The organism is Cupriavidus basilensis, assembly GCF_000876015.1.
Taxonomy (GTDB): Bacteria; Pseudomonadota; Gammaproteobacteria; order Burkholderiales; family Burkholderiaceae; genus Cupriavidus; species Cupriavidus basilensis_B.
In genome coordinates this window covers 168553-281238 of sequence record NZ_BBQM01000018.1, presented here as the reverse complement: position 1 = coordinate 281238, position 112686 = coordinate 168553, and the positions used below count along the sequence as shown (strand labels likewise).

The 112686-nt window shown below is 69.3% G+C and carries 105 protein-coding genes and 1 tRNA gene (2 of these 106 cut by a window edge); 65 read left to right on the top strand and 41 right to left on the bottom strand.

What is annotated here, in order from left to right:
• The 6 genes from KF708C_RS19930 to xdhA all read right to left on the bottom strand — a co-directional run.
• Positions 1 to 943 carry the 5' portion of a fatty acid desaturase gene (locus KF708C_RS19930; protein ID WP_020203018.1) on the bottom strand. 158 nt of this gene lie to the left of the window's left edge, so only the first 943 of its 1101 coding nucleotides appear in the window; the start codon lies at positions 941 to 943; its stop codon lies beyond the left edge, outside the window.
• Between the two features lie 206 nt (positions 944 to 1149).
• Positions 1150 to 2481 carry a guanine deaminase gene (gene guaD / locus KF708C_RS19925; protein ID WP_059413002.1) on the bottom strand — a complete coding sequence of 444 codons (1332 nt, stop codon included), beginning with the start codon at positions 2479 to 2481 and terminating at the stop codon, positions 1150 to 1152.
• Positions 2482 to 2554: 73 nt separating this feature from the next.
• Positions 2555 to 3619: an adenosine deaminase gene (locus tag KF708C_RS19920; RefSeq protein WP_059413001.1), complete on the bottom strand. Its 1065-nt coding sequence runs from the start codon at positions 3617 to 3619 to the stop codon at positions 2555 to 2557.
• On the bottom strand, positions 3616 to 4668 hold the full coding sequence (xdhC, locus tag KF708C_RS19915) for a xanthine dehydrogenase accessory protein XdhC (RefSeq protein WP_020203021.1): 1053 nt from the start codon (positions 4666 to 4668) through the stop codon (positions 3616 to 3618). Before xdhC ends, KF708C_RS19920 begins: the two co-directional genes overlap by 4 nt.
• Positions 4669 to 4679: 11 nt before the next feature.
• Positions 4680 to 7073 carry a xanthine dehydrogenase molybdopterin binding subunit gene (xdhB, locus tag KF708C_RS19910; protein ID WP_059413000.1) on the bottom strand — a complete coding sequence of 798 codons (2394 nt, stop codon included), beginning with the start codon at positions 7071 to 7073 and terminating at the stop codon, positions 4680 to 4682.
• Positions 7074 to 7089: 16 nt separating this feature from the next.
• Positions 7090 to 8601 carry a xanthine dehydrogenase small subunit gene (xdhA, locus tag KF708C_RS19905; protein WP_059412999.1) on the bottom strand — a complete coding sequence of 504 codons (1512 nt, stop codon included), beginning with the start codon at positions 8599 to 8601 and terminating at the stop codon, positions 7090 to 7092.
• A gap of 206 nt (positions 8602 to 8807) precedes the next feature.
• Here xdhA and KF708C_RS19900 point away from each other — a divergent pair, with 206 nt between their 5' ends.
• From KF708C_RS19900 to KF708C_RS19885, 4 genes are all read left to right on the top strand, one after another.
• The gene (locus tag KF708C_RS19900; protein ID WP_020203024.1) at positions 8808 to 9764 is read left to right on the top strand and encodes a LysR substrate-binding domain-containing protein; all 957 of its coding nucleotides are present in this window, start codon (positions 8808 to 8810) and stop codon (positions 9762 to 9764) included.
• Positions 9765 to 9970: 206 nt separating this feature from the next.
• Positions 9971 to 10585 (top strand): DUF4126 domain-containing protein, encoded by a 615-nt coding sequence (locus KF708C_RS19895; protein WP_059412998.1) that lies wholly within the window; start codon positions 9971 to 9973, stop codon positions 10583 to 10585.
• Between the two features lie 95 nt (positions 10586 to 10680).
• Positions 10681 to 13317: an ABC transporter permease gene (locus KF708C_RS19890; RefSeq protein WP_059412997.1), complete on the top strand. Its 2637-nt coding sequence runs from the start codon at positions 10681 to 10683 to the stop codon at positions 13315 to 13317.
• 62 nt (positions 13318 to 13379) lie between these two features.
• Positions 13380 to 13814: a group II truncated hemoglobin gene (locus tag KF708C_RS19885; protein ID WP_020203028.1), complete on the top strand. Its 435-nt coding sequence runs from the start codon at positions 13380 to 13382 to the stop codon at positions 13812 to 13814.
• Between the two features lie 39 nt (positions 13815 to 13853).
• On the opposite strand, the gene KF708C_RS19880 is transcribed toward KF708C_RS19885, so the two are convergent.
• The 10 genes from KF708C_RS19880 to KF708C_RS19835 form a co-directional block, all read right to left on the bottom strand.
• A complete protein-coding gene (locus KF708C_RS19880) occupies positions 13854 to 14438 on the bottom strand; it encodes a TIGR00730 family Rossman fold protein (protein WP_020203029.1) in 585 nt (194 codons plus the stop codon).
• Positions 14435 to 15142: a TetR/AcrR family transcriptional regulator gene (locus tag KF708C_RS19875; protein ID WP_059412996.1), complete on the bottom strand. Its 708-nt coding sequence runs from the start codon at positions 15140 to 15142 to the stop codon at positions 14435 to 14437. The genes KF708C_RS19880 and KF708C_RS19875 overlap by 4 nt, the downstream gene beginning before the upstream one ends.
• A 193-nt stretch (positions 15143 to 15335) precedes the next feature.
• Entirely contained in the window at positions 15336 to 15833 is a 498-nt protein-coding gene (locus tag KF708C_RS19870; protein WP_020203031.1) for a diacylglycerol kinase, read from the bottom strand.
• Entirely contained in the window at positions 15736 to 16878 is a 1143-nt protein-coding gene (locus KF708C_RS19865) for a glycosyltransferase family 4 protein (RefSeq protein WP_020203032.1), read from the bottom strand. The genes KF708C_RS19870 and KF708C_RS19865 overlap by 98 nt, the downstream gene beginning before the upstream one ends.
• 85 nt (positions 16879 to 16963) lie before the next feature.
• The gene (locus KF708C_RS19860; RefSeq protein ID WP_059412995.1) at positions 16964 to 17989 is read right to left on the bottom strand and encodes a UDP-2,3-diacylglucosamine diphosphatase; all 1026 of its coding nucleotides are present in this window, start codon (positions 17987 to 17989) and stop codon (positions 16964 to 16966) included.
• Between the two features lie 131 nt (positions 17990 to 18120).
• On the bottom strand, positions 18121 to 19098 hold the full coding sequence (locus tag KF708C_RS19855) for an esterase/lipase family protein (protein WP_059412994.1): 978 nt from the start codon (positions 19096 to 19098) through the stop codon (positions 18121 to 18123).
• Positions 19095 to 19646: an RDD family protein gene (locus KF708C_RS19850; protein ID WP_059413055.1), complete on the bottom strand. Its 552-nt coding sequence runs from the start codon at positions 19644 to 19646 to the stop codon at positions 19095 to 19097. Before KF708C_RS19850 ends, KF708C_RS19855 begins: the two co-directional genes overlap by 4 nt.
• Positions 19647 to 19861: 215 nt before the next feature.
• The gene (locus KF708C_RS19845; RefSeq protein ID WP_059412993.1) at positions 19862 to 20653 is read right to left on the bottom strand and encodes a DUF3106 domain-containing protein; all 792 of its coding nucleotides are present in this window, start codon (positions 20651 to 20653) and stop codon (positions 19862 to 19864) included.
• Between the two features lie 2 nt (positions 20654 to 20655).
• Positions 20656 to 21093, bottom strand: coding sequence for a DUF3619 family protein (locus tag KF708C_RS19840; RefSeq protein WP_020203615.1), 438 nt, complete (start codon positions 21091 to 21093; stop codon positions 20656 to 20658).
• Positions 21090 to 21656 carry an RNA polymerase sigma factor gene (locus KF708C_RS19835; RefSeq protein ID WP_020203616.1) on the bottom strand — a complete coding sequence of 189 codons (567 nt, stop codon included), beginning with the start codon at positions 21654 to 21656 and terminating at the stop codon, positions 21090 to 21092. The genes KF708C_RS19840 and KF708C_RS19835 overlap by 4 nt, the downstream gene beginning before the upstream one ends.
• Positions 21657 to 22047: 391 nt before the next feature.
• Here KF708C_RS19835 and KF708C_RS19830 point away from each other — a divergent pair, with 391 nt between their 5' ends.
• The 35 genes from KF708C_RS19830 to KF708C_RS19660 all read left to right on the top strand — a co-directional run bounded on the left by KF708C_RS19830 (position 22048) and on the right by KF708C_RS19660 (position 57553).
• Entirely contained in the window at positions 22048 to 23811 is a 1764-nt protein-coding gene (locus KF708C_RS19830; protein ID WP_029043741.1) for an acetolactate synthase 3 catalytic subunit, read from the top strand.
• Positions 23811 to 24302 (top strand): acetolactate synthase small subunit, encoded by a 492-nt coding sequence (gene ilvN, locus KF708C_RS19825; protein WP_020203618.1) that lies wholly within the window; start codon positions 23811 to 23813, stop codon positions 24300 to 24302. Before KF708C_RS19830 ends, ilvN begins: the two co-directional genes overlap by 1 nt.
• Before the next feature lie 90 nt (positions 24303 to 24392).
• Entirely contained in the window at positions 24393 to 25409 is a 1017-nt protein-coding gene (gene ilvC, locus KF708C_RS19820) for a ketol-acid reductoisomerase (RefSeq protein ID WP_020203619.1), read from the top strand.
• A gap of 154 nt (positions 25410 to 25563) precedes the next feature.
• Positions 25564 to 26208 carry a phosphatidylserine decarboxylase gene (locus KF708C_RS19815; protein ID WP_020203620.1) on the top strand — a complete coding sequence of 215 codons (645 nt, stop codon included), beginning with the start codon at positions 25564 to 25566 and terminating at the stop codon, positions 26206 to 26208.
• A 30-nt stretch (positions 26209 to 26238) separates the two neighbouring features.
• Positions 26239 to 27135 carry a CDP-diacylglycerol--serine O-phosphatidyltransferase gene (pssA, locus tag KF708C_RS19810; protein ID WP_020203621.1) on the top strand — a complete coding sequence of 299 codons (897 nt, stop codon included), beginning with the start codon at positions 26239 to 26241 and terminating at the stop codon, positions 27133 to 27135.
• Positions 27136 to 27291: 156 nt separating this feature from the next.
• Positions 27292 to 27786 carry a peptidoglycan-binding protein LysM gene (gene lysM, locus KF708C_RS19805; protein WP_020203622.1) on the top strand — a complete coding sequence of 165 codons (495 nt, stop codon included), beginning with the start codon at positions 27292 to 27294 and terminating at the stop codon, positions 27784 to 27786.
• A 360-nt stretch (positions 27787 to 28146) separates the two neighbouring features.
• Positions 28147 to 29685, top strand: a complete 1539-nt coding sequence (locus KF708C_RS19800; RefSeq protein WP_020203623.1) for a 2-isopropylmalate synthase — start codon at positions 28147 to 28149, stop codon at positions 29683 to 29685.
• Between the two features lie 327 nt (positions 29686 to 30012).
• The gene (locus KF708C_RS19795) at positions 30013 to 31260 is read left to right on the top strand and encodes a branched-chain amino acid ABC transporter substrate-binding protein (protein WP_020203624.1); all 1248 of its coding nucleotides are present in this window, start codon (positions 30013 to 30015) and stop codon (positions 31258 to 31260) included.
• 217 nt (positions 31261 to 31477) lie between these two features.
• On the top strand, positions 31478 to 31750 hold the full coding sequence (rpsO, locus tag KF708C_RS19790) for a 30S ribosomal protein S15 (RefSeq protein WP_020203625.1): 273 nt from the start codon (positions 31478 to 31480) through the stop codon (positions 31748 to 31750).
• A 435-nt stretch (positions 31751 to 32185) separates the two neighbouring features.
• Positions 32186 to 34348, top strand: coding sequence for a polyribonucleotide nucleotidyltransferase (pnp, locus tag KF708C_RS19785; RefSeq protein WP_059412992.1), 2163 nt, complete (start codon positions 32186 to 32188; stop codon positions 34346 to 34348).
• A gap of 184 nt (positions 34349 to 34532) precedes the next feature.
• Positions 34533 to 35537, top strand: coding sequence for an NAD(P)H-quinone oxidoreductase (locus tag KF708C_RS19780; RefSeq protein ID WP_020203627.1), 1005 nt, complete (start codon positions 34533 to 34535; stop codon positions 35535 to 35537).
• A gap of 112 nt (positions 35538 to 35649) precedes the next feature.
• On the top strand, positions 35650 to 36387 hold the full coding sequence (gene tpiA / locus KF708C_RS19775; protein ID WP_059412991.1) for a triose-phosphate isomerase: 738 nt from the start codon (positions 35650 to 35652) through the stop codon (positions 36385 to 36387).
• Positions 36388 to 36433: 46 nt separating this feature from the next.
• A complete protein-coding gene (gene secG, locus KF708C_RS19770; protein ID WP_029043743.1) occupies positions 36434 to 36802 on the top strand; it encodes a preprotein translocase subunit SecG in 369 nt (122 codons plus the stop codon).
• Positions 36803 to 37005: 203 nt separating this feature from the next.
• A tRNA-Leu gene (locus KF708C_RS19765) sits at positions 37006 to 37090 on the top strand.
• Positions 37091 to 37255: 165 nt separating this feature from the next.
• Complete coding sequence (locus KF708C_RS19760; RefSeq protein WP_020203630.1) at positions 37256 to 37615, top strand: NADH-quinone oxidoreductase subunit A; 360 nt, start codon at positions 37256 to 37258, stop codon at positions 37613 to 37615.
• 6 nt (positions 37616 to 37621) lie between these two features.
• On the top strand, positions 37622 to 38104 hold the full coding sequence (locus KF708C_RS19755) for a NuoB/complex I 20 kDa subunit family protein (protein ID WP_020203631.1): 483 nt from the start codon (positions 37622 to 37624) through the stop codon (positions 38102 to 38104).
• 1 nt (position 38105) lies between these two features.
• Complete coding sequence (locus tag KF708C_RS19750; protein WP_020203632.1) at positions 38106 to 38705, top strand: NADH-quinone oxidoreductase subunit C; 600 nt, start codon at positions 38106 to 38108, stop codon at positions 38703 to 38705.
• Positions 38706 to 38713: 8 nt separating this feature from the next.
• Complete coding sequence (locus KF708C_RS19745; RefSeq protein WP_059412990.1) at positions 38714 to 39967, top strand: NADH-quinone oxidoreductase subunit D; 1254 nt, start codon at positions 38714 to 38716, stop codon at positions 39965 to 39967.
• Between the two features lie 203 nt (positions 39968 to 40170).
• Entirely contained in the window at positions 40171 to 40671 is a 501-nt protein-coding gene (gene nuoE, locus KF708C_RS19740) for an NADH-quinone oxidoreductase subunit NuoE (protein ID WP_020203634.1), read from the top strand.
• Position 40672: 1 nt separating this feature from the next.
• Entirely contained in the window at positions 40673 to 41968 is a 1296-nt protein-coding gene (nuoF, locus tag KF708C_RS19735; protein ID WP_020203635.1) for an NADH-quinone oxidoreductase subunit NuoF, read from the top strand.
• Positions 41969 to 41980: 12 nt separating this feature from the next.
• The gene (gene nuoG, locus KF708C_RS19730; RefSeq protein WP_059412989.1) at positions 41981 to 44356 is read left to right on the top strand and encodes an NADH-quinone oxidoreductase subunit NuoG; all 2376 of its coding nucleotides are present in this window, start codon (positions 41981 to 41983) and stop codon (positions 44354 to 44356) included.
• A gap of 18 nt (positions 44357 to 44374) precedes the next feature.
• Positions 44375 to 45439 (top strand): NADH-quinone oxidoreductase subunit NuoH, encoded by a 1065-nt coding sequence (gene nuoH / locus KF708C_RS19725; RefSeq protein WP_020203637.1) that lies wholly within the window; start codon positions 44375 to 44377, stop codon positions 45437 to 45439.
• A 65-nt stretch (positions 45440 to 45504) separates the two neighbouring features.
• Positions 45505 to 45996: an NADH-quinone oxidoreductase subunit NuoI gene (gene nuoI / locus KF708C_RS19720; protein WP_020203638.1), complete on the top strand. Its 492-nt coding sequence runs from the start codon at positions 45505 to 45507 to the stop codon at positions 45994 to 45996.
• A 166-nt stretch (positions 45997 to 46162) separates the two neighbouring features.
• Positions 46163 to 46798, top strand: coding sequence for an NADH-quinone oxidoreductase subunit J (locus KF708C_RS19715; RefSeq protein ID WP_059412988.1), 636 nt, complete (start codon positions 46163 to 46165; stop codon positions 46796 to 46798).
• 16 nt (positions 46799 to 46814) lie between these two features.
• On the top strand, positions 46815 to 47120 hold the full coding sequence (gene nuoK, locus KF708C_RS19710) for an NADH-quinone oxidoreductase subunit NuoK (RefSeq protein WP_006156828.1): 306 nt from the start codon (positions 46815 to 46817) through the stop codon (positions 47118 to 47120).
• A 59-nt stretch (positions 47121 to 47179) separates the two neighbouring features.
• Entirely contained in the window at positions 47180 to 49294 is a 2115-nt protein-coding gene (nuoL, locus tag KF708C_RS19705) for an NADH-quinone oxidoreductase subunit L (protein ID WP_020203641.1), read from the top strand.
• Between the two features lie 13 nt (positions 49295 to 49307).
• Positions 49308 to 50774: an NADH-quinone oxidoreductase subunit M gene (locus tag KF708C_RS19700; protein WP_029043744.1), complete on the top strand. Its 1467-nt coding sequence runs from the start codon at positions 49308 to 49310 to the stop codon at positions 50772 to 50774.
• An 18-nt stretch (positions 50775 to 50792) separates the two neighbouring features.
• Positions 50793 to 52268 (top strand): NADH-quinone oxidoreductase subunit NuoN, encoded by a 1476-nt coding sequence (gene nuoN, locus KF708C_RS19695; RefSeq protein WP_029043745.1) that lies wholly within the window; start codon positions 50793 to 50795, stop codon positions 52266 to 52268.
• Between the two features lie 19 nt (positions 52269 to 52287).
• A complete protein-coding gene (locus tag KF708C_RS19690) occupies positions 52288 to 52596 on the top strand; it encodes a DUF2818 family protein (protein WP_020203644.1) in 309 nt (102 codons plus the stop codon).
• Positions 52597 to 52659: 63 nt separating this feature from the next.
• Positions 52660 to 53289 (top strand): NUDIX domain-containing protein, encoded by a 630-nt coding sequence (locus tag KF708C_RS19685; RefSeq protein WP_059413054.1) that lies wholly within the window; start codon positions 52660 to 52662, stop codon positions 53287 to 53289.
• 235 nt (positions 53290 to 53524) lie between these two features.
• The gene (locus tag KF708C_RS19680) at positions 53525 to 53980 is read left to right on the top strand and encodes a DUF1178 family protein (RefSeq protein WP_020203646.1); all 456 of its coding nucleotides are present in this window, start codon (positions 53525 to 53527) and stop codon (positions 53978 to 53980) included.
• A gap of 93 nt (positions 53981 to 54073) precedes the next feature.
• Positions 54074 to 55276, top strand: coding sequence for an acyl-CoA dehydrogenase family protein (locus KF708C_RS19675; RefSeq protein WP_059412987.1), 1203 nt, complete (start codon positions 54074 to 54076; stop codon positions 55274 to 55276).
• Positions 55277 to 55289: 13 nt separating this feature from the next.
• The gene (locus KF708C_RS19670) at positions 55290 to 56408 is read left to right on the top strand and encodes an acyl-CoA dehydrogenase family protein (RefSeq protein WP_059412986.1); all 1119 of its coding nucleotides are present in this window, start codon (positions 55290 to 55292) and stop codon (positions 56406 to 56408) included.
• A 114-nt stretch (positions 56409 to 56522) separates the two neighbouring features.
• Positions 56523 to 56972 carry a MaoC family dehydratase gene (locus tag KF708C_RS19665; protein ID WP_020203649.1) on the top strand — a complete coding sequence of 150 codons (450 nt, stop codon included), beginning with the start codon at positions 56523 to 56525 and terminating at the stop codon, positions 56970 to 56972.
• A 101-nt stretch (positions 56973 to 57073) separates the two neighbouring features.
• The gene (locus KF708C_RS19660; protein WP_020203650.1) at positions 57074 to 57553 is read left to right on the top strand and encodes a MaoC family dehydratase; all 480 of its coding nucleotides are present in this window, start codon (positions 57074 to 57076) and stop codon (positions 57551 to 57553) included.
• Here the strand turns inward: KF708C_RS19660 and KF708C_RS36930 are convergent.
• Positions 57544 to 57672, bottom strand: a complete 129-nt coding sequence (locus KF708C_RS36930) for a hypothetical protein (RefSeq protein WP_269432161.1) — start codon at positions 57670 to 57672, stop codon at positions 57544 to 57546. The genes KF708C_RS19660 and KF708C_RS36930 overlap by 10 nt on opposite strands.
• A 354-nt stretch (positions 57673 to 58026) precedes the next feature.
• On the opposite strand from KF708C_RS36930, the gene urtA reads away from it, so the two are divergent.
• The 14 genes from urtA to KF708C_RS19590 all read left to right on the top strand — a co-directional run bounded on the left by urtA (position 58027) and on the right by KF708C_RS19590 (position 71416).
• The gene (gene urtA / locus KF708C_RS19655) at positions 58027 to 59292 is read left to right on the top strand and encodes an urea ABC transporter substrate-binding protein (protein ID WP_029043746.1); all 1266 of its coding nucleotides are present in this window, start codon (positions 58027 to 58029) and stop codon (positions 59290 to 59292) included.
• Positions 59293 to 59561: 269 nt separating this feature from the next.
• Complete coding sequence (urtB, locus tag KF708C_RS19650; protein WP_052165896.1) at positions 59562 to 61196, top strand: urea ABC transporter permease subunit UrtB; 1635 nt, start codon at positions 59562 to 59564, stop codon at positions 61194 to 61196.
• Positions 61196 to 62443 carry an urea ABC transporter permease subunit UrtC gene (urtC, locus tag KF708C_RS19645; RefSeq protein WP_029043747.1) on the top strand — a complete coding sequence of 416 codons (1248 nt, stop codon included), beginning with the start codon at positions 61196 to 61198 and terminating at the stop codon, positions 62441 to 62443. Before urtB ends, urtC begins: the two co-directional genes overlap by 1 nt.
• The gene (urtD, locus tag KF708C_RS19640) at positions 62440 to 63288 is read left to right on the top strand and encodes an urea ABC transporter ATP-binding protein UrtD (RefSeq protein WP_059412985.1); all 849 of its coding nucleotides are present in this window, start codon (positions 62440 to 62442) and stop codon (positions 63286 to 63288) included. Before urtC ends, urtD begins: the two co-directional genes overlap by 4 nt.
• A gap of 2 nt (positions 63289 to 63290) precedes the next feature.
• The gene (gene urtE, locus KF708C_RS19635; protein ID WP_059412984.1) at positions 63291 to 63983 is read left to right on the top strand and encodes an urea ABC transporter ATP-binding subunit UrtE; all 693 of its coding nucleotides are present in this window, start codon (positions 63291 to 63293) and stop codon (positions 63981 to 63983) included.
• A gap of 117 nt (positions 63984 to 64100) precedes the next feature.
• Entirely contained in the window at positions 64101 to 64976 is an 876-nt protein-coding gene (locus KF708C_RS19630; protein WP_059412983.1) for an urease accessory protein UreD, read from the top strand.
• A 52-nt stretch (positions 64977 to 65028) separates the two neighbouring features.
• On the top strand, positions 65029 to 65331 hold the full coding sequence (locus KF708C_RS19625; RefSeq protein WP_020203657.1) for an urease subunit gamma: 303 nt from the start codon (positions 65029 to 65031) through the stop codon (positions 65329 to 65331).
• A gap of 50 nt (positions 65332 to 65381) precedes the next feature.
• Positions 65382 to 65993, top strand: coding sequence for a HupE/UreJ family protein (locus KF708C_RS19620; RefSeq protein ID WP_059412982.1), 612 nt, complete (start codon positions 65382 to 65384; stop codon positions 65991 to 65993).
• A gap of 64 nt (positions 65994 to 66057) precedes the next feature.
• On the top strand, positions 66058 to 66363 hold the full coding sequence (locus KF708C_RS19615) for an urease subunit beta (RefSeq protein ID WP_020203659.1): 306 nt from the start codon (positions 66058 to 66060) through the stop codon (positions 66361 to 66363).
• Complete coding sequence (gene ureC / locus KF708C_RS19610) at positions 66363 to 68081, top strand: urease subunit alpha (RefSeq protein ID WP_020203660.1); 1719 nt, start codon at positions 66363 to 66365, stop codon at positions 68079 to 68081. Before KF708C_RS19615 ends, ureC begins: the two co-directional genes overlap by 1 nt.
• A 20-nt stretch (positions 68082 to 68101) precedes the next feature.
• Positions 68102 to 68713, top strand: a complete 612-nt coding sequence (ureE, locus tag KF708C_RS19605) for an urease accessory protein UreE (protein WP_059412981.1) — start codon at positions 68102 to 68104, stop codon at positions 68711 to 68713.
• 37 nt (positions 68714 to 68750) lie between these two features.
• Positions 68751 to 69443: an urease accessory protein UreF gene (locus tag KF708C_RS19600; protein WP_059412980.1), complete on the top strand. Its 693-nt coding sequence runs from the start codon at positions 68751 to 68753 to the stop codon at positions 69441 to 69443.
• A gap of 34 nt (positions 69444 to 69477) precedes the next feature.
• Complete coding sequence (gene ureG / locus KF708C_RS19595) at positions 69478 to 70107, top strand: urease accessory protein UreG (RefSeq protein WP_020203664.1); 630 nt, start codon at positions 69478 to 69480, stop codon at positions 70105 to 70107.
• Between the two features lie 310 nt (positions 70108 to 70417).
• Positions 70418 to 71416: a threonine ammonia-lyase gene (locus tag KF708C_RS19590; protein ID WP_020203665.1), complete on the top strand. Its 999-nt coding sequence runs from the start codon at positions 70418 to 70420 to the stop codon at positions 71414 to 71416.
• 43 nt (positions 71417 to 71459) lie between these two features.
• On the opposite strand, the gene KF708C_RS19585 is transcribed toward KF708C_RS19590, so the two are convergent.
• Positions 71460 to 71846, bottom strand: coding sequence for a helix-turn-helix domain-containing protein (locus tag KF708C_RS19585; RefSeq protein ID WP_020203666.1), 387 nt, complete (start codon positions 71844 to 71846; stop codon positions 71460 to 71462).
• A 419-nt stretch (positions 71847 to 72265) separates the two neighbouring features.
• On the opposite strand from KF708C_RS19585, the gene KF708C_RS19580 reads away from it, so the two are divergent.
• On the top strand, positions 72266 to 73081 hold the full coding sequence (locus tag KF708C_RS19580; RefSeq protein ID WP_059412979.1) for a hypothetical protein: 816 nt from the start codon (positions 72266 to 72268) through the stop codon (positions 73079 to 73081).
• 31 nt (positions 73082 to 73112) lie between these two features.
• On the opposite strand, the gene KF708C_RS19575 is transcribed toward KF708C_RS19580, so the two are convergent.
• Together KF708C_RS19575 and KF708C_RS19570 are read right to left on the bottom strand one after the other, a co-directional pair.
• Positions 73113 to 73805, bottom strand: a complete 693-nt coding sequence (locus KF708C_RS19575) for a glutathione binding-like protein (RefSeq protein WP_020203668.1) — start codon at positions 73803 to 73805, stop codon at positions 73113 to 73115.
• A 191-nt stretch (positions 73806 to 73996) separates the two neighbouring features.
• A complete protein-coding gene (locus tag KF708C_RS19570) occupies positions 73997 to 75259 on the bottom strand; it encodes an acyl-CoA dehydrogenase family protein (RefSeq protein ID WP_059412978.1) in 1263 nt (420 codons plus the stop codon).
• A gap of 166 nt (positions 75260 to 75425) precedes the next feature.
• On the opposite strand from KF708C_RS19570, the gene KF708C_RS19565 reads away from it, so the two are divergent.
• A complete protein-coding gene (locus KF708C_RS19565) occupies positions 75426 to 76358 on the top strand; it encodes a LysR family transcriptional regulator (RefSeq protein ID WP_020203670.1) in 933 nt (310 codons plus the stop codon).
• 56 nt (positions 76359 to 76414) lie between these two features.
• Here the strand turns inward: KF708C_RS19565 and KF708C_RS19560 are convergent, their stop codons facing one another.
• The 3 genes from KF708C_RS19560 to KF708C_RS19550 all read right to left on the bottom strand — a co-directional run bounded on the left by KF708C_RS19560 (position 76415) and on the right by KF708C_RS19550 (position 80401).
• A complete protein-coding gene (locus tag KF708C_RS19560; protein WP_059412977.1) occupies positions 76415 to 77929 on the bottom strand; it encodes a hypothetical protein in 1515 nt (504 codons plus the stop codon).
• Positions 77926 to 78567 carry an RNA polymerase sigma factor gene (locus KF708C_RS19555; protein ID WP_155887960.1) on the bottom strand — a complete coding sequence of 214 codons (642 nt, stop codon included), beginning with the start codon at positions 78565 to 78567 and terminating at the stop codon, positions 77926 to 77928. The genes KF708C_RS19560 and KF708C_RS19555 overlap by 4 nt, the downstream gene beginning before the upstream one ends.
• Before the next feature lie 64 nt (positions 78568 to 78631).
• Positions 78632 to 80401 (bottom strand): vWA domain-containing protein, encoded by a 1770-nt coding sequence (locus tag KF708C_RS19550; protein ID WP_059412976.1) that lies wholly within the window; start codon positions 80399 to 80401, stop codon positions 78632 to 78634.
• 238 nt (positions 80402 to 80639) lie between these two features.
• Between KF708C_RS19550 and KF708C_RS19545 the strand changes: the two genes are divergently transcribed.
• A complete protein-coding gene (locus KF708C_RS19545; protein WP_020201377.1) occupies positions 80640 to 82523 on the top strand; it encodes a gamma-glutamyltransferase family protein in 1884 nt (627 codons plus the stop codon).
• A gap of 163 nt (positions 82524 to 82686) precedes the next feature.
• Here KF708C_RS19545 and KF708C_RS19540 read toward each other — a convergent pair whose 3' ends face one another.
• On the bottom strand, positions 82687 to 83037 hold the full coding sequence (locus KF708C_RS19540; protein ID WP_059412975.1) for a winged helix-turn-helix transcriptional regulator: 351 nt from the start codon (positions 83035 to 83037) through the stop codon (positions 82687 to 82689).
• 102 nt (positions 83038 to 83139) lie between these two features.
• Here KF708C_RS19540 and KF708C_RS19535 point away from each other — a divergent pair, with 102 nt between their 5' ends.
• Entirely contained in the window at positions 83140 to 83466 is a 327-nt protein-coding gene (locus tag KF708C_RS19535) for a nuclear transport factor 2 family protein (protein WP_059412974.1), read from the top strand.
• Positions 83466 to 84245, top strand: coding sequence for an SDR family oxidoreductase (locus tag KF708C_RS19530; protein ID WP_059412973.1), 780 nt, complete (start codon positions 83466 to 83468; stop codon positions 84243 to 84245). The genes KF708C_RS19535 and KF708C_RS19530 overlap by 1 nt, the downstream gene beginning before the upstream one ends.
• A gap of 30 nt (positions 84246 to 84275) precedes the next feature.
• On the opposite strand, the gene KF708C_RS19525 is transcribed toward KF708C_RS19530, so the two are convergent.
• The 4 genes from KF708C_RS19525 to KF708C_RS19510 all read right to left on the bottom strand — a co-directional run bounded on the left by KF708C_RS19525 (position 84276) and on the right by KF708C_RS19510 (position 89115).
• Positions 84276 to 85283 (bottom strand): Bug family tripartite tricarboxylate transporter substrate binding protein, encoded by a 1008-nt coding sequence (locus KF708C_RS19525; RefSeq protein ID WP_059412972.1) that lies wholly within the window; start codon positions 85281 to 85283, stop codon positions 84276 to 84278.
• Between the two features lie 264 nt (positions 85284 to 85547).
• Complete coding sequence (locus KF708C_RS19520; RefSeq protein WP_059412971.1) at positions 85548 to 86624, bottom strand: phosphotransferase; 1077 nt, start codon at positions 86622 to 86624, stop codon at positions 85548 to 85550.
• An 87-nt stretch (positions 86625 to 86711) separates the two neighbouring features.
• On the bottom strand, positions 86712 to 87491 hold the full coding sequence (locus tag KF708C_RS19515; protein ID WP_020201383.1) for an oxepin-CoA hydrolase, alternative type: 780 nt from the start codon (positions 87489 to 87491) through the stop codon (positions 86712 to 86714).
• A gap of 100 nt (positions 87492 to 87591) precedes the next feature.
• A complete protein-coding gene (locus KF708C_RS19510; protein WP_059412970.1) occupies positions 87592 to 89115 on the bottom strand; it encodes a 3-hydroxyacyl-CoA dehydrogenase in 1524 nt (507 codons plus the stop codon).
• A gap of 229 nt (positions 89116 to 89344) precedes the next feature.
• On the opposite strand from KF708C_RS19510, the gene KF708C_RS19505 reads away from it, so the two are divergent.
• Entirely contained in the window at positions 89345 to 89986 is a 642-nt protein-coding gene (locus KF708C_RS19505; protein ID WP_059412969.1) for a glutathione S-transferase, read from the top strand.
• Between the two features lie 51 nt (positions 89987 to 90037).
• On the opposite strand, the gene KF708C_RS19500 is transcribed toward KF708C_RS19505, so the two are convergent.
• Positions 90038 to 91228, bottom strand: coding sequence for a pyridoxal phosphate-dependent aminotransferase (locus tag KF708C_RS19500; protein ID WP_059412968.1), 1191 nt, complete (start codon positions 91226 to 91228; stop codon positions 90038 to 90040).
• Between the two features lie 72 nt (positions 91229 to 91300).
• On the bottom strand, positions 91301 to 91813 hold the full coding sequence (locus KF708C_RS19495) for a putative toxin-antitoxin system toxin component, PIN family (protein ID WP_020201388.1): 513 nt from the start codon (positions 91811 to 91813) through the stop codon (positions 91301 to 91303).
• Between the two features lie 39 nt (positions 91814 to 91852).
• Here KF708C_RS19495 and yaaA point away from each other — a divergent pair, with 39 nt between their 5' ends.
• Positions 91853 to 92638, top strand: coding sequence for a peroxide stress protein YaaA (gene yaaA, locus KF708C_RS19490; protein ID WP_059412967.1), 786 nt, complete (start codon positions 91853 to 91855; stop codon positions 92636 to 92638).
• Positions 92639 to 92739: 101 nt separating this feature from the next.
• A complete protein-coding gene (locus tag KF708C_RS19485) occupies positions 92740 to 93882 on the top strand; it encodes a M14 family metallopeptidase (RefSeq protein WP_059412966.1) in 1143 nt (380 codons plus the stop codon).
• A 288-nt stretch (positions 93883 to 94170) separates the two neighbouring features.
• On the opposite strand, the gene KF708C_RS19480 is transcribed toward KF708C_RS19485, so the two are convergent.
• The 3 genes from KF708C_RS19480 to KF708C_RS19470 all read right to left on the bottom strand — a co-directional run bounded on the left by KF708C_RS19480 (position 94171) and on the right by KF708C_RS19470 (position 97057).
• Positions 94171 to 94974, bottom strand: a complete 804-nt coding sequence (locus KF708C_RS19480) for a BspC domain-containing protein (RefSeq protein WP_231401556.1) — start codon at positions 94972 to 94974, stop codon at positions 94171 to 94173.
• A 202-nt stretch (positions 94975 to 95176) separates the two neighbouring features.
• A complete protein-coding gene (locus tag KF708C_RS19475) occupies positions 95177 to 96058 on the bottom strand; it encodes an N-formylglutamate amidohydrolase (protein WP_059412965.1) in 882 nt (293 codons plus the stop codon).
• 12 nt (positions 96059 to 96070) lie between these two features.
• Complete coding sequence (locus tag KF708C_RS19470; RefSeq protein WP_029043265.1) at positions 96071 to 97057, bottom strand: tripartite tricarboxylate transporter substrate binding protein BugE; 987 nt, start codon at positions 97055 to 97057, stop codon at positions 96071 to 96073.
• Between the two features lie 233 nt (positions 97058 to 97290).
• On the opposite strand from KF708C_RS19470, the gene gcvA reads away from it, so the two are divergent.
• The gene (gene gcvA, locus KF708C_RS19465; protein WP_059412964.1) at positions 97291 to 98193 is read left to right on the top strand and encodes a transcriptional regulator GcvA; all 903 of its coding nucleotides are present in this window, start codon (positions 97291 to 97293) and stop codon (positions 98191 to 98193) included.
• 19 nt (positions 98194 to 98212) lie between these two features.
• Here the strand turns inward: gcvA and KF708C_RS19460 are convergent, their stop codons facing one another.
• From KF708C_RS19460 to KF708C_RS19450, 3 genes are read right to left on the bottom strand one after another with little or no spacing between them, the layout of a single operon-like run.
• Entirely contained in the window at positions 98213 to 99388 is a 1176-nt protein-coding gene (locus KF708C_RS19460) for a vWA domain-containing protein (RefSeq protein ID WP_020201395.1), read from the bottom strand.
• A 29-nt stretch (positions 99389 to 99417) separates the two neighbouring features.
• Positions 99418 to 100011: a GNAT family N-acetyltransferase gene (locus KF708C_RS19455; RefSeq protein WP_059412963.1), complete on the bottom strand. Its 594-nt coding sequence runs from the start codon at positions 100009 to 100011 to the stop codon at positions 99418 to 99420.
• A gap of 13 nt (positions 100012 to 100024) precedes the next feature.
• Positions 100025 to 100903, bottom strand: a complete 879-nt coding sequence (locus KF708C_RS19450) for an AAA family ATPase (protein ID WP_020201397.1) — start codon at positions 100901 to 100903, stop codon at positions 100025 to 100027.
• 430 nt (positions 100904 to 101333) lie between these two features.
• Between KF708C_RS19450 and KF708C_RS19445 the strand changes: the two genes are divergently transcribed.
• Together KF708C_RS19445 and KF708C_RS19440 are read left to right on the top strand one after the other, a co-directional pair.
• Positions 101334 to 101681 (top strand): c-type cytochrome, encoded by a 348-nt coding sequence (locus tag KF708C_RS19445; RefSeq protein ID WP_029043267.1) that lies wholly within the window; start codon positions 101334 to 101336, stop codon positions 101679 to 101681.
• A gap of 11 nt (positions 101682 to 101692) precedes the next feature.
• The gene (locus KF708C_RS19440) at positions 101693 to 102091 is read left to right on the top strand and encodes a c-type cytochrome (RefSeq protein ID WP_059412962.1); all 399 of its coding nucleotides are present in this window, start codon (positions 101693 to 101695) and stop codon (positions 102089 to 102091) included.
• Positions 102092 to 102205: 114 nt separating this feature from the next.
• Here KF708C_RS19440 and KF708C_RS19435 read toward each other — a convergent pair whose 3' ends face one another.
• The 5 genes from KF708C_RS19435 to KF708C_RS19415 all read right to left on the bottom strand — a co-directional run bounded on the left by KF708C_RS19435 (position 102206) and on the right by KF708C_RS19415 (position 112176).
• Complete coding sequence (locus KF708C_RS19435; RefSeq protein WP_231586537.1) at positions 102206 to 103558, bottom strand: Fic family protein; 1353 nt, start codon at positions 103556 to 103558, stop codon at positions 102206 to 102208.
• Between the two features lie 257 nt (positions 103559 to 103815).
• On the bottom strand, positions 103816 to 104895 hold the full coding sequence (aroG, locus tag KF708C_RS19430) for a 3-deoxy-7-phosphoheptulonate synthase AroG (RefSeq protein ID WP_020201401.1): 1080 nt from the start codon (positions 104893 to 104895) through the stop codon (positions 103816 to 103818).
• Between the two features lie 377 nt (positions 104896 to 105272).
• On the bottom strand, positions 105273 to 106733 hold the full coding sequence (gene tldD / locus KF708C_RS19425; RefSeq protein WP_020201402.1) for a metalloprotease TldD: 1461 nt from the start codon (positions 106731 to 106733) through the stop codon (positions 105273 to 105275).
• Between the two features lie 99 nt (positions 106734 to 106832).
• The gene (locus tag KF708C_RS19420) at positions 106833 to 107666 is read right to left on the bottom strand and encodes a carbon-nitrogen hydrolase family protein (RefSeq protein ID WP_059412960.1); all 834 of its coding nucleotides are present in this window, start codon (positions 107664 to 107666) and stop codon (positions 106833 to 106835) included.
• A gap of 52 nt (positions 107667 to 107718) precedes the next feature.
• Positions 107719 to 112176, bottom strand: a complete 4458-nt coding sequence (locus KF708C_RS19415) for a YhdP family protein (protein WP_063923038.1) — start codon at positions 112174 to 112176, stop codon at positions 107719 to 107721.
• A gap of 244 nt (positions 112177 to 112420) precedes the next feature.
• On the opposite strand from KF708C_RS19415, the gene glnE reads away from it, so the two are divergent.
• Positions 112421 to 112686, top strand: partial view of a bifunctional [glutamate--ammonia ligase]-adenylyl-L-tyrosine phosphorylase/[glutamate--ammonia-ligase] adenylyltransferase gene (glnE, locus tag KF708C_RS19410; RefSeq protein ID WP_082079653.1) — the 5' portion only. The gene runs 2575 nt beyond the window's last position; the window shows 266 of its 2841 coding nt (coding positions 1-266); it begins with the start codon at positions 112421 to 112423; its stop codon lies beyond the right edge, outside the window.

The following is a 112686-nucleotide window of genomic DNA, read 5'->3' as shown; positions in this document are numbered from 1 at the left end:
GCAGCGCCTGGGCGCGCTTGAGGCGGTACAGCGGCACGCTCATGTCGACGTGGTGGGCGGTGTGCTCCATGATGTGGTGCAGCGCCGCGCCGATGCCGTAGCGAAAGCGCAGGTGCACGGTGGTGGAGACGAACGGCTGGGCGCGCGCCCACATCGCCTTGGTGTCGTACCACGCCACGCTGGTGTGGGTGTGGTGCACGTAGAGCACGAAGCCCACGGTCAGGTTCCACACCAGGAACGGCAGCACGAAACCCAGGCCGACCAGTTGCACGGCCGACTGGCCGGTCGCCAGCGCCAGCCACACCAGCGCGCCGATCCAGGCGGCGCCGAACGCGGCCACCAGCACGCAGTCCCACATGAAGATGGCGCGGCGCGTGGGCATCTGGCGGCGGTTCGGGAAGAACATCTTGCACCACCAGATTTCCACCAGGTAGTACAGGCCCGCGCCGAAGCCGGTGCGGTAGATGCGCTCCATCGCGCGGCGCCAGCGCGGCAGCGCCTGGAATTCCTCGAGCGAGTACGGCGCCCACACGAAGTCGAAGCCCTTGAGGTTGGAGTAGCCGTGGTGGACCACGTTGTGGCCCACTTCCCACAGGCTGTAGGGCGTCAGCGACGGCAGGAAGGTCAGGCGCCCGAGCCACTTGTTGAGGCCGCGGCGCGGCGTCAGGCTCTGGTGGCAGGCGTCGTGCCCGATGATGAACAGGCGGGCGATGATGAGGCCCGTCACCACGCCGGCGGCCGTCTTGGCCAGCCAGTGGGAGAGCAGCACCACGGCGGCCAGCGCCGCGGCGAACAGCGCGGTGTCGAGCGCGAACAGCACCAGCGCGCGCGGCGTGCTGCGTGCAGTGATCGGGAGCATCCAGCTGCGGATGACCTTGCGCGGGGGCAGCGGAGCGTCGGGGGAAACCGGTTCGGGAAAGGGAATTTGCTGCGAGACGGTCATGGCACCTTCAGTTGTCGAACGCCTGGAATGGAATTGGGCGATTAGTGGCCGCACGGGCCCGAGATTGCGACAGCTTAGAAGGGATGTATGACGGGGGTGTTGACTGGCGTCAAAAAGAGCATGGCGGCACTCTAAAAGAGCCGCAAGCGGCACTTTGTTGTGCCGTTTGGGTCCGCCACCCCGCTCTGTCCCCCGGGTTTGCCGCTTCAGTGCGCCGCGCGCGCCGTGGCGCCGGCTTCCTCGCCCATCACGTAGACCTCGCTCACGGCGCGGTCGTCGCCGAGCATGGCGAAGGCGAACAACTGCTCTTCCAGCGTCTGCGAGCGCTCGCTGCGGCGCGCGATCAGCGGCGTGGCCTGTGGATCGAGCACGATGAAGTCGGCCTCGCAGCCGGGCAGGAAGCTGCCCACGCGCGCGCTCCAGCCGAGCGCGTCGGCGGCGGCGCGGGTGGCGAGGTAGAACATGCGCAGCGCGCTCAGGTGGTAGCCGCCCATGCGCGCGACCTTGTGCGCGGCGTTCATGGTGCGCAGCATCGAGAACGAGGTGCCGCCGCCCACGTCGGTGGCCAGCGTGACGTTGAGGCGGTTGGCGTCGGACTGGTGGAAGTCGTAGAAGCCGCTGCCGAGGAACAGGTTGGAGGTGGGGCAGTGCGCCACCGCGGCGCCGCTGTCGGCCAGGCGGCGGCGGTCGTCCTGGTCCAGGTAGATGGCGTGGCCGTAGAGCGCGCCGGGGCGCAGCAGGCCGTACTGGTCGTAGACGTCGAGGTAGCTGCGCGCCTGCGGGAACAGCTCGGCCACCCATTTCACCTCGTCGCGGTTTTCCGCCACGTGGGTCTGGATGAAGGCGTCCGGGTAAGCCTTGGCGAGTTCGCCGCAGGCGGCCAGCTGCGCTTCGGTGGAGGTCGGCGCGAAGCGCGGCGTGATGGCGTAGGACAGGCGCTTCCTGCCGTGCCAGCGGGACAGCAGGTCGGCCGAGTCGCGCGCGCCGGACTCGGCGGTGTCGCGCAGGAACTCGGGGCAGTTGCGGTCCATCATGACCTTGCCGGTGACCAGGCGCAGGTTGCGGCGCTCGGCCTCGGCGAACAGCGCCTCGGCCGAGGCCTTGTGCACGGTGCTCCAGGCCACCGCGCTGGTGGTGCCGTTGCGCAGCAGTTCGTCGGCGAAGAAGCCAGCCACCGCGGCGGCGTATTCCGGCTCGGCGAAGCGGCGCTCCTCGGGGAAGGTGTAGGTGTCGAGCCAGTGCAGCAGGCCCGGCGAGGGCGAGGCGATGATGTCGGTCTGCGGGTAGTGCACGTGGGTGTCGATGAAGCCCGGCACGATCAGCTTGCCGCGGCGGTCGACGATCTCGGCGCCGGGCGGGATCCGCGCGGCCAGCTCGGCGTAGGCGCCCGCCGCGGCGATGTGCCCGGCGGTGACGATCAGCACGCCGTCTTCCCAGTACTGGTGCGCGTCTTCATGGAACTGGGGGTCGCGCAGGAAATGCAGCACGCGGCCGCGGATGGCGCGGGTGGTGGCGGAAGTCGGGGGGCTGGTCGTCATGGTTGGTGTCTCGTGGTGCGCCGGCGCGCCGTCCGCTCGGGGCCGCGCGCCGGCATCTCGGCATGCGCCGCGCTCAGGCCGGGGCGGCCGGCGCGGCGGCGGGTTCGGCCGCGGGCAGCGGCGCTTGCCAGAAGTGGTCGACTTCGGCGAGGAAGGCGGCCTTCTGCGTGGCGGGCAGGAAGGCCGCCTCGAAACTGTTGCGCGCCAGCGCGTGGCCGTCGGCCGCGGTCAGCGGCAGGGCGGCGAAGGTGGCTTCCCAGTTGGCGTTCATGTAGCCGCCGAAATAGGCGGGGTCGTCCGAGTGCAGCGTGACCAGCACGCCGGCGTCGAGCAGGCGCTTGAGCGAGTGGTCGCGCAGGTCCGGGTAGACCTTGAGCTTCTGGTTCGACAGCGGGCACACGGTCAGCGCCACGCGCTCGCGCGCCAGGCGCTCGACCAGCGCGGCATCGTCGATGGCGCGCACGCCGTGGTCGATGCGCTCGACCTTGAGGATGTCGAGCGAGTCGGTGACGTTCTGCGCCGGGCCTTCCTCGCCGGCATGCGCGACCAGCCGCAGGCCGAGCTCGCGGGCGCGCGCGAACACGCGCGCGAACTTCGCCGGCGGGTGGCCTTTTTCGGAGGAGTCGAGCCCCACGCCGATGAAGCGGTCGCGGTAGGGCAGCGCGGCTTCCAGCGTGGCGAAGGCGTCTTCCTCGGACAGGTGGCGCAGGAAGCAGAGGATCAGGCTGCTGGAGAAGTCGAACTGCGTGCGCGCCTGGGCCAGCGCGTCGGAGATGCCGTCGATCACCACGGCGATCGGCACGCCGCGCGCGGTGTGGGTCTGCGGGTCGAAGAAGATCTCGGCGTGGCGCACGTTGTCGGCCACCGCGCGCTGCACGTAGGCCATCGTCATGTCGAAGAAGTCATCCTCGGTCAGCAGCACGCTGGCGCCGGCGTAGTAGATGTCGAGGAAGGACTGCAGGTCGGTGAAGGCGTAGGCGTCGCGCAGCGCTTCCACGCTGGGATAGGGCAGCTTCACGTGGTTGTGCTGGGCCAGCCGGAAGATCAGCTCGGGCTCGAGCGTGCCTTCGATATGGACGTGCAGCTCCGCCTTGGGGGTCAGGCGGATACGGTCGGCGAGCGCGGCATCGAGCGTCATGGGGTTCCTTTTGCGGTTCTGGTTTGCGTCGTTCCCGCCGCTTCGCCGCCGCGTGCCGCGCTCAGCGCGCCCAGGTGGGCGGCGCGCTGGTCGCGGACCTGCAGCAACTGGGCGACGATGGCAACCGCAATCATAGCCGGAGCCTTGTCGGTGATGCCGGCGATGCCCATCGGGCACGTCATTTCGGCGAAGCGCGCCGGGTCGATGCCGTGCTCGGCCATGCGGTGCTCGAAGCGCGCGCGCTTGGTTTTGGAGCCGATCAGGCCGAAATAGGCGAAGTCGTCGCGGCGCAGGATGCGCTCGCACAGCGTCTGGTCCAGCGCGTGGCTGTGCGTCATCACGAGGAAATAGCTGCCCGCCGGCGCGGCGTCGATCACCGCCTCCGGGATGTCGGTGGCTTCGGCGCTGACGTTGGCCGGTAGCCCGGCCGGGAACAGGGTGTCGCGCTCGTCCACCCAGTGCACGCGGCACGGCAGGCTGGCCAGCAGCGTGACCAGCGCATGGCCGACGTGGCCGGCGCCGAACAGCACCACCTGCATCTCGTCGGGCACCATCACGTCGGTCCAGCCGCCGTGCCGGTCCAGCGTCACGGAGGGCAGCAGCGCCGGCGCCGGCGCATGCCGCACCGGGCCATGCGCGGGCACCGTGCGCGCCAGCGAGCGGCCGGCGGCGAAGGCTTCCTGCACGGCTTCCAGCCACGGCAGGTCGGCCTCGCCGAGCACCTCGAAGGCGAGCCGCACCACGCCGCCGCAGCACTGTCCCAGCGCCGGGCCGAGCGGGATGCGCACCACCTGGCGCGCCGGGCCACCCGTGTCCGGCGCGGCCCGGGCCGCCAGCATGCCGCGCGCGATCTCCATGCCGCGCCATTCGAGATGGCCGCCGCCGATGGTGCCGACGAGGTCGCCGGCCGTCACCAGCATGCGGATGCCGGCCTCGCGCGGGGCCGAGCCCTTGACCTCGGCGATCGTGACCAGCGCCGCCGGCACGCCGGCGCGCACGCAGCGGATGGCGTCGGCGAAGCGGAAGGGCTTGAGCGGGGCGTCCTGCATGATGTGCCTTCCTACCAGGATGCCGGGGATGCCGGGGATGCCGGGGTGGCCGCGGCGCGCACCGCGTCCACCGCGTCGAGGATGGCCTCGCCGGTGGCCGGCGCCGACAGCGGCGGGTTGACGCGGTAGCCGCCCACACTGGCCACCGCGTCGCGGATGGCGAAGAACACCGAGAACGGCAGCAGCAGCGGCGGCTCGCCGACCGCCTTGGAGCGGTGGATGCTGTCCTCCACGTTGCGGTTGTCGAACAGCCGCACGGTGAAGTTCTCGGGGCAGTCGTTGACGGTCGGGATCTTGTAGGTGGACGGCGCGTGCGTCATCAGCTTGCCGTCCTGGTTCCACCACAGTTCCTCGGTGGTGAGCCAGCCCATGCCCTGGATGAAGGCGCCCTCGACCTGGCCGATGTCGATGGCCGGGTTGAGCGAGCGGCCCGCGTCGTGCAGCACGTCGGCCTGCAGCAGCTTCCATTCGCCGGTCAGCGTGTCCACCAGCACCTCGGAGCAGGCCGCGCCGTAGGCGAAGTAATAGAACGGCCGGCCTTGCAGCTTCGACTGGTCCCAGTACAGCTTGGGCGTGGTGTAGAAGCCGTCCGACCACAACTGCACGCGCGCCATGTAGGCCTGGCGGGCCAGCTCGCTGAAGTCCAGGCGCAGCTCGCCGGCCACCACCAGGTCGTCGCCGAAGCTGACCTCGCCGGGTTCCACGCCGGCCTGGCGCGCGGCGAACGCGGCCAGCCGCTCGCGGATCTGGCGCGCGGCGTCCTGCGCGGCCTTGCCGTTCAGGTCCGAGCCGGTGGAGGCGGCGGTGGCCGAGGTGTTGGCCACCTTGCTGGTGTCGGTGGCGGTCACGCGCACGCGCTCCAGGCGGATGCCGAGCTCGTGCGCCACCACCATCGCCACCTTGGTGTTGAGGCCCTGGCCCATCTCGGTGCCGCCGTGGTTCACCAGCACCGAACCATCGTTGTACACGTGCACCAGCGCGCCGGCCTGGTTGAAGTGGGCCACGTTGAACGAGATGCCGAACTTCACCGGCGTGATGGCGATGCCTTTCTTGAGCACCGGGCTGGCGGCGTTGAACGCGCGCGTGGCGGCGCGGCGCGCGCGGTAGGCGCTGCTGGCTTCCAGCTCGTCGAGCAGTTCGTGGATGACGTTGTCCTCCACGGTTTGGCCGTAGGGCGTGACGTTGCGCTCGGTCTTGCCGTACAGGTTGGCGCGGCGCACGTCGAGCGCGTCGCGGCCGACGGTGCGCGCCACGTTGTCGAGGATGTACTCGATGGCGAACGCGCCCTGCGGGCCGCCGAAGCCGCGGAACGCGGTGTTGCTCTGCGTGTTGGTCTTGCCGCAGTAGCCGTCGATGCGCACGTCGGGCAGCCAGTAGGCGTTGTCGAAGTGGCAGATCGCGCGCGTCATCACCGGGCCGGACAGGTCGGCCGAGAAGCCGGCGCGCGAGACCATCTCCACGGCCACGCCGTCGAGGCGGCCGTCGGCGTCGTGGCCGACCTCGTAGTCGAACACGAAGTCGTGGCGCTTGCCGGTGATCATCATGTCGTCGTCGCGGTCCGGGCGCAGCTTGACCGGGCACAGCAGCTTCCACGCCGCCAGCGCCGCGCAGCACGCGAAGATCGCCGACTGCGATTCCTTGCCGCCGAAGCCGCCGCCCATGCGCCGGCATTCCACCAGCACCTGGTGCGCGTGCCAGCCCAGCATGTGCGCCACCGCGTGCTGCATCTCGGTCGGATGCTGGGTGGAGCACCATACGTGCATGCCGTCGTTTTCCTTAGGCGCGGCGTAGGCGATCTGGCCTTCCAGGTAGAACTGCTCCTGGCCGCCCAGGCGGATATGGCCGCGCTCGCGGTGCGCGGCCGCGGCGATGCGGCCGGCCGGCTCGCCGCGCGCGAGGTGCATCGGCGGCAGCACGTAGCTGCCGGCCTGGTGCGCGGCCTCGGGCGACAGCACCGGGGGCAGGTCCTCGTATTCGATCGTGCCCAGGCGCGCGGCGCGGCGCGCGGCGTCGTGCGAGGTGGCGACCACCACGAACAGCGGCTGGCCGATGAACTGCACCACGCCGGTGGCCAGGATCGGGTCGTCGTGGAGGATCGGGCCGCAGTCGTTGGTGGCGGGGATGTCGTCGGCGGTCAGCACCGCCACCACGCCGGGCGCGGCGCGCACCTTGTCGAGCGAGACCGACCTGATGCGAGCATGCGCGCGCGTGCTCATGCCGAGCGCGGCGTGCAGCGTGCCGGCCAGCTCGGGGATGTCGTCGGTGTAGGTGGCGGTGCCGGCCACGTGCAGGTGCGCCGATTCGTGCGGGCGCGAGATGCCGACCTGCGGCGTGGCGATGGCGCGGTCCTCGCCGTCGCGTTCGTTCCCGGCGTCGAGCAGGAAGGGTTCGGTTTGCTTGTTCATGGTGCCGGTCCTCCCCTCAGGCGGTGGCCAGGGCCTGGCCGGCGCCCGGCGCGCGGACGTTGACGGCCGCCGCCGGCAGCGCGTCGGCGCGTGTTTCCAGCCAGAAGCGGTAGAGCAGGTTGGCGGCGCCGCGGCTGCGGTAGGCGGCGGTGGCGCGCATGTCGGTGAGCGGGGCGTAGTCTTGCGCCAGCGCGGCCATCGCGGCGCGCGCGGTGGCTTCGGTCCAGGGCTGGCCGAGCAGGGCGGCCTCGGCATGCGCGCCGCGCCTGGGCGTGGCGGCCATGCCGCCGAAGGCCACGCGCGCGTGGGCGATGACGCCGTCGTCGCCGAGCGTGACGGCGAAGGCGGCGCACACCGCGGAAATATCCTCGTCGAAGCGCTTGGACAGCTTGTAGGTGCGGAAATGCCGCGGGCCGGCCAGCGGCACGCGCAGGCCCGCGACGAACTCGCCCTCGGCCATCGCGGTCTTCTGGTAGGCCAGGTAGAGGTCTTCGAGCGGCAGCGCGCGGCGCGTGTCGCCACGCTGCAGCACCACTTCGGTGCCGAGCGCGATCAGCGCGGGCATGGAGTCGCCGATCGGCGAGCCGTTGGCGATATTGCCGCCCAGCGTGCCGGCGTTGCGGATCGGCAGCGAGGCGAAGCGCTTCCACAGCTCGCGCAGGCCGGGGTGGGCCGCTTCCAGCGCGGCGTAGGCGCGCTCCAGCGACACCGCCGCGCCGATCTCGATCATGCCCTCGCTTTCCCGGATGTATTGCAGGTCGGCCACCTGGCCCACGTACAGCAGGTTGCCCAGCTCGCGGAACTGCTTGGTGACCCACAGCCCCACGTCGGTGCTGCCGGCCAGGATGCGCGCGCCGGGCTCGGCGGCCTTGAGCGCGGCGAACGCCGACGCCGTGCGCGGCGCGTAGAAATGCTGGCCGTCGGCGCTATAGTGGAAGGTCTCGTCGCGGCGCAGCGCGCGCAGGGTCTCGGCGATGTGCCGCGCATCGAGCTTGCCGGCGCGCGGCGCCGGCAGCGCCATCATGCGCTGGCCGGCCTCGACGATGGGGCGGTAGCCGGTGCAGCGGCACAGGTTGCCGGTAAGGGCGTCGCAGATGGCGTCGCGCGCCGGCGCGCGGCCGCTGCCGGCGTCGCCGGCGTGCTGCTGGTAGAGCGCCCACAGCGACATCACGAAGCCGGGCGTGCAGAAGCCGCACTGGGAACCGTGGCATTCCACCAGCGCCTGCTGCACCGGGTGCAGCGCGCCGTCGGCCTGGCGCAGGTCTTCCACGGTGATGAGCGCGCGGCCGTCCAGCGTGGGCAGGAACTGGATGCAGGCGTTGACCGCCTTGAACTCGACCTCGCCATCCTCGCGCAGTTCGCCCAGCACCACGGTGCAGGCGCCGCAGTCGCCCTCGGCGCAGCCTTCCTTGGTGCCGGTGCAGCGCACGTCCTCGCGCAGGTACTGCAGCACGGTGCGGGTCACGGGCGCGCCGCCGACCTCCCTGACCTGGCCGCGGTGGTAGAAGCGGATGGTTTGCGTCTCCATGATGTCGTCTCTCTTTGCAATGGGGCAAAACATAGCACTCAGGCCGATGATGCAATATTCGGCCCAGGTGATATGCCCCATCAAGGGCGGGAGCGCGTTGCGCCGCCGCCCGGATTAACCGCTGGCGGGGTGCCTGACATACACTATGCGCCGTTCCCATCCCCCACGCCACCGGCCGCCGCGGCGCGCCCCGGCGCCCCCTCGCCATGCACGGACGCGACCATCTCGACACCTATTTGCTGCGTGTGCTGCACACCCTGCTGACCGAGCAGAGCGTGACCCGCACGGCGGTCAAGCTGGGCCAGTCGCAGCCGGCCATCAGCAACACGCTCAAGCGCCTGCGCGAGATCACCGGAGACGCCATCCTGGTGCGCGGCAAGAGCGGCATGGTGCCGACCGAGCGCGGGCGCGAGCTGCTGGCGCTGGCCGAGCAGAGCCTGGCGGCGATGGACCGCATCGCCCGCCCGCCGCAGCATTTCGACGCGGCCACCACCACGCGCACGTTCCACCTGGGCGCGCCCGACTACCTCGACGCCTTTTTCCTGCCCAACATCGTCGAGCGCGTGCGCCGGCTGGCGCCGGGCGCCCGGCTGTTCGTGCACCCGATGACCTCCTCCAGCGACTTCCTCGAAAGCCTGGAGCAGGGCCAGCTCGACATCGTGGTCGGCAACTGGCTGTCGCCGCCCGAGCACCTGCACATCTCGCCGCTGTTCGACGACGAGGTGGTATGCATGCTCGGCGCCCAGCACCCGCTCGCGCGCAAGGGCCTGACGCTCAAGCACTACCTGGAGATGCCGCACCTGGCGCCGGCGCCGTATGCGTCCATGCAGCGCAGCATGATCGACCAGGCGCTGGCCGAGCAGGGCTACAAGCGCAATATCCAGGTCACGCTGCCGTATTTCGGCCTGGTGCCCTACGTGCTGATGAAGACCGACATGGTCTTCACCACCGGCCGCCAGTTCGCCGCGCATTATTCGCAGTACCTGCCGCTGCGCATGGTGCCGTCGCCGGTGCCGTTCCCGCGCATGCGCTTCTACCAGCTCTGGCACGAGCGCTGCCACGCGGCGCCGGACGTGATGTGGCTGCGGCGCATGATCGCGGAGGTGGCGGCCGAGCTGCCGCAACTGCCGCAGTTGCCCAGGCTCGGGGAAGTGCCGGCCTGATCCGCCGGCGGACGGCCGCATGTGACTGGCATGGCGCTTCCGGCGCTGGCCACGGCCCTGGCCGCGATGGCGGCTGTTGCGCGACATCCGGGTGGGCATTCGGGCGGGCATTCGTCGGCCATTCGTCGGCCATTCCGGCGGCGCCGTATTACACTGCTTGCAGCGGCTGGCTGCGCGCCTTCCGCCACAGACACGCAAGGAGCCTCATGCTAGAAACGGCCGCGTTGGCCGCGGGCTTGTCCTGGACCAGCGGATTCCGCCTCTACCTGGCCGTGTTCACGGCCGGCGCGCTTGGGCGCCTGGGGCTGCTGCACCTGCCGCCGGGGCTGCAGGTGCTGGAGTCATGGTGGATGATCGCCCTGGCCGCGCTGCTGGCGCTGGCCGAGTTCGTGGCCGACAAGGTGCCCGGCTTCGACTCGTTCTGGGACGGCATCCAGACCTTCATCCGCATTCCCGCCGGCGCGATCCTGGCCGCCGCCGCGTTCGGCCAGCTCGATCCGCAATGGGTGATGGCCGCGGGGCTGGCCGGCGGCACGCTGGCGGGCACCGCGCACGCGGCCAAGGCCGGCACGCGCGCGCTGATCAACGTCTCGCCGGAACCGTTTTCGAACTGGGCTGCCTCACTGAGCGAGGACGTCGCCGCCAGCGGCGGCCTGCTGCTGGCCTTCTTCCTGCCGGTGGCGTTCCTGGTGGTGCTGGCGCTGCTGCTGGTGGTGGCGATCTGGCTGCTGCCCAGGCTGTGGCGCGGCCTGCGCCGGCTGCGCCAGGCGCTGGGGCGGGGCGAGCCCGCCGTCGCGGCGCGCCGGCTGCCGCGGCGCTAGCGCCCAAGCCGGATTCATTGCCTTCACATCTTCACCGGACAACCGGCGGCCTGCCTGGCGGGCCGCTTCAACGCATGTGCACGGATAACTGACTGATGCCTTCCGAACTGGATTCGGCCGCCGGGATCGCCGGCGCTTTCCCTGCCGCCGCGGCGGCGCCCACGGCCCGCTTCTCCCCGTGGCGCCAGGCCCTGCGCATGGCGCGGCGCGACTGGCGCGCCGGCGAGCTGTACCTGCTGCTGTTCGCGCTGGTGCTGGCGGTGGCGGCGCTGAGCAGCGTGGGTTTCCTGGCCGACCGCATGCGGCTGGGGCTGGAGCGCGACGCGCGCCAGATGATCGCCGCCGACGTGCTGATCGTGAGCGACCAGCCGTTCGACGCGGCCTTCGCCGCCCGCGCCGCGCAGGCCGGGCTGGCCACCGCGCAGACCGTCACCTTTCCCAGCATGGCCACCGCGCACCGGGCCGGGCAGGAGACCGCGGCCGCCGGCGCTTCGGCCGCGGCGGCGGAGCCGCCTTCGCAACTGGCCGCGCTCAAGGCGGTCGGCCCGGGCTACCCGCTGCGCGGGCAGGTCAAGGTGGCCGGCGCGCGCGGCGGCCCGGAAGTGGCCGCCGCGGGCATCCCGGCGCCCGGCACGGTGTGGGTCGACGAGGCGCTGCTCGATTCGCTCGGCTTGTCGCTGGGCGACACCATCCAGCTCGGCAGCCGCGGCTTTCGCATCGAGCGCATCGTCACGCAGGAGCTCGACCGCGGCGCCGGTTTCATGAACTTCGCGCCGCGCGTGATGCTGCCGCTGTCGGACCTGGACGCCACCGGGCTGGTGGGCTGGGGCAGCCGCGTGACCTACCGCCTGCTGGTGGCGGGCCCCGACGCGGCCGGCCAGGCCTACCAGCGCTGGGCCGAGGCCGAGATCGGCCGGCGCGGGCTGCGCAACACGCGCGTGGAGTCGCTCGAGTCCGGCCAGCCGCAGATGCGCGCCACGCTGGACCGCGCCGAGCGTTTCCTGTCGCTGGTGGCGGTGCTGTCGGCGATGATCGCGGCGGTGGCCATCGCCATGTCCGCGCGCCGCTACATGCAGCGCCATACCGACGCCTGCGCGGTGTACAAGTGCATGGGCCTGTCGCGCCGCGAGATCCTGCTGGCCTTCACGCTGGAATTCCTGCTGCTGGGCATCGGCGGCGCGGTGGCCGGCGTGGTGCTGGGCTACCTGGCGCACTACGGCCTGCTGCTGTCGCTGGGCAACCTGCTGACCGTGACGCTGCCGCAGCCGTCGCTGGTGCCGTCGCTGGTGGGCCTGCTGGCCGGCATGGTGCTGCTGGCGGGCTTCGCGCTGCCGCCGCTGCTGGCGCTCACGCGCGTGCCGCCGCTGCGCGTGCTGCGGCGCGACCTGGGCGCGCCGCCGGTGTCCACGTGGGTGGCCTACGGGCTCGGCCTGGGCGCCTTCGTGGCGCTGCTGCTGGTGGCCGCGCGCGACCTCAAGCTGGGCCTGACCACCGCGGGCGGCTTCCTCGGCGCCGGCGTGGCCTTCGCGCTGCTGGCGCTGGGCCTGCTGAGCCTGCTGGCGCGCCTGATGCGCGGGCGCAAGCCGGGGCGCGGCAGCGTGGGCTGGCGCTTCGCGCTGGCGGTGCTGGAGCGGCGCCGCGCGGTGACGGTGCTGCAGACCGTGGCGCTGGCGGTGGGCCTGATGGCGCTGCTGCTGCTGGGCATGACCCGCAACGACCTGATCGCCTCGTGGCGCAACGCCACGCCGGCGGACGCGCCCAACCGCTTCATCATCAACATCCAGCCCGACCAGCGCGCGCCGCTGGCCGGCATGCTCGCGCACGCCGGCATCGCCGACCTGCTGTACCCGATGGTGCGCGGGCGCCTGACGCACATCGGCGGCCAGCCGGTGCAGGCCGGGCAGTACCCGGACGGGCGCGCGCGCAACCTGGTCGAGCGCGAGTTCAACCTGTCGTACACCGACCGGCTGCCCGAGGGCAACCGCGTGGTCGCCGGCCGCTGGCTGGCCGCCGGCGGCGGCGAGGCCGGCGCGTCGGTGGAGGAGGGCATCGCGAAGACGCTCGGCATCCACCTGGGCGACACGCTGCGCTTCGACGTGGCGGGGCAGCCGGTGGAGGCGCCGGTGACTTCGCTGCGCAAGCTGGACTGGGGCTCGATGCGGGTGAACTTCTTCGTCATCCTGCCGCCGGCGGCGATGAAGGGCATGCCCGAGACCTACATCACCGCGTTCCACCTGCCCGCGCCGCAGGCGGCGCTGGGCAACCGGCTGGTGGCGGCCTTCCCCAACATCACGGTGGTCAACACCGACCTGATCCTGCGCCAGATCCAGGAAGTGCTCGACCAGGTCATCGCCGCGGTGGAATTCCTGTTCGTGTTCACGCTGGCGGCCGGCGTGACGGTGCTTTACGCGGCGCTTTCCGGTTCGCGCGACGAGCGCAAGCGCGACGCCGGCCTGCTCAAGGCGCTGGGCGCCTCGGCCGCGGTGGTGCGGCAGACGCAGTACACCGAGTTCCTGGTGGTGGGCGGCCTGGCGGGGCTGCTGGCCAGCCTGGGCGCGATCGCGGTGGGCTGGGGCCTGTCGCAGTTCGTGTTCGATTTCCCGTACCGCTTCAACGGCTGGATCGTGCCGGCCGGCGTGCTTTCTGGCATGCTGTGCGCTTTTGCGGGGGGCTGGCTGGGTTTGCGCGAGGTGCTGCGGCAGCCCGCGCTGGCCACGCTGCGCGACGCCTGAGCGGCCTTCGCATGCCTTCCGGCGGCATGGCCGCCCCGCGCCCGACGACCTGACGAGCATTCATGAGTACCGATCCGAACCCCGCAGCCACCGAAACCACCGACGCTGCCGCCACCGAGACCACCGCCTACGAACTGGTCGGCGGCGAGGCGCGCGTGCGCGAACTGGTGGACCGTTTCTACGACCTGATGGACCTGGAAGAGCAGTTCAAGGGGCTGCGCTCGCTCCATCCCGCCTCGCTCGACGGCTCGCGCGACAAGCTGTTCTGGTTCCTGTGCGGCTGGCTGGGCGGGCCCAACCATTTCATCGAGCGCTTCGGCCACCCGCGCCTGCGCGCGCGCCACCTGCCGTTCCAGATCGGCACCAGCGAGCGCGACCAGTGGCTGCGCTGCATGGCGCTGGCGATGCAGGACGTGGGCCTGCCCGACGACCTGCAACTGCGCCTGATGAAGGCGTTCTTCGATACCGCCGACTGGATGCGCAACGTGCCGCGCTGAAGGCCGCCGCGAGGCGGCCGCGGACCCGGCGCGCGGGACTCAGGTCTGCTCGCGCTTTTCCTGCCACTTGTCGACGGTCACGCGCGGCGCGCGGGCGAGCTTGTCGAGGATGCCTTCGGGCGTGGTGTCGACGTGCAGCAGGTCGTTGTGGACCTGCTTGAGGAAGCCTTCGTCGACGGCGTGCTGCAGGAAGCCGCGCATGCCGTCGTAGAAGCCGGCCGCGTTGAGCAGGCCGACCGGCTTGGCGTGGTAGCCGAGCTGCAGCCAGGTGAAGGTCTCGAACAGTTCCTCGAAGGTGCCCACGCCGCCGGGCATGGCGACGAAGGCGTCGGCGCGGTCGGCCATCATCTGCTTGCGCTCGTGCATGTTGCGCACCACATGCAGCTCGCTCAGGCCGCGGTGGCCCACCTCCTTCTGCATCAGCGCCTCGGGGATGATGCCGATGGCGGTGCCGCCGTGCGCCAGCACGGCATCGGCCACGGTGCCCATCAGCCCGACCTTGCCGCCGCCGTAGACCAGCGCCAGGCCGCGCTCGGCCAGGAGCCTGCCCATCGCGCGCGCCGCTTCGGCGTATTCGGGACGGTTGCCGGGGCTGGAGCCGCAGTAGATGCAAACGGACTTCACTTGTTGTCTTCCTTCAGGTTGGGAGTCTGGGCCGCGCGCGCGGCGGCGTATTCGCGCGCCTGCTGCTCGAACGCCTCGCGCGCCCTGCCGCGCAGGTAGGGCGCGAGGATCGAGAAGATGTGGTAGCTGGCGCCGTGCAGGTAGCCGCGGATCTGGTCCGGGTCGTTGTACTGGCGCGGGTGCTGCACGAACTGGAAGGACAGCCAGTAGGTGGACACCACGACCATGTTGGTGCAGATCGCGTCGACCTGCTCGGGCGTGGCTTCCATCTCGCCGTCTTCCTGGAACTGGCGGCAGATCTCCATCGCCAGGCGCTTCTTCTGCTCGACGATGCGCTTGAAGTTGGTTTCAAGCATGCGGTTGCGCGCCAGCAGGTCGTTGATGTCGCGGTACAGGAAGCGGTAGTTCCACAGGAACTCGGACATGTACTGGAGGTAGCCCCAGCTTTCGTCCAGCGTGGCCTTGTGGTCTTCCGGCAACTTGAGGCGGCGCTCCATCTCCTGCTCGAACAGCATGAAGATGGAGTTGATGATGTCGTCCTTGTTGCGGAAGTGGTAGTAGAGATTGCCGGGGCTGATCTCCATCGCCTCCGCGATCGTGGTGGTCGTCACGTTGGGCTCGCCGAGCTCGTTGAACAGGCGCAGCGAGACGTCGAGGATGCGGTCGCGGGTGCGGCGCGGGCCGGGTTGCGGTTTGGATTCCATGGGCGGCCGGGCGAGCGGCAATTCGGTGGGTTGAAGGCGATTATAAGCAATCGCGCTTGCCGCACTGCCGCATGCGGCCGGCATGGCCTCCATCCTGCCGCCTATCCTGCCGCCTATCCTGCCGCCAATTTCGCCGCCCATTCCAGCATCCGTCCCGCCACTCATCCCGCCGCCCATTCCCGCCGCGCGCTCCTCATCCGGCCAGTTGCCGCAGCCAGCCGACCACGATCGGCCCGGCGATCGCCAGCCAGGTGCCGCCGCACAGCACCAGCGCCAGCATCACGGCGGCGCTGCCGAAGTCCTTGGCGCGCTTGGACAGGCCGTGGCGCTCCAGCGAGATGCGGTCCACCGCGGCTTCCACGCTGGAGTTGAGCAGCTCCACGATCAGCACGAGCAGCAGCGTGCCCAGCAGCAGGATGCGCTCGACGACGTCCACCGGCAGGAACAGCGCGCATGGCGTGAGGATCGCCACCAGCGTCAGTTCCTGGCGGAAGGCGCTTTCTTCCAGCACCGCGTAGCGCAGCCCGGACAGGGAATTGATGCCCGCATGCCAGGCCCGCGCCAGCCCGCGGTTGCCTTTGTGCGGGTTCTGCTCAATCGTGTAGTCGCTGTTCGGCGAAGCCTTGGCCGGCGCCGAGGTCTGGGCCGCCGGCGGGCGGCTGGATACGGGCGGTCGATGCGGAGTCGGCATGTTCGGATGAGGGACGGGCAGCGCCGCCGGGCGCGTTGTCGCGCGCGGCCGGCAGCGGCTGCAGGTGTGTCAGGAACTGCTCGGAGGCCGCGCGCCACGAGAACCGCTCGGCATGCGCGCGGGCGGTGGCGCGGTCGATGCGCAGTGCCTCCAGGCACGCTTCGCGCAGGTCTTCATGCATCACGCCGGCGCTGCTCTCGCCGAGCACGTCGATCGGGCCGGTGACGGGGTAGGCCGCCACGGGCAGGCCGCTGGCGAGTGCCTCGAGCAGTACCAGGCCGAAGGTGTCGGTGCGGCTCGGAAACACGAAGACGTCGGCTGAAGCATACACCTTGGCCAGCTCGGGCTGGCTCAGCACGCCGAGGTAGTTGACGCCCGGATAGCGCGCCCGCAGCGAGGCCAGCGCCGGGCCGTCGCCGACCACCCACTTGGAGCCGGGCAGGTCGAGCGCGAGGAAGGCCTCGACGTTCTTTTCCACCGCCACGCGGCCCACGTAGAGGAAGATCGGATGGGCCGTGTTGAGCACGTTGGCCTGCTGCGTGGTGAACACGTCCAGGTCCACGCCGCGCGTCCACAGCACGCCGTGCGCGATGCCGTAGCGGCGCAGGTCCTGCAGCACCACCGGCGTGGGCGCCATCACCGCGCGCGCCGAGCCGTGGAACCAGCGCAGGAAGGCGTAGGTCCAGGCCAGCGGGATGCCGAAGCGCGCCTGCACGTATTCGGGAAAGCGGGTGTGGTACGCGGTGGTGAACGGCAGCTGCTCGCGCAGCGCGTAGCGGCGCGCGGCCAGGCCGAGCGGGCCTTCGGTGGCGATGTGCAGCGCGTCGGGCGCGAACGCGCGGATGCGCTCGCGCACCTTGGCGCCGGCGAACAGGGACAGCGAGATCTCGGGATAGGTGGGGCAGGGAATGGTGCGGAATTCCTGCGGCGTGATCAGCTCGACCGTATGCCCCAGCGCGCTCAGCTCGCGGCGGGTGGACTTGAGGGTGCGCACCACGCCGTTGACCTGCGGCTCCCAGGCATCGGTGACGATCAGGATCTTCATGTCTGCTCCTTGCGGCGGGCCGCGTGGGTGAGTCCCGGCCCCGGCGGGGTGGGGCCGGGGGACTGCGTTGGTGGCCGGCGCGGGCTCAGGCGGCCGTGACGGCGGCGCGGCGGCCGCTCGTGGCGGGCGCGTCGAGCAGCTTGGTCCAGTAGACGATCTGCAGCTCGCCTTCCTGCGTCTCGACCAGCGCCGACAGGCTTTCCACCCAGTCGCCGTCGTTGCAGTAGAGCTGGCCGTCCACCTCGCGGATCTCGGCCTTGTGGATGTGGCCGCAGATCACGCCGTCGCAGCCGCGGCGGCGCGCTTCCTCCACCATCGCCTGCTCGAACGAGTTGATGTAGTTGACCGCGTTCTTGACCTGGTGCTTGAGGTATTGCGACAGCGACCAGTACGGGAAGCCCAGGCGCGCGCGGACGCGGTTGAAGTGGCGGTTCAGCGCCAGGATCAGCGTGTAGAGCGAGTCGCCCAGGTAGGCCAGCCAGCGCGCGTGCTGCACCACGCCGTCGAACAGGTCGCCGTGCACCACCCACAGGCGGCGCCCGGTGGCGGTGACGTGGATGGCGTCCTCGCGCACGGCGATGTCGCCGAAGGCCAGGCCGTCGAACTGGCGCGCCACTTCGTCGTGGTTGCCGGGCACGTAGATCACCTCGGTGCCCTTGCGCGCCTTGCGCAGCAGCTTCTGCACCACGTCGTTGTGGCTTTGCGGCCAGTACCAGCCGCGCCGCAGCTGCCAGCCGTCGATGATGTCGCCGACCAGGTAGAGCTGTTCCGATTCGTTGTGCTTGAGGAAGTCGAGCAGGTAGTCGGCCTGGCAGCCGGCGGTGCCGAGATGGATGTCGGACAGCCAGATGGCGCGGTAGTGGCGGATCGGGTGGGCGGGATGCGGGGCGGAGGGCGTGGTGGCGGGGGGCGGCAGGCTGGCGGAGGCGGGGGTGGAAGCCCCGCGCGCGGGCGGGCGTTGCTGCAGGGTGCTGGCCGGTGGCATGAAGGCGGCCAGCGCGGCGGGCAGGGACGAGGAGCCGGGCCGCGGCGGGGACTCCGCCGTGCGGCCGCGCAGCAGTTGCGCGGCCTTTGCCAGTTGTCCGCGGGCAGAACGAAGGGCTTGAACCATGGCGGCCTCGGTATCGACGATGGCTGCATTGGGCCAGCCGGCGATGACGAAGCCGTGACGGAAACATGAATGTCACATGACTGTGGCGCGCCGGCAAACACCGCCGCCGCGCGCCGCGCGCGGGCCCGGAGTCAGGCGGCCGGCGCCACCGCGCACAGTCGCGCCAGCGCGCCCAGCGCCGCCTGCGTGGCGCGTGGGTGGCGCAGCAGGCCGACGTGGCCGACGCCGGACAGCGCGACGTGGTGGGCGCCTTCCAGCCACGACGAGCCGGCCGGGCCGGCGATGGAGTCGTGCCAGCTGAACACCGACACCAGCGCGGCGCGCTGGCGCGGGGTCTCGCGCGCCGCCAGCGCGCGCAGCCAGGCGCTGCCGCAGCGCATCTGGCGCGCGTTGAAGCCGCTGCCGTAGCGCGCCAGCGCGCAGCCGTGGTGGGGCGAGCCGAGCGTGACGATGCCGCGGCACGGCGGCGGCTTGCCGCGTCCCGCCACGGCCGCGCGCGCGGCCAGTCCGCCCATGCTGTGGCACAGCAGCAGCGGCGCCTGGCCGGTGGTGGCGGCGATGCGCGCGATGGCGGCGCGCACCTGCAGCGCGTAGTGGTCGAGGTCGCCGAACACGGGTTCGAGGTCGATCGCCTCGCAGTGGTAGCCGGCCGCGGCCAGCGCCGGCTGCATGTCCAGCCAGACCGCGTGGTTGCAGCCGTAGCCGTGCACCAGCAGCAGCGGCGGGCGCGAGCCGGGCGCGCGGGCCGGCGTGAAGCGGCGCCGCGAGCAGAACGGCTGGAGCCAGTCGAACATGCGCAGCACGGCGGCGTATTCGTGCAGGTAGCAGGCCAGCGCCGGCACCGGCGCCAGCGGCGCGGGGCGGGTCGCCAGCAGGGCCGGCGGCCGCGGCGGGCGCTGGCCGGCGGGCACGCCGAAGCCGGCCAGCGAGAGCACGAAGGCGCCGGCCAGCGACAGCCCCAGCAGGCCCAGCACCAGCAGCAGGCCGGCCAGCAGCCCGGCGCCGAGCGTCCAGCCGGCGCGCTCGCGCAGCGCCACCGCGCAGCCCGCCACCGCGGCAGCCTGCAATGCCACCGCGATGCGGCGCAAGGCGGCGGCCGAGAGCGTCATGACCGGGGCGGGCGCAGGTCGGCCAGGCGGGTGCCGGCCATGCGGTCGTGCAGGAACTGGCGCCGCGGGTCCAGCCACGCCAGCAGGATCCAGATCAGCAGGCCGCCGGCGAGCACGCCGACGAAGGGCCCCTTGACCAGGCCGAGCGCGTGCCCGACGGCCGCCGACGGCGGCAGCCACAGCCACGCCAGCAGGTAGCGCGCGGCGGCGCGCGGCCAGCGCGGCGGCACGCCGGCGGCGGTTTCCACGCGCATGCGCCAGGTCTGCATGGCGAGGGTCTGGCCGTTGCGCTGCCAGAACCAGACGAAGTAGCAGCCCAGCACCAGAAAGCTCCATGCCTGCATGGCGAACTCGCCGTCCACGCCGAGGCGCCGCAGCGCCGGCCGCGCCAGCAGGTAGAGCGCGGTGGAGGCACTCAGCACGCCGAACAGCAGCACGCCCTCGTAGAGCATGCAGGCGACGCGGCGGCGCAGCGAGGGCGCCGGGCGAGGGGCGCCGGCCGGGGCGGCTGGCTTGGTGCTGGTACGGGAGGTGGCGGCGGCGGGCATGGCGGAATTGGGCAAGGGCGATGCCGGCCAGGTGCCGGCCGGGAAGAAGGGCGTCGCGACGGTCAGGGAGACCGGCGCGAGGACGGTCACCAAGCCGGTCACGAAGTCAGGCACAAAGGACGGACGCGGCGACAGATGCGGCGACGGCGGCGCGCCCGGGCGCAACGCGCATTATGCCAAAGCCCGGCCGGCGGTAGTTGGCCGGGCAGCCGCGCTTATCGGCGGACCGGCTCGTCGGGGCTGGCCGGCCCGCCGGCGTTGCTGGCCGCGGGCTCGGCGCTGGCGCCGGCGTCGTGTGGCGCATCGGGCGCGGCGAGGATCGCGGCAGGCGCCACCGTGCCGGCGGCCGGCGCGGCGGCCGGCAGGTCGGGCACATGCGCGACGGCGTCGGAGGCGGGGTGGTGGGCGGCCATGTGCGCGGCGGCCGGCACCTTCTTTTCGAGGTGCAGCTGGCGCGTGGTCTCGGCGGGCAGCCGCTTGCCCGAGGGCAGGGCGCTGACCGCGCCCGGGCGGCGCGGCACCTTTTCGGCGGCGGCCAGGTTCTTCTTCTGCTCTTCAGGCAGTTGCTGGTACTTGTCCCAGGCTTCGGCCTTCTTCTGCGGTGGCAGCGAGCGCGTGATCTGGTAGTTCTCGCGCGCCAGCCGGCGCTGCTGCGGCGTCATCTTGACCCATTCGGTCATGCGCGTCTGCAGGCGCGCCTGCTCGGCCGGCGAGAATTTCGGGTAGCGCTCCGCGATCTGCACCCATTTGCGGCGATTCAGTTCGGGGAAGTTGTTCCACTCGCCTTGCAGCGGGGCGAGCACGCGCTGCTGCACGACGGAGAGCTCGGCCCAGGTCGGATGCGCGTTGACGGGGCTGGTGGCGGCAGAAGCGCCGGTGGCGCGGCCGCCCTGGGCCTGGCACGCCAGCGGCGCGGACAGCCAGGCGGCGGCCGCGGCAGCGCCGGCCAGCAGCAAGCCTGCCAGCCGCCGGCGTGGCGCGGCGCGGCGCGAAGGGGTGCTGGCCATCGCTATTGCTGACCGCGTTTCAGGAACACGTGGAAGCCCTGGTCGGCGTAGGCCGCCGGCGGCAGGTCGTCGAGCAGCATGGCGGCATCCACGTCGGCGAGCTCGTCCACGCGCTTCTGCTGCTGCCAGTGGTAGATGCCGATCAGGCCGGCGCCCAGCGCCACCAGCGTCCACACCAGCCCGAGGCGGCGCAGCCAGGCGCCCGCGCGGTGCAGCGGCGAATCGTCTTCGTCGAACGAGACCGTGGCCGCGCCGGCCGTGGCCAGCTGCGGCGCGGCCACCGCGGCATGCGCCTTGCGGCGCGACAGCGCCATGCGCCGCGCGGCGGCGAGCCGTTCGGTCACATTGGCCGGCAACGCGTTCGCCGAGGCATCCAGTGCCGTGCGAATCTCGTGTGCCAGGCGGCGTTCATTGATTTCTTTTTCGTTTCTGTTACTCATAGTCGGACCCCCCGCGCTCGCAATGCCTGCGCCAGTGTGTGCGTGGCGCGGGAACAGTGAGTCTTGACGCTGCCTTCCGAGCATCCCATGACAGCAGCCGTTTCCGCGACGTCCATATCCTCCCAGTAACGCATCAGGAAAGCTTCGCGTTGACGTGTCGGCAGGCGCTGGATCTCCTGTTCGATGATGTGCATGGTCTGGGCGCGTTCCACTTTGTCGGCGCTGCTTTCGGCGGATTCGGAGCCGATTTCGGCCTCGAAAGTGTCGAGCAGGTCATTATCTTCGCCTTCCCGGTCGTCGCGCAGGTTGGAAAACAGCGTGACCCAGGTGTTTCGCACCTTCTGACGGCGGAACCAGTCGTGGATTGTGTTCTGCAGTATGCGCTGGAACAGCGGCGGCAGTTCGCCGGCGCTCTTGTCGCCGTATTTCTCGGCGAGCTTGATCATGGCGTCCTGGACGATGTCCAGGGCGGCCTCGTCGTCGCGCACCGCAAACACGGCCTGTTTGAAGGCGCGCCGCTCGACGCTGGCGAGAAAGTCGGATAGTTCCTGATCGGTTGCCATGCAGGCGGGGTACAGACGGTGAGGCCGCGGCCGGTGGATGTGCGGGTTACGGCTGCCCGCACGTCCAAAATTGGGGGGAATGCTAGCAAATAACCCTGTGGGTGACCATCTTTGTTCTTTGTTGCGGTCATTCACGGGCCCGCCGGCACGGGCTGCAATGGCCGCGGCGCGCGCGGAAAACCGCACCGCGCCGGGCGCGCCCGGGCAGGCAGAAAGCCGTAGACCAGCCTGATGCATTGCGGTATCATCGTCGGTTCACGACATCAGTGGTTGTCTCATCAGGCCGCTTATGAGGCGGTCTACCATGCAGACGCGCACCGCTTGAACCCGCGCCACAAGCCCGGCAGAGAGCATCCGAACAATTTTTTGCCGAAAATTGCAAAGGACTGAAATGAACATGCCCAGCGCGGAATTCTCCCACGCAGACAGCAATTCATCTGCCGCACCCGAAATGATCGGTGCGGAAATCCTCGTTCACGCACTTGCCGAAGAAGGCGTCGAGTACGTCTGGGGCTACCCCGGCGGCGCAGTGCTGTATATCTACGACGAGTTCTACAAGCAGAAGAAGATCGAGCACATCCTGGTGCGCCACGAGCAGGCCGCGGTCCATGCCGCGGATGGCTATGCGCGCGCGACCGGCAAGGTGGGCTGCGCCCTGGTGACTTCGGGTCCCGGCGTCACCAACGCGGTGACGGGCATCGCCACGGCCTACCTGGATTCGATCCCGATGGTGGTGATCACCGGCAACGTGCCGACCCACGCCATCGGCCAGGACGCATTCCAGGAATGCGACACGGTCGGCATCACCCGCCCGATCGTCAAGCACAACTTCCTGGTCAAGGACGTCCGCGATCTCGCTTCGACCATCAAGAAGGCGTTCTACATCGCCGCGACCGGCCGTCCCGGCCCGGTGGTGGTGGACATCCCCAAGGACGTCTCGCGCAACGCCTGCAAGTACGAGTATCCCAAGTCGATCGACATGCGCTCGTACAACCCGGTGAACAAGGGCCATTCGGGCCAGATCCGCAAGGCGCTCGCGCTGTTGCAGGGCGCCGAGCGGCCGTTCATCTACGCCGGCGGCGGGGTGGTGCTGGCCAACGCCAGCGAGGAACTGCGCCAGCTGGCCGCGCTGACCGGCCATCCGGTCACCAACACGCTGATGGGCCTGGGCTCGTTCCCCGGCACCAGCAAGCAGTTCGTCGGCATGCTCGGCATGCACGGCACGTATGAAGCCAACATGGCCATGCAGAACTGCGACGTGCTGATCGCCATCGGCGCGCGCTTCGACGACCGCGTGATCGGCAACCCGGGGCACTTCACCTCGCAGCCGCGCAAGATCATCCACATCGACATCGACCCGTCTTCGATCTCGAAGCGCGTCAAGGTGGACATCCCCATCGTGGGCAACGTCAAGGACGTGCTGCAGGAGCTGATCTCGCAGCTGCAGGCCAGCGACGTCAAGCCCCGGCGCGAGGCCCTGGCCCGCTGGTGGGAGCAGATCGAGCAGTGGCGCTCGGTGGACTGCCTCAAGTACGACCGCAATTCCGAGATCATCAAGCCGCAGTACGTGGTCGAGAAGATCTGGGAACTGACCAAGGGCGATGCGTACATCTGCTCGGACGTCGGCCAGCACCAGATGTGGGCCGCGCAGTTCTACAAGTTCGACCAGCCGCGCCGCTGGATCAACTCCGGCGGCCTGGGCACGATGGGCGTGGGCCTGCCGTATGCGATGGGCATCAAGAAAGCCTTCCCCGAGAAGGAAGTGGTGACCATCACCGGCGAAGGCTCGATCCAGATGTGCATCCAGGAACTGTCGACCTGCCTGCAGTACGACACCCCGGTCAAGATCTGCGCGCTCAACAACCGCTATCTCGGCATGGTGCGCCAGTGGCAGGAGATCGAGTACGACAACCGCTACTCGCACTCCTACATGGACGCGCTGCCCGACTTCGTCAAGCTGGCCGAGGCCTATGGCCACGTCGGCATGCGCATCGAGAAGACCTCGGACGTCGAGCCCGCGCTGCGCGAAGCGTTCCGCCTGAAAGACCGTACCGTGTTCCTCGACTTCCAGACCGACCCCACCGAAAACGTGTGGCCGATGGTGCAGGCCGGCAAGGGCATCTCCGAGATGCTGCTCGGCGCGGAGGACCTGTGATGCGACATATCATTTCGGTCCTGCTGGAAAACGAACCGGGCGCGCTGTCGCGCGTGGTCGGCCTGTTCTCGGCTCGCGGCTACAACATCGAGACGCTGACGGTGGCACCCACCGAGGACGCCTCGCTGTCGCGCATGACCATCGTCACGAGCGGCTCCGACGACGTGATCGAGCAGATCACCAAGCACCTGAACCGCCTGGTGGAGGTGGTCAAGGTGGTGGACCTGACCGAAGGCGCGCACATCGAGCGCGAGCTGATGCTCGTCAAGGTGCGCGCGGTCGGCAAGGAGCGCGAGGAAATGAAGCGCACCGCCGACATCTTCCGCGGCCGCATCATCGACGTCACCGAGAAGACCTACACCATCGAGCTGACCGGCAACGGCGTCAAGCTCGACGCCTTCCTCGACGCCATCGACCGCGCCGCCATCCTCGAGACCGTCCGTACCGGCGGCTCGGGCATCGGCCGCGGCGAACGCATCCTGAAGGTCTGACCCGATTGCAGTATCCCCGGGCGGCATCGCCGCGCGCCGCGCGGCAGCCGCTACCCCGACACACGAAAACGAAAGCTTGAAGGAACCATCATGAAAGTGTTTTACGACAAGGACGCCGACCTCTCCCTGATCAAGGGCAAGAACGTCACCATCATCGGCTACGGCTCGCAAGGCCACGCCCACGCGCAGAACCTGAACGACTCGGGCGTCAAGGTCACGGTCGGCCTGCGCAAGAGCGGCGCATCGTGGAACAAGGCCGTCAACGCCGGCCTGCAGGTCAAGGAAGTGGCCGAGGCGGTCAAGTCCGCCGACGTGGTCATGATCCTGCTGCCGGACGAGCAGATCGCCGAGGTGTACAAGAACGAAGTGCACGACAACATCAAGGAAGGCGCCGCGCTGGCCTTCGCCCACGGCTTCAACGTGCACTACGGCGCCGTGATCCCGCGCGCCGACCTCGACGTGATCATGATCGCGCCGAAGGCCCCGGGCCACACCGTGCGCTCGACCTACGCGCAAGGCGGCGGCGTGCCCCACCTGATCGCCGTGCACCAGAACAAGTCCGGCGCCGCCCGTGACATCGCCCTGTCGTACGCTACCGCCAACGGCGGCGGCCGCGCCGGCATCATCGAGACCAACTTCCGCGAAGAAACCGAAACCGACCTGTTCGGCGAGCAGGCCGTGCTGTGCGGCGGCACCGTCGAGCTGATCAAGGCCGGCTTCGAGACGCTGGTGGAAGCCGGCTACGCGCCGGAAATGGCCTACTTCGAGTGCCTGCACGAACTGAAGCTGATCGTCGACCTGATCTATGAAGGCGGCATCGCCAACATGAACTACTCGATCTCCAACAACGCCGAATACGGCGAGTACGTCACCGGCCCGCGCGTCGTGACCGAGGAGACCAAGAAGGCCATGAAGCAGTGCCTGACCGACATCCAGACCGGCGAGTACGCCAAGAGCTTCCTGCTCGAGAACAAGGCCGGCGCACCGACCCTGATCTCGCGCCGCCGCCTGACGGCCGAGCACCAGATCGAGGAAGTGGGCGCCAAGCTGCGCGCCATGATGCCCTGGATCGCCAAGAACAAGCTGGTCGACCAGTCGAAGAACTAAGTCGGAATGCAGTCCTGGGCCCGCCGTTTCGCGCGGCGGGCCGCGGCCGTCCGGCCTTCCGCGCGTTCGGTCCCCGCTTCCGGGGGCGCTTTCGCGCGGGGGCTGGACGGCTTTTTGTTATCCTTGTCAGACTTTACCTTCTACCAAGCATTGCATGAACTATCCTCATCCGCTGATCGCCCGTGAAGGCTGGCCGTTCCTGGGCATTGCCTTTGTCATCTCGCTGCTGGTGCAGGTCAGCGCCGGCTTCTGGTGGGCCCTGCCGCTGTGGATCGTCACGCTGTTCGTGCTGCAGTTCTTCCGCGACCCGCCGCGGCCGATCCCGGCCCAGCCGAACGCCGTGCTGGCCCCGGCCGACGGCCGCATCGTGGTGGTCGAGAAAACCCAGGATCCCTATGCCGGGCGCGAGGCGCTGAAGATCAGCGTGTTCATGAACGTGTTCAACGTGCACTCGAACCGCGTGTCGGTGGACGGCCAGGTGGAGAAGGTCGAATACTTCCCCGGCAAGTTCGTCAACGCCGACCTCGACAAGGCCTCGCTCGAGAACGAGCGCAACGCCGTGGTGATCCGCCGCGCCGGCGACGGCAAGGTGGTGACGCTGGTGCAGGTCGCCGGGCTGGTGGCGCGCCGCATCCTCTGCTATACCCGGGTGGGGGAGACCCTGTCGCGCGGCCAGCGCTACGGCTTCATCCGCTTCGGCTCGCGCGTGGACGTGTACCTGCCCGTGGACGCGCGCCCGCGCGTGACCATCGGCGAGAAAGTGTCGGCGTCGTCGACGGTCCTGGCCGAGCTGGACTGATCCGGCCCGCGGCCACTGGAGAAAACAGGCATGGGTGCATTCAACCGGCGCAACAAGCGCGCCAGCAACGGCAACGTGACGCATCTGCGTCCGTTCCGCCACAACCAGTTGCGCGGCGGCGAGCCGGACGGCTACGACGATGCCGCCGACCCCGACATCGAATACGTGCGGCCGCGCCGGCGCGGCATCTACCTGCTGCCCAACGCCTTCACCACCGCGGCGCTGTTCGCCGGCTTCTTCGCCATCGTGCAGGCCATGAACATGCGCTTCGACACGGCGGCCATCGCCATCTTCGCGGCGATGGTGCTGGACGGCATGGACGGCCGCGTGGCGCGCATCACCAATACCCAGAGCGCGTTCGGCGAGCAGTACGACTCGCTGTCCGACATGACCTCGTTCGGCGTGGCGCCGGCGCTGGTGATGTACGAGTGGATCCTGCACGACCTCGGCAAATGGGGCTGGATCGCCGCCTTTGTCTACTGCACCTGCGCCGCGCTGCGCCTGGCGCGCTTCAACGCCAACATCGGCGTGGTCGACAAGCGCTTCTTCCAGGGGCTGCCCAGCCCGGCGGCGGCGGCGCTGGTGGCCGGCTTCGTGTGGCTGGTGATCGACAACAAGCTGCCGGTCAAGGACCTGTGGATGCCGTGGGTGGCATTCGGCATCACGCTGTACGCCGGGCTGTCGATGGTGTCGAACGCGCCGTTCTACAGCGGCAAGGCGCTCGACGTGCGCTACCGCGTGCCGTTCGGCATGATGGTGCTGGTGCTGGTGCTGTTCGTGGTGGTGTCGACCGACCCGCCGGTGGCGCTGTTCGGGCTGTTCGTGGCCTACGCGATCTCCGGCTACCTGCTGTGGGGCTGGCGCGCGCTGCACGGGCAGCCGGCCGGCGTGCGCAAGGCGCGCGACGGCGGGAACGAACGTTCCTGAGCCGTTCCGGTGAAAAGGCGCTGCGGCGCCTTTTCTTTTTTTTACTCTTCAGTGCTCGCTCTTTTACCGCCGCTCTCTTATCTTGGCTCTCTGATCCCGGCTGCTGTTGCGCCGCTGTTGCGTTGTTGTTCCTTTTCACGATCACAGGAGGTTCTCATGGGCATGCTCGACTTCATCAAGGAAGCAGGAGAGAAACTGTTCGGCGGCGGCGAGGCCAAGGCGGCCACGCCAGCTGCCGCGCCCGCGGCCGATGCCGACGCGGCCAACCGCGCCGCTGGCGACGCCATCGAGGGCTACATCAGGCAGATGGGCCTGGACGCCACCGGGCTGACGGTGCAGGTGGACGGCTCGCAGGGGCTGGTGACGGTGTTCGGCGTGGCGCCCGACCAGGCCACGCGCGAGAAGATCATCCTGTGCTGCGGCAACGTGCAGGGCGTGGACAAGGTCGACGACAAGATGTCGGTCAACGTGGAGACGGCCGAGTCGCAATGGCACACCGTGGTCAAGGGCGACACGCTGTGGGCGATCTCCCAGACCGCCTACGGCAACGGCGCGCTGTACACCGCCATCTTCGAGGCCAACCGCCCGATGCTGTCGAACCCGGACAAGATCTATCCGGGGCAGAAGCTGCGCATCCCGCCCAAGGCCTGACGGCGGGGCACCGATGGCCGGGGCGGCGCGGACACCGCCCGCGGCCATCGGGCATCGACTATCGGCACGATTGATGCGTCCATGTTGCGCGCGCCCGGCTTCTCGGCTATAGTCGCTGACATGATTTCGCGCCAAGCCCTACTCGCCCGCACCACGCTAGGTGGCCTACTAGGCCATCAGGTCGGGACGCGTTCGCGCTGAGGGAAGCCAACACCCTCGCGCAAAGTCACACAGGATTCACAAACGCCCCGGCCTGCATCACTGCACGCCGGGGCGTTCTGCATTCAGCGCCGGCGCAGCGAGAACAGGCCAGGCCCGCCAGACGCCAAGCACAACAGATAAAGCCCAGGAGCCCCATCCATGTCCGACAAACTCATCATTTTCGACACCACCTTGCGCGACGGCGAGCAGTCGCCCGGCGCCTCCATGACCCGCGAGGAAAAGATCCGCATCGCGCGCCAGCTGGAGCGCCTGAGGGTGGACGTGATCGAAGCCGGCTTCGCGGCCAGCTCCAACGGCGATTTCGAGGCCATCCGCGCGATCGCCCAGGTGGTCAAGGACTCCACCATCTGCTCGCTGGCCCGCGCCAACGACAAGGACATCGCCCGCGCCGCCGAGGCGCTCAAGCCGGCCAACTCGTTCCGCATCCATACCTTCATCGCCACCTCGGCGCTGCACATGGAGAAGAAGCTGCGCATGACGCCGGACCAGGTCTATGAGCAGGCCCGCCTGGCCGTGCGCTTCGCGCGCCAGTTCACCGACGACATCGAGTTCTCGCCCGAGGACGGCAGCCGCTCGGACATGGACTTCCTGTGCCGCGTGCTCGAAGGCGTGATCGCCGAGGGCGCCACCACCATCAACCTGCCCGACACGGTCGGCTACGCGGTGCCGGAAGGCTACGCCGCGCTGATCCGCTCGGTGCGCGAGCGCATCCCCAATTCCGACAAGGCGATCTGGTCCGTGCACTGCCACAACGACCTCGGCATGGCGGTGGCCAACTCGCTGGCGGCGGTCAAGCTCGGCGGCGCGCGCCAGGTCGAGTGCACCATCAACGGCCTCGGCGAGCGCGCCGGCAACACCAGCCTCGAAGAGGTGGTGATGGCGGTCAAGACGCGCCGCGACTACTTCGACATGGACGTCGGCGTGGACACCACGCAGATCGTGCCGGCCTCCAAGCTGGTCTCGCAGATCACCGGCTTCGTGGTGCAGCCCAACAAGGCCGTGGTCGGCGCCAACGCGTTCGCGCACGCCTCGGGCATCCACCAGGACGGCGTGCTCAAGGCGCGCGACACCTACGAGATCATGCGCGCCGAGGACGTGGGCTGGAGCGCCAACAAGATCGTGCTGGGCAAGCTCTCGGGCCGCAACGCGTTCAAGCAGCGCCTGCAGGAGCTCGGCATCACGCTCGACAGCGAAAGCGAGATCAACGCCGCCTTCGCGCGCTTCAAGGAACTGGCCGACCAGAAGGCCGAGATCTTCGACGAAGACATCATGGCCATCGTTTCCGACGAGGCCCACGACGTCAACGACCACTTCCGCTTCATCTCGCTGTCGCAGCGCTCGGAAACCGGCGAGCGTCCGCACGCGCGCGTGGTCTTCAACATGGACGGCCAGGAACTGATCGGCGAAGCCGAGGGCAACGGCCCGGTCGACGCCACCCTGCATGCGATCGAAAGCAAGGTCAACAGCGGCGCCGAGCAGGTGCTGTATTCGGTCAACGCCATCACCACGGGCACCCAGGCCCAGGGCGAAGTGACGGTGCGCCTGTCCAAGGCCGGGCGCATCGTCAACGGCGTCGGCACGGACCCGGACATCGTGGCGGCTTCGGCCAAGGCCTACCTGGCCGCGCTGAACAAGCTGCACGACAAGGCCGTGCAGAAGATCAACCCGCAGATCTGACCCGGATCCCCGCGGCAAGCCCGCGGCCTATCCGGCCGCGCGGCTTGAACCGGCCCGCCCGTTTCCCACGAGGACGCTGGCGGGCGTTTTGCGTTTCGTTTGGGCTTTCTTTTGCGCTTCCTTCGCGCTGTCTTTGCGGCTTCTCGCGCTCCCCGCGCGCAATGCGCGGGCTTCAGCGGCGCCGGCATCCGGCGCGCATCCCGTGGCAACGGGCGTCATGGTGCCGCCTTCGCGGCGCCGCGCTTTCTGTCGGGCGAGGGCCGCCGCGGTTTGCCTCGGCCCGCGTCCGTGGCTTACCATGCATCGCTTTCGACGGGAGGGCTCTCGATGTGGAGTAGACGATGGCTGGCCGGCTGCCTGCTGGCGCTGGCCGCCGCGGGCGCGGGCGCGCAGGAGCCGATCCGGCTGGGCATGATCGAAGGGCTGTCCGGCCCGTTCGCCAACGCCGGCGACGCGGTGGTGCGCAACCTGCGCATCGCCGTGGAGCGCGTCAATGCGCGCGGCGGCGTGAAGACCGCGCAGGGCGCGCGCCCGTTCGAGCTGGTCACGCTCGATAGCAAGGGCAACGTCGACGAGAGCCTGATGCAGTTCCGCGCGCTGACCGACCGCCACATGCCGTTCGTCCTGCAGGGCAACAGCTCGGCGGTGGCCGCCGCGCTGGTCGGCGCGGTCAACCGCCACAACCAGCGCCAGCCCGACGCGCGCGTGCTGTTCCTCAATTACTCGGCGGTCGACCCGGCGCTGACCAACGAGAACTGCAGCTTCTGGCACTTCCGCTTCGACGCCAGCGCCGACATGCGCATGCAGGCGCTGACCGAGGTCATCCGTGCCGACGCGGGCGTGCGCCGCGTCTACCTGATCGACCAGGACTACAGCTTCGGCCACCAGGTGGCGCGCTCGGCGCGCGAGATGCTGGCCGCCAAGCGCCCCGACCTGCGCATCGTCGGCGACGAATTCCACCCGATCGGCAAGATCAAGGATTTCGCGCCGTACATCGCCAAGATCAAGGCCAGCGGCGCGGACGCCGTCATCACCGGCAACTGGGGCAACGACCTGACGCTGATGGTCAAAGCCGCGCGCGAGGGCGGCCTGAACGCCAGGTTCTACACCTTCTACGGCAACGGCCTGGGCGCGCCCGCGGCGATGGGCGACGCCGGGGTGGGGAGGGTGCTGGCGGTGGCCGAATGGCACCCGAACGTGGGCGGCGCCGCCTCGGATGCGTTCTACCGGGCCTTCCGCGCGCGCTACCCCGAGCCGCGCGACGACTACGTCCACCTGCGCATGCAGATGATGGTCGAGATGCTGGCGCGCGCGATCGAGCGGGCCGGCTCGACCGACGCCGTCAAGGTGGCGCACGCGCTGGAGGACATGCGCTACGTCAACGACTTCCACGAGGCCACCATCCGCGCCAGCGACCACCAGGTGCTGCAGCCGCTCTACGTGTCGGTGATGGAGAAGCAGGGCGGGGAGGTGCGCTTCGACAACGAGGGCTCGGGCTACGGCTTCCGCACGGTCAGGAAACTGAAGGCAGCGCAGACCACATTGCCGACGACGTGCCAGATGGAGCGGTTCTGAGGGATTTGCTGGCAAGCGCGGCCGGATTTCCGCTATAATTGCCGGCTGTCACGGCCAAACCGGGGTCATCCACGGGGCGGGCGGCGGCAAATATGCCTGAAAAGCAACGCAAGCATCGCAAACCAGCAGCACAAGCAATGCAAAAGGGCAATGCAAAAGGCACGACGCAGGCGGCGCATTCCGCGCTGTAGCGTTCGCAAGTGAAAAGGAAATCATCATGGCAGCAGCCGAAACCAGCAGCAAGACCGACATCATCAAGCAGTTCGCACGCGCAACCAACGACACCGGCAGCCCCGAAGTCCAGGTCGCCCTGCTGACCAACCGCATCAACGAACTGACCCCCCACTTCAAGGCCAACATGAAGGATCACCACAGCCGCCGCGGCCTGCTGCGCATGGTGAGCCGTCGTCGTCGCCTGCTGGACTACCTCAAGGCCAACGATGCCGACCGCTATCGTTCGCTGATCGAGAAGCTGGGCCTGCGCAAGTAAGCACCCCAGGATCGTCCGGATGGCAGCGCGAATGGATGCACTGCACGCCTTCGCGTGAAGCCATGAATGCCTGCGTCAGCGCTGCTGATGCAGGCATTTTGTTTTTGCGGGCCGAGGCCCGCGACGCTGCCGGGTGGCGCGATGTCCGTTGTGACTTCGGTTCCACCCGGCAGCGCCAGGCGCCACCGCCTGGCGCCCGTTGCGCCAAGACGTGCAACGGAGTAAGTTAGTCCGTTCTTTAGCTTTTTTTCACACCGGAGTCGGGCAAGGAAGCGGGGCTTTGTGTCATTCCAGCGTGGTATCCGCAGTCGCGGGTATCCCGCTGGAATGGCATAGCACTTCCCTGTGACCGCGACCGACGCGCATCCGGCGGTTCGCCCGCGGCTGCTAACGCGGGCATTGCACAAGCGTGCAAGCACGAACAAAGGAACGCTCATGACCATGTTCAATAAAGTCGTCAAGGAATTCCAGTGGGGCCAGCACACGGTGCGCCTGGAAACCGGCGAAATCGCCCGCCAGGCTGGCGGCGCCGTGATCGTCGACGTGGAAGACACCGTGGTGCTGGCCACCGTGGTGGCCGCCAAGTCGCCCAAGGCCGGCCAGGACTTCTTCCCGCTGACCGTCGACTACATCGAGAAGACCTACGCCGCCGGCAAGATCCCCGGCGGTTTCTTCAAGCGTGAAGGCCGTCCGTCGGAAAACGAGACGCTGACCTCGCGCCTGATCGACCGTCCGCTGCGCCCGCTGTTCCCGGAAGGCTTCTACAACGACGTGCAGGTGGTGATCCACGTGCTGTCGCTGAACCCGGAAGTGCCGGCCGACATCCCCGCGCTGATCGGCGCCTCGGCCGCGCTGGCGGTGTCGGGCATCCCGTTCAGCGGCCCCGTGGGCGCGGCCCGCGTCGGCTACAAGGACGGCCAGTACCTGCTCAACCCGACCCGCGCGCAGATCGCCGCGTCGGAGCTCGACCTGGTCGTGGCCGGCACCGAGCGCGCCGTGCTGATGGTGGAGTCGGAAGCCAACCAGTTGTCGGAAGACGTGATGCTGGGCGCCGTGGTCTACGGCCACGAGCAGATGCAGACCGCCATCAACGCCATCCATGATCTGGTGCGCGACGGCGGCAAGCCCGAGTGGGACTGGGCGCCGGCGCCGAAGAACGAAGCGCTGATCGCCAGGATCGGCGAGATCGCGCTGCCGCTGCTGCAGGACGCCTACCAGTTGCGCCAGAAGTCCGCGCGCAGCCAGAAGCTCAAGGAAGTCTACGCCGCCGTGATGGCCCAACTGGCCGAAGCCGGCGTGGAAGCCGACAAGGTCGAAGTGGGCAACGTGCTGTTCGACATCGAAGCGAAGATCGTGCGCAGCCAGGTGCTGTCGGGCGAGCCGCGCATCGACGGCCGCGACACCCGCACGGTGCGCCCGATCGAGATCCGCTCGTCGGTGCTGCCGCGCGCGCACGGCTCGGCCATCTTCACCCGCGGCGAGACGCAGGCGCTGGTGGTGGCCACGCTGGGCACCAAGGGCGACGAGCAGATCATCGACGCGCTGGCCGGCGAATACCGCGACCGCTTCATGCTCCACTACAACATGCCTCCGTTCGCCACCGGCGAGACCGGCCGCGTGGGCAGCCCGAAGCGCCGTGAAATCGGCCACGGCCGCCTGGCCAAGCGCGCGCTGATCCCGGTGCTGCCGAAGGACGACGAGTTCGCCTACACCATCCGCCTGGTCTCCGAGATCACCGAATCGAACGGCTCGTCGTCGATGGCCTCGGTGTGCGGCGGCTGCCTGGCGCTGATGGACGCCGGCGTTCCGGTCAAGGCGCACGTCGCCGGCGTGGCGATGGGCCTGATCCTGGAAGGCAACAAGTTCGCCGTGCTGACCGACATCCTCGGCGACGAGGACCACCTCGGCGACATGGACTTCAAGGTGGCGGGCACCGACGCCGGCATCACCGCGCTGCAGATGGACATCAAGGTCCAGGGCATCACCAAGGAAATCATGCAGGTCGCGCTGGCGCAGGCCAAGGAAGGCCGCCTGCACATCCTGGGCAAGATGCAGGACGCGATGGGCCACGCGCGCACCGAGCTGTCGGAGCACGCGCCGCGCATGATCACCATGAAGATCCATCCGGACAAGATCCGCGAAGTGATCGGCAAGGGCGGCTCGACCATCCAGGCGCTGACCAAGGAAACCGGCACCACCATCGACATCCAGGAAGACGGCACCATCACCATCGCCTCGACCTCGACCGAAGGCATGGCCGAAGCCAAGCGCCGCATCGAAGGCATCACCGCGGAAGCCGAAGTGGGCAAGATCTACGCCGGCACCGTGCTCAAGCTGCTGGACTTCGGCGCGATCGTCAACATCCTGCCGGGCAAGGATGGCCTGCTGCATATCTCCGAGATCGTCAACGAGCGCGTCAAGGACATCAAGGACTGGCTCAAGGAAGGCCAGCAGGTTCGCGTCAAGCTGATCCAGGCCGACGAGAAGGGCCGCCTGCGCCTGTCCCTGAAGGCCGCGCTGGCCGAAGAGGGCGGCAGCATCAGCCCGATCGTCAACAGCGACGCGCCGGCGAACCCGTCGGCGGAACAGCAGCAGTAAGCTGCCCCGCGGTACCCGTAGCAGGAAAAACGGCTGGCGATGTCCAGCCGTTTTTTTGTTTACACTGCGCGAGTCCCGGCCCGGCGCCGCGGCGCGCCTCCAGGGGCCGCGCCGCCGCCGGGCCCCCCGATACCGACCCCAGCCATGCGCGCACGCCGCCGCATGCGCAATGCAAGGAGAAGACATGCAAGCCATCGAAATCCGCGAATACGGCGCCCCCGAGGTCCTGCAGCTGACGCAGCGCCCCGATCCCGAGGTCCGCGCGGGCGAGATCCTGATCCGCGTGAGCGCCGCCGGCGTCAACCGCCCCGACGTGTTCCAGCGCACCGGCAACTACCCGGTGCCGCCGGGCGCGTCCGACCTGCCCGGCCTGGAAGTGGCGGGCGTGGTGGCCGGCGGCGACCTCGCGCATGCCGACAACCGCTTCGGCCTCAAGCTCGGCGACCGCGTGTGCGCGCTGGTGCAGGGCGGCGGCTACGCCGAGCTGTGCGCGGCGCCCGCGGCGCAGTGCCTGCCAGTGCCGGCGGGCTTGTCGGACGTCGAGGCGGCGGCCCTGCCCGAGACCTTCTTCACGGTGTGGAGCAACGTGTTCGACCGCGGCTACCTCGGGCGCGGCCCGCTCGGCAAGGACGAGACCCTGCTGATCCAGGGCGGCTCGAGCGGCATCGGCACCACCGCCATCCAGATCGCCAAGGCGCTCGGCCACAAGGTCTTCGTGACCGCCGGCAGCATCGAGAAATGCCGCGCCTGCGAGGCGCTCGGCGCCGATCGCGCCATCAACTACAAGACCGAGGACTTCGTCGCCGAGGTCAAGGCGCTGACCGGCGGGCGCGGCGCCGACGTCATCCTCGACATGGTGGCCGGCCCCTACCTCGCGCGCGAGCTGGCCTGCGTGGCCGACGACGGCCGCATCGTCATCATCGCGCTGCTGGGCGGCGCCAAGGCCGAGATCCCGCTGGCCGACATCCTGCGCCGGCGCATCACCGTGACCGGCTCGACGCTGCGCCCGCGCCCGGTGGCGTTCAAGGGCGAGATCGCGCAGGCGCTGCACCGGCACGTGTGGCCGCTGCTGGCCGCCGGCAAGATCAAGCCGGTGATCCACCAGACCTTCCCGGCGGCGCAGGCCGCCGACGCGCACCGCCTGATGGAGTCCAGCGAGCACATCGGCAAGATCGTGCTGACCTGGTAAGGGACGGCGAGGCAGGGCGCGGGGCGCTTCCCAGGGCCGGTCCAGGGCCGCTCTGGTGGCGTAGGGCCCGCGCCCGCGCTACAATAGCGGGTTTTATCGAGAGAGGCGCTCCGTGAGACAAAAGCTCGTCATCGGCAACTGGAAGATGCACGGCAGCCTGGCCGCCAACGCGGCCCTGCTGGCAGGTATCAAGGCCGCGCCGGCCAGCGCCCGCCTGGCGGTGTGCGCGCCGTTCCCGTACCTGGTGCAGTGCCAGTCGCTGCTGGCCGGCACGGCCGTGGCGTGGGGCGCGCAGGACGTCTCGGCCGAGGCGCGTGGCGCGTTCACCGGCGAGGTGGCGGCTTCGATGCTGGCCGAATTCGGCGTTTCCTACGTCCTGGTCGGGCATTCGGAGCGCCGCGGCTATCATGGCGAGACCGATGCCGTGGTGGCCGCCAAGGCGGTGCGCGCGCTCGAGTCCGGCATCGTGCCGGTGGTGTGCGTGGGCGAGACCCTGGCGCAGCGCGAGGCGGGCGAGACCGAGGCGGTGGTCGGCCGCCAGCTCGACGCCGTGCTGGCGGCGCTGTCGGCCGAGCAGCTCGCGCGCGTCGTGCTGGCCTACGAGCCGGTCTGGGCGATCGGCACCGGCAAGACCGCCAGCAGCGCGCAGGCCCAGGCCGTGCACGCATTCCTGCGCGGCCGCGTGGCGGCGCGCGACGCCGGCGTGGCGGCCGGCATGGCCATGTTGTACGGCGGCAGCGTCAAGCCGGACAACGCGGCAGAACTGTTTTCCATGCCCGACATCGACGGGGGCCTCATCGGAGGCGCCGCGCTGAAGTCGGACGATTTCCTCGCGATCGGCAACGCCTGAATGCCGGCCGCTCACATGGTCTGATCAGGCAAGCGAATCGAACCAAATGGCAATTTTCAAAACTTTGTTGGTAGTGGCGCAGGTACTGTCCGCGCTTGGCGTGATCGGCCTGGTGCTGCTGCAGCATGGCAAGGGCGCGGACGTCGGCGCGGCGTTCGGCTCGGGCGCCTCGGGCAGCCTGTTCGGCGCCACCGGCTCGGCCAACTTCCTGTCGCGCACCACGGCCGTGCTGGCGTCGCTGTTCTTCATCTGCACGCTGAGCCTGACGCTGATGGGCAACTACCGTCCCACTGCCTCGCTGGGCGTGATGGGCGCCGCTCCGCAGTCGGCGCCGGCCCCTGCCGCGGCGGCTTCGGCCCCCGCTGCGCCGACCGTGGCAGCCTCCGGCGCAGCCGCGCCCGCAGTACCGAAATAATCAAGCGGCCTTGCGACGGATTCTTGAAGATTTTTGTAGTTGTGCGTTGAACAAAACAAGAATTTTGGGTTAGAATGCAAGGCTTGAAACGATCCCCCAGCGACGGGGCTCCAGCCAGGATCAAGGTATCCCAGCCAGAGTTCCGAAGGGTGTAAAAACCCTGGGCCCCAAGGCCAGCGCCAGGCAATATTGTTTCTCCCCCAGCCGACGTGGTGAAATTGGTAGACACGCTATCTTGAGGGGGTAGTGGCGAAAGCTGTGCGAGTTCGAGTCTCGCCGTCGGCACCAAACAACTTGATCGGGGCGTGGAGTCCGGAGAGCATCCCGGCTTCGTGCCCCGGCCAGTCCGCAAGGCGGCGTCGTAATTTCTACGGAATGGCGCTTGGGGTGGGCAACAGGTCGCCGCTAGCTGCTGGTGCTGTTGACAACATTCCAGATAAGGCTGGCCGTACCTTGAATCTCGAAGCCTACTTCCCCGTCCTCATCTTCATCATCTTCGGTGTCGTGCTCGGCGTGGCATTGATGTCGATCGGCCGGATCCTCGGCCCCAACAAACCCGACCCCGCGAAGCTCTCTCCCTACGAGTGCGGCTTCGAAGCGTTCGAGGACGCGCGCATGAAGTTCGACGTGCGCTACTACCTCATCGCTATCCTGTTCATCCTGTTCGATCTCGAAACTGCCTTCCTTTTCCCGTGGGGTGTAGCCCTGCGCGAGATCGGCTGGCCGGGATTCTTCTCCATGGGCGTGTTTCTGCTGGAATTCATCGTGGGCTTCGTCTACATCTGGAAAAAAGGCGCGCTCGATTGGGAGTGATGTGAAATGGCAATCGAAGGCGTTCTCAATGAAGGCTTCGTCACGACTACCGCTGACAAGCTGATCAACTGGACCCGCACCGGGTCGCTCTGGCCGATGACCTTCGGCCTGGCCTGCTGTGCCGTGGAAATGATGCATGCCGGCGCGGCACGCTACGACCTGGACCGCTTCGGCGTGGTGTTCCGCCCGTCGCCGCGCCAGTCCGACGTGATGATCGTGGCCGGCACGCTGTGCAACAAGATGGCCCCCGCGCTGCGCAAGGTCTACGACCAGATGGCGGAGCCGCGCTGGGTGATCTCGATGGGGTCGTGCGCGAATGGCGGCGGCTACTATCACTACTCGTATTCCGTGGTGCGCGGCTGCGATCGCATCGTGCCGGTGGACATCTACGTGCCGGGTTGCCCGCCGACGGCCGAAGCGCTGATCTACGGCGTCATCCAGCTGCAGAACAAGATCCGTCGCACCAATACCATCGCGCGCAAGGGCTGACATGGCGAACCTCGATACCCTGAAGGCCGCGCTCGAAAAGACATTGGGCAAGCGTATCCAGAAACTCGTCGAGGCGGTAGGGGAGCTAACCCTGATCGTCAAGGCCGACGACTACCTGGAAACCGCGCTGATGCTGCGCGACGATCCCTCGCTGCGCTTCGAGCAGTTGCTCGACGTGGCCGGCGTCGATTACTCCGCGTACGGCGACGGTGCCTGGGACGGCCCCCGTTTCGCCGCGGTGACGCACCTGCTGTCGATCACCCATAACTGGCGCCTGCGCGTGCGCGTGTTCGCGCCCGACGACGACGTGCCCGTGGTGCCGTCGCTGAACGACGTCTGGAACTCGGCCAACTGGTTCGAGCGCGAAGCGTTCGACTTCTTCGGCATCGTATTCGAAGGCCATAACGACCTGCGCCGCCTGCTGACCGACTACGGTTTCGTCGGCCACCCGTTCCGCAAGGACTTCCCGGTGTCGGGCTTCGTCGAAATGCGCTACGACCCCGAGCAGAAGCGGGTGATCTATCAACCCGTGACCATCGAGCCGCGTGAAATCACGCCGCGCGTGATCCGGGAAGAGAACTACGGCGGCTTGCAGCACTGAGAAGCGCAATGGCAGACATCAAGAACTACACCCTGAACTTCGGCCCGCAGCACCCGGCGGCACACGGCGTGCTGCGCCTCGTGCTCGAGCTCGACGGCGAAGTGATCCAGCGCGCCGATCCGCACATCGGCCTGCTGCACCGTGCCACCGAGAAGCTGGCGGAGCAGAAGACCTGGATCCAGAGCGTGCCGTACATGGACCGCCTCGACTACGTGTCGATGATGGTCAACGAGCATGCCTACGTGATGGCGATCGAGAAGCTGCTCGACGTCGAGGTGCCCATCCGCGCGCAGTACATCCGCGTGATGTTCGACGAGATCACGCGCCTGCTGAACCACCTGATGTGGATCGGCGCGCATGCGCTCGACGTGGGCGCGATGGCCGTCTTCCTGTACGCGTTCCGCGAACGCGAAGACATGTTCGACATGTACGAGGCGGTGTCGGGCGCGCGCATGCACGCGGCCTACTACCGTCCGGGCGGCGTGTACCGCGACCTGCCCGACACGATGCCGCAATACAAGGCGTCGAAGATCCACAACGAGCGCGCCATCAAGGCCATGAACGAAGCGCGTTCGGGCTCGCTGCTGGACTTCATCGAGGACTTCACCAACCGCTTCCCGAAGTACGTCGACGAATACGAGACGCTGCTGACGGACAACCGGATCTGGAAGCAGCGCCTGGTCGGCATCGGCGTGGTGAGCCCCGAGCGCGCGCTGCAGATGGGCTTCACCGGCCCGATGCTGCGCGGCTCCGGCATCGAGTGGGACCTGCGCAAGAAGCAGCCCTACGAGGTGTACGACCGCATGGACTTCCAGGTGCCGGTGGGCGTGGGCGGCGACTGCTACGCGCGCTACCTGGTGCGCGTGGAAGAGATGCGCCAGTCCAACCACATCATCAGGCAGTGCATCGACTGGCTGCGCCGCAACCCGGGCCCGGTGATGAGCGACAACCACAAGGTGACGCCGCCGGCGCGCGTGGACATGAAGTCGAACATGGAGGAGCTGATCCACCATTTCAAGCTCTTCACCGAAGGTATCCACGTGCCCGAAGGCGAAGCCTACGCGGCGGTGGAGCACCCGAAGGGCGAGTTCGGCATCTACGCGATCTCCGACGGCGCGAACAAGCCGTACCGCCTGAAGATCCGGGCGCCGGGCTTTGCCCATCTGGCGGCCCTCGACGAAATGGCCAAGGGCCACATGATTGCAGACGCGGTAACGATCATCGGCACGCAGGACATCGTCTTCGGCGAGATCGACCGCTAACAGGAGCCGCCGGCCCCGGACGACGATCCGGGCGCCCCTGGCCGGAATCCGGGCAAGGCCCGCATCCGGCCACGGGAAACCTGCGGTGGGCCAGGCATGCTCCGACATGCGGGCCGCAACGGCAGCGACGGCTGCAAACCTGCGCAATGCGCGCCACGTGGCGGGCATGAACGCAAATGACTCGGCGTATTACAGCAACGACCATGCTATCAGCAGAAGCTCTCAAGGAAATCGATCGCGCGATCGCCAAGTATCCGGCTGACCAGAAGCAGTCGGCCGTGATGGCGGCGCTGGCCGTGGCACAGGGCGAAGTGGGCTGGGTCTCTCCGGAAGTCATGCAGTTCGTCGCCAGCTACCTCGACATGCCCCCGGTGTGGGTCGAGGAAGTCGCGACCTTCTACAACATGTACGACACCAAGCCGGTCGGCAAGTACAAGCTGACGGTCTGCACCAACCTGCCCTGCGCCCTGTCGGGCGGCGAGCGGGCCGGCGAGTATCTCAAGCGCAAGCTCGGCATCGACTACAACGAAACCACTCCGTGCGGCACCTTCACGCTCAAGGAAGGCGAATGCATGGGCGCCTGCGGCGACGCGCCGGTGATGATCGTCAACAACACCCGCATGTGCAGCTTCATGAGCGACGCCAAGCTCGATGCGCTGGTCGACGAGCTCAAGGCCACCGAAGCCGCCAAGGGGGACAAGTAACATGACCTCTCTGCACGACCGCCACATCAAGCCGCTGATCCTGGCCGGCCTCGACGGCAGCAACTGGCACCTCGAAGACTACGTCAAGCGCGGCGGCTACCAGCAGCTGCGGCGCATCCTGACCGAGAAGGTCACGCCCGAGCAGGTGATCGCGGACGTCAAGGCCTCGGGCCTGCGCGGGCGCGGCGGCGCGGGCTTCCCCACCGGCCTGAAGTGGAGCTTCATGCCGCGCCAGTTTCCGGGCCAGAAGTACCTGGTCTGCAATACCGACGAGGGCGAGCCCGGCACCTTCAAGGACCGCGACATCATCCGCTACAACCCGCACGCGCTGATCGAAGGCATGGCCATCGGCGCGTACGCGATGGGCATCACCGTGGGCTACAACTACATCCACGGCGAGATCTGGAACGAATACCGGATCTTCGAGCAGGCGCTCGAGGAAGCGCGCGCGGCGGGTTTCCTGGGCGACGACATCCTGGGCTCGGGCTTCAACTTCCAGCTGCATGCCCACCACGGCTACGGCGCCTACATCTGCGGCGAGGAAACCGCGCTGCTCGAATCGCTGGAAGGCAAGAAAGGCCAGCCGCGCTTCAAGCCGCCGTTCCCGGCCAGCTTCGGCCTGTACGGCAAGCCGACCACCATCAACAACACCGAGACCTTCGCCGCGGTGCCGTTCCTGCTGGGCGTCGGCCCGGACAACTACCTGAAGATGGGCAAGCCGAACAACGGCGGCACCAAGATCTTCTCGGTGTCCGGCGACGTCGAGCGCCCCGGCAACTATGAGATCCCGCTGGGCACGCCGTTCTCGGCGCTGCTGGAGCTCGCCGGCGGCATGCGCGGCGGCAAGCGCATCAAGGCGGTGATCCCGGGCGGCTCGTCCGCGCCGGTGGTGCCGGGCGACCTGATGATGGCGTCCGACATGGACTACGACTCGATCTCCAAGGCCGGCTCGATGCTGGGCTCGGGCGCGGTGATCGTGATGGACGAGACGCGCTGCATGGTCCGCTCGCTGCTGCGCCTGTCGTACTTTTACTTCGAAGAATCGTGCGGCCAGTGCACGCCGTGCCGCGAAGGCACGGGCTGGCTCTACCGCATGGTGAATCGCATCGAACACGGGGAAGGGCGCCAGGAAGACCTGGACCTGCTCAATAACGTCGCTGAAAACATCATGGGCCGCACCATCTGCGCGCTCGGTGATGCGGCAGCGATGCCGGTCCGCGGCATGCTCAAGCACTACTGGAAAGAGTTCGAGTATCACGTCGAACACAAGCAGTGCATGGTTCCGGCCTACATCTAAGCGTGGCAGAACATGGTTGAACTCGAGATCGACGGCAAGAAGGTTGAGGTTGCTGAAGGCAGCCTGGTGATGGAAGCGGCCCGCAAGCTGGGCACCTACATCCCGCACTTCTGCTACCACCGCAAATTGTCCATCGCGGCCAACTGCCGCATGTGCCTGGTCGAGGTCGAAAAGGCGCCCAAGGCGCTGCCGGCCTGCGCCACTCCCGTCACCCCGGGCATGAAGGTCTTCACCAATTCGGAGAAGGCGGTCAAGGCCCAGAAGTCGGTGATGGAATTCCTACTGATCAACCACCCGCTGGACTGCCCGATCTGCGATCAGGGCGGCGAGTGCCAGTTGCAGGATCTGGCGGTCGGCTACGGCGGCTCGGAATCGCGCTACAAGGAAGAGAAGCGCGTGGTGTTCCACAAGAGCGTGGGCCCGCTGATCTCGATGGAAGAGATGACGCGCTGCATCCACTGCACCCGCTGCGTGCGCTTCGGCCAGGAAGTGGCCGGCGTGATGGAGCTGGGCATGCTCAACCGCGGCGAGCACTCGGAAATCACCACGTTCGTGGGCCAGACGGTCGACTCCGAGCTGTCGGGCAACATGATCGACCTGTGCCCGGTCGGCGCGCTGACCAGCAAGCCGTTCCGCTACTCGGCCCGCACCTGGGAACTGGCGCGCCGCAAGTCGGTGTCGCCGCATGACGGCCTCGGCGCCAACCTCGTGGTGCAGACCAAGAACCAGCGCGTGATGCGCGTGCTGCCGCTGGAAAACGAAGACGTCAACGAGTGCTGGCTGTCCGACAAGGACCGCTTCTCGTACGAAGGCCTGAACAGCGCCGACCGTCTCACCAGGCCGCTGCTCAAGCAGGGCGGCGAGTGGATGGAAACCGACTGGCAGACCGCGCTGGAATACGTGGCCAACGGCCTGGCCGGCATCAAGCGCGAGCACGGCGCCGACCAGATCGCCGCGCAGGCCAGCCCGCACAGCACGCTGGAGGAACTCCACCTGCTGGGCAAGCTGGTGCGCGGCCTGGGCAGCGACAACGTCGACTTCCGCCAGCGCCAGACCGATTTCTCGGCCACCGTGAAGGGCGCGCCGTGGCTGGGCCTGCCGATCGCCGAAGTCTCCGCGCTGCAGCGCGTGCTGGTGATCGGCTCGGCCCTGCGCAAGGACCACCCGCTGCTGGCCGCGCGTCTGCGCCAGGCCGGCAAGAAGGGCGCCCGCGTGGCCGTGCTCGGCGCCAACGCCGACGACCTGCTGATGCCGCTGGCCGCCCGCATCGACGCGGCGCCGTCCGCCTGGGCCGCGGCCCTGGCCGGCGTGGCCCGCGCGGTGGCCGCCGCCAAGGGCGTGGCCGCACCGGCCGGCACTGACGGCTTCGACGGCGACGACAAGGCCAGGCTGATCGCCGACGCGCTGCTGTCGGGCGAGCGCCGCGCCGTGTTCCTCGGCAACGAGGCCGTGCGCCATCCGCAGTTCGCCACGCTGCACGCGCTGGCGCAGTGGATCGCCACCGAGACCGGCGCCACGCTGGGCTTCCTGACCGAAGCCGCCAACACCGTGGGCGGCCACATCGCCGGCGCGCTGCCGCAGAACGGCGGCGCCAACGCGCAGGCCATGTTCGCCACCCCGCGCCGCGCCTACGTGCTGCTCAACGCCGAACCCGAGTTCGACGCCGCCAACCCGCGCCAGGCCCTGGCCGCGCTGGGCCAGGCCGGCACCGTGGTGGTGCTGTCGCCGTTCCGCTCGGAAGCCGCGCTGCAATACGCCGACGTGATCCTGCCGGTGACGCCGTACACCGAGACCGCCGGCACCTTCGTCAACTGCGAAGGCCTGCCGCAGAGCTTCAACGGCGTGGTGCGCGCGCTCGGCGACGCGCGCCCGGCCTGGAAGGTCCTGCGCGTGCTGGGCAACCTGCTCGACGTGCCGGGCTTCGACTACGAGACCGCCGAGAACGTGCGCGACGACGTGCTGGCCAGGCCGGTCGCGGCGCAGCTGAGCAACGCCACCGACGCCGCCATCCGCGTGAGCGCGGCCGCCGGCGGCATCGAGCGCGTCGCCGACGTGCCGATCTACCACGCCGACCCGATCGTGCGCCGCGCGGACTCGCTGCAACTGACCGCCGCCGCGCGCCGCGCCATGCAGGCCGGCCTGTCGGCCGACCTGTTCGCCGCGCTCGGCGTGCAGGCCGGCGACCCGGTGCGCGTGACGCAGGGGCAGGGCAGCGTGGTGCTGCCGGCGGCGCTGGAAGCGGCGCTGCCCGCCGGCACCGTGCGCGTATCCGCGGGCACCGTCGCCGCGGCCAGCCTGGACGCCACGTCGGGCACCGTCACCGTTGAGAAAGCCATCGACCTGGCCAGCGCCGCGAAGGGCGCGGCCGAGCCGGCGGCCACGGCATAAGAAGAGCGAGAAAGAAACATGATCGACTGGATTACCTCGCAAGGGCAGAATCTCTTCGGCGGCGCCTGGACGCCGCTGTGGATCCTGATTCGCGCCGTGCTCATCGTGGTGCCGCTGCTGCTGTGCGTGGCCTACCTGATCCTGTGGGAGCGCAAGCTGATCGGCTGGATGCACGTGCGTATCGGCCCGAACCGGGTCGGCCCGCTCGGCCTGCTGCAGCCGATCGCCGACGTGCTCAAGCTGCTGCTCAAGGAAGTCATGATGCCGACGCAGGTCAGCCGGGGCATGTACCTGGTTGCCCCGCTGATGGTGCTGATGCCCGCCGTGGCGGTCTGGGCGGTGATCCCGTTCCAGGCCGAGGCGGTGATGGCCAACGTCAACGCCGGCCTGCTGTACGTGATGGCGATCAGCTCGGTCGGCGTGTACGGCGTGATCCTGGCCGGCTGGGCCTCGAACTCCAAGTACGCCTTCATCGGCGCCATGCGCGCCGCGGCGCAGATGGTGTCGTACGAAATCGCGATGGGCTTCGCCCTGGTGACGGTGCTGATGGTGTCGGGCAGCCTGAACCTGTCGGCCATCGTCAACACGCAGAACACCGGCTACTTCGCCGGCCTGGGCATCAACATCCTGTCCTGGAACTGGCTGCCGCTGCTGCCGATGTTCGGCGTCTACTTCATCTCCGGCGTGGCCGAGACCAACCGCCACCCGTTCGACGTGGTGGAAGGCGAATCGGAAATCGTGGCCGGCCACATGATCGAATATTCGGGCATGGCCTTCGCGCTGTTCTTCCTGGCCGAGTACATCAACATGATCATCATCTCGACGATGACCGCGCTGATGTTCCTGGGAGGCTGGGCGCCGCCGTTCTCGAGCTTCATCACCAATGCGATCCCGGGCTTCTTCTGGCTGCTGTTCAAGGTCTTCCTGCTGCTGTCGGTCTTCATCTGGCTGCGCGCGTCGTTCCCGCGCTACCGCTACGACCAGATCATGCGCCTGGGCTGGAAGGTCTTCATCCCGCTTACGGTGGGCTGGCTGATCATCGTCGCGATCTGGATCCGGTCGCCTTGGAATATCTGGCATTGAACGGCCAGGGCAGGTGCGCCGCCGCCCCCGGCGGCGGCCTGCGGAATCATTAGGAAGCAATCGTCATGCTGCTCGCCATCAAGGACTTCTTCAACAGCCTGCTCCTGAAGGAACTCTTCAAGGGCATGGCTCTGACCGGGCGCTATCTCTTCGCCCGCAAGGTCACGGTCCAGTTTCCCGAAGAGAAGACGCCGATCTCGCCGCGTTTCCGCGGCCTGCACGCGCTGCGCCGCTACCCCAACGGCGAAGAGCGGTGCATCGCCTGCAAGCTGTGCGAGGCGGTCTGCCCGGCGATGGCCATCACCATCGAGTCCGACGCGCGCGCCGACGGCACCCGCCGCACCACGCGCTACGACATCGACCTGACCAAGTGCATCTTCTGCGGCTTCTGCGAAGAGGCCTGCCCGGTCGACGCCATCGTCGAGACGCACATCCTCGAGTACCACGGCGAGAAGCGCGGCGACCTGTATTTCACCAAGGATCTGCTGCTGGCCGTGGGCGACCGCTACGAACCGCAGATCGCCGCGGCCAAGGCCGCGGACGCCAAGTACCGCTGAGCATCGCCCAAGGCGGAGCATTACAGGGCGTGCCGGCCGAATCTGGCCGGCGCTGCCAACGAACAAGTGAATCCGGCCCCGCTGGGGCCGACGAAAAGGATGCCGCAAGGGCAGGCCGCCGGAGGCGGCTTGTGCCGGAAGGCTCAAAGAGGATCCGACAGGAACCATGGAACTGACGACCACCATCTTCTACGTCTTTGCGCTGGTGCTGGTGCTCTCCGCACTGAAAGTCATCACCGCGAAGAACCCCGTGCACTCCGCACTGTTCCTCGTGCTGTCGTTCTTCACGGCCGCCGCGATCTGGATGCTGCTGAAGGCCGAATTCCTCGCCATCCTGCTGGTGCTGGTGTACGTGGGCGCCGTGATGGTGCTGTTCCTGTTCGTGGTGATGATGATCGACATCGACATCGAGCACCTGCGACGGGACTTCTGGACCTACGTGCCGCTGGCCTCGGTGGTCGGCGCGCTGATCATCGCCGAGATGGCCACCGTGCTGGTGCGCAACTTCATCGGCACCACCACGCCGCTGAACAACGTGGCGCAGGGCCCGGATTACTCGAACACCGGCGCGCTCGGCAAGCTGATCTACACCGATTACATCTACGCCTTCGAAGTGGCCGGCATCATCCTGCTGGTGGCGATCATCGCCGCCGTCGCGCTGACGCTGCGCCGCCGCAAGGACAACAAGGCGCAGGACGTGGGCGAGCAGCTGCGCACCCGCCGCGAGGATCGCGTGCGCCTGGTCTCGATGCCCGCGGAAGCCAAGGCGCAGGACGCCGCCGCTGCCGCCAACAAGAACTGAAGCCCGGAGACACGCTGTGCTATCTCTCGCCCATTTCCTCGTGCTCGGTGCGATCCTCTTCGCCATCAGCATCGTTGGTATCTTCCTGAACCGCAAGAACGTGATCGTGCTGCTGATGGCGATCGAGTTGATGCTGCTCGCGGTCAACATGAACTTCGTCGCCTTCTCGCACTACCTCGGCGACCTGGCCGGTCAGGTTTTCGTTTTCTTCATCCTCACGGTGGCCGCGGCCGAGTCGGCAATCGGTCTGGCAATCCTGGTCGTGCTGTTCCGCAACCTGGACACGATCAACGTGGACGACATGGACACCCTCAAGGGCTGATCCGCATCGCCACGCCATGAATCAAGACTGTAATCCGACCGCACACCACTAAGCGTCCTATGGCAACCACGCTCGACCCCAACCTGCTACTGGCGATCCCGCTCGCACCGCTAGCCGGTGCAGCCATCGCCGGCCTGTTCGGCACCAAGTTTTTCAGCACGTTCTCCTCGGAGACGCGCGCCGGCCGCACGCTGGCCCACACCGTGACCATCCTCGGCGTGGCGATCTCCTGCCTGCTGTCGATCATCGTGCTGCTGGATGTGCTGAACGGCGCGAGCTTCAACGCCACGGTGTACGAGTGGATGACGATCGGCAGCCTCAAGATGGAAGTCGGCTTCCTGGTCGACTCGCTCACCGCGATGATGATGGTGGTGGTGACCTTCGTCTCGCTGATGGTGCACATCTACACCGTCGGCTACATGGCGGAAGACCCCGGCTACAACCGCTTCTTCGCCTACATCTCGCTGTTCACCTTCTCGATGCTCATGCTGGTCATGAGCAACAACTTCCTGCAGCTGTTCTTCGGCTGGGAAGCGGTGGGCCTGGTGTCATACCTGCTGATCGGCTTCTGGTACACCCGGCCGACGGCGATCTTCGCCAACCTGAAGGCCTTCCTGGTCAACCGCGTCGGCGACTTCGGCTTCATCCTCGGCATCGGCCTGCTGCTGGCCTACAGCGGCAGCATGAACTACACCGACGTGTTCGCCGCGCGCGACCAGCTCGCCACGATCCTGTTCCCGGGCACCGACTGGATGATGATCACGGTGGCCTGCATCTGCCTGTTCATCGGCGCGATGGGCAAGTCGGCCCAGTTCCCGCTGCACGTGTGGCTGCCGGACTCGATGGAAGGCCCGACCCCGATCTCCGCGCTGATCCACGCCGCCACGATGGTGACGGCGGGCATCTTCATGGTCGCGCGCATGTCGCCGCTGTTCGAGCTGTCCGACACCGCGCTGTCCTTCGTGCTGGTGATCGGCGCGATCACCGCGCTGTTCATGGGCTTCCTGGGCATCATCCAGAACGACATCAAGCGCGTGGTGGCGTACTCCACGCTGTCGCAGCTCGGCTACATGACCGTGGCGCTGGGCGCCTCGGCCTACTCGGTGGCGGTGTTCCACCTGATGACCCACGCCTTCTTCAAGGCGCTGCTGTTCCTCGCGGCCGGCTCGGTCATCATCGGCATGCACCATGACCAGGACATCCGCAACATGGGCGGCCTGCGCAAGTACATGCCGATCACCTGGATCACCTCGCTGGTCGGTTCGCTGGCGCTGATCGGCACGCCGTTCTTCGCGGGCTTCTACTCCAAGGACTCGATCATCGAGGCGGTGGCGGAATCGCACATCGCCGGTTCGGGCTTCGCCTACTTCGCGGTGCTGGCCGGCGTGTTCGTCACGGCGTTCTACTCGTTCCGCATGTACTTCCTGGTGTTCCACGGCGAAGAGCGCTTCGGCAAGGCGCACGACGCGCACCACGCCCACGCGCACGGCCACGATGACCACGAGGAAGAGGAAGCCGGCCACGACGAGCATCATCACGGCCTGGCCCCGGGCCAGAAGCCGCACGAGTCGCCGTGGGTGGTGACGCTGCCGCTGGTCATGCTGGCCATCCCCTCGGTGGTGGTCGGCGCGTTCGCCATCGGCCCGATGCTGTTCGGCGACTTCTTCAAGAACGGCGTGGCCTTCAAGAACGTGATCTACGTCGGCGAGAACCATCATGCGATGGAAGAGCTGGCCGAAGCCTTCCACGGCTGGGTGGCGATGGGCCTGCACTCGCTGACCACGCCGGTGTTGTGGCTGGCCATCGCGGGCGTGGTGCTGTCGTGGTTCTTCTACATGAAGCGCCCGGACATCCCCGCCGCGATCAAGCAACGCTGCTCGGGCCTGTACACGCTGCTCGACAACAAGTACTACATGGACGCCATCAACGAGGCCGTGTTCGCGCGCGGCGCGCGCCTGCTGGGCACCGGCCTGTGGAAGGGCGGCGACCAGGGCCTGATCGACGGCCTGGTGGTCAACGGCGCGGCCCGCGTGGTGGGATGGTTCGCATCGGTCAGCCGCTACCTGCAGTCCGGCTACATCTACCACTACGCATTCGCCATGATCCTGGGCATGCTGGTGCTGCTGTCGCTGACGGTGTTCGGCACCTCGTTCGCCACGGTGGGCGCCAAGTAAGGAAAACAAGAAAATGGTTCTGTCTTTCGCTATCTGGCTGCCTATCTTCTTTGGCTTGCTAGTCCTTGCCTCCGGGTCTGACCGCAGTCGCTGCTACGTGCGCTGGATGGCGCTGTTCGGCTCGGTCGTCAGCTTCGTCGCCACGCTGCCCCTGGTCTTCCACTTCGACCGCTCCACGGCTGCCATGCAGTTCGTCGAGAAGTCGGCCTGGATCGAGCGCTTCAGCATCAACTACCACCTCGGCGTCGACGGCATCTCGATGTGGTTCGTGGTGCTGACGGCCTTCATCACGGTGATCGTGGTGATCTCGGCCTGGGAAGTGATCACCGAGCGCGTGGCCGAGTACATGGCCGCGTTCCTGATCCTGTCCGGCCTGATGGTCGGCGTGTTCAGCGCGCTCAACGGCATGCTGTTCTACGTGTTCTTCGAAGCCACCCTGATCCCGATGTACATCATCATCGGCGTGTGGGGCGGTCCGAACCGCGTGTACGCGGCCTTCAAGTTCTTCCTCTACACGCTGCTCGGCTCGCTGCTGACGCTGGTCGCGCTGCTGTACCTGTACAGCAAGACCGGCACCTTCGACATCCTCGAATGGCACCAGGCCAGGCTGTCGATGAACGAGCAGATCGGCCTGTTCATCGCCTTCTTCCTGGCCTTCGCGGTCAAGGTGCCGATGTGGCCGGTGCACACCTGGCTGCCCGACGCCCACGTGGAGGCGCCGACCGGCGGCTCGGTGGTGCTGGCCGCCATCATGCTGAAGCTGGGCGCCTACGGCTTCCTGCGGTTCTCGCTGCCGATCGCGCCCGACGCGAGCCACAGCCTGGCGGGGTTCATCATCGCCATCTCGCTGATCGCGGTGATCTACATCGGCCTGGTGGCGCTGGTGCAGGCCGACATGAAGAAACTGGTGGCGTATTCGTCGATCGCCCACATGGGTTTCGTCACGCTCGGCTTCTTCATCTTCAACGAGATCGGCCTGGAAGGCGGCATCGTGCAGATGATCTCGCACGGCTTCGTCTCGGGCGCCATGTTCCTGTGCATCGGCGTGCTGTATGACCGCATGCACTCGCGCCAGATCGCCGACTACGGCGGCGTGGTGAACACCATGCCGAAGTTCGCCGCGCTGTCGGTGTTCTTCGCGATGGCCAACTGCGGCCTGCCGGCCACCTCGGGTTTCGTCGGCGAGTTCATGGTCATCCTGGGCGCGGTCAAGTTCAATTTCTGGATCGGCCTGCTGGCGGCCACCGCGCTGATCCTGGGCGCCGCCTATTCGCTGTGGATGGTCAAGCGCGTGATCTTCGGCGACGTGGTGAACAAGCACGTGGCCGAGCTGATCGACCTGAACAAGCGCGAGTTCTTCATGCTCGGCCTGCTGGCGATCATGACCCTGTACATGGGCCTGTATCCGAAACCCTTCACCGACGTCATGCACGCTTCCGTGGTGAACCTGCTGTCGCACGTGGCGCAGTCGAAGCTGTAATCGGGAAGAGAAACAAACATGCAACCGTCCTCGACACTGGCACCTGTGGCGCCAATCATCTTCCTGGCGATCTCGATTGCCGCGGTCAACTGGATCGACCTGGCGCGCGGGCGCAAGCGCACCAGCCTGGCCTATCCGCTGTCGCTGCTGATCACGCTGGTGCTGACCTTCTGGTTCGGCCTCAACGCCGCCGCCGGCGACACCCACTACGCGTTCTCCAACCTGGTGGTGGTGGATCCGATGGCCAACGTGCTGTCGGCGTTCTGCTCGGCCGCGCTGTTCATCACGCTGGTCTACACGCGCGGCTACCTGGCTCAGCGCGACATGTACAACGGCGAGTTCTACATGCTCGCGCTGTTCACGCTCGGCGGCCAGATCGTCATGATCACCGGCAACAACTTCCTGACCCTGTACCTGGGCCTGGAACTGCTGTCGCTGGCGTCCTACGCGCTGGTGGCCCTGCGCCGCGACAACCGCGTGACCTCCGAATCGGCCATCAAGTACTTCGTGCTCGGCGCGCTGGCCTCGGGCTTCCTGCTGTACGGCATGTCGATGCTGTACGGCGCCACCGGCTCGCTGAACCTCGGCGAAGTGTTCCGCGTGGTCGAGTCGGGCCGCGTCAACACCACCATGCTGGCCTTCGGCGTGGTCTTCATCGTGTCCGGCATCGCCTTCAAGATGGGCGCGGCGCCGTTCCACATGTGGATCCCGGACATCTACCAGGGCTCGCCGACCGCGGTGACGCTGCTGATCGCCGGCGCGCCGAAGCTGGCCGCGTTCGCGATGGCGCTGCGCCTGCTGGTCGAAGGCCTGCTGCCGCTGGCGGTGGACTGGCAGCTGATGCTGGTCGTGCTGGCCGTGGCCTCGCTGGCGATCGGCAACCTGACCGCCATCGTGCAGACCAACCTCAAGCGGATGCTGGCGTACTCCACCATCTCGCACATGGGCTTCCTGCTGCTGGGCATGCTGTCCGGCGTGGCCGGCGGCAGCGCCGAGGGCGCCGCCGGCGCCTACGGCGCGTCGATGTTCTACGCCGCGACCTACGTGCTGACCACGCTGGGCACCTTCGGCATCGTGCTGCTGCGCGCCGGCAAGGACTTCGAGGCCGAGACCCTGGACGACCTCAAGGGCCTGTCGCGCAAGAACCCGTGGTTCGCGCTGCTGATGCTGGTGATGATGTTCTCGCTGGCCGGCATCCCGCCGACCGTGGGCTTCTACGCCAAGCTGGCCGTGCTCGAGGCGGTGGTCAAGAGCGGCATGACCTGGCTGGCCGTGGTGGCGGTGCTGTTCTCGCTGATCGGCGCGTTCTACTACCTGCGCGTGGTCAAGCTGATGTACTTCGACGCGCCGGCCGACGAGCACAAGCTGGAGTCGTCGTTCGGCCTGCGCTCGATGCTGAGCCTGAACGGCGCGCTCATCATCGGCCTGGGCCTGTTCCCGTCGGCGCTGATGAACCTGTGCTACCAGGCCATCCGCGCCACGCTGGCGTCGTGAAGTCAGGCGGCGCAGGCAGATGAGCTCGTCCGCGGCAGGCTGGTTTGTCATCTTGCTGGCACTTGTGTGTGCCAACCTGCCGTTCGTCAACCAGCGGCTGTTCGCCGTGATCCCGCTGCGCTTCGCCAGGAAGCCGCTGTGGGTCCGGCTGGCCGAGTTGATCACCTGGTACGTGTGCGCCGGCCTGGCCGGCTTCGCGGTGGAGGCTGGCCTCGGCAACGCCTTCCCGCAGGGCTGGCAGTTCTACGCCATCACCGCCTGCATGATGCTGGTGTTCGCCTTCCCCGGCTTCACCTGGCAATACCTCGTCAAACATCGCGCGGCCTGAGGCCCGGGCAGTGAAGGCGCCCGGCCGGCCGTGCCCGGACCCGGAGCTTTCATGAGCGACACGATGGACACAGCCGCGGCCAATGCCGGCCACGGCGATCCCGCCGCCGGCGACGATCTCGCCCTCAGGGAAACCTGCGTGGCCTCCGCCACGCTGCACCAGGGCAAATTCCTCACGCTCAGGCAGGACATCGTCAGGTTGCCCGACGGCAAGCATGCCGGGCGCGAGTACGTGCTGCATCCCGGCGCGGTGATGATGATCCCGCTGTTCGACGACGGCACCGTGCTGATGGAGCGGCAGTTCCGCTATCCGGTCGGCGAGGTGATGCTCGAATTCCCGGCCGGCAAGCTCGACCCCGAGGAAGGCGCGCTGCGCTGCGGCGAGCGCGAGCTGCGCGAGGAAACCGGCTACAGCGCGCGGCGCTGGGACTACCTCACGCGCATCCACCCGGTCATTTCCTACTCCACCGAGTTCATCGACATCTTCCTCGCGCGCGACCTGGCCGCGGGCGAGGCCGAGCTCGACGACGGCGAATTCCTGGAAACCTTCATCGTGCCCGCGGGGCAGGTGCTGGACTGGGTGCGCGCCGGCCGCATCACCGACGTCAAGACCATCATCGGCGCGTTCTGGCTCGAGAAAGTGATCTCTGGAGCCTGGCAGCCCGGCGAACAGGCGCTGCCCGGCCCGCGCTGAGGCGCGCCGGCGCTTTCCCCGGCCACATCCGGCCATGCCCGGCGCGGCGCCGGGCATGCGCGTAGAATCCCATTCCTTAGCCGTGCGTGCGCGGCCATGCCCCGGCTTTTCCACCTTTTCCACCGTGCGGAACACGCGCGGGAGGCCGGCCGGGCAAGGTCGCAAAAAAATTAGCACGACCGTTCACAAAATTCCGTTTCGCGGATACTATAGCTTTCGACGGGCTGGAAACATCATGAAGGTGCTCGACCTGCGCTGCGCGCAAGACCATCGTTTCGAGGGCTGGTTTGCTTCGGAGGACGATGCGCAGGCGCAGATTTCGCAGAAACTCGTCCAATGCCCGATCTGCGCCGACCATGCCATCACCCGGTTGCCCAGCGCGCCGCGCCTGAACCTGTCCGGCGCGGCCGCCGCGCCGGCGGGCAGGGCGGCCGCCGGGGCGCAAGCCCCGGGCGCGGCTCCGGTGACGCTGCAATCGCTCTACATGAAGGCGGTGAAGCAGGTGCTGGCGCAGACGGAGGACGTGGGCGAGCGCTTTGCCGAGGAGGCCAGGCGCATGCATTACGACGAGGCGCCGGAACGCGGCATCCGCGGCACGGCGTCCCCCGACGAAGTGCAGGCGCTTGCCGAAGAGGGCATCGATACCTTCCAGCTCGTGGTGCCGGCTGCGCTCAAGCAGACGGCTCACTGAACAGCGTCCTGTGCCCGCGGCAGTGTCTTGCCGGCGCATGACGCGCTAGCAAGAACAATTGCCGGTCCCAAACCGGCATCACTGGAGACGGGCATGGATCTCAACTACTCGGCGGCCGACGATGCCTTCCGCGCGGAAGTGCGCGCCTGGCTGGAGGCCAATCTGCCGGCCGACATCAGCAGCAAGATTCTCAACCATCGCCGCCCCAGCCGCGACGACCTGGTGCGCTGGCACAAGCTGCTGGCCGGCCGCGGCTGGTCCGCGCCGCACTGGCCCGTGGAATATGGCGGCACCGGCTGGAATGCCACCCAGCGCCATATCTGGGACGAGGAAAATGCCCGCGTCGGCGCGCCCGGCGTGCTGCCCTTCGGCGTGGCGATGGTCGCGCCCGTGATCATGAAGTACGGCAGCGAAGCGCAGAAGCAGTACTACCTGCCGCGCATCCTGGACTGCACCGACTGGTGGTGCCAGGGCTATTCCGAGCCGGGCTCGGGCTCCGACCTGGCCTCGCTCAAGACCCGCGCCGAGCTGACCGCCGACGGCAAGCACTACCTCGTCAACGGCCAGAAGACCTGGACCACGCTCGGCCAGCACGCCGACATGATCTTCTGCCTGGTGCGCACCGATCCCGAAGCCAAGAAGCAGGAGGGCATCTCGTTCCTGCTGATCGACATGAAGACGCCGGGCATCACCGTGCGCCCGATCATCATGCTCGACGAAGAGCACGAAGTGAACGAGGTGTTCTTCGACAACGTGCAGGTGCCGGTGGAAAACCGCGTCGGCGAGGAGAACCGCGGCTGGACCTACGCCAAGTACCTGCTCGGCCACGAGCGCACCGGCATCGCCCGCGTGGGCAACTCCAAGCGTGAACTGGGCTTCCTCAAGCGCGTGGCGAAGCAGCAGCAGAAGAACGGCCGCCCGCTGCTCGAAGACCCGCTGTTCGGCGCCAAGGTCGCCGCGCTGGAGATCGAGCTGATGGCGCTGGAGCTGACCGTGCTGCGCGTGGTGTCGAGCGAGAGCGCCGGCAAGGGCCCCGGCCCCGAGGCCTCGATGCTCAAGATCAAGGGCACCGAGATCCAGCAGATGCTGACCGAGTTGATGGTGGAGGCCGTCGGCCCCTACGCGCAGCCGTTCGACACCGCCTACCTGGAATGCGAGCACGACCACGCCGTCACCGGCTACGACGATGCCGCGCCGCTGGCCGCCTACTACTTCAACTATCGCAAGACCTCCATCTACGGCGGGTCCAACGAAATTCAGAAGAACATCATCAGCCAGATGATCCTGGGACTGTGAGGAGACACGCGACATGAACTTCAATCTCAGCGACGAACAGAAGCAGCTGGCCGATGCCATCCACCGCTTCATCGACAAGAGCTACGACTTCGAGACCCGCAAGAAGAACATCAAGTCCGCCAGCGGCCACGGCGACGCGGCCTGGGGCGCGCTGGTCGAGCTTGGCCTGACCGCGCTGCCGGTGCCGGAAGCGCAGGGCGGCTTCTCGGGCACCGCCGTCGACATGATGGTGGTGCAGCAGGAACTGGGCCGCGGCCTGGTGGTGGAGCCGTACCTCGCCACCGTGGTCGGCGCCTGCGCGCTCAAGCTGGCCGGCGGCCAGGACGCGCTGCTGGAGCAGGTCGCCGGCGGCGAGCTGAAGCTGGCGGTGGCCTTCAACGAGCCGCACGCGCGCTACGCGCTCAACGACGTGCGCGTCACCGCGAAGGACGGCAAGCTCAACGGCCGCAAGTCCGTGGTCCTCCACGGCGCGCAGGCCGGCAAGCTCATCGTCTCGGCGCGCACCGCCGGCGCCGATGCCGACACCGGCGGCATCTCGCTGTTCCTGGTCGACCCGCGGGCCGCCGGCGTCAGCGTCACCGACTACCGCACCATCGACAACCTGCGCGCCGCCGACATCGCCTTCCAGGATGCGCCGGGCGAACTGCTGGGCACCGCCGGCGCCGCGTGGGACGTGATCGAGCAGGTCGCCGACTACGCCGCCGTGCTGCTGTGCGCGGAAGCGGTCGGCGTGATCGACGCGCTCAACGCCGCCACGCTGGAATACGCCAAGACGCGCCAGCAGTTCGGCCAGCCCATCGCGCGTTTCCAGGCGCTGCAGCACCGCATGGTGGAGATGTTCATCCACGCCGAGCAGTCGCGCTCGATCACGCTGCTGGCCGCCGCCCGCTTCGACGAGGCCAGCCCCGCCGAGCGCCGCCGCCTGGCCTCCGCCGCCAAGGCGCGCGTGGGGCAGGCGGCCCGCTCGGTCGGGCAGGAAGCGGTGCAGATCCACGGCGGCATGGGCGTGACCGACGAACTGCCGGCCGCGCACATGTTCAAGCGGCTGACGCTGATCAACACCACCTTCGGCGACGTCGACCACCACCTGGGCCGCTTCGCGGCGCAGCCCGGTTTCCTGGAAACCGCCTGATCCGGGAACGTGACAGAAACCGCGCCGCAGTCCGGGCGCGGTTTTTTTTCATGCCGCGGCCACCGCCGCGCCACATGCCACCCGCCACACGCCACAGAAGGAAAAGGAGCATCCATGCCTTCCCTGTATTTCGAAGACTTCACCGTCGGCAGCAAGCGCGACCTCGGCTCGCACCTCGTGACCGAGGAGGAGATCCTCGCCTTCGCGCGCCAGTACGATCCGCAGCCCTTCCACGTCGACAAGGACGCGGCGCAGAACAGCATCTACAAGGGCCTGATCTCGAGCGGCTGGATGACCTGCTCGATCATGATGCGGCTGCTGGTGGACAACATGACCTCCAAGTCGGCCAGCATGGGCTCGCCCGGCGTGGACGAGATCCGCTGGCTCAAGCCGGTCTACGCCGGCGACACGCTGAGCGTGTCGCTGGTGGTGCTCGACGCGCGCGCGTCCACCTCCAAGCCGGACCGCGGCGTGATCCACACCCAGTGGGAAGCCACCAACCAGCGCGGCGAGCTGGTCTGCACGGTCAAGGGCATGGGCATGTACGGCCGCCGCCCGGCCTGAGGCCGTTGCCAGCCCGCCTGCATCAAGGCATCATCTGGCGGCGCCGGCCCGCGCCGCTTTCGCCATCTTCGCCACCCCCGCGACAACAACAAGGAGACACCATGCGTACCATCGCTTCGCTCGAAGAACTGGAAAGCCTGCAAGGCCAGGAAGTGGCCGTCAGCGACTGGATCGAAGTCACCCAGCACCAGGTCAACCAGTTCGCCGAAGCCACCGGCGATCATCAATGGATCCACGTCGACGTGGAGCGCGCGCGCCGCGAGTCGCCGTTCGGCGGCCCGGTGGCGCACGGCTTCCTCACGCTGTCGCTGCTGCCCGCGTTCCTGCACAACGCGCTCGACATGCCCGGCGTGAAGATGGGCGTGAACTACGGCCTGAACCGCGTGCGCTTCACCGCGCCGGTGCCGGTCGGCAGCCGCCTGCGCGCGCGCGTGAAGCTGCTCTCGGTGGAGCGCCTCGAGCCGCTGCCCAACGCGCCCGCGCTGGTCGGCGCCCAGTCGATCTGGGAAGTCACGGTGGAGCGTGAAGGCAGCGAGCGGCCCGTGTGCGTGGCGGAGTCGATCACGCGCCGCTACTCGTAGCGCCGGCTCGCGGCACCGACGCATAGCACCCACAGCACCGCATGGCCGGGCGCGCCTGCCGCGCCCGGCGCGTATTTCTCGCCGACGCGCGCCGCCGCCCACGCCGCGGCGGTTCGCATCGACCCCTCCCCGCACCACGAAGCCGCCGCGCCAGTCCCGTCGCCGGTTGCGCCGTTCATTCCCCCTGGTTCCCCACCGCCATTCGCATCCGCGGAACGGCCGCCGCGCACCACGGCGCGGCAGTCCAGCCGGCGCGCGCGGCCGCGCATGCCCCAATCTGAGTCTGGCCGCCGCCGCGCACAGAGTTGGTGCACATACATAGCGCACAGTCGTGGTGCGCAGGGCTTTCCCCCGCCACCGGAAGCACGCCACGGCTCGCCCCGCGGCGCCCGGCGCTCATGGCACGCTAGTTGCAGATACGTTACTTGGGGTGCGTTGTTCCTTATCAAACACGAGACAATCTGGGAGCTGCAATGAAACGACGTGACATGCTGAAGCTGTCGGCGGTAGCCGCCGCGGCGCTTTTCGCAACGGCCGGGGTCAGCCCGCTGGCGATGGCGCAGTCCAAGGATCCGATCAAGGTCGGTGTCCTGCATTCGTTGTCCGGCACCATGGCCATTTCCGAAACGTCGCTCAAGGACGTGGCGCTGATGACCATCGACGAGATCAACAAGAGCGGCGGCGTGCTCGGCCGCAAGCTCGAGCCGGTGGTGGTCGATCCGGCCTCCAACTGGCCGCTGTTCGCCGAGAAGGCGCGCCAGCTCGTCACCAACGACAAGGTCGCCGTGACCTTCGGCTGCTGGACCTCGGTGTCGCGCAAGTCGGTGCTGCCGGTCTACGAGGAACTCAACGCGCTGCTGTTCTACCCGGTGCAGTATGAAGGCGAGGAGATGTCCAAGAACGTCTTCTACACCGGCGCGGCGCCCAACCAGCAGGCCATCCCCGCGGTCGAGTACCTGATGAGCAAGGAAGGCGGCGGCGCCAAGCGCTTCTTCCTGCTGGGCACCGACTACGTCTACCCGCGCACCACCAACAAGATCCTGCGCGCCTTCCTCAAGAGCAAGGGCGTGGCGGACAAGGACATCGAAGAGGTCTACACGCCGTTCGGCCACAGCGACTACCAGACCATCGTCGCCAACATCAAGAAGTTCTCGCAGGGCGGCAAGACCGCGGTGATCTCCACCATCAACGGCGACTCCAACGTGCCGTTCTACAAGGAGCTCGGCAACGCCGGCCTGAAGGCCAAGGACGTGCCGGTGGTGGCCTTCTCCGTGGGCGAGGAAGAACTGCGCGGCATCGACACCAAGCCGCTGGTCGGCCACCTGGCCGCGTGGAACTACTTCATGTCGGTCAAGAACCCGACCAACGACGCCTTCAAGAAGGAATGGGCGGCGTGGGTCAAGGCCAACAACCTGCCGGGCGGCGACAAGCGCGTGACCAACGACCCGATGGAAGCCACCTACGTCGGCATCCACATGTGGGCGCAGGCCGTGAAGAAGGCCGGCAGCACCGATCCGGACAAGGTGCGCGCGGCCATGTACGGCCAGACCTTCAAGGCCCCGGACGGCTTCACGCTGACGATGGGCGACAACCACCACCTGTACAAGCCGGTGATGATCGGCGAAGTCAAGGGCGACGGCCAGTTCACGGTGGTGTGGAAGACGCCGAAGCCGATCCGCGCGCAGCCGTGGAGCCCGTTCATCTCCGGCAACGAAGGCAAGCCGGACAAGGTGATGTAAGCCGGCGGCGCAAGCCGCCGCGCGATGCCGGCGCGAGGCGCGCTGCCTCTCCCGCCGGGCCGCGGCGCGGGGCAGGGGCGGGCCGGCAACGCGCCGCGCCGGCCCGCGCCGCCGCCGCGCGCGGCACCGTCAGAAGGCCCGAAGGCCAGCCGGTCTGAAGGCCGGCCCTTTCTTCCGCCCTGTCCGCCGGGCGGAAGCCGCCCGCATCGCTGCGCCCCCAAGTACAAGAGACGCGACCCGAAGCGCGCAACCAGGACTCCGCCAGCCCTATGCACCGATCCTTTTCCCTTTCCGCCTTGCCCTGGCTGCGCGCCATGCTGGCCGCGCTGCTGCTGGCCGCGGCGCCGCTGTGGGCCGCGCCGCTCACGCAGGCCGACCTCAAGCCGCTGGCCGAGGACGACTTCGACGCCAAGACCGCCGCGCTGACCGCGCTGGCCAAGGCGCCGCCGGAACAGGCCGGCCCCATCCTCAAGGCGCTGCAGGACGACGCGCTGCAATACGCGCCGTCGGTCGGCATGGTGCGCCAGGACGGCGACAAGACCCTCGACGCGATCACCGGCAAGCCCGTGGCCGTGAAGGCTGACGAGCTCGAATCGCTCACGCTCAACAACAGCCTGCGCGCGCTGGTGGACAGCGCCGCCAGCAGCATGCTGCTGCAGTCGCCCGACGCCACGGTGCGCGCGCAGGCCGTCGACACGCTGCTGGACCAGCCCGGCAGCGCCTCGCGCGAGACCGTGGAAGCCGCGCGCAAGGCCGAGGCCGACGCCGGCCTGCGCGCCAAGCTCGACGTGATCTGGGCCAACATCGTGCTGGCCGAAGGCAGCCGCGACGACCGCCTCGAGGCGGTCCGCATCCTCGGCCGCGACAGCAACCCGCAAAGCCGGCAGAAGCTCCAGCCGCTGGTGGAGAAGGACGCCGCCGGCAACTACCGCGAGCCCGACGCCGAGCTGCGCGGCGCCGCCCAGCAGGCGCTCGACGCGCTGCGCGGCGACCAGCGCCGCGCCGAGCTGATCGGCAACCTGTTCGCCGGGCTGAGCCTGGGCAGCGTGCTGCTGCTGGCCGCACTCGGGCTGGCCATCACCTACGGCCTGATCGGCGTCATCAACATGGCGCACGGCGAATTCCTCATGATCGGCGCCTATGCCACCTACATGGTGCAGGGCGTGTTCCGCGCGCACTTCGCCGGCGCCTTCGACTGGTATCTGCTGGCGGCGCTGCCGGCCTCGTTCCTGGCCTCGGCCATCGTCGGCTTCGTACTCGAGCGGCTGGTGCTGCGCCATCTGTACGGGCGCCCGCTGGAAACCCTGCTGGCCACCTTCGGCGTGAGCCTGCTGCTGATGCAGGCGGTCCGCACGCTGTTCGGCGCGCAGAACGTGGAAGTGGCCAACCCGTCTTGGATGAGCGGCGGCATCGAATGGCTGCCGGGGCTGGTGCTGCCCTACAACCGCATGGTCATCATCGTGTTCGCGCTGGCCGTGGTGGCGGTGGCGTGGGGCGTGCTCAACCGCACGCGGCTCGGCCTGTTCGTGCGCGCCACCACGCAGAACCGCACCATGGCGGCCTGCGTGGGCGTGCGCACGTGGAAGGTGGACAGCTACGCGTTCGCGTTCGGCGCGGGCATCGCCGGGCTGGGCGGCTGCGCGCTGTCGCAGATCGGCAATGTCGGGCCCGACCTCGGCCAAGCCTACATCATCGACTCCTTCATGGTGGTGGTGCTGGGCGGCGTGGGCCAGCTGGCCGGCACCATCATCGGCGCCTTCGGCCTGGGCCTCGTCAACAAGTTCATCGAGCCGTTCTACGGCGCGGTGCTGGCCAAGATCTTCGTCCTGGTGCTGATCGTGCTCTTCATCCAGAAGCGCCCGCAGGGACTGTTCGCGCTCAAGGGGCGCAGCGCGGAGGCATGATGCAGACATCGACAAGCAATCCATCCGCAACGGGTTTCCGGCTGGCCGTGCCGGCGCGCCAGCCGCTGTTCACGCGGCGCGGCTGGTCGGCGCTGGTGGTGCTGGCGCTGATCGCCGCGGTGGGCGTGCCGGTGTGCGCGCTGCTGCTGCCAGAGGGCCATCCGCTGCACGTGTCGGCTTACGTGCTTACGCTGGTCGGCAAGATCATGTGCTTCGCGCTGGCCGCCATCGCGCTGGACCTGGTGTGGGGCTACTGCGGCATCCTCAGCCTCGGCCACGGCCTGTTCTTCGCGCTCGGCGGCTACGCGATGGGCATGTACCTGATGCGCTCGATCGGGCGCGAGGGCGTGTACAAGAGCGACCTGCCCGACTTCATGGTGTTCCTCGACTGGAAGGAGCTGCCGTGGTTCTGGCACGGCACCGGGCACCTCGGCTACGCGCTGCTGCTGGTGGTGCTGGTGCCGGGCGTGCTGGCGTGGCTGTTCGGCTTCTTCGCGTTCCGCTCGCGCATCAAGGGCGTGTACCTGTCGATCATCACGCAGGCCATGACCTATGCCGCCATGCTGCTGTTCTTCCGCAACGAGACCGGCTTCGGCGGCAACAACGGCTTCACCGACTTCAAGCGCATCGCCGGCTTCGCGGTGGCCGCGCCGCACACGCGCACCGCGCTGTTCGTGCTGACCTTCGCCGCGCTGCTGGCCGGCTTCATCGCCTGCCGCTACATCGTCACCTCCAAGCTCGGCCGCGTGGTCACGGCGGTGCGCGACGCCGAGATGCGCGTGATGTTCTCGGGCTACAACCCGCTCGGCTACAAGCTGTTCGTGTGGACCTTCTCGGCGGTGCTGTGCGGCATCGCCGGCGCGCTCTACGTGCCGCAGGTAGGCATCATCAACCCGGGCGAGATGTCGCCGGCCAATTCCATCGAGATGGCGGTGTGGGTGGCCGTGGGCGGGCGCGGCACGCTGATCGGACCGGTCATCGGCGCCTTCCTCGTCAACGGCGCCAAGACCATGTTCACGGCGTACTTCGCCGAATACTGGCTGTTCCTGCTCGGCGCCATGTTCGTGCTGGTCACGCTGTACCTGCCGGACGGCGTGATCGGCCTGCTCAAGCGGCTGCGCGGCGAGCCGGCGCGGCGCCAGCCCGCGCAGGGCGCGGCCCCGGCGGGCGCCTCGCCCGTCGTCACCCCATCGAATGCAAGCGAGGCGGCGCCGGCCGGCGCCACCCGCAGCGGAGGCGACGCATGAACGCGGCACTCGGAAACCAACAGGCGGAAAGCGGCGACGCCACCGGCCTCGGCCGCGTGCTGGAGCCGGGCGTCATCGATGTCTCGCACGGGCCCATCCTCTACCTGGAAGACGTCACCGTGCAGTTCGACGGCTTCCGCGCGCTCAACAACCTGTCGCTGTCGATCGACCACGGCGAGCTGCGCTGCGTGATCGGCCCCAACGGCGCCGGCAAGACCACCATGATGGACGTGATCACCGGCAAGACCGGGCCGCGCAACGCCAACGTGAGCGGGCGCGTGTTCCTCGGCCAGAGCATCGACCTGATGCGCATGACCGAGCCGAAGATCGCGCAGACCGGCATCGGCCGCAAGTTCCAGAAGCCCACCGTGTTCGAGCAGCACGAGGTGTGGGAGAACCTGGAGCTGGCCATGAAGGCCGACAAGCGCTGGTGGTCGTCGCTGCGCGCGCGGCTGGGCGCCGAAGGCCATCGCCGCATCGAGGAAACGCTGGCGCTGACCGGGCTCGAGGACGAGGCCTACCGCCCCGCGGGGCTGCTCTCGCACGGGCAGAAGCAGCGCCTGGAGATCGGCATGCTGCTGATGCAGCAGCCGCAGCTGCTGCTGCTCGACGAGCCGGTGGCCGGCATGACCGACGAGGAAACCATGCAGCTCGCCGCGCTGCTCAACAGCCTGCGCGGCACCTGCTCGATGATGGTGGTGGAGCACGACATGGAGTTCGTCGCCGCGCTGGCGGGCGACGCCGGCACCGTGACCGTGCTGGCCGAGGGCAGCCTGCTGGCCGAAGGCACGCTCGACGCGGTCAAGCGCGACGAGCGCGTGATCGAATCCTACCTGGGAAGATAACCATGCTGCAGGTCAACGCACTGAACCAGTTCTACGGCGGCAGCCACATCCTGCGCAACGTCAGCTTCGAGGTGCCGCAGGGCAAGCTGACCACGCTGCTGGGCCGCAACGGCGTGGGCAAGAGCACGCTGCTCAAATGCCTGATGGGCGTGGTGCCGACCAAGAGCGGCAGCATCAGCTGGGCCGGGCACGCGCTGGAGAAGAAGCCGCCCTACGAGCGCGTGGCCGCCGGGCTGGCCTACGTGCCGCAGGGCCGCGAGATCTTCCCGCGCCTGACCGTGGAAGAGAACCTGCTGATCGGCGCGGCCAGCCTCAAGCGCCCGAGCGGCGTGCCCGACCGCATCTACCAGCTGTTCCCGGTGCTGCGCAGCATGCGCGCGCGCCGCGGTGGCGACCTTTCCGGCGGGCAGCAGCAGCAACTGGCGATCGGCCGCGCGCTGATGAGCGAGCCGGAACTGCTGATCCTGGACGAGCCCACCGAAGGCATCCAGCCGTCCATCATCCAGGACATCGGCCGCGCGCTGCGGCTGCTGGTGGACGAGTTCGGCATGACCGTGCTGCTGGTGGAGCAGTACTACGAGTTCGCGCGCCACCTGGCCGACCACTACGTGGTGATGAGCCGCGGCGAGGTGGTGGCGAAGGGCGAGGGCGCGCGCATGGAAGAGGACGGGGTGCGGGAGCTGATCGCGGTGTGAGGCGGGCGGCAAGCTGCGCGCTGCGCCACCGCGATACCACTTCCAGCCGGCCGGGCCGCGCGCTATGATGCCCGCATCACGCGCGCCGCGCCGCCGGCGCCCGCTTTCCAGGTTCCCATGCGTCATCCGGATTTTCCTTCGACCGTTGCCGTGCCGCCCGCATGGGAGGCCAGCCTGCGCCTGGCGTTCGCCGCGCGCGGCGAACGCACCGCGCTGGTCGAGCGGCGCCACCGCGGCCCGCTGCTGGTGCAGAAGCCGCTCTATCCCGAAGGCGGCATCTGCCACGCGGTGATCCTGCATCCGCCCGCCGGCATCGCCGGCGGCGACAGCCTGGAGATCGGCCTGGCGGCGGGTGCCGGCGCGCATGCCGTGATCGCCACGCCGGGCGCGACCAAGTGGTACAAGTCGCTCGGCCGCGCGGCGGCGCAGCGCGTCACGCTAGAACTGGATGCGGGCGCGCGGCTGGACTGGCTGCCGCAGGAGAACATCGTGTTCGACGACGCGCATGCGTGCCTGTCCACCACGCTGACGCTGGCGCCCGGCGCCAGCGCGATCGGCTGGGATGCCGTGGTGCTGGGGCGCCAGGCCAGCGGCGAGACCTGGGCGCGCGGCACGCTGCGCATGGACACGCGCATCGCGCTGGCGGGCAGCCGGCGCGCGCTGTGGCTCGAAAGCGCGCGGCTCGACGCCGGCTCGGCGCTGCGCCGCGCGCCGGCCGGGCTGGACGGGCTCAACGTCATGGCCACGCTGTGGGCGGTGGGCGAGGGCGCCACGCCGGCGCTGGCCGAGGCGCTGGCGGAAACGCTGCCGTACCGCGCCGACCTGCGCGCCGGCGTGACGCGCCTCGAGCAGGACGGCCACGCCATGCTGCTGCTGCGCGTGCTGGGCGCGCGCATGGAAGACGTGCGCGCGCTGATGGTGCGGGCGTGGAGCGCGCTGCGCGAGCCCATCCACGGCGTGCCGGCGCGGCCGCTGCGCCTGTGGGCGACATGAGGGTCCGGCGCGGCGCCGGCACGGACAACAACGAAACAACGGGAATGCCGAGATGGAACTGACTCCGCGAGAGAAAGACAAGCTGCTGATCTTCACCGCCGCGCTGCTGGCCGAGCGCCGCCGCGCGCGCGGGCTCAAGCTCAACTACCCGGAAGCGGTGGCGCTCATCACCGCCGCCATCATGGAAGGCGCGCGCGACGGCCGCACCGTGGCCGAGCTGATGCACGAAGGCACCACCGTGCTGACGCGCGAGGACGTGATGGACGGCGTGGCCGAGCTGATCCCCGAGATCCAGGTCGAAGCCACCTTCCCGGACGGCACCAAGCTGGTCACGGTGCATCACCCGATCGTCTGAGGCGAGCCACGCCGCATCCTGTCCAACAAGAAAACACGAGGCATCAAGACATGAACCGTTCCACCCGCGCGCGCGCCATCGTCGGCGCCTCCCTGGCGCTGGCCAGCGCCGCCGCCATCGCCCATCCCGGCCACGATGCGGCCACCGTCGGCGCCAGCCTGTGGGCCGGCCTGCTGCATCCGTTCACCGGCATGGACCACCTGCTGGCGATGACCGGCGTGGGCGTGTGGAGCGCGCTGGGCGCGCGCTCGCCGCGCGAGGCGCTGCGCATGCCGTTCGTGTTCGTCGCGCTGATGCTGGCCGGCGCCGCGCTCGGGCTGGCGGGGGCGGGGCTGCCGCTGGTGGAGCCGATGATCGCCGCCTCGCTGCTGGTGATCGGCCTGCTGGTGGCGCTGCGCGCCAGGCTGCCGGCGTGGGCCGGCATGGCCATCGTCGGCGGCTTCGCCGTGTTCCACGGCTACGCGCACGGCGCCGAGCTGCCCACCGCGGCGGGCGCGCTGCCGGCCGCGGCCGCCTACGTGGGTGGCTTCACCGTGGCGACCATGATGCTGCACCTGAGCGGCATCGGCCTGGGCCAGGCGCTGCGCCGCCACGCCGGCTGGCTGGCGCGCGTGGCCGGCGCGGGCGTGGCGCTGTACGGCGTCGGCCTGATGGTGGCCTGATGTGGCTCGATGCGGCCCGGCGCCGCTTTCGCATCGCGTTGGAAACGTCGACAAGGAACCCGACATGATTCCCGGTGAACTGATGCCCGCCGAGGGCGAGATCGAACTCAACGCGGGCCGCCAGACGGTCAGCGTGACGGTGGCCAACACCGGCGACCGGCCGGTGCAGGTTGGCTCGCACTTCCATTTCTACGAGACCAATGCCGCGCTCGACTTTGACCGCGAGGCCGCGCGCGGCTTCCGCCTGAACATCGCCGCCGGCACCGCGGTGCGTTTCGAGCCGGGCCAGAGCCGCACGGTCGAGCTGGTGGCGCTGGCCGGCGCGCGCATCGTCTACGGCTTCAACGCCAAGATCATGGGAGCGCTGTGATGAGCGTGAAAATCTCCAGGCAGGCCTATGCCGAGATGTTCGGCCCCACCACCGGCGACCGCCTGCGGCTGGCCGACACCGGGCTGGTGATCGAAGTCGAGAAGGACTTCACCATCTACGGCGAGGAAGTGAAGTTCGGCGGCGGCAAGGTGATCCGCGACGGCATGGGCCAGAGCCAGCGCATGGCGAAGGATTGCGTCGACACCGTCATCACCAACGCGCTGATCGTCGACCACTGGGGCATCGTCAAGGCCGACATCGGCCTCAAGGACGGGCGCATCGCATCCATCGGCAAGGCCGGCAACCCGGACATCCAGCCCGGCGTGACCATCGTGGTCGGGCCCGGCACCGAGGTGATCGCGGGCGAGGGCATGATCGTCACCGCCGGCGGCATCGACAGCCACATCCACTTCATCTGCCCGCAGCAGATCGAGGAAGCGCTGATGAGCGGCGTCACCACCATGATCGGCGGCGGCACCGGGCCGGCCACCGGCACCTTCGCCACCACGGTGACGCCGGGGCCGTGGTTCATGGAGCGCATGCTGCAGGCGGTGGAGGCGTACCCGATGAACATCGGCCTGCTCGGCAAGGGCAACGCCAGCCAGCCGGGGCCGCTCACCGAGCAGGTCGAGGCCGGCGCCATCGGCCTCAAGCTGCACGAGGACTGGGGCACCACGCCGGCGGCCATCGACACCTGCCTGGGCGTGGCCGATGCCACCGACACCCAGGTCGCGATCCACACCGACACGCTCAACGAGGCCGGCTTCGTCGAGGCCACGGTGGCGGCGTTCAAGGGCCGCACCATCCATACGTACCACACCGAAGGCGCCGGCGGCGGCCACGCGCCCGACATCATCAAGGTGTGCGGCGAGGCCAACGTGCTGCCGTCGTCGACCAACCCGACGCGGCCCTACACGGTCAACACGCTCGACGAGCACCTCGACATGCTGATGGTGTGCCACCACCTCGATCCGTCCATCGCCGAGGACATCGCGTTCGCCGAGAGCCGCATCCGCCGCGAGACCATCGCCGCCGAGGACATCCTGCACGACCTCGGCGCGTTCTCGATGATCTCCAGCGACTCGCAGGCGATGGGGCGCGTGGGCGAGGTCATCATCCGCACCTGGCAGACCGCGCACAAGATGGCCGCGCAGCGCGGCAAGCTGCCCGGCGACCCCAACGACGCGCGCGGCGGGCATGACAACTTCCGCGTCAAGCGCTACATCGCCAAGTACACCATCAACCCCGCGCTCACGCACGGCATCGCCCACGAAGTGGGCTCGGTCGAGGTCGGCAAGTGGGCCGACCTGGTGCTGTGGAAGCCGGCCTTCTTCGGCGTCAAGCCGAGCCTGATCCTCAAGGGCGGCATGATCGCGGCGGCGGCGATGGGCGACCCCAACGCGTCGATCCCCACGCCGCAGCCGGTGCACTACCGCCCGATGTTCGCCGCGGCCGGGCGCGCGCTGCACAAGTCGTCGCTGACCTTCGTCTCGCAGGCCGCGCTGGCCGCCGGCGTGGGCGCGCGCTACGGGCTGGAGAAAACGCTCTCGGCGGTGCGCGGCACGCGCACCGTGGGCAAGCGCGACATGGTGCACAATGACTGGCAGCCGCACGTCACGGTCGATCCCGAGACCTACCAGGTTGTCGCCGACGGCCAGTTGCTGATGTGCGAGCCGGCCACCGTGCTGCCGATGGCGCAGCGCTATTTCCTGTTCTGAGTTTCCGTTTCGAGCCCGCCTTGCAGAAGATCGACAAACACCTGAGCGCCCCGCACGGCATCGCCGCCGTGCTGGTGCGCCGCGCGCCCAAGCTGGTGCTGCCCTTCGCCGAACGCAGCAAGAGCCGCCTGCGCGCCACGCTCGACAACGGCGAGGAAGTCGCCCTGTTCCTGCCGCGCGGCACCGTGCTGCGCGGCGGCGACCTGCTGGTCACGGAAGGCGGCGTGTTCGTCGAGGTGCAGGCCGCGGCGGAGTCGGTGCTGCAGGTCGGCGCGGCCGACCCGCAGGCGCTGATGCGCGCCGCCTACCACCTCGGCAACCGCCACACGCCGGTGGAAGTCGGGCGCGACTACCTGCGCCTCGAATACGACCCCGTGCTGGCCGACATGCTCGCGCGCCTGGGCGTGCGCGCCGAGCGCGCCGAACTGCCGTTCGAGCCGGAAGCGGGCGCCTATGGCGGCGGCCACAAGCATGGCCACGATGCCACCTTCGCCGAGGACTATGCGGCGGCGCAGGCGGTGTTCCACGAGCATCATGGGCACGATCACGATCACGATCATGGGCATTCGCATGGCCACTCGCACGATCATGAGCATCACGTGCATGACGAGCATTGCGGGCACAAGCATTGAGCGGTCGCCCGGCACGTAGCGCGCCGGCGATTCACCCATGACCCAGCTCTCCCAACTGCTCTCCCTCCTGCACCTGGCCTCGCCCGCGCTGCCGATCGGCGGTTTCAGCTATTCGCAGGGCCTGGAGGCGGCCATCGACTGCGGTCTGGTGCGCGATGCCGACAGCGCCGAGCAGTGGGTGCGCAGCAACCTGCTCGACGTGCAGGCGCAGTGCGAGGCGCCGGTGTGGCTGCTGCTGTTCCGCGCCTGGCGCGCGGGCGATGCCGGCGGCATGGCGCAGTGGAACGACTGGTTCCTCGCCACGCGCGAGAGCGCGGAGTTGCGGCTGGAGACCGGGCAGATGGGCTGGTCGCTGGCGCGGCTGGTCGCGCAGATGGAGTGGGGCGACAGTGCGCTGCGCGCGCAGCTCGCGGCGCTGTCGCCGGTGTGCCTGCCGACGGCCTTCGCCGCGGCGTGCGCGGCGCTCGGCGTGGACGAGCGCGACGGGTTGGCGGCCTATTGCTTCAGCTGGGCCGAGAACCAGGTGGCCGCGGCGCTCAAGGCGGTGCCGCTCGGGCAGGTGGCCGGCCAGCACATCCTGCGGCGGCTGCACGCGGCGGTGGCGGAGACGGTCGGCGAGGCGGCGCGCCGCGCCGACGCCGAGCCGCCCGAGCTGTCGACCTTCTCGCCGATGCTGGGCCTGCTGTCGGCCCGCCACGAAACCCAGTATTCCCGGCTGTTCCGTTCCTGAGCGGCCCATCTTCACCGAGATACGATTCCCGATCATGACCCAGGCCCGTACCAAGAAGAATCCCCCGCTGCGCGTCGGCGTGGGCGGCCCCGTCGGTTCCGGCAAGACCACCTTGCTGGAGATGCTGTGCAAGGCCATGCGCGAGCGCTATGACCTGGTGGCCATCACCAACGACATCTACACCAAGGAAGACCAGCGCCTGCTGACCATCTCGGGCGCGCTGCCGGCCGAGCGCATCATGGGCGTGGAGACCGGCGGCTGCCCGCACACCGCGATCCGCGAGGACGCCTCGATCAACCTCGAGGCGGTCGACCGCATGCTGGCGAAGTTTCCCGACGCCGACATCGTCTTCATCGAATCGGGCGGCGACAATCTCGCGGCCACCTTCAGCCCGGAATTGTCGGACCTGACCATCTACGTGATCGACGTGGCCGGCGGCGAGAAGATCCCGCGCAAGGGCGGGCCCGGCATCACCAAGTCAGACCTGCTGGTGATCAACAAGACCGACCTCGCGCCCTACGTCGGGGCCAACCTCGACGTGATGGAGAGCGACGCGCGCAAGATGCGCGGCGCGCGCCCGTTCGTGATGGGCAGCGTGAAGTCGGGGCAGGGGCTGGAGCAGGTGATCGCGTTCATCGAGCGCCAGGGCCTGCTGGCGGTGTAGGCTTGCCGCGCGCCGGCGGCATTTGCGCCGCCGGCCGCTTGTGGCATACTTTGCAGCCTATGCCCGCTGCCGTCTTCGCCCCTTCCTTGCCGTGCCACGCCACCGATTCCGGTGACGCCGCCGCACGCATGGGCGCAGCGCGGGCATGCCCGGTGCCTGCCGCCGTCTTCTCCTCTTCCGCTTTCTCCATCATTCGAATTATCCGGGGTCGCTGAGCTGCGGCTTTGGCTGGTGCTCGGTGGCCCGTGGTCCGTTTGAGCGCGCACGCCGCCCGGCCTGCGCGCGACTTCCGATCCGATGGAGAATCCCGATGTCCGACCTTCCCGAGCTGCGCGCGCACGCCAGCTATCCCGTCCTGGCCGAGATCCAGGACGCGGCGCAGCGCCTGCGCGGCAACGTGCTGGAAACCCCCGTGTGGCGCTGGCAGACCGGCGCCGTGCGGCAGCTCGACCCGGCCACCGAAGTGTGGCTCAAGATGGAGCTGTTCCAGATCACCGGCACCTTCAAGCTGCGCGGCGCGCTCAACAGCATGGCGCGGCTCGATGCCGGCGCGCGCCGGCGCGGCGTGGTGGCGGCGAGCGCCGGCAACCACGCGATGGCGGTGGCCTATGCCGCCCGGGTGGCGGGCGTGGACGCCAAGCTGGTGATGCCGGCCGGCGCCAGCCCGGCGCGCGTGGCGGCGTGCCGCGAGTGGGGCGCGCAGGTGCTGCTGCTGCCCGACGTGCATGCCGCCTTCGCGCACGCGCAGCAACTGGCGGCGCAGGAAGGCCGCACGGTGGTCCATCCGTTCGACGGCCCGCTGATCGCGCAGGGCACGGGCACGGTGGGGCTGGAGCTGATGCGCCAGGTGGCGGGGCTGGAGGCGGTGGTGGTGCCGGTGGGCGGCGGCGGCCTGTGCGCGGGCATCGCCGCGGCGGTCAAGCAGATCAACCCGGCCTGCAAGGTCTATGGCGCGGAGCCGGCCGGCGCCGACGCCATGACGCGCAGCTTCGAGGCGGGGCGCCCGCAGGTGCTGGAGCGCGTGGACACCATCGCCGACAGCCTCGGCGCGCCTTATGCGATGGACTACAGCTTCGGCGTGTGCAGCCGTTTCGTCGACGACATGGTGCGGGTCTCGGACGAGGCCATCCGCGAGGCCATGCGCATGCTCTACCGCGACATGAAGCTGGCGACCGAGCCGGCCACCGCGGTTTCCACCGCGGCCCTGCTGGGACCGCTGCGCGAGCGGCTCGAAGGCCGCAAGGTGGCGCTGGTGCTGTGCGGGGCCAACCTCGACGCGGCGCGCTTCGCCGAGCTGCTGGCGGCCTGACGGGCATCGGGGCGGGCGCCGGCTGGGCCGGCGCGCCGCCGCATCACATCTGCTGCTGCGCCCGCGCCGCGATCACGCGCGCCACCGAGGCGATGGCATCCTGCTCGGTGTCGTTCATCAGCGCCATGTGGCGCACGGTCACGCGCTGGGCCGGCGTGATGTTGAACTCCGCGCAGCGCTGCTCGAGCACCAGCGCGCCGCCGTCGCCCTTGCCGCTGCCGAAGTTCAGCATCTCGGCCGGGTTGACGCCGAGCGTGCCGGACAGCGCGCAGATGTTGATGAGGGAGACATTGCGCACGCCGCGCTCGATGCCGCTGAGGTAGGAACGCGCCATGCCGCTTTCCAGCGCGAGTTTTTCCTGCGACCAGCCGCGCTGCCTGCGAAGTTCCGCCAGGTGCAGCCCGAAGAGCTTGAGAGGATCACCGATCATGGCTCGATTCGTGGAGAAGGACGAAGCGAGGTTAAGGGTTTGACCTCTTTGTATCGACGCCTTATAGTAGGTCTCACTATGAGTGTCAGATGCGAACGGCAGGAAAGATACCGCAATCTGCTAGGAAAAGTCCGTCAAGTGCGGCTAATTGTTAAAGGAATGTAATAGGCCGGAGCGCGGCGTTCCGCCGCGTGCCGGCTCTCCGGCGGGGCGCGCCCGGGCAGGAGTGCCGGCGGTGCGTGCCCGGTCCGGCATCGCCATGATGCCCGCGGCCGGCGCGCCGGAACTTGTCCGATTGATACGGAGGCGGCACGGCCCGCGGGGAACGCCGGCAGGGCCGGGCGCGGCCACGCGGTCCCGCTCCCCGGGCAGGCGCGGCATTTGTCCATCTGGCATCCATCCAGCGGAAAGGAGGTGACATGCGTGTGTTTTCCTTGTTCGACGCGCAGATGCGCGGCGAAATCGTGGCCGGCGCGGCGGCTTCGGCGCTGCGCGTCGGCCTGCAGGTCAGGGTGGTGCCGGAAGCCGCGGGCCTGGGCAGCAGCGGCGACTACGTTTTCCTGCGGCAGGGCGCGATGCAGCCCGGCATCGCCGCCGCGCGGGCGGAGTGGTGGGCCTGCCTGTGCGGCGCGGTCAAGGTGACGCCGGCCGGCTGCGCGCCGGTGCTGCTGTCGGCCGGCAGCGTCTATGCGATCCGCCAGGGCGAGCGCCTGCGGCTGGCGGCGCTGCAGGACAGCGTGCTGGTGCGCGCGGTGCTGGACCCGCAGGCGGTGGGGCTGGTGGGCGCCGGGCTGACCAGCAGCTTCGATGCGTTCGCGGCGGGCCAGGCGGAGCGCTGGCGCATGCAGGGCGGGGCTGGCGATGCGCAGGCGGGGCCGGCCAGCGGGCATGCGCCGCCGCGCCTGAACGCGGCCTTCGTGACGATCGCCGAGGGCGAGCCGGCCTGGGCCGAGCGGCTGCGCGCCGGCGGCCTGAACTGGGCCGCGTGCCACGAAGGCACGCTGCGTCTGCAATGGCATTCGCCGTGGCCGCATGTGGAGCGCCAGGTGGCGTACCTGCAGCCCGGCATGGTGTTCGCGCCGGACCCGGAGGAGGGCTACCGCATCGACGCCCTCGATCCCGTGGCCAGCCTGCTGTGCTGCCTGCAGGCGCCGCGGCGCGAGCCGGCCTGCGCGGGCGTGGCGGGCGTGGCGGGCGCAGGGGGCGGCGCGGCGCAGGCGGTCTCGCTGCACTGAGCCGCCGGCGCGCGCAATGACGCCGCGGGCTTCAGCGGCGCTGGTACTGCGTGGCGCCGAACAGGACTTCCCGTTCCTTGTCGTCGCGGATGGGCTTGCGCGCGCCGGCCAGCACCTCCACGCCGCGCTTGACCGCGGGGCGCTCGGCGATCTCGTTGAACCAGCGCTTCAGGTGCGGGTAGTCGTCCAGCTCCACGCCCTGGTTCTGCCAGCTGCGCAGCCACGGGAAGGTGGCGATGTCCGCCACCGTGTACATGTCGCCGGCCAGCCACGGATGCGCCGACAGGCGCTTGTCGATCACGCCGTACAGGCGGCGCGCCTCGTTGGTGTAGCGGTTGATGGCGTACTCGATCTTTTCCGGCGCGTACATGCGGAAGTGATGGGCCTGGCCCAGCATCGGGCCCACGCCGCCCATCTGGAACATCAGCCATTGCAGCGCCTCGTACTTGCCGCGCACGTCCTCGGGCAGGAACTTGCCGGTCTTGCCGGCGAGGTAGAGCAGGATCGCGCCGGACTCGAACAGCGAGATGGGCTGGCCGTCCGGGCCGTCGCTGTCGACGATGGCGGGGATCTTGTTGTTCGGGCTGATCTTGAGGAAATCGGGTTCGAACTGGTCGCCGGCGCCGATGTTGACGGCATGGACCTTGTACTCGAGGCCGCACTCCTCGAGCATGATGTGGATCTTGTGGCCGTTGGGCGTGGGCCAGGAATAGGCGTCGATCATCGGGGAGGGGCTCCTGGGAAGGATCGCTGCGATCGCCGTGCCTGCTGCGATCGCGTGGAGGTTGGGCCGCCACCTCAACGCCGAGGTGGCGAACCGCGCGATTTAAGCACAGAAGAAAAAAACGCGCAGACGAGGCTGCGCGTTTCCATTCCGGCGGCAGGGGATGCATCCCCGCCGCGGCGGCGGCGGGCTCAGAAGCCGCGCGTGACCGGCATGGAGATGTCGTCCGGGTTGATGTTCATGTGCTTGGCCAGCTCCAGCTTGGCGATGGCATTGCGGTGCACCTCGTCCGGGCCGTCGGCCAGGCGCAGCGTGCGCTGGTGCGCCCACCACGAGGCCAGCGGGAAGTCGTCGGAGACGCCGGCCGCGCCGTGCACCTGGATGGCCCAGTCGATCACCTTCAGGGCCATGTTCGGTGCCACCACCTTGATCATGGCGATCTCGGCCTTGGCCACCTTGTTGCCCACGGTGTCCATCATGTAGGCGGCCTTGAGCGTGAGCAGGCGCGCCATCTCGATGTCGCAGCGGGCCTCGGCGATGCGCTCGCGCGTCACGCCCTGCGCCGCCACCGGCTTGCCGAAGGCCACGCGCTTGAGCGCGCGCTGGCACAGCAGTTCGAGCGCGCGCTCGGCCACGCCGATGCTGCGCATGCAGTGGTGGATGCGGCCCGGGCCGAGGCGGCCCTGGGCGATCTCGAAGCCGCGCCCTTCGCCGAGCAGGATGTTGGCCGCCGGCACGCGCACGTTCTCCAGCTCGATCTCCATGTGGCCGTGCGGCGCGTCGTCGTAGCCGAACACCGGCAGGAAGCGCTTGATGGTGATGCCCGGGGTGTCGGCCGGCACCACGATCATCGACTGCTGCTCATGGCGCCCGGCGTCCGGGTTGGTCTTGCCCATCACGATGTAGACCTGGCAGCGCGGGTCGCCCGCGCCCGACGACCACCACTTGGTGCCGTTGATCACGTATTCGTCGCCGTTGCGCTCGATGCTGCAACTGATGTTGGTGGCGTCGGACGAGGCCACGGCCGGCTCGGTCATCAGGAAGGCCGAGCGGATCTCGCCGCGCAGCAGCGGCTCCAGCCAGCGGTCCTTGAGCGACTCGGAGGCGTAGCGCTCCAGCGTTTCCATGTTGCCGGTGTCCGGCGCGGCGCAGTTGAACACCTCGGCCGACCAGGGCACCCGGCCCATGATCTCGCACAGCGGCGCGTATTCGAGGTTCGACAGGCCTTCCGGCGCGCGCTTGGAATGCGGCAGGAACAGGTTCCACAGGCCCGCCTCGCGCGCCAGCGGCTTGAGTTCCTCGATCACCTTGGTCGGGACCCAGGCGTTGCCGGCCTGGCGGTTGGCCTGGATTTCCGCGTAGAAGCGCTTCTCGTTCGGATAGATGTGCTTGTCGAAGAAGGCCAGCAGGCGCGCCTGCATTTCCTTGACCTTGGGGGTGTACTCGAATTCCATGTTGTCTCCTCCACCTCTGCATGAGAGCCCGGGAGCCGCTGCCGGCCCCGGCGGACGCGGTCTGCGTCGACTGGGGAGGACTCTACCGCAATCCAGATAATTAGAAAAATGAATTCTCTGGATTTGCCAGTATCAATAGGGTGCATTCCGTGCCAGAATCGACGCCATGCAGCTCTCCCGCATCGACCTCAATCTCTTCGTCGTCTTCGACGCCATCTACAGCGAAGGCAGCATCACCGCGGCCGCGCGCCAGCTCAACCTGACGCAGCCCGCGGTGAGCCACGCGCTGGGGCGCCTGCGCACCCTGTTCGACGACCCGCTGTTCGAGCGGCGCGGGCAGGGCATGGCGCCCACGCCGCTGGCGCGCTCGCTGGCCGCCGAGGTGCGCGCTGCGCTGCAGTCGTTCGCGCGCACCTTGCAGGACACGCCGCACTTCGACCCGGCCGCCACCGTGCGCCGCTTCACCATCGGCATGCGCGACGCGCTCGAATCCACGCTGCTGCCGCCGCTGATGGCGCGCGTGACCGCGATGGCGCCGCAGGTGGAGATCGCGGCGATCCGCTTCGATAGGCGCGAGATGGAGTCCGAGCTGCTGGCCGGCACGCTCGATGCCGCCATCGACATCCTGCTGCCGGTCTCGCCCGCCATCCACCACGCGCCGTTCATGGCCGACCCGATGGTGGTGCTGGCGCGCCGCGACCATCCGCTGGTCAAGAAGGAACTGACGCTGGAGCGCTACCTGGCGGCCGAGCACGTGCATGTGTCGTCGCGCCGGCGCGGCGCCGGGCTGGAAGACCAGGCGCTGCACCGCATGGGCCTGACGCGCCGCGTGCGCCTGCGCTGCCAGCACTACGCGGCGGCCTGCCGCGTGGTGAGCTGCACCGACCTGCTGGCCACGCTGCCGCTGCGCTACGCGCGCATCGCCAACGAGCCCTACGCCAACCGGCTGCTGTCGCTGCCGTTCAAGGTGCCGTCGCTGGAACTGCACCTGTACTGGCACGCCGGCGGCGAGAACGACGGCGCCAACCGCTGGTTGCGCGAGCAGTTGCTGGCGGTAATCGCCGCGCTGGGCGGGCAGGGCGAGGCGGCGCCGGGCTGAGGCGCGCGTTTTTTCCACTTGCCTGTTTCTCCGCCTGCCTTTTCCCCGCGCGCCGTTCAGCGCGCGCCGTCGTCGATGCGCTCGATGCGCACGGTATCCGGCGGCAGCGTGCTGTCGGCCTGCACCGCGTAGGGCAGCGGCGGGCGGCGCGCCGCCGGCACCGCCTGCCATAAGCGCGCGGCCCAGGCGCGGACCGCTGGGCTGTCCGGCGCCGCCGCCGTGATGCGCAGGGCCAGCGGCGCGGCGCTGGCCTGCTCCGCGCCCGGCGCATCCGGGATCAGGCGCTCCAGCGCCAGTTGCGGCTCCAGCCGCAGGCCCATCGTCACCGCTTGCGCGGGCTGCGCGAGCGAGTGCACGGCCTGGTCCGACGGTGCCGCGCGCAGCGCCCAGCGATGTCCCTGCAAGGCCCGCGCCGGCGCGGGGGACGCGGCCGGCGGCGCCGGGGCGATGGCGGCGGGCTGCGGCACCGGGGCGATCGCCGCCGGCGCGGGCGCGGCAATGCGCGGCGCCAGGGCCGGCGGAGCGGGCGGCACCGGCAGCGGCGCCGTGGCCGGAGCGACTGGCGCGACTGGCGCAGCCGGCGCAACCGCGGCCGGTGCCGGCGGCGCGGTTGGCGATGCGGCATCCGCCGCGGCCGGGCCGGCGGCGGGTCCGGCGCGATCCGCGCGCGTTTCCGGGACGGCCGGCGCGGCGGCTGCGGCGGGCGATGTGGCAGGCGATGTGGCGGGTGATGCGGACTTGCGCGCGTCGCCATCCGGCGCCGGCGTGGCTGGCGCTTCCTGCGCGGGACGGGCCCTGGCCGCCGCGGCAGGCTCTTGCGCGGGCGCCGGATGGGGCGGCGCGGCCGGCGCGGTGGCGGGCGGCGGGGCCGCGACGTTCGTCGCCGGCGCGGGCTCCGGCGTCTGTGCCTGCGTTTGTGCTGGCGCTGGCGCGGCCGGGCTGGCGGGCGTGGCCTGCGGCTCGCTTGCCTGGCGCGTGGCGTGGGGCGTGTCCGGCAGCAGCAGCGCGCCGTCGCGCACGTCCATCTGCCGGAGCACGATCTGCAGCGACAGCGCGGCCACGCCGAGCGTGCCCGCCAGCACGCCCAGCGCGGGCCACCAGCGGCGCGCGCGGCGCGGCGCGGCGGGCTGGCCGGCGGCGGGCGCGGTGTCCCGCTGCGCCGCCTGCTGCTGCTGCGCCTCGGCCTGTTCGCGCAGCCACGCCTGCGCCGCCGCGCCGACCGGCGCGCCCAGCACGCGCTGCGGGCTGTCGCCGCGCCGCACTTCTTCCAGCACGGCCGCGCGGCGGCCGGCCTGCGCGGCTTGCAGGCGCGCGGCTTCCGCCATCACGGCGGCCTGCAGGCCGGCGGACGGGGTGAACGTGGCGCCGGCATCGGCATCGGCGCTGGCTGCGCCATCGGCTGCGTTCGTGTTCGCGTTCGTGGCTGCGCGCGCCTGCCGCGCGGCCTGCGCGGCGCGCGCCGCGGCCATGACCGCGGTTTCCAGCGAGGGCGGCGGCGTGAACGGCGGCAGCGCGCGCAGCAGCGCCGCGAGCCGGTCCTCGCCGGCGATGAAGCGTTCGTCCGCGCTCATGGCTGGCGCTCCTGCGGTGCCACCGCCGCCAGGCTCTCGCGCAGCCGCGCGAAGGCGTAGCGCAGCCGGCTCCTGACGGTCTCGAACTTCTCGCCCAGCGTCTGCGCGATTTCCTCCACGCTCATCTCGCTGAAGAAGCGCAGCACGATCACTTCGCGCTGCGCCGCCGGCAGCGCCATCAGCGCCTGCCGCACGCCCTGCAGGTTCTGCCGCAGCGCGGCCTCGGCCTCGGGGCTGAGGTCGCCGGCGGGCAGCGCGAGGTGGTCTTCGCCGAGCGTGTCGCGCTGGCGCTCGTAGGCGCCGCGCAGCGTGTCGAGCCAGGTGTTGCGCGCGATCTGGAACAGGAAGGTGCGCAGCGCCGCGCTGGGCTGGTAGTCGCCGCAGCGGGTCATCAGCTTGACCCAGGTCTTCTGGGTCACGTCCTCGGCCTCGCCCGTGTTGCCCTGGCACAGCCACGCCACGTAGTTGTACAGCGCCGCGTTGTGGCGGCGGAACAGCTCGGCCACCGGCTGCTCGATCAGGCCGTTGGCGACCAGCAGCATGAGGTCGGTGTCGGCCAGCGCGGACAGGCCGGCGGCGGGCTGGGCTGGCGGGGCATGCGCGCTGGCGGGCATGCGGTCGGGCGCGGAGGCATTCATGCGCGGCAGTATATGACAGCGCCGCGCATCGTCGCGGGCCGCGCGCGGCGCCACCGCGCGTGCTTCAGGGCCGCGGCGCGGGGCCGTCGCCCTGCGCCAGCGGCGCATGCGTCGACAGGGCCTGCGCCAGGTCCACGAGCTGGAGGAACTCGCCGCGGTAGCCGAAGCGGTCGTCGCCGCGCGCGCCGAGCGCGAGCGCGCGCGCATCGGCATAGCGCCAGGTGCCGGCATGGCTGCCGCCGCGCAGCAACTGGCCGAAGCCGGCCACCGCGGCGGCGAAGCGGAAGGCATCGCCGGCCTGCGCCAGCGGCCGCACCGCGCCGGCCGGCACCGCCAGTTCCAGCAGTTCGCTGGCCTGCGCCTGCGGGCGCTTGTAGCGCAGCTTGACGTGGGCCAGTTCGCCGGCGTTGCCGCTTGCGGCCGGCGCGCGCTGGTAGCGCAGCGGATCGATCAGGCCGGGCCTGCCGGCCAGCGTCAGCTCGTAGAGCGCGGTCACGGTGTGCCCCGCGCCGATGTCGCCGGCATCCACCTGGTCGTTGTTGAAGTCCTCGCGTTTCAGGGTGCGGTTCTCGTAGCCGATCAGGCGGTACTCGCTGACCGTGGCCGGGTTGAACTCGACCTGGATCTTGACGTCGCGCGCCACCGTGGCGAGCGTGGAGCTCATCTCCTCGACCAGCACCTTGCGGCCTTCCATCAGGTTGTCGATGTACGAGTACGCGCCGTCGCCGGCGTCGGCCAGTTGCTCCATCAACTGGTCGTTGTAGTTGCCGGTGCCGAAGCCCAGCGTGGACAGCGACACGCCCGACCTGCGCTTTTCCGCGACCATCGCCTTGAGCTCGCGGAAGTCGGTGACGCCCACGTTGAAGTCGCCGTCGGTGGCCAGCAGCACGCGGTTGATGCCGCCGGCGATGAAGCTCTGCTGCGCGGCCTGGTAGGCCAGCGCGATGCCGCTGGCGCCGGCGGTGGCGCCGCCCGCCACCAGCGCGTCGATGGCGGCGGCGATGGCCGTCTTGTCGCTGCCCGGCGTGGGCGGCAGCGCCACGCGCGTGCCGCTGGCGTAAGTGACCAGCGTGATGCGGTCCTGCGGGCGCAGCGCGCCGGTCAGCAGCTTGAGCGAGGACTTGAGCAGCGGCAGCTTGTCGGCCGAATACATCGAGCCGGACACGTCGACCAGGAACACCAGGTTGGCCGGCGGCAGGCTCGCGCGCGCCGTGTCGGCGGCCTTGATGCCGATGCGCAGCAGCACGTTGCCGGCCTGCCACGGCGCGGGCGCGGCTTCGGCGTGCACGGCGAAGGGCCGGCCGTCGCGCGGCGGCGCGTAGTCGTAGGGGAAGTAGTTGACCATTTCTTCCACGCGCACCGCGTCGGCCGGCGGCAGGCGGCCCGCGTTGAGCAGGCGGCGCACATTGCTGTAGCTGCCGGTGTCGACGTCGATGCCGAAGGTGGAGACCGGCGCCTGCGCGACCTGCTGCACGCCGTTTTCCTCGATGGCGCCGTAGCGCTCGCGCGCGGGCCCGGCGCGCCAGTCGGGCTGCGGCTGGCGCGCGGCGATCGCGGCGTGCGTCCCGCGCGGGCCGAGGTGGAGCGGCGCGCGTGCGTCGGCCTGCGCGTCGGCCTGCGCTTCGGCCCGGCCGGCCTTCGCGGCGGGGACGGCCGGCGCCGGAAACGCCATTGCCGGCGCGGTGGCGAAGGGCTCGCTGGGCAGGATGACAGGGGCAGGCAGCGGGTAGGCCGTGCCGCTATCGGCGGCGGGGTTCGCCTGCTGGTTCGGGGACGGTCCGCCGCATGCGGCCATTGCGAGGGCAACGGCCAGGACTGCCGGGCGCTTGTGCATGTCGATTTCTCCGGAAAGGGCCGCGCCGGCGGTGCCGGCGCCGGGGCACTGCGGGTGAAACGAAGCAGCCCGGCGGGCGGGGTTAAGGCGGCGCAAAAAAAGCGGGCAGCCTGCCGCGCCGCGGGCCGGACCACGATCGGCGCGCGCGGTCCATCCGGTCTGTCCCGCAGCCGGCGGCGGGTGCCGCGCGCGGGCGGGCGCCCTACAATGCAGGTTTCCCCCCCAGGAGGAGTTCGGCATGGCAATCCAGGCATATTCCCCGGCGCTCTGGCGTGGCCCGCTCGCGGCCGCCGCGGCGCTCGCGCTGCTAGGCGCCTGCTCGACCCAGACCGGCGCGCCGCCGGCCGCCGGCGCCGCTCCCGCCGCATCGGCCGCGTCCGCGGTTGCCGCGCTGCCGCCCGCGCCGGAAGTGGCATCGGGCTACCGGCAGGGCATGACCACCACGTTCGCGGACCGGCACATGGCGGCGGCGGCCAACCCGCTGGCCACCGAGGCGGGCCGCAAGATCCTGCGCGACGGCGGCTCCGCCATCGACGCGGCGATCGCCATGCAGGCCGTGCTGACGCTGGTCGAGCCGCAGGCCACCGGCATCGGCGGCGGCGCCTTCATCATGTACTGGGACGGCAAGCGCGTGCAGGCCTACGACGGCCGCGAGACCGCGCCCGCTGGCGCCGGCGAAAACCTGTTCCTGCGCCCCGACGGCAAGCCCATGAGCTTCAGCGAAGGCCAGATCGGCGGCCGCTCGGTGGGCACGCCCGGGGTGCTGCGCGCGCTCGAGCTGGCGCACCGCCAGCACGGCAGGCTGGCCTGGGCGAAGCTGTTCCAGCCCGCCATCGAGCTGGCCGAGAAGGGTTTCCCGATCTCGCCGCGCCTCTACACGCAGATCGCCGCCGACAAGTTCCTGCCGGATTCGCCCGAGCTGGCCGCCTATTTCCTCGGGCCCGACGGCAAGGCCAAGCCGGCCGGCACCATGCTGAAGAACCCGGCGCTGGCGCGCACCCTGCGCGAGATCGCGCGGCGCGGGCCCAATGCGCTGTACGCCGGCCCGGTCGCCGCCGACATCGTCAGGCAGGTCAACGGCAGCGCCAACCCGGGCTCGCTCTCGCTGGCGGACCTGCGCGACTACCGCGCCAAGGAACGCGTGCCGGTGTGCAGCGACTACAAGCGCTGGAAGATCTGCGGCATGCCGCCGCCGTCGTCGGGCGGCATCGCCATCGCGCAGATGCTCGGCACGCTGCAGGCGCTGGAGGCGCGCGACCCGAAATACGCGCTGGCGGCGATGACGCCGCGGCAGGTGGCTTCGCCGGCCGGCTTCGAGCCTACCGTGGACGCCGTGCACGCGGTGTCGGAAGTGGGACGCCAGGCCTACGCCGACCGCGGGCTCTACGTGGCGGACTCGGACTTCGTGCCGGTCAACGTGGCCGGGCTGATCGACCGCGACTACCTGGCCCAGCGCGCCGCGCTGATCGGCGACCGGAGCACGGGCAAGGCCGAGCCCGGCGTGCCGCCCGGCACGCGGGTCGCGTTCGCGCCGGACCGCTCGCCGCCGCGCGTGTCGACCTCGCAGATCGTGGCGGTGGACAACGCCGGCGGCGCGATCTCGATGACCACCACGGTGGAGAGCTATTTCGGCTCGCACCTGATGGTGCGCGGCTTCGTGCTGAACAACCAGCTCACCGATTTCTCGTTCGTGCCGAGCGAGAACGGCAAGCCGGTCGCCAACCGCGTGCAGGCCGGCAAGCGCCCGCGCTCGTCGATGGCGCCGACGCTGGTGTTCGACCGCGAGACCGGCAAGCTGGCCGCCACGGTGGGCTCGCCCGGCGGCTCGCAGATCATCGAGTACGTGTCCAAGACGCTGGTGGGCCTGCTGGACTGGAACATGGACGTGCAGGCGGCCATCAACCTGCCCAACTTCGGCAGCCGCAACGGCCCGACCGAGCTGGAAGCGGGACTCGTCAGCCCGGCGCTGGCGCAGGGCCTGGCCGCGCGCGGGCACCAGGTGGCGCAGATCGAGATGACCAGCGGCACGCAGGCCATCGTGCGGCGCCAGCGCCCGGACGGCAAGTGGGCGTGGGCGGGCGGCGCCGATCCGCGGCGCGAAGGGGTGGCGCTGGGGGATTGAGCGAGGCCGGCCTGCCGTTTGTTTTCTCCCCTCTCCCATTTCATGGGAGAGGGGAGCCAACCGTCGGTGATCGGAGGTCTGTCAGCAATTCGAGGCCGGCTCGCGCGAGCCGGCCTTTTTCGTTTCACGCCATCGCCAGCCGCCGCGCGGCCGGGCGCGCCGGTCAGTCCCCGCTTTCCTTCCCCGCGGGCAGCGCTCTCTGCTCCGACCACAGCAGCAGCGCATCGAGCGCCGGGCACAGCGCCTGCCCCCACGCGGTCAGGCGGTACTCCACCTTGGGCGGGACCTGCGCATAGACCTGCCGCGCCACGATGCCGTCGGCTTCGAGCTGGCGCAACTGCTGGGCCAGCATCTTCTGCGAGACGGCGGGGATCAGCCGCTCCAGGTCCGAGAAGCGCCGCACCTTGCCGTCGAACAGGTGGAACAGGATGACCAGCTTCCAGCGCCCGTCGATCAGCCGCAGCATCTCTTCCACGCCGATGGCGGCCGTCGCGGGCGTATAGACCTTTCTCATGGGTGGGTAGCTTACTTTTTCGTGCGTTCTTGATGGGCGGGCAGCTTATGCCGAGAATCCCGGTATCGCAAATTCCTGCCGCAATCCCGGGCACCGAAAACCATGAGCTTGCCACTGCCTGACGCCATTGCCACCTTTTTCGCGGTCAGCAACGGCGCCGACGACGCGCTGCTGGCGCATTGCCTGGCGCACGATGCCGCCGTGCGCGACGAAGGCCGCACCCACGAGGGACCAGAGGCCATCCGGGCCTGGCTGCGCGACGCGCGGCGCAGGTATGCGTACCGCGTCGAGCCGCTGGAAGCATCGCGGCAGGGGGACGGCGTGAGCGTGATGGCCGAGGTTGCCGGCGATTTTCCCGGCAGCCCGGTCCGGCTCGCGCACGTGTTCGGGCTGCGCGGCGGCCGCATCGCATCGCTGGAGATCGGCTGATGGGCATGGACCTCGAGCTGAAGGGGCGGCGCGTCCTCGTGACCGCCGGCACCAGGGGCGTCGGCGCGGCCGTGGTGGCGCGCTTTCGCGAGTCGGGCGCGCGCGTCGTGACGACGGCGCGCACGCGCCCCGATGCCTTGCCGCAGGCGCTGTTCGTCGATGCCGACCTGACCACGGAGGATGGTTGCGCCGCGGTGGCGGCGGCGGTCGGCGAGCGCCTGGGCGGCGTGGACATCGTCGTCCACGTGCTGGGCGGCTCGTCGGCGCCGGCGGGTGGTTTCGCCGCGCTCGACGACGCCGCGTGGTACCGCGAGCTGCATCTGAACCTGTTCCCGGCGGTGCGGCTGGACCGGGCCTTGCTGCCCGGCATGCTGGCGCAGGGCGCGGGCGTCATCATCCACGTCACCTCGATCCAGGACCGGCTGCCGCTGCCGGCATCCACCACGGCCTACGCCGCGGCGAAGGCCGCGCTGTCGACCTACAGCAAGAGCCTGTCGAAAGAGGTGACGCCGAAGGGTGTGCGCGTGGTGCGCGTCGCGCCCGGCTGGGTCGAGACCGAGGCCGCCGTGGCGCTGGCCGAGCGGCTCGCGCGGCAGGCGGGCACCGACTACGAGGGCGGCAAGCGGATCATCATGGATGCGCTCGGCGGCATTCCGCTCGGGCGTCCGTGCAAGCCGGCCGAGGTGGCGGACCTGATCGCCTTCCTGGCTTCGCCGCGCGCGGCGGCGATCAGCGGCACGGAATACGTGATCGACGGCGGGACCATCCCCACGGCGTAGCGTGGCCGGGCCCCGCGCCGGGGCCCGGCTTCAGTCGAGCCGCACGTCGGCCTGCTTGACCACCGCGGCCCAGCGCGCGCGCTCGGCGACGAAGAACTTGTTGGTCTCGGGCGGCGTCATGGTCACGACCTCGGCGCCCTGGCCGGCCAGCTGCGCGCGCACTTCCGGCGTGCGGATGATGCGGATCAGCTCGGCGCTGATGCGCGCCACCAGCGCGTCGGGCATGGCGGCCGGGGCCATCACGCCCTGCCACGTGCCGGACTCGAAGCCGGGCACGCCCTGTTCGGCGATGGTCGGCACCTGGCCCACCAGCGGCATGCGGGTCTTCTTGGACACCGCCAGCACCTTGAGCTTGCCGGCCTGCACCTGCGGCAGCGTCGCCAGCATGCCGTTCATCAGCACCTGTGCCACGCCGCCCACGGTGTCGGCCACGGCCTGCGAGCCGCCCTTGTAGGGCACGTACTGCCACTTGGCGCCGGTGGCCTGCGCCACCGCCACGCCGGCCAGGTGCGGCGCGCTGCCGATGGCGGTGACGGCGAAATTGAGCTGGGTGCGCTTGGACAGCTCCACCAGTTCCTTGAGGTTATTGGCCTGCACCGACGGATGCACCACCAGCAGGTGCGGCGAGTAGGCCAGCATCGACACGCCCTTGAGGTCCTTGCCCGGATCGAAGGTGAGCTTGGTGTAGACCGACGGGCTGATCGCCAGCGCGCCGACGTCGCACAGCAGCAGCGTGTGGTTGTCGGTGCCGGCCTGCGCCACCATCGCGGCGCCGATGTTGCCGTTGGCGCCGGGGCGGTTGTCCACCACGATGGGCTGGCCGAGCGCCTCGCCGAGCTGCTTGCTGATCAGGCGCGCGATGATGTCGGACGAGCCGCCGGCCGGGTAGGGCACGACCAGGCGGATGGGGCGGGTGGGCCAGTCGGCGGCCTGCGCGGCGGACGACAGAAGGGTGCCTGCGGCGCCCAGGCCGCCCGCGGCGGCGGTGGCGCCCAGGGCGGAAAGCTGGCTGAGGAAGGTGCGGCGGGTGGTCGGCATTGCTGCTGTCTCCGGTATGGCTTCGTTGTATGTTGTCGTATGTGTTGGATGATAGCTTGAAGTTTCCGGCTGGTCTAGGGGCGGGTTTTTGCTGACATGCCGCGACTGTGGCTTGTTCTGCGCATTCCGCGATCAGGCGGCGTCATCAAATACACATCGTGTGATACGACAACATGGCCCGAAAAAAAAGCCCCGTTCCCGGCAGGGAAGCGGGGCTTGCCGCGCCGTGGCCCGCGCCGCGGGCCGGCGCGGCCGGGCGTGGACCTATTGCCTGGCCTTCCTGGCGTATTCCCAGCCCATTTCCGCCATCGGCCGCGCGCGCTTGCCGGCGTCCAGGGCCTGCGCCGACGAGGCGGTGCCGTCCACCACGCGCTTCATGATGCCCTGCAGGATGCCGGCGATGCGGAACATGCTGAAGGCGAGGTAGAAGTTCCAGTCGCCGGTGATGGGGCGGCCGGTGCGCTGCTCGTAGGTGCGGCGGTAGGCGGCTTCGTCGGGGATGCCCAGGCTCCGGTAGTCCAGCCCGGCGATGCCGCGGAACTGGCCGGGCGCGATGTGCCAGCTCATGCAGTGGTAGCCGAAGTCGGCCATCGGATGGCCCAGCGTGGACAGCTCCCAGTCCAGCACCGCCAGCACGCGCGGCTCGGTGGGGTGGAACATGAGGTTGTCGAGGCGGTAGTCGCCGTGCACGATCGAGGTCAGGTCGGCGTCCTCGCGCGGGATGTGCCCGGGCAGCCAGGCCATCAGCGAATCCATCGCGGGAATGCTCTCGGTCTCGGACAGCTTGTACTGCTTGCTCCAGCGCTCGATCTGGCGCGAGAAGTAGTTGCCCGGCTTGCCGTAGTCGCCCAGCCCGATGGCCTGGTAGTCGACCGTGTGCAGCGCGGAGATGACGCGGTTCATCTCGTCGTAGATGGCGGCGCGCTCGGCCGTGCTCATGCCGGGCAGCGACTGGTCCCACAGCACGCGGCCGGCGACGAATTCCATGATGTAGAAGGCGCGCCCGATCACCGCCTCGTCCTCGCACATGGCGTACATCTTCGCCACCGGCACGTCGGTGCCGGCCAGCGCGGCCATCACGCGGTATTCGCGCTCGATGGCGTGCGCCGAGGGCAGCAGCTTCGATTTCGGGCCGGGCTTGGCGCGCATCACGTAGGTCCGGCCCGGCGTGATCAGCTTGAAAGTGGGGTTGGACTGGCCGCCCTTGAACTGCTCGATGGCCAGCGGGCCGGCGAAGCCGGCCACGTGCTGGCCCATCCACGCTTCCAGGGCGGCGAGGTCGAAGCGCTGCTGCTCGGCCACCGGCCGCGTGCCTTCGAAGTTCGAAACGTTTTCGCTCATGCTGTCTCCGTTCTTGGTCTGTTCCGGGTGTTCCGTGTGCTGGCGTGGCCCGCCCGTCTGCGCGGGCATGTCCGGCCGGCCGCGCGCCTAGCGGTAGCGCGGCTTGCGTTTTTCCAGGAAGGCGCCGATGCCTTCACCGCCGTCCTTGTGGTGCAGCGCGGCCACGAAGTTGTCGCGCTCCTCGGCCAGGTGCTGGGTGAGGCTGGCGGTGCCGGCGTGGTTGATCAGCGCCTTGATGCGGCCCACCGCGTGGGGCGACTGCTCGGCCAGCGCTTCGGCCAGCCGCAGCGCCTCGGTGAGCGCCTGCCCGTGCGGCACCACGCGGTTGACCAGGCCGAAGTGGGCCAGGCGCGCGGCGTCGGCGGGCTTGCCTTCCATCATCAGCTCGGAGGCAAGCTGGCGCGGCAGCGCGCGCGCGAGCTCGTAGGAGCCGCCGCCGTCCGGGGTCAGGCCGACCTTGACGTAGGCCATGACGAACTTGGCGTCGCTGGCGGCCACCACGAAATCGCAGGCCAGCACCAGCGAGAAGCCGGCGCCCGCGGCCGGGCCTTCCACCGCGGCGATGATGGGCTTGGGAAACGCGTGCAGCGTTTCGATCCAGTGGTTGAGGACCTCGATGCTTTCGGCCTGCACCGACTGCGGCCTGGCGCGGTTGGCGAGCAGGCGGTTGAGGTTGCCGCCGGCGCAGAACGTGCCGTCGGCGCCGGTGATGACCACCGCGCGCACTTCGTCGTCGCGCGCGGCCTGTTCCAGCGCTTCCTGCGACGCCGCGTAGATGTCCGGGTGCAGCGCGTTGCGCGCCTCGGGGTTCGAGATGGTCAGCACCAGCGTGGTGTCGACGCGTTCGGAAAGCAGCTGAGCGGTCATGGCGGCGGGGCGGGAAACGAGGCGGCGCGGAGGCGGAGTCCGCGCCGGCCGGGGGCGGATGCGAAACGACCGCAGGCCGGGGGGCTTGCGGTCGCGCGGATTACTGCTCTTCGGCCAGCAGCGACAGGCCGAGGCCGGCGCGGCGCCACAGCCACGGGCTGGGGCGGTAGCGCATGTCGCCGGTCAGGCGCTCCAGGTTGCGCAGCACGGTCAGCACCAGGTCCGGGCCGATCGCGTCGCCCAGCGCCAGCGGGCCCTTGGGATAACCGAGGCCCAGGTTGACGGCGAGGTCGATGTCGACCGGCGTGGCGATGCGCTGCTGCGCGATGTCGCTGGCGATGTTGACGATGGAGCAGACGATGCGCTGGGCCACGAAGCCGGCCGAGTCGCGGATCACCGTGACCGGCACGCCGTCGGCGCCGAACAGGCCGTGCGCGGCCTCGCGCGCGGCGGCGGTGGTGGCCGGCGTGGTCATCAGCGTGCGGCGCTTGGTGGCCTCGAACGGCATCAGCGTGTCGATGGCGACCACGCGGCTCGGGTCCAGGCCTTCGTGCAGCGCGCAGGCGGTGGCGTCCAGGCCCAGCGGCGTGACCACGATCAGCGCGTCGGCCGACGGCTGGTTGCCGGCTTCGGCGGTCATGCCCAGCGCGCCGATCAGCTTGACCACCATCGCGTGGCCGCGCTCGTCGGCGTGGCTGACCCAGACGCTGGCCGGGCGCGCGGACGGCGCCGGCACGGCGGCGGGCACCTGCTTCTGGCCGTCCACGTAGCGGTAGAAGCCGGCGCCGGCCTTGCGGCCGATCAGGCCGCCCACCGCGCGGATCGCGGTGATCGGCGAGGGGCGGTAGCGCGGTTCCTGGTAGAACTGGTTGTAGATCGACTCCATCACCGGGTGCGACACGTCCAGCCCGGTCAGGTCCATCAGCTCGAACGGGCCCATGCGGAAGCCGGCCTGCTCGCGCATGATGGCGTCGATGTCGGCGAATTCGGCCACGCCTTCCTGGGCTACCTTGAGGCCTTCGATGTTCATGCCGCGCCCGGCATGGTTGACGATGAAGCCGGGCATGTCCTTGCAGCGCACCGGGGTATGGCCCATGCGGCGCGACAGCGCCATCAGGGCGTCGCCCACGGCCGGGTCGCCGGACAGGCCGTCGATCACCTCGACCACCTTCATCAGCGGCACCGGGTTGAAGAAGTGGTAGCCGGCGACGCGGCCCGGGTGCTTCGCGCCCACGGCGATCGCGGTGATCGACAGCGACGAGGTGTTGGAGGCGATCACCGCCTCCGGACGCAGGATGGCTTCGAGCTTCGCGATCAGGTCGCGCTTGACCTCGAGCTTCTCGACGATGGCCTCGAGCACCATGTCGCAGCCGGCCAGGTCTTCCAGCGCGCTGCAGGGCTTGACGCGGGCGAGGGCGGCGTCGGCGTCGGCCGCGCTGATCTTGCCCTTGTCGGCCAGCTTGGCCAGCATGTCCTGCAGGTATTGCCGGGCGGCCGCCACGGCTTGCGGATTGGTGTCGTACAGGCTGACGGCGAGGCCGGCCTGCGCGGCGATCTGCGCGATGCCCCGGCCCATGGCGCCGGTGCCCACGATGCCGAGGGTGTCGATGGTGAAAGTGCTCATAGTGCGTCCAGAAAGTTGTGGTTAAATTAGCACGAGCGTACGTTTTTTGCATCATCCGCGACAGTGGCGCGGTGCAAGCGGCGTGCGCTGATCGGCCACAGGCAGCCGCCAGAGTCTGCCATGCCACACAATGCGGCCCGGCCCTTGCGTTGGGCAATTCGCCGGGCAATTTTTTCGCGGCCCCGCGCCGCGTCCCCCGCGCGACCCGCACAACAAGGAGAGAGACGACATGCTGAAGCTCTGCGGATTTTCCGCCAGCAACTACTACAACAAGGTCAAGCTGGCCCTGCTGGAAAAGAACCTGCCGTTCGAGGAAGAGCTGGCCTGGCTCGGCGAGACCGATCCCGAAGCCTCGCCGCTGGGCAAGGTGCCCTACATGATCACCGATCGCGGCCCGCTGTGCGAGTCCGAAGTGCTGGACGCCTACATCGAGTCCACCTACCCGCAGGCGCCGCTGCTGCCGGCGGACCCGTTCCAGGCCGGCAAGGTGCGCGAGCTGGTGACGTTCCTGGAGCTGTACCTCGAGCTCACCGCGCGCGAGCTGTATCCGGCGGCCTTCTTCGGCGGCAAGGTGAGCGACGGCACCAAGGAGCGCCAGCGCAGGCTGCTCGAGCGCTATATCCCGGCGTTCGGCAAGCTGGCGAAGTTCTCGCCCTATCTCGCCGGCGACACCTTCACGCTGGCCGACTGCGCGGCCGTGGTGCACCTGCCGCTGGTTTCCGCCTGCACGAAGATCGTCTACGGCGAGGACATGCTGGCCGGGCTGCCGGTCAAGGACTATCTCCGGCGCATGTCGGAGCGGCCCTTGGTGCAGCGGGTCAACGCGGACCGCAAGGCGAATACGGAGCTGATGCTCAGCCGCCGGAAGTAGCGCGGCCGGCGGGCGCGCCGTTGCCGGGGACTGTAGGCGCGCCGACCGCGCCTACAGCGTCTTCAGCCGCTCCAGCGCCAGCGCCAGCGTTTCCTCTTTCTTGGCGAAGCAGAAGCGCACCACGCCGGATTCGCGCGGCTGCGAGTAGAACGCCGACACCGGGATCGCCGCCACGCCGATCTCCTTGGTGAGCCACATCGAGAAATCGGCCTCGCTCATGTCCGAGATGGCCGAGTAATCCACGCACTGGAAGTAGGTGCCGTCGGACGGCAGCAGCTTGAAGCGCGTGCCGGCCAGCCCGGCGCGGAAGTAGTCGCGCTTGGCCTGGTAGAAGTCGGACAGGCCGAGGTAGGGCGCGGGGTCGGCCATGTAGCTGGCCAGCCCGTGCTGCACCGGCGTGTTTACCGTGAACACGTTGAACTGGTGCACCTTGCGGAATTCGGCCGAGAGCGCCGCCGGCGCGGCGACGTAGCCGACCTTCCAGCCGGTCACGTGGTAGGTCTTGCCGAAGCTCGACACCACGAAGCTGCGGCGCGCCAGCTCGGGGTGGCGCGACACGGATTCGTGGCGCTGGCCGTCGAACACCATGTGCTCGTAGACCTCGTCGGACAGCAGCAGGATGTCGGTGCCGGCCAGCAGCCCGGCCAGGCGCTCCATGTCGCCGGCGCGCCAGATGGTGCCGGTGGGGTTGTGCGGCGTGTTGACCATCAGCATGCGCGTGCGCGGCGTGATGGCCGCGGCGATGCGGTCGAACGGCACGCGGAAATGCGGCGCGTCGAGCGCCACCGACACCACCTTGCCGCCGGCCAGCTCGATGGCGGGGATGTAGCTGTCGTAGCACGGCTCCAGCACGATCACCTCGTCGCCCGGGTGGACCGCGCACAGGATGCTGGTGAGGATGCCCTGGGTGGCGCCGGCGGTGACGGTGATCTCGCTGTTCCAGTCATAGGCATGGCCGTACAGCTTGCCGACCTTGTCGGCGATGGCCTGGCGCAGCGCGGGCACGCCCGCCATCGGCGGGTACTGGTTGAGGCCGGCGCGCATGGCGTGGGTCACGGCGTCGACGATCTTCGGGTCGCAGTCGAAGTCCGGGAAGCCCTGGCCGAGATTGACGGCGTTGCGCTCGGCGGCCAGCGCCGACATCACGGTGAAGATGGTGGTGCCGACCTTGGGCAGGCGCGACGGCGGCGGCGTGATCGGCAGGGAAGACGAGGCGGGCTGGACGGAAGGCTGGCTGGACATGGGCGGCGGCGTCGGGCAGGAGCGGCGGTCGGGGATCGGAGAAGCGAACAAGGCGAGAGGCAATGCCGCATTCTAGCGGGGATCGGCCGTTGCCTGCGCGGCGCCGGCGCGCGCCGCCAGCCAGGCCGGGAAGGCCTGCGGCAGCAGGATGTCCACGCCGCTCTGGCGGCGCAGGCGGCCCTTGAGCTTGAGCACGGCCTTGTCCTTGGACACCAGGCAGGCGGCCTGGGCGAAGTGGGCCAGCTCGATGAACTTCTGGTCGTCGGTGTCGCGGCAGCGCGGCAGGCGCGCGGCCAGCGTGTCGGCCTCGGCCGGGATCTCCAGGGCCGTGGTGAGGCGGTCCACGGTGGCCAGCGCGGCCGGGATGTCCACTTCGAAGCGGGCGAATTGCGGATAGGCCAGCACCCGGCGCAGCTCTTCGCGGCAGTCGGGGCGGATCACCGCGGCGATGGCGCCGCCGTGCAGCGCGGCGCGGATGGGCTCGACATGGGGGTCGGCGAAGACCAGCAGGTCGACCCAGATATTGGAGTCGAGCACCACGCGCGGCGCGGCGCCGGCGGGGGCTTCGGTGGAGTGAGATGGCATTCGTTACAATCGGGTCTTTGTGTTTGCCGCGATTTTGCCATGCTCATCGTCCTGTCCCCCGCCAAGTCGCTCGACTACGAGACGCCGGCACGCCTGAAGACCCATACGCTGCCGCGTTTCATCGAGCGCTCGGCGACGCTGATCGCGCGCCTGCGCAAGCTCGCCCCGCAGGACATCGGCGCGCTGATGGACATCTCCGACAAGCTCGCCGTGCTCAACGCCACGCGCTACGGCGACTGGTCGCCCGAGTTCACCGCGGCCAACAGCAAGCAGGCCGTGCTGGCCTTCAACGGCGACGTGTACGAGGGGCTGAACGCGCCGTCGCTGTCGGACGACGACCTCGCCTTCGCGCAGAAACACGTGCGCATCCTCTCGGGCCTGTACGGCGTGCTGCGCCCGCTCGACTGGATGCAGCCCTACCGGCTGGAGATGGGCACGCGCCTGGACACCGCCGCGGGCAAGGACCTCTACACGTTCTGGGGCGACGACGTCACGCGGCTGCTGCAGGATGACTTCAAGGCGCTCAAGGCCGAGGGCGCGCCGGTGCTGGTGAACCTCGCCTCCGAGGAATACTTCAAGGTGGTGCGCCCCAAGGTGCTCGGCGCGCGCATCGTCACGCCGGTGTTCGAGGACTGGAAGGGCGGCCGCTACAAGATCATCTCGTTCCACGCCAAGCGCGCGCGCGGCACCATGACGCGCTACGCGGTGACGCATCGCATCACGGATCCGGCCAGCCTCAAGCGTTTCGCCGAGGACGGCTATGCCTTCGACCCGGACGCATCGGACGACGCGCGCTGGGTCTTCCGCCGGCGCCTGGAAGACTGAGCGGCCGCGCCGCCCGGCCATCGCCGACCCCGTTCCTTGCCGTTGCCGCGCGGCGCCGGCGCGCACGCACCACAGAACCCGCACCACAGAACCCGCACACCATGACCCAAGCCCTGCACATCTCCGCCAGCTTCGACTCGGGCGCCATCGAAGTCGAATCGCTGGCGCAGGCCGGCGACATCCGCCTGCGCATCCGCGCCGACTCGCACGCGGAGTTCCGCCAGTGGTTCCATTTCCGCCTGCAGGGCGCGGCCGGCCAGCCCTGCAGCCTGCGGTTCCTCAACGCGGGCGACTGCACCTATCCGGACGGCTGGCGCGGCTACCACGCGGTGGCCTCGTACGACCGCGCGTACTGGTTCCGCGTGCCGACCGCCTTCGACGGCAGCACCATGACGGTGTCGTTCACGCCCGAGCACGACAGCGTGTGGCTGGCCTACTTCGAGCCGTATCCCGAGGAGCGCCACCTGTCGCTGCTGGCCACCTCGCAGCGCTCGCCGCTGGCGCGCCTGTCGCACCTGGGCAGCACCGTGGACGGCCGCGACATGACCGCGGTCACGGTGGGCAAGCCCGGCGACGGCAAGAAGACCATCTGGATGATCGCGCGCCAGCATCCCGGCGAGACGATGGCCGAGTGGTTCTGCGAAGGCGTGCTGCAGCGCCTGACCGGCACCGGCATGTGGGCCGGCGACCCGGTCGCGCGCCGCCTGCTCGAGCGCGCCGTGTTCCACATCGTGCCGAACATGAACCCCGACGGCGCGGCGCGCGGCAACCTGCGCACCAACGCCGCCGGCGCCAACCTGAACCGCGAGTGGATGGCGCCGAGCCTGCAGGCCAGCCCCGAGGTGTACCACGTGCGCCGCGCCATCGAGGCGACCGGCTGCGACATGTTCTTCGACATCCACGGCGACGAAGGCCTGCCCTACAACTTCGTCGCCGGCAGCGAGATGCTGCCCGGCTTCACCGAGGCCCAGCGCGCCGAGCAGTTGCGTTTCATCGAAGCGTTCAAGCGCGCCACGCCCGATTTCCAGGACGTGTACGGCTACGCCGCCGGCAAGTACAACGCGGACGCGCTCAAGCTGGCCTCGAAGTACATCGGCCATGCCTTCGGCTGCCTGTCGCTGACGCTGGAGATGCCGTTCAAGGACAACGCCGACCAGCCCGACCCGGTGGTCGGCTGGAACGGCGCGCGCAGCGCGCTGCTGGGTGCGGCGATGCTGCAGGCGGTTCTGGCGCAGTTGGATTGAGGGGACGCGGACGAGGGAAAAAGCCCGGGGCGACTGACGAAGCCGCTAGACGCGCCCAAGCCGCCCGAGCTAGCCCAAGCAAGGTGTTCTCCCTCTCCCCTCACGGGGAGAGGGTTGGGGAGAGGGGCGGTTTAGCTAGGAGCCACATCAAGCGGGGCCAGCGGTTTTTTCCAGCATCGCGGCCAGAAACGAAGCCGATGGTTTTTTCCCAGCACGCCAGCATTCGCCAGCGCACCCCTCTCCCGCGAGCGGGAGAGGGGTGCAAACACGCGGTAGCCTCGCTGTCGCTCAGCGCGCCTTCTTGCCCGACTTCGCGGTGCTCTTGCTGCCGCTCTTGGCGGTGGACTTGCCGCTGGCGCTGGACTTGCCGGCCTTGCCCGAGGACTTGGCCGCCTTGCCGCCCTTGTGCCTGCCGGCCTGGCGGGTGTTGCTGCGCACCGCGGGCGCGGCGGCCGGTTCGCTGATGACGGTGCCGCTGCCATCGAGCAGCTCGTAGGCCAGCATCATGCCGTCGGCGTAGCCGCAGCGCACCTTGACCGCTTCCCACTGGGCCTCGCCGTTGCGCTTGTGCGCGGTGGCGGCGAAGGTCACTACGGAGCTGACCGGCACGGCCTGCTTGCCTTGCGAGAAGCGTCCGTCCCAGGGTTCCACCGTGGCCTGCCCGGCGCCGAGCGCGCCGGTCGGGATCTTCAGCGCGTCGAACGTCACCGAGCGCGGCACCACCCAGCTCGCGTGCGCGGCGCAGTCGGCCACGTCGGCGCTGGCGTTTTCGGTCTGCATCAGTTGCTGGCGCATCTGCGCGCGGTACTCGGCCAGGCTCACGCGGCCCTGCGCGGGCAGGGTCACGGTCTTGGTCGGCGGCGTGGCGGCGGGAGCGGGTGGCGGGCGGGTGGCGGCCGGCGCGGGAGTGGCGGGCCTGGCAGCGGCGGTCGCGGCTGCGGTGGCGGGCGTGGCGGTGGCGGGGCTGGTTGCCACGGCATCGCGGTCGTTGAGCGGTGTATCGGCGCAGCCCACCAGGGCGATCGCACCTGCCACTGCGGCAGCCAGCGCGCACAGGCGGCTGCCGATCAGGTCAGAGATTCGTCGGATCACGGGATCGTCTTGCTTTGAGGCAAAGGGGTTGGCAAAGGTCTGCCATGATAGAGGAAACCCATGCTGCAAAGTTCCGAAATCTCTTGACCCTAGGTTCTACCCTAGGTGCGGTTGCCGCCACGATGCGCCCGGCATGCCGCTTTCCGGGCGTGCCGGCGCGGCTGCGTTGCACAGCCGCGCGGCAGGCCTTGGCCGTGGCGCTTCAGCTTGCCGAGGCGGCCTTGACGAAGACCGTGAGCTCGTCGAGCAGATGGTTGAGGTCGGCCTTGAGCTTGCCGAAGCCGGCGTTGTGCACGAGGCCCGCCTCATCCATGTACAGCTTGCGGTTGACCTCCAGCTGCAGGCTGTGGCGGCGCTGGGCCGGCTGGCCCACCACGCGCACGATCTCCACGCCCTTGTACGGGTGGTTGCGCCAGACGTCGTAGCCCAGGTCCTTGAGCACGGCTTCCACGCGGTCGGTGAAGCGCTTGTCGCAGGTGGTGCCGTCGCGGTCGCCGACCACGAAGTCGGGATGCTGCAGGCCCGGATGCTCGGTGGCGTATTGCGCCGCCTCGCTCGGCATCGAGTGGCAGTTGACGTGCCACGCGCTGCCGTGCCGGGCGATGGCCTGGTCCGACAGTTTCTGCAGCTGCGCGTAGTAGGGCAGGTAATACCGCGCGATGCGCGCCTGCACCTCGGCCACGCTCAGCTTGCGGTCGTAGATGGCTTCGCCGGTATCCAGCACGCGCCATACCAGGCCCTTGCCGAGCCGGGTCTTGGAGGTTTCCTGGCGCGGGCCGGGCCACGGCGCGTCGAGCAGCGCCTCGTCGATTTCCTCGATGCCGCGGTTGGCATCGAGGTAGCTGCGCGGGAAGCCCGCGCACAGCAGCGCGATGCCGCGTGCGGGGGCGTCGGCGTACAGCTCGTCGACGAAGGTGTCCTCGGCCTGGCGCAGCAGCGGCAGCGGCTGCCCGGCGGCGGGCCGGAAGTCGTCCGGGTAGGTGGTGGCGCTGTGCGGCGAATCGAGAAAGAGCGGGCCGCTCTCGCCTTGCGGCAGTTGCAGCAGGTAGGGAGTGAGCCCGGTCTTTCGGTCTGTTTCCGTCATGATGTGCGTCGGTTAATCCAGGGAGATCTTGGCGGCGCCGGCGATGCGCTTGTTCTTCGCCACTTCGCTCTTGATCTGGGCGGCGAACTGCGCCGGGGTGTTGCCGACCGGCACCGCGCCCAGCTTTTCCAGCTTAGCCTTGACTTCGGGCTGCGCAAGCACCTTGACGGTGGCGTCGTGCAGCTTGTTCTGCAGGTCGGCGGGCAGGTTGGCCGGCGCGATCAGGCCGAACCACGAGGCGTCGTTGACTTCGGGCAGGCCGAGCTCGGCGAAGGTCGGCACGTTGGGCAGGGCCGGCACGCGCTTGGGCGCGGCCACCGCCAGCGCGCGCAGCTTGCCGCCTTCGATGAAGGGCAGCGAGGACGGCAGGTTGTCGAACAGCACCTGCACCTGGTTGGCCAGCGCGTCGTTCAGCGCCGGGCCCACGCCCTTGTACGGCACGTGCAGCAGCTCGGTCTTGCTGCTCATCTTGAACAGCTCGCCCATCATGTGCGAGACGCTGCCGTTGCCGGCCGAGCCGTAGGCCAGCTTGTTGGGCTCGGTCTTGGCCAGCGCGATGAAGGACTTCATGTCGGTGGCCTTGACCGCCGGGTTGATGCTCATCACGTTGGGCACCGAGGCCAGGTTGGTGATGGTGGTGAAGTCCTTGGTGGCGTCATAGGCCAGGCGCGGGTACACGGCCGGGTTGATGCCGTGCGTGGACGCGGTGGCGATGCCCAGCGTGTAGCCGTCCGGCGCGGCCTTGGCCAGGAACGCGGTGCCGATGCTGCCGCCGGCGCCGCCGCGGTTGTCCACCACCACGGCCTGGCCCAGCTGCTGGCCGAGCTTGTCGGCCACGAGGCGCGCCACGATGTCGGTGGTGCCGCCGGCCGGGAACGGCACGACCAGCGTGATGGGCTTGGTCGGGTAGGTGCCCTGGGCCGCGGCCGACAGCGACAGGCCGGCGGCGACGGCGCCGGTGGCGGCGGCAAGAAGGCGGAGCATGTTACGGCGTTGCATGAGTTCGGTTCCTGGTGGGGAGTATGGGGAGACGGAAAGCCAAGAAGCGGCTAGGAAGTGGCTAGGAAGCGGCGAAGAGGTGACGAAGCAGGTGACGGATCGCCGGCAGGGCCGAAACGTCTTGAAAATAAGTCAAAGCGGCTTTCCCCGATTCTGCGCGTTCGTGCACGCGGACCGCAAACGAAATAAAATCGCGGGATCATTCCATTTGGTAGTGAAGTAAGGGGTAATCTATGCGACGCTTGTGTCCGTCGCTGACCGAATTGCAGGCTTTCGAGGCCGCCGCGCGCTACAACAGCTTCACCGTGGCCGCCCGCGAGCTCCACGTGACGCAGGGGGCCGTCAGCAAGCAGGTGCGCAGCCTGGAAGCCTTCCTCGGCGTGGAGCTGTTCGAGCGCGTGCGCCAGCGCCTGATGCTGACCGACGCCGGCCAGCGCTACCTCGACCGCATCCGCCCCAGCCTGACCGAGATCGAGGCTGCCACGGTGGAGCTGATCGCCCGCCAGGGGCGCGGCGGCACCCTCCATATCGCCAGCATGCCCACGCTCGGCGCCAAGTGGCTGATCCCGCGCCTGCCGCAGTTCTTCGAGAAGCATCCCGACGTGAGCCTGGAATTCGTGCCGCATGCGCAGGGCTACGATTTCTCGCAGCCCGACCTCGACGCCGCCATCCGCTTCGGCGACGGCGTGTGGCCGGGCAGCCTGGCCGACTACATGACCGGCCGCGAGGTGCTGCCGGTATGCCGGCCCGGCCTGCTCGCCGGCGAGCCCGACGGCATGGCGCGCCTGCCGGCAGCGCTGCTGCGCTATCCGCTGCTGCACCACACCACGGTGCCCGAGGCGTGGGCCGACTGGTTCGCCGAGCTTGGCGTGGCCACGCGCAAGGCCTGGAGCGGCGCGCGCTTCGACCAGTTCTCGCTGCTCACGCAGGCGGCCATGTCGGGCCTGGGCATCGCGCTGATCCCGCGCTGCCTGATCGAGCAGGAGCTGGCCGGCGGCGCGCTGGTGGTGGCGCACCCGGCCCGCGTGCTGAGCAAGAAGGGCTACTACCTGTGCTATCCCGAGCAGAAACAGCACCTGCCGGCGCTGCAGACGTTCCGCCAGTGGGTGATGGAGGGCGTGGACGTGGTGGCCTGAGGCGGGGCCGGGCGGGCCGCTACTTCGACAGCACCCGCATGGCCTGCTCGAGGCCGTTGAGCGTGACCGGGTACATGCGCGACTTCATGATCTGGCTGATCACCGTCACCGACTGGCGGTACTGCCACAGGCCCTCGGGCTCGGGGTTGAGCCAGACGAAGCGCGGGAACTGCTCGATCAGGCGGTTGAGCCAGACCGCGCCCGCTTCCGGGTTGTTGTATTCCACCGAGCCGCCCGGCTGCAGGATCTCGTACGGGCTCATGGTGGCGTCGCCGACGAAGATCACCTTGTAGTCCGAGCTGTACTTGTGGATCAGGTCCCAGGTGGCGATCTTCTCGGCGTGGCGGCGCCGGTTGTTCTTCCACACGTAGTCGTACACGCAGTTGTGGAAGTAGTAGTACTCGAGGTGCTTGAACTCGGTCTTGGTGGCCGAGAACAGTTCCTCCACGCGCTTGATGTGGTCGTCCATCGAGCCGCCCACGTCGAGCAGCATCAGCACCTTGACCTTGTTGTGGCGCTCCGGGCGCAGCTTGATGTCGAGCAGGCCGGCATTGGCCGCGGTCGCGTGGATGGTGTCGTCGAGGTCGAGCTCGGTCTCCGCGCCTTCGCGCGCGAAACGGCGCAGGCGGCGCAGCGCCACTTTGATGTTGCGCGTGCCGAGCTCGACCTGGTCGTCGTAGTCCTTGTAGGCGCGCGCCTCCCACACCTTGATGGCGGTGCGGTTGCCCTTGGACGGGCCGCCGATGCGGATGCCCTCGGGGTTGTAGCCGCCGTGGCCGAACGGCGAGGTGCCGCCGGTGCCGATCCACTTGTTGCCGCCCTCGTGCTTTTCCTTCTGCTCCTCGAGCAGCTGCTTGAGGCGCTCCATGAGCTTGTCGAGCCCGCCCATCGCTTCGATCTTGGCCTTTTCCTCGGCCGACAGCTCGCGCTCGAGCGTCTTCTGCAGCCAGTCCAGCGGGATGTCGGACTTCCAGTCGACCAGGTTCTCGACGCCCTTGAAATAGGCGGCGAAGGTCTGATCGAACTTGTCGAAGTGCTTCTCGTCCTTGACCAGCGCCATGCGCGACAGGTAGTAGAACTCGTCGATCGACGGCGAGATGACGCCGGCCTTGAGCGCCTCGAGCATGGTCAGGTATTCCTTGACCGAGACCGGCAGCTTGGCGTGGCGCAGTGAGAAGAAGAAGTCGATCAGCATGATGCCTCGCTTTCAGTCGGCGCGCGCTGTCAGCGCGGGCGCTCGAGCTGGAACTGCAGGTGTTGGCGCACGGTCGGCCATTCGCTGGCGATGATGGAGAACACCACGGTGTCGCGCAGCGAGCCGTCCGGCATGCGCTGGTGGTTGCGCAGCACGCCGTCCTGCTTGGCGCCGAGCCGCGCGATGGCGGCGCGGCTCTGCTGGTTCATCCAGTGCGTGCGGAATTCCACCGCGATGCAGCCGAGATGGTCGAACGCATGGCCCAGCAGCATCAGCTTGCATTCGGTGTTCAGCGGCGAGCGCTGCACGCGCCGCGCATACCAGGTCGAGCCGATCTCGACGCGCCGGTTGGCCGCGTCGATGTTCATGAAGGTGGTCATGCCGGCCAGCTCGCCGGCGGCGTCGCGCACCGCGAACGGCAGCATCGAGCCCTGTTCCAGCAGGCCCAGGCGCCGCGCGATCTCGGCTTCCATGCGATCGGGCTCGGGCACGCTGGTGTACCAGAGCTTCCACAGCTCGCCGTCGGCCACGGCGGCGCGCAGGCCGTCGGCATGCTCGGGGCGCAGCGGCTCCAGCGTGGCGTGATGGCCCACCAGCGTCACGGGTTTGGCAAAGGCAGTCATGGCGGGTCCGGGTTCAGCGGTTGGCGCGGTTCATGAACACCAGCCGCTCGAACAGGTGCACGTCCTGCTCGTTCTTCAGCAGCGCGCCGTGCAGCGGCGGGATCGCGGCCTTCTTGTCCGGGCTCTTGAGCGCCTCGGGCGGGATGTCCTCGGCCATCAGCAGCTTGAGCCAGTCGATCAGTTCCGAGGTGGAGGGCTTCTTCTTCAGGCCCGGCAGGTTGCGCATTTCGTAGAACGACTCGAGCGCGGCGGCCACCAGCTCGCGCTTGATGCCGGGATAGTGCACGTCGACGATGCGCTGCATGGTCTCGGCGTCGGGGAACTTGATGTAGTGGAAGAAGCAGCGGCGCAGGAAGGCGTCCGGCAGCTCCTTCTCGTTGTTGGAGGTGATGATGACGAGCGGGCGGTGCCTGGCCTTGACCAGCTCGCGCGTCTCGTACACGTAGAACTCCATGCGGTCGATCTCGCGCAGCAGGTCGTTGGGGAATTCGATGTCGGCCTTGTCGATCTCGTCGATCAGCAGCACCACCTGCTGGTCGGCCTCGAACGCCTGCCACAGTACGCCCTTGACGATGTAGTTGCGGATGTCGTGCACGCGGTCGTCGCCGAGCTGCGAGTCGCGCAGGCGCGAGACCGCGTCGTACTCGTACAGGCCCTGCTGCGCCTTGGTGGTCGACTTGATGTGCCATTGCAGCAGCGGCATGCCCAGCGCCGCGGCCACTTCCTCTGCCAGCATGGTCTTGCCGGTGCCGGGCTCGCCCTTGATCAGGAGCGGGCGCTGCAGCGCGCGGGCGGCGTTGACGGCCAGCTTGAGGTCATCGGTGGCAACGTACTGCTGGCTGCCTTCGAAGCGGGTCTGCTGGTTGGGGCTGGCGTTGGTGGTGTTGGACATGAGGCAACCTGATGAGGGGTTCGTGCGTGTCGGAATGGGCCAGTATAAAAGAGCTTTTCCGTTCGTGTATGGCGGCGCGCACCATGCTGGACGCTCGCGTGCAGCCTGCTGTACAATGCGCCGGTTTGACGCGCCCCCCAAAGTCCTATATCTCCACCGTCCGGTTCGTCCGCCCAGTCATGCGCGCGGCCCCTGCCGGGAGGCGGCGTGCGAAGAGATGGTTGCAGAATGAGGCAGGTCCGTGCCCGCTTCGCCTGGCCACTTCCAGGCGTGGACGTCCCGACGAAGGACGCCCGCTGTGCCCGACCCCGCTGGCAGCGCCACATCGAGCCGCAGGCAGATGCGGCTTCCCCGCCGGACCCATTCCGAAGCCATTTCCGACCGGTCGGGCAGGTCTCCCAGGGTTTTACACTTCCAATCAGCTACGACAATGAAAAAGCTCCTCACGATGGTGGTGCTGGGCGCAGCCGCAATGGCTGTGCACGCCCAGGAAGTCAAAGGCAATGTGGATGCAGCCAGAAACAAGGTCGCAATGTGTATCGGATGTCATGGTATTCCCGGATACCGTGCCTCGTTTCCCGAGGTGTACCAGGTGCCGCTGCTGGGAGGCCAGAACGCCAAGTACATCGAGAACGCGCTCAAGGAATACCAGAAGGGCGACCGCAAGCACCCGACCATGCGCGGCATCGCCGCCACGCTGAGCGACCAGGACATCGCCGACGTGGCTGCCTACTACGCGCAGCAGACCTCCGGCACCCAGAACAACAACCAGAAGTGAGGGGACCCTCCATGAATACGCTCAAGACGCTTTCGCTCGCGGCCGGCGCGCTCGTGCTGGGTGGCGCGGCTTTCTCCGCCGCGGCGGCCGACATCGCCGCCGGCAAGGCGCTGGTGGAAAAGGGCAACTGCGTGGCCTGCCACGGCGCCGGCATGAATGCCCCGATCAGCCCGGACTACCCGAAGCTGGCCGGCCAGCACGCCGACTACCTGTACCACGCGCTGGCCGCCTACCAGATCACCACCAACCCGCAGGTGGGCCGCTCGAACGCCATCATGGCCGGGCAGGTCAACGCCAATCCCGCCGTGACCGGCAAGGACGGCAAGCCGCGCCCGTTCACGCGCCAGGAACTGCGCGACATCGCCGCGTACATCGAATCGCTGCCGGGCGGGCTGGTACTGAAGAAGTAAGGACGGCACGCATGCCGTGCCGCCGACAGGCGGGGCGGCGCCCCGGCACACCCTGCCGTTCGGGAATGGCTTCCTGTTTCGCGAAGGCGCCGTCCCGGCGACGACGATATGCCGCTACTGCGGCCGCCCCGCGGCGATCCACTGCCTGGTCTGTCCCGGCGTGAGCCGGTAGCGGGCGCAGTTGTGCAGGTCCAGCGTTCGCAGTTCCTGCGCGAGCATCGGCTGGAAAACCTGCGCATCCTGTTCGGACAACCTCAGCAAGGCCACGGCTTCGGCGACCGTCTGTCCATCGCGGACAATATGGCCGATCGTCTCGTTCAAGGCTTCCCGGAAGCGCAGTCGCATCGGGTCGGGAACACCCATCGCCTCGATCTGGACGGCGTATTTCCTGATCGAGCGCCGATAGGCCCATTCGAACAGGTCCGCAGCCAGCGCCACGTCGCGATGCTCGTACACGCCCATCATGGCGCAGGCATAGTCCCGCGCTTCCACATCCAGGAACGACAAGGGCGCGCAGTTGTACAGCATCAGGGGAATATTGGCCGACAGGCGGCTGGTACGCTTGTTGCCGTCCTCGAAGGGCTGCAGATAGGCCAGATTCACCCAGAGGAAGAAGGCCGACTCCACCGGGTTCTTGATCTGCCGCGCCTTCTCCACGATGTGCCCGAACATCTCCTCCAGCAGCGCGGGAGCTTGTGCCGGGACGTAAGTGGTGTCGCTGATATTGACCACCTTTTGGCGAATGCTGCCCAGGCCATGGGCGTCCGCCAGCAGGTCTTGCATCAGGATGGCATGCAGGTTTCTGATCAGGGCCGGCGTCAGGCCGTACTCGGGCACCGCATCGACCAGGAATTCGATGGCGGCCTTGTGGTTGAGCAACATGACCGCGTCCAGATCGCTGCCGGCCATGCCGTTCTTGAACAGTTCTTCCGTGGCCAGCAGGGAATAGCGATTGCCCTCCAGGCGCGACGAGGACCAGGACAGATCGATGAGCAGGGGCCCCAGCACGTTGCGTGCATAGGTTCCGGCGGGCTGTTGTCCGCGCAGGCGTCCCTCTTCGGCCAGCGCGTGCGCGATGGCTTCGGGCAGGAGGGAACTCTGGTTCGGCACATAACCGTCCACGAAGGCGCGCTGGTAGCCGACGGCCTCGCGCGCGGCCAGCGGCCGCTTCAGCTCGGCCAGCAGCGCTTGGCCTCGCGCGGACAACGAGAAGCCAGGCACAGGCGATAACGCTCGCGGCGCCGCCGGCTGCGACGCCGCGGGCAAGCTCGGCGCCAGCCGATATCGCGTGGCGCGCGCGCGGCCTTCCCGAATCACGCCGCCGGCGCGCACCAACGTGTCGAGCTGGCGTTTCACCGTGGACCAACTGGCATGAACCCGGTTGGCAAGGTCGCGCGAACTCAGCCAGGGGGACGCTGTTTGCGCCTGCGCCTGCAGCGCTAGAAGGATCTCGTCTTGCACGACCACGGCACACTCCTCGAACCGGCTCGACGGGTTGAATCAGCTCATATTAGCTCAATACAGCTCGAATCGGCTCATCCGGGAGCTCGCATGAGCTGATGGCGGGCTGACTTGTTTCCGTCGGGCCGGGTTTCACGGGCACATCCGCACCCTGTCGGATCGGTCGTGCGCGCGAGCCAGCCGGGTTCCAGCGCGGGCGTCATGTCGAAGTCGGAAAAAAAGCCGCTGACACCAGCGGCTTTTTCGTTGCGCGCAACCGGCGCTCAGTTGCCGGTGCCCTTGACCAGCCGGCGCGCCTTGACGGCGTTGGCCAGCGTCTCCAGCACCTTGACCGAGTCGTCCCAGCCGATGCATGCGTCGGTGACCGACTGGCCGTAGGTCAGGGTGTCCACCGGCGTGCCCTGTACGTGGTCCTGGCGGCCCGCCACCAGGTGCGACTCCACCATCACGCCGACGATGCGCTCGTCGCCGCCCGCCACCTGGCGGCCGATGTCCTCGCACACCGGGATCTGGTTCTCGTGCTTCTTGCTGCTGTTGGCGTGCGAGGCGTCGATCATCAGGCGCGCGGCCAGGCCGGACTTGGAGATCGCTTCGCAGGCCTCCTGCACGCTGGCGGCGTCGTAGTTGGGCGTCTTGCCGCCGCGCAGGATGATGTGGCAGTCCTCGTTGCCCGAGGTCGACACGATGGCCGAGTGGCCGCCCTTGGTGACCGACAGGAAATGGTGTGGCTGCGAGGCGGCCTTGATGGCGTCCACGGCGATCTTGACGTTGCCGTCGGTGCCGTTCTTGAAGCCCACCGGGCACGACAGTCCGGAGGCCAGCTCGCGGTGCACCTGGCTTTCGGTGGTGCGCGCGCCGATGGCGCCCCAGCTCACCAGGTCGGCGAGGTATTGCGGGCTGATCATGTCGAGGTACTCGGTGCCGGTCGGCACGCCGATCTCGCTGATGTTCAGCAGCAGCTCGCGCGCGATGCGCAGGCCGTCGTTGATCTTGAAGCTGCCGTCCATGTGCGGGTCGTTGATCAGCCCCTTCCAGCCCACCGTGGTGCGCGGCTTCTCGAAATACACCCGCATCACCACTTCCAGCTCGCCGGCGAAGCGATCGCGCTGCACCTTGAGCAGCTTGGCGTATTCGAGCGCGGCGCGGGTGTCGTGGATCGAGCAGGGCCCGATGATGACGATCAGGCGGTCGTCCATGCCGTGCAGGATGCGGTGCATGGCCTGGCGCGCGCCGTAGATCACGTCCGAGGCCTGTTCGGAGCAGGCGAATTCGCGGATCAGGTGCGCCGGCGGCAACAGTTCCTTGAGTTCGCGAATACGCAGGTCGTCGGTGTTCTTCAGCATGATGGCTCCGGGATTTCGTGGGTCGTGGGTTTGGGTGTGTGGGCTAGGGCCTGGGAGCGGGCCGGGATAAAAAAAGCCGCCAGGGTTGCTGGCGGCTTTTTGTGTATCCTCGGGGCGCTTACGATCGTCCCTCTCCATCCGCCAGCGGTGTGAGATCGCTATAAAAGTAAAAGTAAAACTTGGCGGACATGGATCGGATCAGGCTCGGGTGTCGTATGTTCTTTGCGGCAATGCGTCAAGGGATGGCAGGAAATTGCGCGGCGTCCGGTAAATCAGCGGGCCGCGGCAGTTGACCATCGCGCAACGAAGCATCTTTATAGCGCTTTTTGCGGGGCTTGGCAAGCGCCGCGCGCGACACGCGCGGCGCGGCGCCGGGTTCAGGCGGTGCCGCCCACGGTCATGTTCTCGATGCGCAGGGTCGGCTGGCCGACGCCCACCGGCACGCTCTGGCCTTCCTTGCCGCACACGCCCACGCCCGAGTCCAGGCGCATGTCGTTGCCGATCATGGTCACGTCCTTGAGCGATTCCGGGCCGTTGCCGACCAGCGTGGCGCCCTTGACCGGGGCGGTGATCTTGCCGTCCTCGATCAGGTAGGCCTCGCTGGCCGAGAACACGAACTTGCCGTTGGTGATGTCGACCTGGCCGCCGCCGAAGTTTACCGCGTAGAGGCCGCGCTTGACGCTGGCGATGATCTCCTGCGGGTCGCGGTTGCCGTTGAGCATGTAGGTGTTGGTCATGCGCGGCATGGGCAGCGCGGCGTAGCTCTCGCGGCGCGCGTTGCCGGTCACGGGCATTTTCATCAGGCGCGCGTTGAGGGTGTCCTGCATGTAGCCTTTGAGGATGCCGTCCTCGATCAGCGTGGTGCACTGGGTCGGGTTGCCCTCGTCGTCGAGGTTGAGCGAGCCGCGGCGGTTGGCCAGCGTGCCGTCGTCGACCACGGTCACGCCCTTGGCCGCCACGCGCTCGCCCATGCGGCCGGCGAACGCGGACGAGCCCTTGCGGTTGAAGTCGCCTTCCAGGCCGTGGCCGATCGCCTCGTGCAGCAGCACGCCGGGCCAGCCCGGGCCCAGCACCACGGTCATGGCGCCGGCCGGAGCCGGGCGCGCCTCGAGGTTGACCAGCGCCGAGGCGACCGCCTCGTCGACGTACTTGCGCAGCAGCTCGTCGGTGAAATAGCCGTAGGCATAGCGCCCGCCGCCGCCCGACGAGCCGATCTCGCGGCGGCCGTTCTGCTCGGCGATCACCGTGACCGAGACGCGCACCAGCGGGCGCACGTCGGCGGCGACGACGCCGTCGCTGCGCGCCACCAGCACCACGTCGTACTCACCGGCCAGGCCCGCCATGACCTGCACCACGCGCGGGTCCTTGGCGCGCGCCATGCGCTCCACGCGCTCGAGCAGCGCCACCTTGTCGGCGGCGGCCATCGAGTCGAGCGGGTCGTTGGGCGTGTACAGGCTGCGCCCGCCCTGCGAGGCCAGCTTGCCGGCCACCTTGACGCGGCCGCTGCCGGCGCGGCCGATGGTGCGGGTGGCGGCGCCGGCCTTGAGCAGCGCGTCCAGGCTGATGTCGTCCGAGTAGGCGAAGGCGGTCTTGTCGCCGGACACGGCGCGCACGCCCACGCCCTGGTCGATGCTGAAGCTGCCCGACTTGACGATGCCTTCTTCCAGGCTCCACGCCTCGTTGCGGGTGTACTGGAAGTAGAGGTCGGCGTAGTCGACCTTGTGCGTGAAGATGTCCGCCAGCACGCGCTGGAGCTTGGCCTCGTCGAGGCCATAGGGCGCCAGCAGCAGTTGCTGGGCGGTGGCGAGGTTGCGGATTCCGAGGTCGCCGGCGTTCATGGTTTTCCTTTTGTCGTCGTGCCGCGGCGGCGCGCTGGCGCCGCCGCGTGAATGATCTGTGCGCCGCCCGTGGGGCGCGTGGCGGCGCGGCCGTACATGCTACAGCACCCGGTGGCGCAGCGCCGGCAGGTTCTGCCGCACTTCGTCCAGGCGCGCGGGGTCGATCACGCCGCTCACCACGCCTTCGCCTTCGGGCAGCACCGCCATGACCTCGCCCCAGGGATCGACCAGCATCGAATGGCCCCAGGTGCGGCGGCCGTTCTCGTGCTTGCCGCCCTGCGCCGCGGCCAGCACGTAGCACTGGTTCTCGATGGCGCGCGCGCGCAGCAGGATCTCCCAGTGCGCCTGTCCCGTGGTGTAGGTGAAGGCGGCCGGCATCAGAATCAAGCTGGTCTTGCCGCCGGCCGCCAGTTGGCGGTACAGCTCGGGGAAGCGCAGGTCGTAGCAGACCGACATGGCGACGCGGCCGCACGGCGCCTCGAAGCTCACCGGCGTGTCGCCGGCCAGGATGGTGCGCGATTCGTCGTAGCTCTCGGTGCCGCGCGTGAAGCCGAACAGGTGGATCTTGTCGTAGCGCGCCACGCGCTCGCCGCGCGGATCGTAGGCCAGCGAGGTGTTGTAGACGCGCGCCTCGTCCTCGCACCACAGCGGCAGGGTGCCGCCGACCAGCCAGATGCGGTGGCGGCGCGCGGCGTCGGCCAGGAACGACTGGATCGGGCCGTCGCCGTCGCGCTCGCGGATGGCGACCTTGTCGCCCTCGCGCTGGCCCATCATGCAGAAATACTCGGGCAGCAGCACCAGCTCCGCGCCGCCGTGGGCCGCCTGGGCGATCAGCGCGCCGGCGCGGGCCAGGTTGGCCTCGCGCGAGATGCCGCTGACGGTCTGGATCGCGGCCACGCGGAACGGCGTGGCGCCGGGGGCGGTTGCGGTCATGTGCGTTTTCCTTGGTATGGAGAGCCGGCGGCGCCGGTGCGGCCGGCGGGGCCTACGGCAGCGGGTAGACCCGGTTCGAGGTGCCCTGCACGCCGGGCAGGCCGGGCTGGGCATCGGCCTTATTCTCCCCCACTTTGTTGATCTGCGGGTTCGCCCAGCTGCCGCTGATGTGGTAGCGGCGGCTGAAGGCCTTGGAGAACTCGTCGGCGAAGATGAGCTGCGCGGCCAGCGTGCCGATGCCCAGCGCCGGATTGATGAAGGCCGCCGCCACCGAGGCCGACGTGGCGTTGATGCGCGGCACCACCGTGACCTCCAGGTCCTGGGTCTCGCGCGGCAGGTTGGCGCTGCCCGTCATCGAGGCGCGCAGCTGGCCGCCCCGGAGCTCGAAGTCCTTGGTGCTGGCCACGCCGTTCTCGAGCGTGCCGATGCCGGTGATCTCGTCGAACACCATGCCCTGGCCGGCCACGCCGCGGAAGTCGAAGGTGGCCAGCCGCATCAGCCCCTGCAGGCTGAGCACGCCCAGCAGCTTGGCCGCGCCCGGCTCCACGGCGAGGATCTGGCCGTTGTCGAGCTTGAGCGTCACGCGGCCCGACAGGGTGGGGTAGTCGATCGCCAGCGGCGATCCGCGCCAGCCCACGCGTCCCTCCAGCGTGCCGCGGCCGTCGGCCAGGATGTGCGGCAGGCCCATGCGTTCGAGCACCTGGCCGCCGTTGCGCACGTCGAGCTTGAAGTCGAGCAGGGTGCGGCGCTCGGCGCTGGCGCCTTCGCGCAGCCGGCGCGGCATGCGCCAGCTGCCGCTGCCGGTGAAGGTGGCGCCGGGCTGCTCGAGCACCAGGCGCTCCAGCGTCCACACCGGGTCGCCGCCGCTTTCGCTGGCGTGCGCCTTGACCTCGAGCTTGCCGAAGTCGCGCCCGTGCAGCTCGAAGCGGTCGGCCACCAGGTCCAGCGCGGGCAGCTCGTCGGTATTGCCGGCCAGCGTGTCCGCCATGTTGCCGGCGTCGCTGTTGTCGGGGATGTTCAGGCGCGACAGGCGCACCGTCAGCGCGCCGGCCGGCCCGGTGGTGGCGTCGTCGCGCCAGCGCAGCGTGCCGGCGACCTGGCGCGCGTCCACGCGCACGTCCCAGCCGCCGGGCGCGCGGCTGGCTTCCACCGCCGCCTCGTCCAGCTCGCGGCCGAATGCCACCAGCGTGCGCGCGTGCGCGGTGATGCGCTCGGGGAGGAAAGGCGAGGGCGGCGCGGCCGGCGCATTGCCCCGGCCGCCGCTGCTTGCGCCGCTGTTCGCGCCATTATTTGCGCCGTTGTTTCCCTTGGCGGCGCCGTCGTCGCCCGCCAGCAGCGCGCGCCACGGGTCGAGGTCGAAGCGGCCGCTGGTCAGCGCGGCGGTGACGCCGCTGGCCGGCTGCGGCGCGGGCTGCTCGATGCCGATGCCGCCGGACACCACCTCCGTGCTTTCGGTGCCGCGTCGCAGCAGGTAGCGCGCGTTGAGCGCATTGCCGTATTGCACCAGCAGTTCCTCGTGGCCGGCGCGCGCGGCGGCCGGGCGCAGTTCCATGCGCAGCGGCACGGCCTGGGCCGCGCTCTTGCCCAGCGGCGCGGGCAGGCCGAGCGCCAGCCCGGCCAGATCGGAGGTGACGGTGATCTGCGGCTGGTGCTCGCGCACGCCGATCACGGCGCTGTAGGCGGCGCTGCCTTCGGTCTTCTGCGCCAGCGCGGCGAGCGCCGAGCCGGCCAGCAGCTCGCGGATGCCGGGCGCGCCCAGATTGCCGCTGGCCGTCACGCGCACCGTGCCGTCGGGCTGGCTGCCGCCGCCGGCGCGGATCTCGCCGCCGAGCAGGCGCGCGCGCAGGTCGTTGAGCTGGAAGCCGTGCTCGTTGAAGGCGATCACGCCGGTGGTGCCGCCCAGCGGCGGCCATTGCGGGTTCAGCACGACCTCGTTGCCGGGCAGGCGGAACTGGCCGTCCACCTTGGCCGCGTGGGACTCGGTGAGCGGCAGGTCGAGCTTGAGGCGCAGCTCGCCGTTGCCCTGGGCGCGCATCTCGCTGGTCACCTGGCCGGTCCAGTCGCGCACCGGGCTGGCGGCGATGAAGCGCAGGAAGCCCGACATGGTGCCGCTGGCGCCGCCGTCGAGCAGCAGGTGGCCGTGGTCGCTGAGGTCGGCGATGTGGCCGTTGACGTCCTGCAGCGCGACGCCGGGCACGCCCTGCACGCCCGCATGCTGGGCCACGAAGGACAGGCCGCCGCGCTCGAACAGCACGCGGCCGTCGATGTCGGTGAAGTTCGGCCATGCCTTGCCGCCGTTGGCGGCGGCAGCGGCGCTGCCGGGCGCCGCGCCGACGTGGGGCGCGATCTGGTAGCTGACGCGCTGGATCGGCACCTCGACGCGGAAATCGCCGGCGCCCTCGTGCGGGCTGTGGAAGGGGAAGTATTCGAGGTCGCCCTTGACCAGGAACTTCACGTCGCTGGCCTCGCCGGCCACCAGCGCGCCGGCCAGGTACTGGCGCGTGGCCGCGGGCAGGCCCAGCGGCAGGTAGCGCGGGATACGGCCGACCTGGGCGCGGTCCAGCTCGCCGGTCAGGTCGGCGATGCCGCCATGCCCGTCGCCGCCGGTCTGCCAGGTGCCGCGCACGGTACCCGCGGTGTCCGGGTTGGCGAAGCGCACGCCGTCGGTGCGCACCGCCAGCTTGTTGTTGTCGCGGGTCCAGTGCACTTCGCCGGCGATCTGGTCGAACACCACGCGCGGCTCCTCGAACATGCCGGGCAGCACCAGCGCGGCGTTGCTGCCCTCCAGGCGGGCGCTGCCGCGGCGCTCGTCGAAGTTGAAGCTGCCGGACAGCCGCGAGAAGCCGGGCACGCCCAGGTTGGGCTTGCCGTTCGCGCCGAGCGCGGGGCTGGCCGGCTGCTCGCGCACCGAGACGTTGCGCAGCGTGCCCTGCACGTTGAAATGCGCCGCGCCGGCGCGGCGCGTCAGCAGGTTCGGCCGGTCGCGGTTCCAGTTCACGTCCAGGTTGTCGAGATGGCCGGACGGCTGCAGCGCGCGCAGCTGGCGCGACAGGGCGGTGTCGAGCGGCAGCGAGGTGGCCAGCGAGCGCACCGTGTTGAGGTCGAACGTGGGCGCCTTGAGCGAGAACTTGCGCAACTGGCCCTTGTTGTCGGTGGCCCAGCCCACCACCACCTTGCGCATGCCTTCGCGCCAGGCGTTCTCGGCGGGCGCGTCGGAGGCCGCGCCGGCCGGCATGGCGGCGGCTGTGGAGGAGGGAGCCGAGGAGGACGCCAAAGAGGACGTCGACGAGGGCATCGCGGCGGGCGCGGAGGCGGCCACGTCGGCGCGTCCCGGCGGCACGGCCGGGCCCTCGGCCGGCTCGGGCTGCCACAGCAGGGTGTCGATGGTCAGCAGGTGGTCGTGGTCGCGCCCGATGCGGTGCATGACGAAGGCCTGCGCGCTGGCCAGCTTGAGCGGCTCGGGCGCGCCGGCCAGTTGCAGGTCCACGCCGCTGGCGCGCAGCCGGGCCTGGCTGCGGCTGATCTCGCCGCCGCGGAATTCGATGGTGCCGTCGGTGTTGAAGGTGCCGCGCGCCACGCGGTCGAAGATGGCGGTGTAGCGCTGCAGCACCGGCAGTTCCAGCCGGCCCAGGTCCCAGCTGGCCTGGCCGTGCCAGTTGTGCCAGTCGCCGGCGCGGCGCAGGTAGTCGTGGCGGAAGTCGGCCGCGATCACCAGCGGGCGCGGCGCCAGCGTGGGGGACTGCGCCTCCAGCCTGACGACGTGGCGCGAGCCGAACCGCCGCGCGCTGAACTGGATGTTGCCCACGTCGAGCTGCGGCAGCTTGTTCTTGTCGTCGAGCCAGCGCAGCTTGCCGTCGCTGAGGTCGACCTTGCCCTGCGCCAGCAGCCAGTCGAACAGGCGGTTGTCCTGCGGCTTCGCGCTGGCGGTGTCGACGGTCAGGCCGGCCACCTCGAGCCGGCCCTCCGGAGTGCGCCGCACCAGCAGGTCGGTGTGGCTGGCGGAGACCTGCTGGAACAGCAGGTCCATGCTGAACAGCGAGCGCCACGAGAGCTTGCCGTCGAGCGTGCCGGCGGCCATCAGCACGTGCTGCTCGCTGTCGACCGCGGCGACGTCGCGGGCGTGGAAGGCGGGGTGCCAGCCGTCCCAGTAGGTGTCGAGCTGGCCGATGCTGAACTTGGCGGCGAGCGCGATCGAGCCGCGCTGCTCCAGCCAGGTGCGCGCGGCCGAGGCCTGCGGCCACAGCACGAAGCGGATCAGCAGCCCGGCCAGCAGCGCCATCACCAGCAGCGCCAGCGCCAGGCGCACCAGCACGCGGCCGAGCCCGCGCCAGGCGGGATGGCGCACGACGGTCAGCGCGGCGCGGCCGAACGCGCGCGCCAGCGCCAGCGCGCGGCGCGGCGCCTGCCGCAGGAGGGAGGGGCCGGCGGCGGCATCCCGTCCCGGCGCGGCGCTGGCGGCGGCAGCGGCCGTGGCGGCGGGTTCTGCGGGTGGGGTGGCGCGGCTGGACATGCGCTGATTATCCGACAATACTAGGCGCTCTCCAATTCGGTGCCTGACCGGCCATGCACGATGCGCGCGCCGGCCCCGGGGCCGGCTCACGCGCTTCCAAACAACAACAGGAATGACTTCCACTGATCCGACGAGTTCCTCGGCCGCGCCCGCGCCCGCCGCCAGCGCCGCCGCGAGCGGTGCCGCCGCCGCCGGACATGCGCCCGGCAACACTTCCGGCGCCGCCAGGCAAGCCGTGGCCGACATGGCCAGCGGGCCTCACGCCGTCGTGGCCGCCGCCGGACTTGTGCCGGTCGACTGCGCCGGCACGGCATTGTACTCGCCCGCCTATTCGCGTTATACCCGCCGCATGGTGCAGGCCCGCCCCGGGCTGGCCGAAATCGTCGCCGCCGCCAGCGCGCGGCCGCTCACGCGCGCGTGGATGGCGGCGCGGCTGCAGGCGCTGCGCGAGCCGTCGGCCGACGTCGAGGATGCCGTCAAGCGCGAGCTGCGCCGGCTGCGCGCCGAGGT

Coding starts and splice junctions, on each gene's coding strand:
- guaD (WP_059413002.1), bottom strand. CDS start 2,481: ATGACGACCAGCCCCCCGACTTCCGCCACCACCCGCGCCATCCGCGGC.
- KF708C_RS19920 (WP_059413001.1), bottom strand. CDS start 3,619: ATGACGCTCGATGCCGCGCTCGCCGACCGTATCCGCCTGACCCCCAAG.
- xdhC (WP_020203021.1), bottom strand. CDS start 4,668: ATGCAGGACGCCCCGCTCAAGCCCTTCCGCTTCGCCGACGCCATCCGC.
- xdhB (WP_059413000.1), bottom strand. CDS start 7,073: ATGAACAAGCAAACCGAACCCTTCCTGCTCGACGCCGGGAACGAACGC.
- xdhA (WP_059412999.1), bottom strand. CDS start 8,601: ATGGAGACGCAAACCATCCGCTTCTACCACCGCGGCCAGGTCAGGGAG.
- KF708C_RS19900 (WP_020203024.1), top strand. CDS start 8,808: ATGCACGGACGCGACCATCTCGACACCTATTTGCTGCGTGTGCTGCAC.
- KF708C_RS19895 (WP_059412998.1), top strand. CDS start 9,971: ATGCTAGAAACGGCCGCGTTGGCCGCGGGCTTGTCCTGGACCAGCGGA.
- KF708C_RS19890 (WP_059412997.1), top strand. CDS start 10,681: ATGCCTTCCGAACTGGATTCGGCCGCCGGGATCGCCGGCGCTTTCCCT.
- KF708C_RS19885 (WP_020203028.1), top strand. CDS start 13,380: ATGAGTACCGATCCGAACCCCGCAGCCACCGAAACCACCGACGCTGCC.
- KF708C_RS19875 (WP_059412996.1), bottom strand. CDS start 15,142: ATGGAATCCAAACCGCAACCCGGCCCGCGCCGCACCCGCGACCGCATC.
- KF708C_RS19870 (WP_020203031.1), bottom strand. CDS start 15,833: ATGCCGACTCCGCATCGACCGCCCGTATCCAGCCGCCCGCCGGCGGCC.
- KF708C_RS19865 (WP_020203032.1), bottom strand. CDS start 16,878: ATGAAGATCCTGATCGTCACCGATGCCTGGGAGCCGCAGGTCAACGGC.
- KF708C_RS19860 (WP_059412995.1), bottom strand. CDS start 17,989: ATGGTTCAAGCCCTTCGTTCTGCCCGCGGACAACTGGCAAAGGCCGCG.
- KF708C_RS19855 (WP_059412994.1), bottom strand. CDS start 19,098: ATGACGCTCTCGGCCGCCGCCTTGCGCCGCATCGCGGTGGCATTGCAG.
- KF708C_RS19850 (WP_059413055.1), bottom strand. CDS start 19,646: ATGCCCGCCGCCGCCACCTCCCGTACCAGCACCAAGCCAGCCGCCCCG.
- KF708C_RS19845 (WP_059412993.1), bottom strand. CDS start 20,653: ATGGCCAGCACCCCTTCGCGCCGCGCCGCGCCACGCCGGCGGCTGGCA.
- KF708C_RS19840 (WP_020203615.1), bottom strand. CDS start 21,093: ATGAGTAACAGAAACGAAAAAGAAATCAATGAACGCCGCCTGGCACAC.
- KF708C_RS19835 (WP_020203616.1), bottom strand. CDS start 21,656: ATGGCAACCGATCAGGAACTATCCGACTTTCTCGCCAGCGTCGAGCGG.
- KF708C_RS19830 (WP_029043741.1), top strand. CDS start 22,048: ATGAACATGCCCAGCGCGGAATTCTCCCACGCAGACAGCAATTCATCT.
- ilvN (WP_020203618.1), top strand. CDS start 23,811: ATGCGACATATCATTTCGGTCCTGCTGGAAAACGAACCGGGCGCGCTG.
- ilvC (WP_020203619.1), top strand. CDS start 24,393: ATGAAAGTGTTTTACGACAAGGACGCCGACCTCTCCCTGATCAAGGGC.
- KF708C_RS19815 (WP_020203620.1), top strand. CDS start 25,564: ATGAACTATCCTCATCCGCTGATCGCCCGTGAAGGCTGGCCGTTCCTG.
- pssA (WP_020203621.1), top strand. CDS start 26,239: ATGGGTGCATTCAACCGGCGCAACAAGCGCGCCAGCAACGGCAACGTG.
- lysM (WP_020203622.1), top strand. CDS start 27,292: ATGGGCATGCTCGACTTCATCAAGGAAGCAGGAGAGAAACTGTTCGGC.
- KF708C_RS19800 (WP_020203623.1), top strand. CDS start 28,147: ATGTCCGACAAACTCATCATTTTCGACACCACCTTGCGCGACGGCGAG.
- KF708C_RS19795 (WP_020203624.1), top strand. CDS start 30,013: ATGTGGAGTAGACGATGGCTGGCCGGCTGCCTGCTGGCGCTGGCCGCC.
- rpsO (WP_020203625.1), top strand. CDS start 31,478: ATGGCAGCAGCCGAAACCAGCAGCAAGACCGACATCATCAAGCAGTTC.
- pnp (WP_059412992.1), top strand. CDS start 32,186: ATGACCATGTTCAATAAAGTCGTCAAGGAATTCCAGTGGGGCCAGCAC.
- KF708C_RS19780 (WP_020203627.1), top strand. CDS start 34,533: ATGCAAGCCATCGAAATCCGCGAATACGGCGCCCCCGAGGTCCTGCAG.
- secG (WP_029043743.1), top strand. CDS start 36,434: ATGGCAATTTTCAAAACTTTGTTGGTAGTGGCGCAGGTACTGTCCGCG.
- KF708C_RS19755 (WP_020203631.1), top strand. CDS start 37,622: ATGGCAATCGAAGGCGTTCTCAATGAAGGCTTCGTCACGACTACCGCT.
- KF708C_RS19750 (WP_020203632.1), top strand. CDS start 38,106: ATGGCGAACCTCGATACCCTGAAGGCCGCGCTCGAAAAGACATTGGGC.
- KF708C_RS19745 (WP_059412990.1), top strand. CDS start 38,714: ATGGCAGACATCAAGAACTACACCCTGAACTTCGGCCCGCAGCACCCG.
- nuoE (WP_020203634.1), top strand. CDS start 40,171: ATGCTATCAGCAGAAGCTCTCAAGGAAATCGATCGCGCGATCGCCAAG.
- nuoF (WP_020203635.1), top strand. CDS start 40,673: ATGACCTCTCTGCACGACCGCCACATCAAGCCGCTGATCCTGGCCGGC.
- nuoG (WP_059412989.1), top strand. CDS start 41,981: ATGGTTGAACTCGAGATCGACGGCAAGAAGGTTGAGGTTGCTGAAGGC.
- nuoH (WP_020203637.1), top strand. CDS start 44,375: ATGATCGACTGGATTACCTCGCAAGGGCAGAATCTCTTCGGCGGCGCC.
- nuoI (WP_020203638.1), top strand. CDS start 45,505: ATGCTGCTCGCCATCAAGGACTTCTTCAACAGCCTGCTCCTGAAGGAA.
- KF708C_RS19715 (WP_059412988.1), top strand. CDS start 46,163: ATGGAACTGACGACCACCATCTTCTACGTCTTTGCGCTGGTGCTGGTG.
- nuoL (WP_020203641.1), top strand. CDS start 47,180: ATGGCAACCACGCTCGACCCCAACCTGCTACTGGCGATCCCGCTCGCA.
- KF708C_RS19700 (WP_029043744.1), top strand. CDS start 49,308: ATGGTTCTGTCTTTCGCTATCTGGCTGCCTATCTTCTTTGGCTTGCTA.
- nuoN (WP_029043745.1), top strand. CDS start 50,793: ATGCAACCGTCCTCGACACTGGCACCTGTGGCGCCAATCATCTTCCTG.
- KF708C_RS19690 (WP_020203644.1), top strand. CDS start 52,288: ATGAGCTCGTCCGCGGCAGGCTGGTTTGTCATCTTGCTGGCACTTGTG.
- KF708C_RS19685 (WP_059413054.1), top strand. CDS start 52,660: ATGGACACAGCCGCGGCCAATGCCGGCCACGGCGATCCCGCCGCCGGC.
- KF708C_RS19680 (WP_020203646.1), top strand. CDS start 53,525: ATGAAGGTGCTCGACCTGCGCTGCGCGCAAGACCATCGTTTCGAGGGC.
- KF708C_RS19675 (WP_059412987.1), top strand. CDS start 54,074: ATGGATCTCAACTACTCGGCGGCCGACGATGCCTTCCGCGCGGAAGTG.
- KF708C_RS19670 (WP_059412986.1), top strand. CDS start 55,290: ATGAACTTCAATCTCAGCGACGAACAGAAGCAGCTGGCCGATGCCATC.
- KF708C_RS19665 (WP_020203649.1), top strand. CDS start 56,523: ATGCCTTCCCTGTATTTCGAAGACTTCACCGTCGGCAGCAAGCGCGAC.
- KF708C_RS19660 (WP_020203650.1), top strand. CDS start 57,074: ATGCGTACCATCGCTTCGCTCGAAGAACTGGAAAGCCTGCAAGGCCAG.
- KF708C_RS36930 (WP_269432161.1), bottom strand. CDS start 57,672: ATGCGAACCGCCGCGGCGTGGGCGGCGGCGCGCGTCGGCGAGAAATAC.
- urtA (WP_029043746.1), top strand. CDS start 58,027: ATGAAACGACGTGACATGCTGAAGCTGTCGGCGGTAGCCGCCGCGGCG.
- urtB (WP_052165896.1), top strand. CDS start 59,562: ATGCACCGATCCTTTTCCCTTTCCGCCTTGCCCTGGCTGCGCGCCATG.
- urtC (WP_029043747.1), top strand. CDS start 61,196: ATGCAGACATCGACAAGCAATCCATCCGCAACGGGTTTCCGGCTGGCC.
- urtD (WP_059412985.1), top strand. CDS start 62,440: ATGAACGCGGCACTCGGAAACCAACAGGCGGAAAGCGGCGACGCCACC.
- urtE (WP_059412984.1), top strand. CDS start 63,291: ATGCTGCAGGTCAACGCACTGAACCAGTTCTACGGCGGCAGCCACATC.
- KF708C_RS19630 (WP_059412983.1), top strand. CDS start 64,101: ATGCGTCATCCGGATTTTCCTTCGACCGTTGCCGTGCCGCCCGCATGG.
- KF708C_RS19625 (WP_020203657.1), top strand. CDS start 65,029: ATGGAACTGACTCCGCGAGAGAAAGACAAGCTGCTGATCTTCACCGCC.
- KF708C_RS19620 (WP_059412982.1), top strand. CDS start 65,382: ATGAACCGTTCCACCCGCGCGCGCGCCATCGTCGGCGCCTCCCTGGCG.
- KF708C_RS19615 (WP_020203659.1), top strand. CDS start 66,058: ATGATTCCCGGTGAACTGATGCCCGCCGAGGGCGAGATCGAACTCAAC.
- ureC (WP_020203660.1), top strand. CDS start 66,363: ATGAGCGTGAAAATCTCCAGGCAGGCCTATGCCGAGATGTTCGGCCCC.
- KF708C_RS19600 (WP_059412980.1), top strand. CDS start 68,751: ATGACCCAGCTCTCCCAACTGCTCTCCCTCCTGCACCTGGCCTCGCCC.
- ureG (WP_020203664.1), top strand. CDS start 69,478: ATGACCCAGGCCCGTACCAAGAAGAATCCCCCGCTGCGCGTCGGCGTG.
- KF708C_RS19590 (WP_020203665.1), top strand. CDS start 70,418: ATGTCCGACCTTCCCGAGCTGCGCGCGCACGCCAGCTATCCCGTCCTG.
- KF708C_RS19585 (WP_020203666.1), bottom strand. CDS start 71,846: ATGATCGGTGATCCTCTCAAGCTCTTCGGGCTGCACCTGGCGGAACTT.
- KF708C_RS19580 (WP_059412979.1), top strand. CDS start 72,266: ATGCGTGTGTTTTCCTTGTTCGACGCGCAGATGCGCGGCGAAATCGTG.
- KF708C_RS19575 (WP_020203668.1), bottom strand. CDS start 73,805: ATGATCGACGCCTATTCCTGGCCCACGCCCAACGGCCACAAGATCCAC.
- KF708C_RS19570 (WP_059412978.1), bottom strand. CDS start 75,259: ATGGAATTCGAGTACACCCCCAAGGTCAAGGAAATGCAGGCGCGCCTG.
- KF708C_RS19565 (WP_020203670.1), top strand. CDS start 75,426: ATGCAGCTCTCCCGCATCGACCTCAATCTCTTCGTCGTCTTCGACGCC.
- KF708C_RS19560 (WP_059412977.1), bottom strand. CDS start 77,929: ATGAGCGCGGACGAACGCTTCATCGCCGGCGAGGACCGGCTCGCGGCG.
- KF708C_RS19555 (WP_155887960.1), bottom strand. CDS start 78,567: ATGAATGCCTCCGCGCCCGACCGCATGCCCGCCAGCGCGCATGCCCCG.
- KF708C_RS19550 (WP_059412976.1), bottom strand. CDS start 80,401: ATGCACAAGCGCCCGGCAGTCCTGGCCGTTGCCCTCGCAATGGCCGCA.
- KF708C_RS19545 (WP_020201377.1), top strand. CDS start 80,640: ATGGCAATCCAGGCATATTCCCCGGCGCTCTGGCGTGGCCCGCTCGCG.
- KF708C_RS19540 (WP_059412975.1), bottom strand. CDS start 83,037: ATGAGAAAGGTCTATACGCCCGCGACGGCCGCCATCGGCGTGGAAGAG.
- KF708C_RS19535 (WP_059412974.1), top strand. CDS start 83,140: ATGAGCTTGCCACTGCCTGACGCCATTGCCACCTTTTTCGCGGTCAGC.
- KF708C_RS19530 (WP_059412973.1), top strand. CDS start 83,466: ATGGGCATGGACCTCGAGCTGAAGGGGCGGCGCGTCCTCGTGACCGCC.
- KF708C_RS19525 (WP_059412972.1), bottom strand. CDS start 85,283: ATGCCGACCACCCGCCGCACCTTCCTCAGCCAGCTTTCCGCCCTGGGC.
- KF708C_RS19520 (WP_059412971.1), bottom strand. CDS start 86,624: ATGAGCGAAAACGTTTCGAACTTCGAAGGCACGCGGCCGGTGGCCGAG.
- KF708C_RS19515 (WP_020201383.1), bottom strand. CDS start 87,491: ATGACCGCTCAGCTGCTTTCCGAACGCGTCGACACCACGCTGGTGCTG.
- KF708C_RS19510 (WP_059412970.1), bottom strand. CDS start 89,115: ATGAGCACTTTCACCATCGACACCCTCGGCATCGTGGGCACCGGCGCC.
- KF708C_RS19505 (WP_059412969.1), top strand. CDS start 89,345: ATGCTGAAGCTCTGCGGATTTTCCGCCAGCAACTACTACAACAAGGTC.
- KF708C_RS19500 (WP_059412968.1), bottom strand. CDS start 91,228: ATGTCCAGCCAGCCTTCCGTCCAGCCCGCCTCGTCTTCCCTGCCGATC.
- KF708C_RS19495 (WP_020201388.1), bottom strand. CDS start 91,813: ATGCCATCTCACTCCACCGAAGCCCCCGCCGGCGCCGCGCCGCGCGTG.
- yaaA (WP_059412967.1), top strand. CDS start 91,853: ATGCTCATCGTCCTGTCCCCCGCCAAGTCGCTCGACTACGAGACGCCG.
- KF708C_RS19485 (WP_059412966.1), top strand. CDS start 92,740: ATGACCCAAGCCCTGCACATCTCCGCCAGCTTCGACTCGGGCGCCATC.
- KF708C_RS19475 (WP_059412965.1), bottom strand. CDS start 96,058: ATGACGGAAACAGACCGAAAGACCGGGCTCACTCCCTACCTGCTGCAA.
- KF708C_RS19470 (WP_029043265.1), bottom strand. CDS start 97,057: ATGCAACGCCGTAACATGCTCCGCCTTCTTGCCGCCGCCACCGGCGCC.
- gcvA (WP_059412964.1), top strand. CDS start 97,291: ATGCGACGCTTGTGTCCGTCGCTGACCGAATTGCAGGCTTTCGAGGCC.
- KF708C_RS19460 (WP_020201395.1), bottom strand. CDS start 99,388: ATGCTGATCGACTTCTTCTTCTCACTGCGCCACGCCAAGCTGCCGGTC.
- KF708C_RS19455 (WP_059412963.1), bottom strand. CDS start 100,011: ATGACTGCCTTTGCCAAACCCGTGACGCTGGTGGGCCATCACGCCACG.
- KF708C_RS19450 (WP_020201397.1), bottom strand. CDS start 100,903: ATGTCCAACACCACCAACGCCAGCCCCAACCAGCAGACCCGCTTCGAA.
- KF708C_RS19445 (WP_029043267.1), top strand. CDS start 101,334: ATGAAAAAGCTCCTCACGATGGTGGTGCTGGGCGCAGCCGCAATGGCT.
- KF708C_RS19440 (WP_059412962.1), top strand. CDS start 101,693: ATGAATACGCTCAAGACGCTTTCGCTCGCGGCCGGCGCGCTCGTGCTG.
- aroG (WP_020201401.1), bottom strand. CDS start 104,895: ATGCTGAAGAACACCGACGACCTGCGTATTCGCGAACTCAAGGAACTG.
- tldD (WP_020201402.1), bottom strand. CDS start 106,733: ATGAACGCCGGCGACCTCGGAATCCGCAACCTCGCCACCGCCCAGCAA.
- KF708C_RS19420 (WP_059412960.1), bottom strand. CDS start 107,666: ATGACCGCAACCGCCCCCGGCGCCACGCCGTTCCGCGTGGCCGCGATC.
- KF708C_RS19415 (WP_063923038.1), bottom strand. CDS start 112,176: ATGTCCAGCCGCGCCACCCCACCCGCAGAACCCGCCGCCACGGCCGCT.